Here is a 115,343-nt window from a genome sequence, read left to right on the forward strand (position 1 = left end):
CGAGGTGGAAGCGTGGTGACACGTGGAGCTGACGGATACTAATCGATCGAGGACTTATCTATATGATGATTCGCGAAAAGACACGATATGTTGAATGGCTGCACTTATCTAGTTTTGAGGGTTTATGAAAAAAGTTTAAATTACCCCTTGAAATTTTAAGAAAAGGTTAATATAATATACCTTGTCCTTAAAAAAAGCATAAAGGTTTGGTGGCGAAGGCGGAGAGGTCACACCTGTTCCCATGCCGAACACAGCAGTTAAGTTCTCCAGCGCCGATGGTAGTCGGGTTTACCCCCGTGAGAGTAGGACGTCGCCAAGCTTTTATATTAAACATGATATACTTATTAACATTGATCCACCGTAGCTCAGTGGTAGAGCAATCGGCTGTTAACCGATCGGTCGCAAGTTCGAATCTTGCCGGTGGAGCCATGGAGAGCTGTCCGAGTTGGCCGAAGGAGCACGATTGGAATTCGTGTAGACCGTTACCACGGTCTCGAGGGTTCGAATCCCTCGCTCTCCGCCATTACATCTGGCCCGTTGGTCAAGTGGTTAAGACACCGCCCTTTCACGGCGGTAACACGGGTTCGAATCCCGTACGGGTCACCACTTCATATTGGAGGATTAGCTCAGCTGGGAGAGCACTTGCCTTACAAGCAAGGGGTCGCAGGTTCGAACCCTGCATCCTCCACCATCATATACTATTGTAAGATCTCCATGAATGAGATTTACATTATCGCGGGGTAGAGCAGTCTGGTAGCTCGTCGGGCTCATAACCCGGAGGCCGCAGGTTCAAATCCTGCCCCCGCAACCAAATTATTTCAGCATTATACATTATTATAAAGTGGTCCGGTAGTTCAGTTGGTTAGAATGCCTGCCTGTCACGCAGGAGGTCGCGGGTTCGAGTCCCGTCCGGACCGCCACTTTACATAACTTGGCTTGGTAGCTCAGTCGGTAGAGCAACGGACTGAAAATCCGTGTGTCGGCGGTTCGATTCCGTCCCAAGCCACCATCTTTTCTGATTCGCCGGTCTAGCTCAATTGGTAGAGCAACTGACTTGTAATCAGTAGGTTGGGGGTTCAAGTCCTCTGGCCGGCACCATTGATATTTATTATCGTGGAGGGATAGCGAAGTTGGCCAAACGCGGCGGACTGTAAATCCGCTCCCATCGGGTTCGTAGGTTCGAGTCCTACTCCCTCCACCATACATAGGGGTATAGTTTAACGGTAAAACTACGGTCTCCAAAACCGTCAATGTGGGTTCGATTCCTACTACCCCTGCCATTGAAACGTGGCGGTCGTGGCGAAGTGGTTAACGCACCGGATTGTGGTTCCGGCATTCGTGGGTTCGATCCCCACCGGTCGCCCCATTTTTCTATTAATGGGCCATAGCCAAGCGGTAAGGCAACGGGTTTTGGTCTCGTCATGCCCAGGTTCGAATCCTGGTGGCCCAGCCAATTCAATAAGCGGAAGTAGTTCAGTGGTAGAACACCACCTTGCCAAGGTGGGGGTCGCGGGTTCGAATCCCGTCTTCCGCTCCAGTTCTATTTCTAGGAGTACCAGGGCGGCATAGCCAAGTGGTAAGGCAGAGGTCTGCAAAACCTTTATCACCGGTTCAAATCCGGTTGCCGCCTCCAAGAAACAACATGCCGGTGTGGCGGAATTGGCAGACGCGCACGACTCAAAATCGTGTTCCTTCGGGAGTGCCGGTTCGACCCCGGCCACCGGTATCGAATAGGTCGAAACTGACTAAGAAAAGTCACTGTGCTACAGTGGCTTTTCTTTTTTTTGTGTTTTCCTTAAAGCAATTAATTGTAAAGGATCAAATTCCGTTATACCATATTAGAAAAGGATAAAAAGGGGGGGGGGCACATGCAGATGGATACATATAAAGAGGCTCAGATGCTTGAGCATTTCGAACGCTTCGAAAAGAGTTTGACTATGTTGGATAACTACATGCATGCTCGGTTGGATGATCCGATTGAACAAGCGGGGTTCATACATTTTTTTGAAGTTACCTATGAACATGCTTTAAAAGTGATTTTCAGCCACCTGGATAGTAAGGGAATTCCGGTAGATACAGTACGTGCTGCCATGAAACAAAGTGGTGAACTTCCTTTCTTAAATGATGTTCGAGCGTGGTTGAAGATGGATAATAGAAAGAAATTAGCCTATTATGTTTTTACGGATAAAGTGAGGTTGGGGTTAGTAAAGGATATAAAAGATGTATATCAGCCTGAGATGAACCATTTACATTCACAAGTAAAAAGTCATTACTTCAGCTCTTAAATGTCTTCAAAGCTCTCTTCTTATAAGAGAGCTTTTTATGATTATTTAAAAACTCAAGTTGACAAAAAATTTAGAAAACTGTAAAAAGAGTATATGAGATAGGTTTTAAGTTGAAGAAGAAAATAGTAAATTAGGAGGTTTCCCTGTGATAAATAACCTTTCAATGGATAAGTTGACTCCAGTTCAATTAGCAGAATTAGACAGAAAGCATTTTCTTCATCCTACCACAAACCCAAAGGCGCATGCAGAAAATGGTCCAAAGGCGATGTTTTCAGAAGGAAAAGGGATCTACGTAAGTGAGATGGAGGGAGTACCGTATATTGACGGGGTTTCGATGCTTTGGAATGTTAATATTGGTCATGGAAATCAGGAGATTGCTGAAGTGGCTAAGGAGCAAATGTCCAAACTTGCTTACAGCTCTTCTTTCAACGGATTTTCCAATGAACCAGCAGTCCGCTTAGCTGAGAAACTGGCAACATTAGCCCCAGGTAATTTGAATTCTGTCTTTTTCACTTCTGGAGGGTCGGAATCCAATGATACGGCCTTTAAATTAGCAAGGTTTTACTGGGAATTAAATAGGAAACCTCTTAAGCGTAAAATCATTGCCCTTGGTAATTCATATCATGGTGTAACGATTGCAGCACAAACAGCTACTTCCATACCAAATTTCCACAGCTTCACGAATTCGAAGATCAAGGAAGTTTTTCATGCCAAACCTCATTTAACTGAATGTGAACGAGGCGATAAGAACCATCCTGATTATGAAGGCTGTATCAGAGATATTGTAGAAAAAGAGGGAGCAGATACGATTGCTGCAGTAATTATGGAACCTGTGCAAGGGGCTGGAGGGGTGCATATCCCACCTGAAGGCTATATGGCTGCTGTTCGTAAACTTTGCGATGATTTCAATATACTGTTGATAGCTGATGAAGTCATTACTGGTTTCGGTAGAACAGGGACGATGTTCGGCAGCGAAAACTGGGAAGCAATACCCGATTTGTTATGCTTCGCAAAAGGTGTCACCAGCGGCTATGCTCAGCTTGGGGGTGTAATGCTCAGTCAGAATGTCCGTGATACGATCGTAGAATATGAGGAAGTGTTAAGTCACGGTTTCACCTACAGTGGTCATGCAACATCTTGTGCAGTAGCGCTGAAAAATATTGAAATCATTGAACGGGAGAACCTGGTGGCTAATGCGAAAAACATGGAAGTAAAATTGAAAGCGGGACTGGAATACTTAAGTGAGAAACATAAAATTGTTACAAAACCAAGAGCAATCGGACTCCTGTCCGCAATTGACCTGTATCAAGATCCTGCGAATAATGTTCCCTTTGAAGAGGGTGTAATGGCTGCAGCTAAGGTTTGGGAAGCTTGTTTCGAAAGAAAACTGATTGCACGTCCAATACGCTTCGCTAAAGGGATGAACACCATAGCACTTGCTCCTCCGCTCATTATTAATAATCAGCAAATTGAGGACGTAGTAGGAATATTGGATGATGCCATTTCTGAATTTAGCAAGAGTTTGTAATAAATTGAACCGACTATTAAAACATTTGAAAAGTGCCTGCAGACCTTCTTGTACTGCAGGTGTTTTTTGTCATCTATTTAGTTAGCTAGTAAAATGAAAATGCGCGTCTTTATGAACTGTTAACACTATTTACACGCTAGTTAGATGAGTAACTATTATTGTTGAAAGGAGAGGTTGCACATGTTCCTGCAATCAATGAAAAATTACTCTGCACACTTTCTTCTTGCTGTTGCCCTTGTTTTAGGATTGACTGGGTGCGGTACCAATGGAGAGGGAGATAATAGTGCTCAATCCGAACAAGTGGAGCAACAGTTAAGTGAGACGCCTTCGGTAGACGAAGAAAACAACTCTGACGAAGAGCCCGTAGATGATGAAGATGCGAAAAATGAAAAGACTACGGAACAATCATCTGGAACTCCATCAGATGACGATAAACAGGTAGAAAAAGGTGACGTGGATGCAACGGTAGTGAATGTCGTGGATGGCGATACGATCGATATCCTGGTGGAAGGCAAAGAAGAGAGGGTTCGGTTACTGCTCGTTGACACCCCAGAAACAGTCCATCCAGAAAAGCCGGTCCAACCGTTCGGACATGAGGCAAGTACATACGCCGAAGAAGCGTTGAACGGGGAAGATGTACGAGTTGAATATGATGGTCCGGAGCGGGATCATTACGGACGCTTGTTAGCTTATATATGGGTTGATGGGATGAACTTCAATCAGCTGCTGATCGAAGAAGGACTTGCCAGATATGCCTATGTTTATGACCCACCTTACACGCATGCTGCATCGATGAAAGACGCTGAGAAAGAAGCGCAGCAACAAAGTAAAGGGATTTGGAGCATCGAAGGATATGTAACGGAAGAAGGATTTGTTTCTGAGGAGCAGTCAGCAGAAGCACCCTCAAGTGAATCTGATGACTATTCAGGAGAGCTTCCATACGATCCGAATGGTCCTGACCGGGATTGTGGCGACTTTTCCAGTCAGGATGAAGCCCAGGCATTTTATGAAGCGGCAGGCGGTCCAGCATCAGACCCACATGGTCTTGATGGAAACGACAATGATGGGATTGTTTGCGAGAGTCTATAACTATGGAGAGGCAGGTATCCTAGGGATACCTGCTTTTGTCGTTTTTTAAGGGAATAAACGAGTGGTTTGTCGTGTTATAGGGTTTTCGCACAGTGTAAACAGGTTAAATACTTGAATATAGAGAGGAGAGTGGGAACGTGAGCAAGCAGCATCGACTGGTGAGGGACAATGTCCCGAATATATTGAAGGGGCTTGGAAAAACGATTAAAACACGGGAACTGAATGGAATAGAATATCGAGCTTCTCTGAAGAAGAAGTTGGAGGAAGAGGTTGAGGAATATTTGAATGCATCAGACAACCGGCAGGCACTGACGGAACTTGCGGATATGCTTGAAGTCATCTACGCATTGTCCTACTCTCATGGAGCTTCCATCGAAGAACTTTACCATACCCGCGAACATCGAAGGAAAGAAAAAGGCGGATTCAAAAAACGTACCCTGTTAATAGATATCAAAGATTGATTAGTGTCGTTTAAAGAAGAGGGGCGTGGAAATGGCCTAATTCCCTCAGGGAAGTTAGTCATTTTCACGCCACCTCTAGTTCCTAAAGGCGACCTGTTTTATCCTCACTTAAAAAGCATGGTTCATACTGATGAACTTCATGTGGACCATCTCTTTGATCGCATATTTGATCCCCTCATATCCATATCCTGAAGACTTCAATCCACCATATGGCATATGATCGAACCTTAGCGTAGGTATATCATTGATCAGCACTTGGCCGACTTCCAATTCATGAGCAAAGCGGAATGCTTGTGGGAGGTGATAAGTGAAGACTCCTGCATTCAATCCGTAAGTAGAGGCGTTCATCTGCTTCAAACCTTCTTCCGCATCAGGGACGCCATTGACAATGACGACTGGTCCGAAAACCTCTTCACAGGAAAGTTTAGCGTCTGCATCTACATTTGTAAGAATTGTCGGTGTCACACCATTCTCCTGTTTAGATCCACCGGTAATCAGCGTAGCACCACCTTCGACTGCCTCATCAATCCATTGGAGAACACGTTCCTGTGACTTCTCATCTATCAGTCCGGACATGTCGGTAGCAGCATCAAATGGATCACCATAGGTCAACGCTTCGGCTGCTTTTTTGAAATGGTTCAAAAATTCGTCCTTGATTGATTCATGAACGTAAATTCTCTGAGTACTGATACATACCTGACCATTGTAGGAAAAAGCTCCGACAGCAGCTTTCTCAGCAATTTCATCAAGACGGTCTTTGACGGATTCGTCGATATAAAGGGCAGAATTGTTACCCAATTCGAGCGTGATTTTTTTCAATCCGACTTGTGATTTAATCAGTTCTCCCACTTTTGGACTTCCTGTGAACGTGATTTTTGCTACTGCTGGATGGTCGATCATCACTTTCCCTAAACGAGGGCCATCTCCCGTAATTACTTGGAATGCATCTTCTGGCAGGCCAGCATCGGTGAAAGCTTCAGCTAAGAGCATGGAAGATAACGGGGTCTTCTCAGCTGGTTTAACAATGATAGTATTGCCAGCTGCAAGTGCAGGACCGACTTTATGCGATACGAGATTAAGTGGGAAATTGAACGGTGTGATTGCACCTACAACGCCGATCGGCTGATAGATTGTATATGCATCACGGCCGGCACCACCTGGCGCAGCATCAAGTCGGATCGATTCCCCTTCCATTTTCTTCGCTTCGATTGCAGCGAATTTCAGGGTCTGCACCGTTCGGTCGACTTCACCTAATGCAAAACGGATCGGTTTACCAGATTCCAGTGTTATTGTCTTTGCAAAAGTTTCTTTCTGGTCCGCAATGATGCTGCTTGCTTTTTCCAGTATGTCGGAACGTTCAGCAGAGGTCAGCCGCTTCATCGTTTCAAATGCGACAGCCGCCTTCTCGATTGCAACTTCCATTTCCTCGTTAATGCTTTCTTTTATTTCCGTAATTTGCTCCCTTGTGTGTGGATTGAAGATGGGGTAGGTATCCCCTTCGTTCGTTGGTGGTGTGGCAAAATCTTTCAACTCTGAAAAAGCTATCATTCCATTCACTCTCCTTACCGAATTGCTTACTTAAAAGTTTACTAGAAAATCAGGGTAGATTGACTTCCCAAAGTGTCAACTATATTAGGATTGTATTGGACATTAGTTAAAATGGTTGGTTACAGCTTCAGACCGCTTCTACTTTTGAATCTGCGAAGAAGAATGTGGGATTCCACCCTGGTTATTCCTTCAAGTGCATACAATTCATTATTCACAAACGATTCCAGCTCTGTAAAATCACCGACTAGTACATGCATATGCAGTGTACTCGGCCCGGTCATTTGATAGCAGCTGGCAACATTCGGATTATTAGCAAGGTTTTCTGCCACCTCCACAAGGGCACGAGGTTCACAATCGACTTCAAAAAAGGCTGAGACACCTTTCCCTACCTTCTCGCTGTTGACGATACAGCTGAACTTTTCAATGACGCCTGCTTCCATCAGCTGATTCACTCTCGAACGGACAGCGACTCTGGAGAGGTCAAGTTCTTTGCTGATGTCTGCATAGGACATCCGTCCATCTTCCACTAAAAGTTCAATGATGCGTTTATCGGTGTCGTCGATTTTAGCTCGATCTTTACGTTCCATAGACACGACCTCCAATAGATTAAATGTCTTTATTTTTTTGTCAGAATATTTTATAATCTATACTTATACTATCATTTGTTAATTAAAAATACATGATTATCCTTCAAATGTTAAGTGAAGTGTAGCATCTATTAAACTGAAAAGGGGATTTATTTATGAAATTTGACCATTTGTATAATCCTTATCCATCCCAGCGCATGTCTACCATCGCTAATAATGGGATGGTAGCTACTTCCCAGCCGCTTGCTGCACAAGCAGGGCTTGATCTCCTGAAGCAAGGAGGTAACGCCATTGATGCAGCTATTGCTACGGCAGCCGCGCTGACAGTAGTTGAGCCGACATCCAACGGAATCGGCGGAGATGCCTTCGCCCTTGTGTGGACGAAGGGGGAATTGCACGGATTGAATGGAAGTGGACCAGCTCCGGCATCCATTTCAATCGATGCAGTGAAATCCCGAGGTCATAAGGAAATCCCTACATATGGGTGGATCCCAGTAACAGTACCGGGTGTGCCAGCCTCATGGGCGGAGCTGTCCGAGCGTTTCGGTAAACTTTCATTGAAAGAATGCTTAGCCCCCGCAATCCGCTATGCAGAGGATGGTTATCCTTTATCACCAGTGCTGGGCAAGTTCTGGAAGGCTGCCTACAAAAATTTTAAAGATAAGCTGACAGATGAAGCGTTCAAGCATTGGTTTGAAACCTTTGCGCCGAATGGGCGTGCACCGGAAATCGGTGAGACGTGGAATTCACAAGGTCATGCAGACACATTGAGAGAAATCTCAGAAACGAATGCGCAGTCTTTTTATAATGGTAGAATCGCAGATGAAATTGATGCATTTTCCAAGCAGCATGACGGCTTTCTTCGCAAGGAGGATCTATCTGCCTTTAAGCCTGAATGGGTAAAGCCGATTTCAGTGAATTACAGAGGATACGATGTTTGGGAAATCCCACCCAATGGCCAAGGATTAGTAGCATTATCCGCATTGAATATTTTGAAGGGATTCGATTTTGCTGAGAAAGAATCGGTCGATACGTACCATAAACAGATGGAAGCGTTGAAGCTTGCTTTTGCTGACGGAGAGAAATACATTACTGACCAAAAAGAGATGTCGGTTGCAGTGGAGGATCTGCTTTCAGAACAATACGGAAAAGAACGCGCCAACCTGATTGGCGAAGAAGCATTGACTCCAACAGCAGGAAAACCTCCAAAAGGTGGAACCGTTTATTTGGCTACAGCGGATGATGAAGGGAACATGGTTTCCTTTATACAAAGTAATTACATGGGCTTCGGATCAGGTCTGGTCGTGCCGGGGACAGGAATCGCTTTACAGAATCGCGGACATAATTTCTCCTTTGACCCGGAACATGATAATTCCTTGAAAGGTGGTAAGCGGACCTACCACACGATCATCCCGGGATTTTTGACGAAAAATAACCAAGCTGTCGGTCCGTTCGGCGTGATGGGTGGATTCATGCAGCCCCAGGGACACTTGCAAGTAATGATGAACACCATCGATTTCGGATTCAATCCTCAGGCTGCCCTCGACGCTCCAAGGTGGCAATGGATGGAAGGGAAGAAGATATGGGTAGAACCTCATTTCCCTTCTCATATTGCAGAAGCACTTAGAAGAAAAGGGCATCAGCTTGATGTTCAGCTTGAGCGAGGTGCTTTCGGAAGAGGACAGGCGATCTGGCGCGATAACAATACTGGAACGTTGTTTGGTGGAACAGAATCACGGACAGATGGAAGCATTGCTGCCTATTGATCCAGCAAAGGACGGAAGGAGGAAACATCATGAAACAATGGCACCTGTTCCTGGCTTTCTTTCGCGTGGGAATGCTCGGATATGGAGGAGGGCCTTCCTCCATCCCTCTTGTCCATAAAGAAGTCGTAGAAAAGTATAAATGGATGGACGATGATGAATTTGCAGATATACTTGCGCTTGGTAATTCCTTGCCTGGCCCGATTGCAACAAAGATGGCTGGTTATATCGGGTATCGCGTTGCAGGACTGCTGGGTATGATCAATGCGGTACTGGCAACGATCCTTCCTACCATCACGATCATGATTGTCCTGCTTACATTCTTGTCCAGCTTCCGCGACAAAGCATGGGTGAACGGGATGACGCAGGCAGTCGTGCCAGTAGTAGGAGTGATGCTGGCAGTGCTGACTTATGACTTTTTCAAAAAGTCACAAAAGAACCTTGGATGGTTACTGGCATTGGTACTTGGAGGTCTTTCCCTGGTGTTGATTGAATTTGCTGGGGTGCATCCTGGGCTGATCATTCTTGTGCTTCTCGTTTATGCACTCGTAAAGCCGGCATCGTCCTCTTCTAAGAAGGAGGGTACTCCATGAATTATTGGGAAATATTCGTAGCCTTCTTCATTCCTGGAATTGTCGGTTATGGAGGAGGACCAGCCTCCATTCCGCTTGTCGAAAACGAAGTCGTTGGCCGGTTCGGGTGGATGTCCGTCAATGAATTCAGTGAAATGCTCGCGATGGCTAACGCACTACCTGGCCCTATCGCGACAAAAATGGCAGGGTATATCGGGTTTCAGCAGGGAGGAATATTAGGATCGGTGGTAGGTGTATTCGCAACGGTGGCACCATCATTGATACTGATGATCGTTCTGCTCAGTATTTTATACAAATTCAAAGATTCACCTAAAGTAAAACGGATGACTGCACTCATCCGACCAACAATTGCGGTTCTACTCGGAGTGATGGCCTTTCAGTTCTTTGTTACCTCTTATGATGGAGCTGGAGCGCTGCAGACCATCTTCCTTATTGCGGCGAGCTTCATTTTGCTTGAGAAAGTGAAGCTTCACCCTGCGTTTGTAATTGTTGGATCGCTGCTTTATGGCGCGTTCTTTCTTGGATGAAAAGGCTGTCCCCTATGGGCAACTTTTTTTAATGCAACTTTTTCCATTATTGAACGACTAATCCATAAAGGGGGTAGAGCAATGAGAAAATGGTTTGTGATTGTTATGACGGCATTCTTATTCGGTTGCCAATCCGAAGCTGAGGTGTCTGGAAATGAAAGCGAAGCAAGTCAGTTAGCGGATGAAATGGTCATTACACAAGCTGTAGGCGAGCGATTCGCCGAAGACAATTTTAATATGGAATGGGTGGAAGAGCTGGAGGTAGAACTTGAAAATCAAAAGCTCCTTTTGATCATTCAGTCAAATAAACGCGTGACGTCTGACGACTTTTTGCCTGCTGTTGAAGCCTTTTTACGAGATGTTTCAGAAGCTACGGTGGGGAGCGATCCTATGACTGATGGATTTGGGACGATCTACGACAAGTACGATGTAAAGGTAACAATCAAAGAAGAACATGATACTCACATCGGCGAAATGAGTAAAGGGATTCAATCGATGCAGTGGAGTCTCATTCAAAAATAATTCAGTACTCTACGAGAGAAGATTGATTAGAATCCAATCTTCTCTTTTTCTACTTTCAAATAATATGAAACATTTTCCATTCATCTGCGTAAAACAAGTAAAGGAGGAATCAGATGAAAAAATTATTGGTTGTGCTGATCACCATCGTAGCAGAAACGATTGCTTTGGCGATTGTCTCATACATAACTGGGTGGAATTTGATGGACATTCTCTTTCTCGGAAGTATCGTAATCTTCGGCATTGTTTGGCTGTTCTACCTATCCACACATCAAAGCGGCAATGTGATGAACGCAGGAATAAGGGGAACAACTGGTTTTAACGGGGGAGAAATCAAGCCATTCAGCTTTGCTCTTACACCAGTAACCATTGGAATGGTTGTGTTCATCGCTGGAAGTCTTGTGGTAACACTAATCCATTACGCTTCCTATTTCTGAAAAAGAGCTCGGGATTCCGAGCTCTTTATAATGAATTTTTTCTAAAGAATTTCGAATTTTTCAGCTTGGAACAAGCATACAATAGCTCAAGGAAGGAAATTCCATAAATTAAAATCTCCCTCATTTCGACAAAAAATCACGAAATCCATTGCGCCGTAATATCCGCATTGTTATAATGAAAAACATATTCACGAGTGACGAGCAAAGCTCCCACCGAGTAAGTTACGAGTTGCCCCGACGGACGGATCTTCTTCCCCGAATAATCTAGCAGAGGAAGGGGGACAGAACCATAGGTAATGCTCAATTTAACGGATGTGCGCAAGCGGGTGTAGTGACGAGCAAAGCTTCCACCGAGTAAGCTACGAGTTGCCCCGACGGACGGATCTTCTTCCCCGAATAATCTAGTAGAGGAAGGGGCACAAAACTATAGAGCGTGTACTAACTAACTTATCTCAACTTAAAAACGTGCGGGTGTAGTGACGAGCGACACTTCCACCGAATAATCTACGAGTTGCCCCGACGCACGGCACTTCTTCTTCGAATAAGCTAGCAGAGGAAGGGGCATAAAACCATGGAGCGGGCTCAAACCATAACATTACTACTAAAATCGCGCGGGTGTAGTGACGAGCGACACTTCCACCGAATAATCTACGAGTTGCCCCGACGCACGGCACTTCTTCCCCGAATCAACTAGTAGAGGAAGGGGCACAGAACCACGGAGCGTGTTCAAATAAACATATTTCCACCTAATAACGTGCGGGTGTAGTTTAATGGTAAAACCTCAGCCTTCCAAGCTGATGACGAGGGTTCGATTCCCTTCACCCGCTTTGACCGCAATTATTTTTCCTGAAATGGAATAGGATCAAGCAGGATTGGTAACAATTGGATTACTTGATCGTATTCTATCCTAAGTGACCAACGCAGTGTTTCGTTTGAAAAGGCAAACGAAGCATTGCGTTTTTATATGGGGAAAAACGGATACCATCCTAATAGAAACTTGTTTAAAATAGATTGGAGAGATTTAAAATGAACAAACTTCAACAGTCACTCAAATCCATGGATGGGAAAAGTTATAAAGGATATAAGAGCCTGCAGGGGACTTATCAATTCCAGAAATTCAAATTGATGATCGATTACGTTCAGGGGGATCCTTTTGCAGCCCCGTCAAAAATACGTGTGTCTGTTCCCGGCAATAAGCGGAAAATCCACCCAAGCTGGCTCGAAACGAAAAGGCGTCGGATCTATGCAGAAGATCGCTTGACAAGGGAAGTTTTCCAGACGATTGACAAGCTGCACTTTTCCATCAAAGGATCAGGAAAGAGCGGCATGGTAGCAATAGATCGTCCTGGCCAGGAGATTTTGGAGCGGACGTCGGTTACACTGGATGAAAAGGGTATGACCATTTGCCTTACGATCGGCTTACCGGCGAATGGAAGAAGAATTAATGGCAACGAAGCGGAGAAACTTTTCTTCCAAGTAGTTCCTCAAATAATGGACAAGTCGATTTTCTCCATTGACGATGGTGAGATTGATGAAGCGATTCAACTTGCAGATCAGCACGATGCTATTGAAGCTGCAATGAAAGAAAACGATTGGGTATCATTTGTGGCGGATGGTGCGATTCTCCCACGAACGAGTGGGATCAGTGATCGACCTATGAAAAAAGCTGTTCCTTTTAAAAGCCCTGAGGCGAACCGTGTAGAAATCAATCTGCCTCACCGGGAAGAGCCATTGACGGGAATGGCGTTAAAGAAAGGAATCGTACTGATTGTCGGGGGCGGTTATCATGGTAAAAGTACCCTGTTGAAAGCGATTGAACGTGGGGTGTATCCTCATATTAAAGGGGATGGACGTGAATATGTATGGACAGATGGTTCTGCGATGAAGGTGCGCGCGGAAGACGGACGTCAAGTGACTTCTGTAGACATCTCACCATTCATCAAGAACTTACCGCATAGCGTGGATACAACGAGTTTCACCTCAGAGAATGCCAGTGGAAGCACATCCCAGGCAGCTAATGTAATGGAGGCGCTGGAGGCAGGAGCAAAGACACTGCTGATTGATGAAGATACGAGCGCAACCAACTTCATGATCCGCGATCAGCGCATGCAGGAGCTCGTGGTAAAAGAAAAAGAGCCGATCACTCCGTTTATTGATAAAGTGCAACAATTGAAAGATCAGCTTGATATATCCACTATTCTTGTAATGGGTGGATCAGGAGACTACTTCGATGCTGCCGATGAAGTGATCATGATGGATCATTATCTTCCATTCAATGTGACGGAAAAAGCGAAGGATATCTCAGCAGCACACCCTGCTCACCGACAGAGTAGCCAGGAAGAATCATTTGGTGATACACCTAAGCGTGCATTTTCACCTGCAAGTATCCAAGCGCAAAGAGGCAAGAAGTCAAAAGTGCAGGCAAAAGGGAGAACGACGATCGTGATGGGGAAGACTGATATTTCCCTTCATTATGTCGAGCAGCTCGTTGATCCTTCCCAAACGCGGATGATAGCAGATATCATCAGTTACCTGGATAAAAAGAGCAGACTTAATGAGGAGCTTTCACTGACGGATTTGCTTGATCGGATTGAAAGACAAATAGATGACCAAGGCCTTGCGAGTTTCGCACCGTTCCAAAATCAGCATCCTGGAGAGCTGGCAAGACCGAGAAGGCAGGAAATTGCCGCTACTTTGAACAGGATGCGTACAGCTAAGGTCAACAATATGAACTAATGCATCATTAGAAAGGAGGGGAGCATGATGGATTACCATCAGTTGCAGGAAGAAGTAAAGGCATATGCTAAGGAAATCGGAATTGATAAGGTCGGTTTTGCATCTGTGGACGTGTTTGGAGAGTTGAAAGCAAGGCTCGTCAGGCAGGAACAGCTTTCCTATCAATCCGGTTTCGAGAAAGGTAGTGTAGAAGAACGGACAGAGCCTGCACGCCTATTACCCGAAGCTCAATCCATCATTTCGATTGCACTTGCATACCCCTCGAAAATGAAAGATGCACCGAGAAGTACAAGAGGAGATCGAAGAGGAATTTTTTGCAGGGCATCCTGGGGCAGGGATTATCATGATGTACTGCGGGATCGCCTGAATAAGCTTGGGGAATTTTTGAAGGAAAAAGTTCCTGAAGTCAAATTCAAGTCGATGGTCGACACTGGAGAGTTGGCTGATCGAGCTGTTGCAGAACGGGCAGGTATCGGTTTCAGTGGGAAAAACTGTGCAACCATCACGCCTGAATTCGGCTCTTACGTCTATCTCGGTGAAATGATTACGAATATACCGTTTATTCCGGATGAGCCGGTCGATGACAGCTGTGGCGACTGCAATATTTGCGTGGATGCCTGTCCTACGGGAGCACTTGTGCAAGGGGGGCAACTCGATGCCAATCGATGTATCGCATTCCTTACTCAGACGAAAGGGTTCCTGCCTGATGAGTTCCGAAGTAAAATCGGGAATCGTCTGTACGGGTGTGATACGTGCCAGACCGTATGTCCAAAGAACAAGCGTAAAGATTTCCATCTGCATGAAGAATTCGAGCCTGACCCGGAACTTGTGAAACCGAAGTTGAAACCTCTTCTCTCCATTTCAAACCGGGAATTCAAAGAGAAGTTCGGTCCGATGGCTGGATCATGGAGAGGGAAGAAGCCAATTCAGCGTAATGCGATATTGGCTTTGGCTCACTATAAAGATGAAAGTTCGGTAGATGAACTGATCCGATTGATGAACGAAGATCCAAGACCAGTCATTCGAGGTACAGCAGCATGGGGACTAGGGAAGATAGGTACAGCTCAGGCTTTTGAAGCTATTGAACAGGCATGGGAGAAAGAAAATGATGAATCAGTTCGTGAAGAAATGAAAAAGGGCTTGGACTTTTTTACCAATTCTTACTGATTGCCTTCACTAACAGGCGTGGCTTTTGTATAATGATAGAAAACCTTGAGAAGGGGGTTGTATATGAGTAAACGTTCCTTTCTTTATTATGATGAGGTAGAGACGCCGGTCGGGCCCATCACGCTTGTCCAGGATCATAAAGGATTATGCCGGGTAGACTTTGGTACATTCCAAAGTTTAAGCACTCATCATAATAATTGGGCGAGAAAATATTTCCTCTGTCCTGAATTTACGAAGGACACTGCAAAGCTTAGCGAGGCGAAGCGCCAATTTCTCCAGTATTTCCGTGGGGAACGGTTTGAATTTGATTTGAAGTTCCAGTTTTATGGTACCCCCTTCCAACAGAAGGTTTGGAATGCTCTGTATGAGCATATACCATATGGAGAAACGAGAGCATACAAAGATATTGCCATGGCAATCCAGGCTCCTAAAGCCATCCGGGCAATCGGTGGAGCAGTCAACCGGAATCCCTTATCGATCATCATCCCGTGCCATCGAGTAATCGGTTCAAATGGGAAACTGGTCGGGTATAATGGAGGACTGGATATCAAACGGCATCTGTTGGAAATGGAAATGCCGAAAGCGCTATTCAACTTTTAATTTTTAGATCGTGTATCAGGAGATCAATTCCTGCACGATCTTTTTTGTTTTTATCAACGTTTTCTCCTCATACATTAAAAGGGGAGGGGTGCGAATGATTACGGGGGCAGAATTGAAATCACATTGGTACAAGACATTGTCATCTCCTGAGAGAATAAGAACCATCCACTTTTTAGATGAAAAATGGAAACTGCATAAGAGGCGCGGCTATCGGATCGTCCGGGTGGCCGGAGAAATCAAACCCTATCAAATGATGCGGAGTGCTTATACACCTCAACGGATGCGTTATATCCTGCGATTGAGTTTCGTCATAAAAAAAGATGAGGCATTTTATGTGGAAGAACAGGAAGTTGAATGCGAAACATTTTTTGAAGAAGGCAGCTATACCCACCACTTTATAGAAGAGGCTGTCAGTGAGCGGGATGAAGGGATGAAATACGAACGGATTCCGCTTGGAGAAGCGGAGGATTTGCGATTTGATTATGACCGGAGAAGCGCTGTTCGGTATGCTGAACGGTGGTGGAATAGTTACAATCCAGAGTATCAGCATTTTGAAAATGACTGTACCAATTACATTTCCCAGTGCTTAAGAGCGGGAGGTGCACCTCCATGGGGACATCATAACCGTAGCAAAGGCTGGTGGTATTCAGGAAAGTCATGGAGTTTCAGCTGGACGGTGGCCAATGCGATGCGATGGTACTTGAGTGGCTCAAGGCAGGGGCTGACTGGCAAAGAAGTCTCCTCTCCTGAGGAGCTCGTGCCAGGGGATGTCATCTGCTATGATTTCGAGGGGGATGGTACGTGGAACCACACGACAATGGTGATTATGAAGGATACGGATGGCATGCCTTTAGTGAATGCTCACACAACGAACAGTCGCCACAGATACTGGTCTTATGAAGATTCGACTGCTTATACACCGTATATCCAATATAAGTTTTTCCGGATTGGGGAGTAACGTATGTTATAATATCCAGGTTACTACCAACACGAGGTGAAAAACATGCCCATCCATATTGTATTGTATCAACCTGAAATCCCTGCTAATACTGGAAATATCGCACGAACATGCCTTGCTACGAATATTCATCTCCACTTGATCCGTCCACTCGGATTTTCCACAGATGATAAAATGCTGCGACGTGCAGGATTGGATTACTGGCATGATGTGAGTATCCGCTATCATGATTCAATCGAGCAGCTTTATGAGACTTTTCCACAAGGCGAGTTTTATTATATTGAAAACTTCGGGACCAAGCATTACACAGATTTTGATTTCAGTGATTCTGATAAAGATCTGTTGTTCGTCTTCGGAAAGGAAACGACCGGAATTCCCTATGAACTGTTGGAAGGAAAAGAAGACAGATGTCTGCGCATCCATATGACAGATAAAGTCCGGTCACTGAACCTTTCCAACACAGCAGCAATTCTTGCATATGAAGTATTGCGCCAACAGGATTTCCCAGGCCTGAAATAATTTTAAATAGAATATTATTGTATATTTACGAGAGTGGATGATTTTTTGTTCAGCTACGGATAGGGGACAGGAAAGCGAATCGTTCCCTGCCTTCCTAAATTACACAAAAGAAAAAGATCGCACATAAATGCGATCTTTTCGTTATGGATTATTTTTGTGGGTTACCTGGTTTTTCATCGTAACCGGCTGTGAAAATAGAAGTCAAGAACGCGACACATACCAGGATGATCAATGTCAAATTCATACGACTGCCTCCTTTATGCGAAATCCAATACAAACTGCTCTGTCCATTATAACTAATTTGTACCAGCTTGTGAATCTTTAATCAGGATAAATTATGAAACCTTTATGGAATGATGTACAGGTGCCCATACATCCTTACCTCCCTTCACATATGGTGAAGCATAGGCTTTATCACTATGAGAATGGAGAGGATTACGCGTGCAACATACACCATATTTTGATCCGAACTTAGCGTATTACCATGGAGAAGCGCAACGAGATTTTGGGCATCACTATAATCAGCATCAGGATGATCGCTTCTTCGGAGGTCCATTCGTCGGTGGGTTGCTTGGTGGATTGGTAGGGAGCGCCTTGTTCCCTGGTCCTTATTATTATCCACAATATCCGCCGTATGGATATTACCCGTATTATCCACCTTATGGCGGAGGCTACGGATACTGGTAAATTCAAGCAGTAAAAACGAATATAGAGAAAGGGTATCAGCTTGATGGCTGATACCCTTTTTAATGCTTAGAATTTCACTTCGTCCAGCTCTTCACCTTGGGATTCATATCCCTTCATATACTTGATCCTGCGCTGGGCTGATGTTTCATTGACCTGTTCATCCGCATGATAGGAAGAGCGGACCATCGGGCCTGCTTCGCAATGCTTGAAGCCTTTTTCCATTGCGATTTTCTTCAGTTCTTCGAATTCATCCGGGTGATAGTAGCGTTCTACATTCAAGTGTTTTTTCGTTGGCTGCAGATATTGACCGATCGTCATTATATCGACATTGTGTGCCAGCAAATCATCCATTGCCTGGACGATTTCTTCCTTCGTTTCACCAAGTCCGACCATGATGCTCGATTTCGTTGGAGTGTCCGGTGCAATCTCTTTCACTCGTTTAAGAAGTGTCAATGACTGATCATACATCGCACGTGCGCGGACGCGTTTCGTCAACCTTCTGACTGTCTCAATGTTGTGGTTGAAGATATCCGGTTTTCCATCCATTAAGGTATGAAGGCTTTCATAGTCCCCTTTCATATCAGAAGGGAGTATTTCAACTGTACAACCAGGTACCCGTCGGCGGATGGCTTTCACTGTTTCTGCAAAAACTGCCGCTCCACCATCTTTCAAGTCATCGCGGGCAACAGCTGTAACGACGACGTGCTTCAATCCCATGATTTCCACAGACTCGGCGACACGTTCCGGCTCGCCCCAGTCCAGCTCATTTGGTAAGCCTGTTTTTACAGCACAGAAACGACATCCGCGTGTACAAGTATCTCCTAGAATCATGAACGTTGCAGTTTTGCGCTCACTCCAGCATTCATGAATATTCGGACAGCGGGCTTCTTCGCAGACCGTATTCAGTTTTTTGTCACGCATCAATTTTTTCAATCCTGTGTAGGACTTGTTCGTGTTGATTTTGATTTTTAACCATTCAGGCTTTCTTATGTACTCATATTTTTTAGCCATGGTTGGTCTCCTCCTTCAACGTGTTATCTAGAATAATTCCACTCGTCGTTCCGGTAACGTTCTTCTGCCAGACGATTGACCTCTTCCAGCTGTTCGGGTGTAAGTTCCAATGGTTCAAGCTCAATTCCCAACCCTTTCTCGAAGCCTGCTTTGAATGCGGATTTCACATCATCAAAAGAAACAGGTGTAGACAGGATTTCGTTGATGGCGACTGCTTTGTCGCCAAAGGCTTTCCTTGCGCGTTCTTTCACACGCTCGTTCGGATAGGTGAACAAATCGAACAGTTTTACATCGTCGACATCAATCGGTATGGAGCCATGCTGCAGGATTACACCTTTTTTCCTTGTCTGTGCACTTCCAGCTGCTTTCTTATTATCAACAATCAACTCATACCATGACGGTTCTTCGAAGCAGACAGCAGAGCCTGTAGCATCGAGACTTCCATCTGGAATTGCAAACTCCGCTTTGATACCTAAGTTTGTAAATCCTTCAAGCAATCCCTGCGATAGAATCAGGTAGGCTTCTTTGACGGATTTCGGCATGGATGGATGTTCTTCAGACACGATGACGCTGTAGGTCAACTCCTGATCATGAAGGACTGCGCGTCCTCCAGTCTGTCTTCGAACCAGTTCAAAACCGTGGCGTTTAACTCCATCCAAGTCGATCTTACCTTTGGTTTTCTGGAAGTAGCCGACGGACAGACCAGCCGGTTCCCAGCCATAAAAACGTAAAACAGGAGGAATTTTACCTTCACTATGCCAATTGAGCAGTGCCTCATCCAGCGCCATGTTGAAGGCTGGTGTGGCATGTCCTGAATCGACATATAACCATGATTCGGTCATGAGGACCCTCTTTTCTATTTTTATATTTACACTTTAGCGAAGTAAAAAGTACATGCTTATTCTAACAATGGGAGCTTTCAAGTGTCAAAGAAGATTATGGAAACTGTCAAAGGGGTAAAGGTTCATCACTCATGCTTTCAGCGAACATAGATGCGAATGTTTTCCCCGTTCTCGTTTATAATGGTAAGTATAGAAGTTCATGCTCCATAACCGAAAAGGAGGGACTGGCATGAATCAGACGGTTTTCTCAAGTATCTTGTTCCTTTCCATTGCTGTCATCTGGCTACTTTTCGCTATCCTATTTGAACAGTTCCGATACATGAACATCGGTTTGGCGGTCATTTTCCTGTTTCTCGGCTTCAGTAAGTGGAACACGCATAAAAAGGGTAAGGACTGGATGGAAGAATGATATTAAATGCAGCGGCATAACTGTCGCTGCTTTTTTATTTTGGGGTATTCGCGAAATTATTGCTGATTAGATTATCGGTAACACTCTAGAAAAAAATTCAACTCGCGAAATTGACTTTATCAATCCGATTATGAATCCTGCTTCTGCGCTGCGAAACACCACACCATTACAGGTAAACAAAACTCCTGCTGCTTTTATCACTATTCTAATCATCACTTTCCCCCTATGGACATAGACTGTATTAAATCAGCTTTTGCCTATCATCGACAGGGGAGGTCTTTTAGTGGACATATTGAAAAAGATTCAGGATTTTAGGGAAGAAGAGGAGAAGCTGAAGTGGGAAGGTAACTTTGCAGAGTACCTGGAGTTGTTGAGAGAACGTCCTTATTTAGCACAATCAGCCCATTCGCGCGTTTATAATATGATCAAAGATGCCGGAATTGAAGAGGTGAATGGTCATAACGAATATAAGTTCTTCAGCCATGAAATCTATGGTCTTGAAGAATCTATGGAGCGCTTAGTAGAAGAATATTTCCATCCTGCAGCGAAGCGGCTGGATGTTCGTAAGCGGATCCTATTGCTTATGGGGCCGGTAAGTGGAGGTAAATCCACGCTTGTGAATGTGCTGAAACGTGGACTCGAAGCGTATTCACACACTGATAAGGGTGCTGTTTTTGCAATTAAAGGTTGTCCGATGCACGAGGACCCACTTCATTTAATTCCGCATCATTTGCGGGCAGATTTCTTTGAAGAGTATGGAATCAGGATTGAAGGTAATCTATCGCCATTGAACTTGATGCGACTGGAAGAAGAATATAGTGGAAGAATCGAAGATGTTCAAGTGGAAAGGATTTTCTTCTCAGAAGATAAACGTACAGGAATAGGGACGTTCAGTCCTTCTGACCCTAAATCCCAGGATATCGCGGATTTGACTGGTTCAATCGACTTTTCAACAATTGCTGAGTATGGATCTGAGTCGGATCCACGGGCATACCGTTTTGACGGTGAGTTGAACAAAGCGAACCGTGGTATGATGGAGTTCCAGGAAATGCTGAAGTGTGATGAGAAGTTCCTATGGCACTTGCTGTCATTGACACAGGAAGGTAACTTCAAAGCAGGCCGATTCGCACTCATTTCAGCAGATGAGTTGATTGTGGCCCATACGAATGAAGCGGAGTACCGTTCTTTCATCGCGAATAAAAAGAATGAAGCATTGCATTCGCGGATGATTGTCATGCCTGTACCTTATAACTTGAAAGTCAGTCAGGAAGAACGGATCTATGAAAAAATGATCCGCCAAAGCGACATCAGCAATGTGCATATCGCACCACATACGCTGAAGATTGCAGCGATGTTTACTGTCCTTACCCGCCTGAAAGAATCGAATAGCGGCCAGGTTGATATATTGAAGAAAATGAGACTGTATGATGGAGAGACGGTCGAAGGTTTCAGTGATGTAGATGTCAATGAATTGAGGAAAGAGTTCTCGGATGAAGGCATGAGTGGTATCGATCCACGTTATGTCATAAACCGGATCTCTTCGACGATCATCAAGAAAGAAATGACATCGATCAATGCTCTTGATGTACTGCGTTCTTTGAAAGATGGACTTGATAGTCATGCTTCCATCTCCAAGGATGATAAAGAGCGATACTTGAACTTCATTTCCATGGCTCGTAAAGAATACGATGAAGTTGCCAAGAAGGAAGTCCAGAAAGCGTTCGTCTATTCCTATGAAGAATCTGCGAAGACATTGATGGATAACTATCTGGATAACGTTGAAGCATACTGTAACAAGTCGAAACTTCGTGATCCATTGACCGATGAAGAACTGAATCCGGATGAGAAGCTGATGCGTTCCATTGAAGAACAGATCGGCATTTCAGAAAATGCTAAAAAAGCATTCCGTGAAGAAATTCTTATTCGAATCAGTGCTTATGCAAGAAAAGGGAAGAAGTTCGATTACCATTCTCATGAACGTCTCCGTGAAGCGATTCAGAAGAAGTTGTTCGCTGATCTGAAAGATGTCGTGAAGATTACAACATCGACGAAAACGCCGGATGAACAGCAGCTTAAGAAGATCAATGAAGTCATCGCAACGTTGATTGATGAGTATGGATACAACTCCAGTTCCGCAAACGAATTGCTGAGGTATGTCGGAAGTCTATTGAATAGATAAGAATAAAGTTCTGAGAAAAGGAAAAATCCGGACAATTCGTCCGGATTTTTTTGTGGGATAATTTAATAACAGCTTCGCCAACACGCTTCACTTTCCATGGGCACTGCCTCAGCCTACTCAGAAAGTAAAGACCGCTTGGCTTCGGGGGTTCGGACGCGTGCCATTACCCGCAGGAGTCTAGTTAAATTGATAATGATTAAATCATTACTCTAATAGTTGCCGTTACGATTAAATTAAAGCGAATAGGGAGAAGGAACAATGAGACTCCTGCGTGAAAAGTAAGGGTGGCAAGACCCCGGAAGGCTAAAGCCTGAGGAGGCTTGCCGTCTTCCCCGCGGAAAGCGAGTTGTTCCTTCTTCCTCTTCATCTCAACCATAATGAAACGGCTTGATGCACCTTATTACAGTTTTAGCTTCATTCGCAAGTGGGTACATTATAAGTGAGGTGATGCGATATGGGTATGAAAAGAGATGAAAAAGATAAACCCAAGAACAGCTCCATGGCTAAGGACATGGAAGAGATCAAGCATCAAGGGAAAATCATGGAACATATGAACACGAATGAAGAAGTGAAAAGAGAAGGAAAGAAGCCAGACCCTAAGCAACACGACGAAAATGAATGAAAGGAGGCAGCCTGCCTCCTTTATTTTATAGCTTTCAATAGTCCTTCAACCATCCATGATTGATAAGGAATTCAAAGATGGGATAATCTAACGATAGTAATTGATGGAAGGAAAAAGGAAGATATATGAAAAATTTGTTCTTCAATGTCGAAAAATTGTAAAAAGACGTACCACTCCCGTCTGCTTTATTGTTATAATGGACGTGTTGTTTTCGTTCAAAAAAATAGGGTATATATCTTGAAGAATAAAGACGTTCGAATCTATAATAGTACATGGGTTTGCAAACGGTTACGTCACAACGACAGACAACATCTACTTGGGGGTATTAAACGTGTCAAACAAAGGCTCGAATGAACACTTTTGGGAAAACTTCCATGGCCCCAACATGGGTTACTTGGAAGAACAATATGAACTTTATACGGAAAGCCCGGATAATGTCGAAGATTCTCTTAGAGAAATTTTCGATGAACACGGGGCTCCTGACTGGATGTCAGCTGCTGCAGCCAATGGTGAAGCAGGTGGCCAGGCGTCTGAACAGGACATCGTCAAAGCGACCTCAGCATACAAACTTGTTGAGGCTATTCGTCGTCATGGACACTTAGAAGCGAAAATCTATGCTGTCGGTGGGGATGAAAGAAAATCTGAATTGCTTGATCCAAAGACTTACGGTCTTACAGAGAAAGATTTGGAATCCATTCCAGCCAAAGTCGTTTGGCCGGAATCCCCTGTAAAGCTGCAAAATGCACTTCAAGTCGTCCGTACTTTGAAGGAACGCTATGCCGGGACAATTTCTTTTGAATACGATCACGTAAATAATGATGAAGAGAGAAAGTGGCTTCAAAACCAGATCGATACTGGTGCATTCCAAGTATCATTGAGTAATGAAGAGCAGAAACAGTTACTTAGAAGACTTGCGGATGTAGAAGGCTTTGAGAATTTCCTTGCCAAGACTTTCGTTGCGCAGAAGCGTTTTTCCATCGAAGGATTGGATATCATGGTGCCGATGCTTGATCACATCATTCAGGCTTCCTGCTCGGATGAGATGGAGCACATCATGATGGGGATGGCTCACCGTGGCCGACTGAATGTGCTTGCACATGTCTTGGGTAAGCCTTATGACAAAATCTTCTCTGAATTCCATCACTCTCCTGACAAAGAGCTGGTACCATCAGAAGGCTCGATGGGAATCAACTATGGTTGGACAGGAGATGTAAAATATCACTTCGGTGCCCGCAGGGAAATCGGTGAAGGAGATCAGCCGTGTACGCGAGTTACATTGGCACATAACCCATCCCATTTGGAATATGTCAATCCTGTAGTGGAAGGCTTTGCCCGTGCAGCACAGGATGATCGCACCAATGCTGGCTACCCTGAGCAGCACCAGGATAAAGCATTCGGCATTCTGATTCACGGGGATGCTGCGTTCATCGGCGAAGGCGTCGTAGCTGAAACATTGAATATGAGTGATTTGCCTGGTTACCGTACTGGCGGTACCGTTCACTTGATTGCTAATAACCTTGTCGGATTCACGACAAACCGCCGTCATGGCCGCTCCACACGCTATGCGAGTGATTTGGCGAAAGGATTCGAAATCCCGGTTGTCCACGTCAATGCAGATGATCCGGTAGCTTGTTTGTCTGCAATGGCGCTTGCTTATGAATATCGTAAGAAGTTCCATAAAGACTTCCTGATCGACCTTGTAGGTTACCGCAGGTTCGGTCACAACGAAATGGATGAACCTCGTGCTACTCAGCCGCATCTGTATAAAGAGATTGATGAACATGCTACAGCGGCTGGTGTCTACGAAGAACGTCTTAAAAAGGAAGGTGTGCTGGAAGACGGTGCACTTGAAGAAATGAAGAACGAAGTCGAAAATAATCTTCGTGAATTGTATAAGAACATGAAAGAAAATGAAACGAAAGATCCAGATGTCGATAAGCTGCCTGAGGGATTGGAAAGTTCTTTGGAGGAAATCGAAACTGCGATTGAATATGATCGTCTAAAGGCTTTGAATGAAGGAATGCTGAAACGTCCTGAAGGTTTCAATGGCTTCAAGAAGCTGGAGAAAATCCTTCAACGTCGTACGAAAATGCTTGAAGATGGCGGAAAAGTGGATTGGGCTACGGCAGAAGCTTTGGCGTTTGCATCAATTCTGGAAGAGGGTCAGCCGATCCGTATCACCGGACAGGATACAGAACGTGGAACGTTCGCACATCGCCATATGGTCTTGCATGATGTAGAGACAGAGGAAACGTATTGCCCATTACATGGGCTGGAGCAGGCGAAAGCTTCTTTTGCCATCCATAACAGTCCGTTATCTGAGGCTGGAGTCATCGGTTTTGAATATGGTTACAGTGTACAGGCTCCGGAAACACTCGTCTTGTGGGAAGCACAGTTCGGTGATTTCGCAAACGCAGGACAAGTCATTTTCGACCAATTCGTATCTGCTGGACGAGCGAAGTGGGGAGAGAAGACGAACATGGTCTTCCTGTTACCTCATGGGTATGAAGGCCAAGGGCCGGAACACTCGAGTGCACGTTTGGAACGATTCCTGCAAATGGGTGCAGAGAACAACTGGATCGTTGCCAACGTAACTTCAGCTGCTCAATATTTCCACCTGCTGAGAAGACAAGCTGCTATCAGTGGTAAAGACGAAGCACGTCCTTTGGTTCTGATGACACCGAAGAGCCTATTGAGAAATCAGCGTGTTGCGGATGAAAGTGCAGCATTCACAGAAGGAAAATTCAAACCGATTCTTACTCAACCTGGGTTGAGCAATGATAAAGATAAAGTGAAGAAGCTATTACTTGGAAGCGGAAAGATCATGGTAGAGCTTCAAGATGCTATCGAGAAGGCTGAAGGCAAGAACTTTGATGAGTTGGATGCCTTGAGAATCGAGCAAATCTATCCTTTCCCTCAAGACAAGTTGAAAGAGATCCTCAAGTCCTACAAGAACTTGAAAGAAATCGTCTGGGTACAGGAAGAACCGCAAAACATGGGAAGCTGGTACTTCGTAGAAGGCAAACTTCACGACTTACTGAAACGAGGACAGAAGCACCGATATATCGGACGTCCACACCGTGCATCTCCGTCAGTCGGTGAACCGAACATTCATAAAACAGAACAGAATCGCATCATAAACGAAGCACTTAACATGTCCAAAGGAGGAGATTCACAGTGAAGGAAATCAAAGTCCCTGAATTAGCTGAATCGATAACAGAAGGTACAATTGCGGAATGGCTCGTCAAAAAAGGTGACCAGGTCGAAAAAGGTGATCCGATCCTTGAACTTGAAACGGACAAGGTCAATGTAGAAGTGAATGCAGACCATAGTGGTGTCATTGCTGAAATCATGAAAGATGAAGGCGACGATGTCGAAGTCGGTGACGTCATTGCTAAAGTAGATGAAAATGGCGAAGCTGGCGGTTCATCTGAAGATTCTTCCGATGAAGAAGATAAAGAAGAAGCAAAAGACGAAGAGAAAAAAGAATCAAAAGAAGAGGAAGCTTCCGACCAGAAAGAAGAGAAAAAAGAAGCTTCTGAAGATAAGCAGGAAGAAAGTTCAGAAGGAAAAGGTAAAAACGATGTCATCGCAACTCCTGCTGCACGTAAACGCGCACGCGAGCTAGGTATCGACCTTAGCGAAATCAGTGCACGTGATCCGCTTGGCCGCATCCGTCCAGAGGATGTAGAGGATGCTGCTAAAGGATCGAAAGAGGAGAAAAAAGAAGCACCTAAGAAAGAAGCGAAGAAAGAGAAGAAATCAGATAAGCAATCAGAGAAAACAGAATTCGATAAGCCGGTGAAACGTGAGAAAATGTCCCGCCGCCGTCAAACGATTGCAAAACGTCTGGTGGAAGCGCAGCATAACTCAGCAATGCTGACTACTTTCAATGAAGTTGATATGACTGCTGTCATGAAGCTTCGCAGTGAACGTAAAGATGCATTTTTAAACAAGCATGATGTCAAGCTTGGATTTATGTCCTTCTTTACAAAGGCTGTAGTTGGTGCTTTGAAAGACTTCCCATTGTTGAATGCAGAAATCCAAGGGGATGAAATCGTACAGAAGATGTTCTATGACGTCGGTATGGCTGTATCCACAGATGATGGCTTAGTCGTTCCGGTTGTACGCGATGCAGATCGTCTTGATTTTGCAGGGATTGAAAAAGAAATCGGCCGTCTCGCGAAAAAAGCGCGTGATAAAGAATTGCAATTGAATGAATTGCAGGGCGGTTCTTTCACTATTACAAACGGTGGTATTTTCGGATCCATGCTTTCCACGCCGATCCTGAATGCACCTCAAGTAGGTATCCTGGGACTTCACAGCATCCAAAAGCGTGCGATGGTCATGCCTGACGATACAATTGAAGTACGTCCGATGATGTATCTTGCGCTTTCCTACGATCACCGTATCGTTGATGGTAAAGAAGCAGTACAGTTCCTCGTACGTATCAAAGAATTGATTGAAGATCCATACGATCTATTACTTGAAGGATAAATTTTATCGAAATGAAAGGATGTCTCAGTGGAGGCATCCTTTTTTGTAATTTACAAAAGTTTAACTTTATTAAAGGAATAAAGTATAAGAAAATACTAAGGCTTTCGCCATAAGTACTTGGCGACAAGCCAAGGTTTTCTAATTTTCTTTTCATTGTGAAACCTTTCCTGTAACATGTACGTATATCATCACAAGAGCTTTTAGAAAAGGATAAAAGATATGACATTCATTTTTGAATTATTCGATGGATCGCATGACTGGTTCATGCTGTCTGTCTATATAGGATTACTGGCAAGTGTTGCGCTACGTACCGTCTGGACCTGCATGATGGAGGATACCTCGTTTATCACTTCCGCAGATACTGTCCAGTTTGAAACCACCAGAGCGGCACTGAATCTTGTTACCCGACCAATCCAGTCCATCATCATTGTCTACTGGATTACCAGGACGGTTAAACTCAAGGATTCCCCTGACGATGACGATCACCTCCTCCTTATTCGTTAATAAAGACTACGAATAAGGAGGAACTATAAATTGAGACGATTTTTCAGTTTAACAGGAATAGGTGCATTTCTTTTAATTGTGTTAGCAGGATGTTCAGGGCAACCAACGGAGAATGGTGGATTTTTTAATGACTACTTCATCCATCCGTTCATCGTTGCAATCAAAGTGATCGCAGAACTTTTCAATGAGAATTATGGGATTGCCATTATCCTGATCACCCTGGTTATCCGAATCATTCTTCTCCCGTTTATGATGAAAAACTATAAACGAAGCAGAGAGATGCGTGGAAAAATGGAAGCAATCAAGCCTGAAATGGATACGATCCAAAAGAAGCTGAAAGAAGTGAAGGATCCGGAAGAAAAGCGGAAGATTCAGCAGGAAATGATGGCATTATACCAGACACACGGTGTGAATCCGCTGAATATGGGCTGTCTCCCATTATTGCTTCAAATGCCTGTACTGATGGGGTTCTATTACGCCATCCGTGGCTCCGAAGAAATCGCCACCCATTCGTTTTTATGGCTGAACTTAGGAGAACCTGATATTCTCATGGCAGTCATTGCAGGGATCTTATACTTTGTACAGTACAGAGTTTCTTTGAGGGATATGCCGATCGCCCAGCAGGGACAAATGAAGCTTCTAGGGCTGATGTCGCCCATCATGATTTTCATCTTTTCGCTCAATGCTCCTGCAGCATTACCACTGTACTGGACCGTCAGCGGAACATTTCTGATCCTGCAGATGCTCCTATCAAGAAAGTTATATCCAGTTAATAAAGATGCATAACTTGGAAAGCTGTCCCTATATAAAAGGGACAGCTTTTATTATCAACCAAAATAGTAGGAATAAGGAACAAACTGCTTATTTCTCCATTTAATTGTCTGAATATTTAATCAAAATCTATCGACCTGCATAGTATAAAGTAATACTAAAGCAGGAGGGGATTATGGTGGCTGAAGAGAAAAGTTTTGTGATTGCAGAAGAGAATTGGTCCCTCCACAGAAAAGGTTATGATGATCAGAAGAGACATCAGGAAAAAGTACAGGATGCAATGAAGAATCAACTGCCGGATTTGATTACAGAAGAGAATATCATCATGTCCAAAGGTAAACATGTCGTCAAAATACCAATAAGGTCATTGGATGAATATAAGATCCGATACAACCATGATAAGAACAAACATGTGGGTCAAGGCGACGGTGATAGCCAAGTGGGGGATGTTGTTGCCCGAGACGGTTCTGGTGATAAGAAGGCAGGTAAAGGCTCTGGTGCAGGGGATCAGCCTGGTGAAGATTATTATGAAGCAGAAGTCAGTCTTGCTGAGCTTGAGGAAGCATTGTTTAAAGAGCTGGAGTTGCCGAATCTGGAACAAAAAGAAAAAGATAACATCGTTCATACAGATATCGAATTCAGTGATGTCAGAAAAATTGGCCTGACAGGAAATATAGATAAGCGCCGAACTATGATGGAAGCTTTCAAAAGGAATGCCATGAAAGGCAAATCAACGTTTGCTCCGATTTATCCAGAGGATGTCCGGTACAAAACGTGGAACGATATCGTAAAACCGGATTCAAAAGCTGTCGTCATTGCAATGATGGATACGTCAGGTTCGATGGGATTATGGGAAAAATATATGGCAAGAAGTTTCTTCTTCTGGATGAACCGATTCCTGAAATCAAAATACGAAACAGTGGAAATCGAATTCATCGCCCATCATACAGAAGCGAAAATCGTCAATGAAAATGATTTCTTCTCCAAAGGAGAGAGTGGAGGAACCATCTGTTCTTCTGCTTACCGTAAAGCTCTTGAACTGATCGATGAAAAGTACGACCCTAGCCGCTATAATATTTATCCATTTCATTTTTCCGATGGGGATAACTTGACGTCAGATAACAAAAGGTGCTTGAAGTTTATTGATGAGTTATTGGAAGTATCCAGCATGTTCGGGTATGGGGAAGTGAACCAGTACAATCGCCATTCCAACCTGATGCAAGTGTATAAGAAGATTGAACATCCGAAGTTCAGGTATTATGTATTGAGGAAGAAGCCAGACGTCTTTTATGCGATGAAGAAATTCTTCCAGAATCAGGAAGAAGAGATGCCTGTATAAAGCAGACAAATTAAAAACGAGAAAAGCCGGACTTAAAGCAGTCCGGCTTTTCTCGTTAGCAGCTATGATATTTTTGGTGAATCGCTATGATATGAATAGTACACCATTTATTATAAATAATTTACATGTGATTTGTAAACCCTTCCAGGCGAATTTATGATATTTTTACCATATAAAAAGATGACGCATCGATAGTATGACGTTTTACCGTGTTGATTGAATAATGAGTGTGATACCTGAGTGTTATACTTGAGTTTGCGAAATCTATCACATACAATGGATGGCGTTTGGTATAGAGGAGATGAAAGCAATGGACAAGCATATTGGATTTATCGGGTGTGGGAAAATGGCCCAGGCAATGATTGAGGGGATGATCAAGGAAAATCTGGTACATAGGGAGCAGATTTCAGCCAGTGCAATTACGGAGGAAACGATTGTTGCAATGAAGGAAAAGCTGAATATCCTTATGACAAATGATAATAAAGCAGTGGCAGCTAAAAGTGATGTATTGTTTCTGGCGGTCAAGCCGGCTCAATATGAGAATGTCATAGATGAAATTAAGGATGCAGTACGTGACACCACCATTATCGTCACGATTGCAGCAGGAATCAGCTTGGCAGTTATGGAAGCTTCATTTCAGCGTCCAGTGAAAGTCGTTCGTACAATGCCGAACACCCCTTCTTTGGTAGGGGAAGGTATGAGTGCGCTTTGTCCGAATACTCATTTGACAGCGGGCGATTTACACGTGATCGAGACCATCTTCAACAGCTTCGGAAAAACGGAAGTCATTCCTGAAGAATTGATGGATGCAATTCCGGCGGTCAGTGGATCATCCCCAGCTTATGCCTATATGTTCATTGAAGCGATGGCGGATGGAGCAGTACAGCAAGGCATACCGAGAAAGCAGGCTTATAACTTGGCAGCCCAGGCAATGCTCGGTGCCGCTAAAATGGTGTTGGAGACTGGTGAGCATCCTGGCTATTTGAAAGATGACGTATGCACACCAGGCGGTGCGACGATAGCTGCCGTCAATACGCTGGAAAAGTCGAACTTCAGAGGTTCCATCATGCAGGCGATGGCTGCTTGTACGGCCCAGTCGCAGGCATTATCGAAAACGAAATGAAGGAAAGCCCCGACCTATGAATGGTCGGGGCTTTTTTTGGATGGCCTTTTGAGGCGCTCCTTTTAAATGTTGTTCATCCAGTTGATTCGTAATTCTTAGTAGTAGATGACAGCTCCTACGATGACAAGAAGGATGAACAGTACGACGATCAATACGAAAGTATCTCCGTAATTTCCTCCACAGTGACCCACTAAAATGCACCTCCATCAACCATTTACTACAACATATGCCCACCCATGCGTAGTGACAAGGACACTCGCCCATGTTCGGAGAAGATTCTTTTTAAAACAATTTTACTGACATCCTTGAAATCACTCTAAAAAACGAATAATATTAGTATTGTTGTGATTATTATTCGGAAAGTAAGGTGTTCTTATGGTTAAGTTTTTTAAATTGAGAGAAAATCAAACGAATCTACGAACAGAATTGACTGCTGGTGTGACTACTTTCCTGACGATGGTCTACATCATTTTCGTCAATCCTTCTATATTAAGCGCTGCCGGAGTCCCTTTCGATCAGGTGTTCATGGCTACTGTGATCGCTGCTGTAGTCGGAACATTGTGCATGGCGCTCTTTGCAAACTATCCAATCGCGATTGCACCGGGAATGGGCCTGAATGCTTATTTCATCAATGTCGTTGCCCAACAGGGAGTAACGTACCAGGCAGTCTTCGGAACGGTCTTTATCGCTGGTGTCTTGTTCATTCTGCTTAGTCTTACAAATTTGAGAGAAACGTTGATCGCAGCAATCCCTCCTTCTTTAAAGTTCGGGATTACATCCGGTATCGGTCTTTTCATTGCCTTTCTCGGACTCAGGATGTCCGGGATTGTCGTTTCAAATCCGGAAACGTTCGTCACTTTCGGCGATCTGCATGAACCGGTCACGCTCCTGACTATTGCAGGACTGTTCATTACCTTAATTCTGATTGCCAGAAATGTAAGAGGGGCGCTCTTTTTCGGAATGCTGATTACAGGAATTATCGGGTATTTCACAGGCTTGCTTCAGTTTACCGGGAGTCCAGTGTCGATGCCGCCTGCACCTGTATTTTTCGATATCGACATTGCTGGTGTATTTACAAATGGCCTTTATACGGTAGTTTTTGCATTTCTACTTGTAACGATTTTTGATACGACTGGAACGTTAATTGGTGTAGCCGAGCAAGCTGGTTTTATTAAAAAGGATGGATCACTGCCAAAAGCGAAGCCGGCCTTGATGGCGGATGCAATCTCTACAACGGTAGGTTCTACCTTTGGAACAAGCCCATCGACCGCTTATATCGAATCGACATCTGGTGTTGCTGCTGGGGGAAGGACAGGACTGACTTCCCTTGTAGTAGCTGCTTTGTTCTTCGTATCGATTTTCTTTTCCCCGGTAGTCGGTGCGATTTCGAGTTTACCAGCCATCACTGCTCCAGTTCTGATCATCGTAGGATGTTTCATGATGGAGGGGCTGTCACGAGTAGACTGGAAGACCTTCGATGAAGCATTTCCTGCTTTTGCAATCATCTTGACGATGCCGTTGACTTCAAGTGTTGCGACAGGGATATCCATCGGATTCATCACATATCCCCTGTTGAAACTTGTCAGCGGAAAAGGAAAGCAAGTACACTGGATTCTTTACGTGTTTGCGATCATTTTCATTTTACAAATGATTTTCTTTCCTGGACATTGAACAAGAATGTTACCTGCACTCAATCGTGAGTGCAGGTTTTTTATTGGGAAAATTTCAGTCAATCGTGAATCCATCAATTAAATATCAATAACTGGCTAATACTAACAGGAAAGTGATGTTCGAAGGAGGTGCGACTATGGGATTCTTCCGGAAGCGGGAAACACAAGGTAAGCTTACAAACAACCAATATGGCAAAGATAGTGATAAAGAGCCGAGACAAGCAAGCTTTTCAAAGCTTAAGGATAATATTGATTATTTGAATAAAGCATTAAGGTATTCTGGTGATTTGAAAATCAGGATATTGGAGAATGGTAGTGCTGCACTGATCTACTTAGAATCCCTAGTCGACCAGGAAAAAGTCACGGAGAATATTTTCAACCCAGTGCTCGTCGGTAAATTTTCATCGATCATGGATCTTCCGAACGGAAAACAGACTGAAAACCTGGAAGAAGTCATTCCTACACTGATTCGAGGTCATGCCGTTTATATAGAGGACGGGAATCATAAAATCAATCAATTCAATGTTACTTCTGATTTCAATCGGCAGATTGCGGAACCTGCGAATGAGAGGATCATTCGTGGTTCCCATGAAGGCTTTGTCGAGAATACGATGATCAACATCAATCTTGTCCGGAAGCAGATTGAACATAGAGATCTGACCGTGAGAACGTTCAAGTTAGGAAAAAAAACAAATGTGAATCTTGCAATGGTGTATATGGATGAGATAACGGATCCCCAGCTTGTAAGACGGGTGACAGAGAGAATAAAATCAATCACTGCTGACTTGGTGCTTAGCCCTGGATATATTGAGGAATACATGGAGGATTCGACATTCTCCCCGTTTCCCCAGATGTTGAATACGGAAAGACCTGATAAAGCAGTAGCCAATCTGATGGAGGGAAGAATCGCTCTTTTTCTTGAAGGAAGCCCCACTGCCTTAATCCTTCCTTCAACCTTCTTTATGTTTTATCAATCTCCGGATGATTACAATTCACGGTGGTTTACAGGAACATTCACTCGACTGATCCGCCTTGCTAGCTTCTTAATTGCAATCGGCTTGCCGTCGTTCTATATTGCGGTAATTTCGTTCCATTTTGAAGTGCTGCCGGATGATCTGATTTTTCCGGTGAAGGGATCCATTAATGAAATTGCCTATCCACCGATTGCAGAAGCTTTCATCATGGTCATCATCATTGAGTTGATTCGTGAAGCCGGGATAAGGCTGCCGCAACCGATCGGTCAGACGATTGGTATCGTTGGCGGTTTGGTCATTGGAGATGCGATCATCCGAGCAGGGCTGGTATCCAATTTGATGGTTATCGTCGTTGCTCTAACGGCAATTGCATCCTTCGTTGTTCCTTCAAATGAAATGAGCTCTACATTAAGGATCCTGACCTTTCCGTTAATCATCCTTGCCGGGGCATTAGGATTTATTGGTATTGCTTTCGGGATGTTGTTCCTGTTTATTCATTTAGTAAAACTGGAGTCATTCGGTACACCGTATTTTGCACCAGTTGCACCACTTAGGTTTAAAGACTTGAAGGACACTTTCGTTCGCTTGCCTTTATTTACATTGAAGACGAGACCGAAGGATGCACAGCCTGTCAGGTCGGAAAGGATGCAGGAATCAAGGGAGTGGAAAAACAGTGGAAAACCTACAGACAGCTAAAATCTCCCGCAGACAATTTTTCTTTTTGATTCTGCAGACGCAGCTTGGTGTCGGTATATTATCATTACCTTATGACCTTTACGGTACAGCGAAGCAGGATGGTTGGATTTCGTTGTTGCTATCTGGAGTCATAATTCTCTTGATTTTGTTTTTATTTTGGAGATTGGCAAGAAAATTTCCTGACCATCATTTTTTTCAATATATGGAAATTTTATTAGGGAAATGGCTCAGTAAATTCTTTATTTTACTTTATTGTTTTTATTTCATTGCAGTAGGTGTATTAATTACATTACTGTTTACAAGAACAATAAACTTATGGGTTCTATCCAAGACACCTATGCTTGTAGTGGCTTTATTGCTAGCGCTGAGTGGGCTCTATATGGCGAATAGTAGTCTCCAAGTGATAGCTAGGATGTATGTCATGTTGTCATTTTTAATCGTGGTACTTATCGTGCCGTTATTACTGGTAATACAGGACTTGAAATTGATTTATATCCTTCCTATAGGTATCTCAGGAATCTCCCCGATTTTAAAGGGCATGAATGAAGGGATTATTTCATTTCTTGGTTTCATCATTTCGCTAATCGTTTTCCCGGTAGTCAATGGGACAGACAAACAAAAGTTATGGACGATGTTATTGGCCCAGCTGTCAGTAATGGGACTTTACTTATTTACAATATTGACCAGTTATACCTTCTTCAGCTCGGAAGAAATAGGACTGGTTCCTAATCCTCTCCTATATATGCTTAAGACGTTTGAATTTCAGATCGTTGCAAGACTAGATATCTTTTTTGTCTCTCTTTGGATCATATTTGTTTTCACGACATTTGCTATGTATGTATATATGAGTGGCGTTGGATTTTCAACGATTTTTAAGAGTAAGAAGAACGGGATGTTCAATACCATTAGTATGGTCATCATTCTTACGCTGTTTATCCTGATAGGAAAGAATGAATACGACATTGGCAGATTCAGTACGTATGTTACAACTTCCGCATATGCCTTTTCTATAGGGGTACCTGTGCTGATCCTGATGTTATCCAATATCAGAAGACGAAATAAAGGTCGTGGTTCCTCATGAAGAAAATGGTTTCAATTGGATTCATCAGTCTCGTCCTGCTGACTGGGTGCTGGGATCAGAGACAGTTTAAAGATGTGAAAATCGTGCAATCGACGGCTTTCGATGCTGCAGGGGATAAAATATTAGATACAGTAGCTGTGCCTGCCGTAAGGAGAGCGGGAGAGGGGGCTGGTGAACAAACAGAACAGATTGTAGATGCTGTTGGAACTACACCTAGAGATGCAAGAGATAAAATCGATGCCAAACTATCTAACTTTTTTGACCCTGCTAAAATTGAAGTTGTCTTAATAGGAGAAGATCTGGCTAAAAAGGACATCTATCCTGTTCTGGATATTTATTATAGGAACCCGAGAAGCAACCTGACCGCTCAACTCGCTATCGTGGAAGGGAAAGCTGCTGATGCTCTCGCTTTGGAAACCGACCGGGAAACCTTGATCAGCAAGTACTTGAAGGGATTGCTTGAATCTGCACATGTCACAAGTCATACACCAGGTGAGAACATCCAGTTGGTCTGTGCGGAGATGTTCGAAGAAGGAGAAGACTTTTCTTTACCACTACTTGCAGCAGATCATGAAAAGGGAATTATTCAGTTCAAAGGATTGGCTTTATTTTCAGAAAGGGCTTTCAGTGGTGTCAAATTATCAATGGAACAGTCAGTCCTACTTATGGTGATGGAGGATAAATTATCAAAGTACGGAAGGGTTACAAAAAAAATCAGTGATAAAGAAAAAGAGGAAATATTGAATTACGTCACTATTGGAATCGATAAAGTGGATCGAAAGCTGAAGATTGATCCAGTTAAAAAGAAAGTGACCATTGATGTCAAACTTAAAGCAGAAGTGTTAGAGTATCCTAAAAACCATTTGGAAACGGAAAAGGAAGTTAAGAGGTTGAACAAGAAGTTATCGGAACTGCTTACTAAGGATGCTGAAGAAGTCATAAGCCTGCTTAAAGAGGCGAACAGTGATGTATTCGGAATTGGAAGGCGGACAAAAGCTTATCACTATAAAGAATGGAAGAAGATGGACCCTAAGAAGGTATTTAAAGAAATGGACGTCGTCCCAACTTTTACAGTAGAAATTACGAGACATGGAATAATTAATTGATTGAAAGTAGATAAAGTTCTGTATTTTTAGCATTTTACAAAAATATGGAACTTTTTCTGTGTTCAATACGTCTAAGTAAGTGAGGTGGTTGAATGCGACAAATATCAATATTGATGATTGCACTTATCTTTTTTTATGGTTCATTCCTATTTACTCCAAACAAAAGTCATGCTTGCTCTTGCGCTGAAGCCTCTTCACCTTCCGTCCAATTAGAAAAGAAAGATGCTGTGTTCTTCGGTGAAGTGATGGATATCAGCAGTTCAATGTTTTCTTCCGGCGAAGTAACTGTTCTATTTGAAGTGGACCGCGTCTGGAAAGGAGTAAATCAGACAGAAGTGAAAGTAGTGACAAAAGAGCAGGAAGCGAGTTGTGGCTATAACTTTGCTGTCGGAGCCAGGTATCTTGTCTATGCATCAGCAGATGGTGACGACTGGAAGACAGGCTTATGTGAAGGAACGAAGCATTTGAACGAAGCTTCCGGAGATATACGCGAGCTTGGTTATGGCGATAAACCTGAGGAGCAGGTGAATCTTAGTCTCGGTTTTTCCGTTTGGTCTATTGGTATTCCTGTTTTCCTTGCGATCGCCGGTATGTCGGTTTTTATCAAAAAAAGAAAAAAACTTTCATGAAAACGAAACTTCTTATTCACTCCCCTCGTCTATAAAATAGAAACATTAATTCGGGAGGACCAGTGAATGAAGCATCGCTTTCTACTATTCATGTGCTTACTCACCTTACTGTTATTGACCGCATGCCAGACGACATATGCAGTTCCTCAAGGCTATTATACATACGATGATCAGGAACTCTCTTCTTCATTGGATGAGTTGTCCTATGAACCTGAGTTGCCAAAATTCATCCCTGTCCAATCAATTGCTGTCGTCTCTGATCACTATATGGAAGAGGATGCTGAAAAGCTTGATATCAGTTTCTTTACGGAAAATAATGATCTATTATCAATTCAAATTACCCAAGGCTCATCAGAGCAGGGATTCTTGAATGAGGAAGAAGTGGAGATTTCCTCCAGTCTGACTGGTTCATATATTGATAACGCATTTGCGAGGACATTATCGTGGACAAAGGACGGCATCAAATACAGCCTCTCATACAGGGAGAGTGTGCATTCCCAAGACGACCGTCCACCACAGGTTACTAAGGAAGATTTAATGGAAGTGGCAAGATCCTTCCGCATGTAATTGTGTGAAAGACCCCCCTTATATAGCACCCGATCATTTATCAATGATCGGGTGCATTTTAATGGATACATAATAATTCCAAATGATGGCAAACTATCTCCTGTACATTAATTACAGGAGGAGAGAATCATGCGAAAATGTTTATTGATCCTTTTCATTTTCAGCTTTTCATGGCTGGGTTTGCAGGAGGGGAATGCACAAGCGCAAACGGATACGTACATTGTTAAGTCAGGCGACTCTTTATGGAAGATTTCTCGCAAATATCAAATCGGGTTATCGGAAATTATCAACGCCAATCCGCAGTTTGAAAACCCTGACCTGATTTATCCTGGCGATAGGGTGACCATCCCATTAAAGCCTGGAATCAAATCTGTCGAACAGCAAGTGATCGACTTGACAAATCAGGAGCGTGCAAGTCAGGGGCTGCCTGCCTTGAAGAAAGACTGGCAGCTTTCAAGAGTGGCGCGGTACAAATCGAGGGATATGGCGAAAAACAATTACTTCTCTCATACATCGCCAACATATGGATCACCGTTTCAGATGATGCGTAATTTCAACATTAACTACAGGGCAGCTGCTGAGAATATCGCTGCTGGACAGCGTACGCCACAGCAAGTCGTCCAGGAATGGATGAACAGTCCAGGACATCGTAAAAATATTTTAAATCGCAATGTCACTCATATTGGTGTCGGATACGCTACAGGTGGAAGTTATGGCACATATTGGACGCAGATGTTCATCAGCAAATGATCCAGCGGAAAAAGTCACGATCTACCGTGGCTTTTTTTTCGTTTTGGTTACAATAACTTCTAATAGGGTTGATTCGATGCTTGAAAGGAAATAAAAAAGTAAGGATTAGAAAGTAGCGTGTAATCAGCTTGTAATGTTCATTTACAGATTTTTGCACTTGCAAGACGTCTGACAACCTGATACAATCCAAAATGGAAATAGGTTATGAAAGCATTTTCATTACTGTTTTGAAATTATAGCTATATTATCATCTGAGGAGGAACAAACGTGGGTATTTTACTTGGCTTGTTGGCTATTGCGGTCATTCTTGGAATCGCATTCTTGATGTCCAATGATAAAAAGAACATCAATTATCGTGGAATCATCATCATGCTTTTATTCCAACTATTGACTACATGGTTTATGTTCAATACAAAAGTTGGTCAGTGGATCATTACGAAAATTTCTGAAGGGTTCAATAAACTGATTGAATTCGGTTCTGCCGGAGTTCAGTTCGTACTTGGAGGTTTTGTCATTCAAGAAGGTGGCGGTGGAGTATTCTTCTTCAACGTTCTGCTATTGATCATCTTCTTTGCAACGATTCTCTCTGTGCTGACATACATCAAAGTCCTGCCTTTGATCATCAAATATCTTGGTTGGGGACTTTCTTATATCACAGGACTTCCTAAAGTCGAGTCCTTCAACGCAGTAAACTCAATTTTCTTCGGACAATCTGAAGCATTGATTGCAATCAAGTCACAGTTCAAACAACTGAATGACAACCGTTTGTATATTGTAAGTGCGTCAGCAATGGGATCCGTTTCAGCTTCTATTGTCGGTGCGTATCTTGGAATGCTTCCTGCGAAATTCATTCTGGTAGCTCTGCCATTGAACATGTTCAGTGCATTGATTGTTGCTTCCATGATTGCTCCAGTCAAAGTTCCTAAGGAAGAAGACGTTGTTGATATCCAGGATGTATCCAACGCGAAAAGCTTCTTCGAGGCGATGGGTAACGGAGCATTGGATGGTGGACGTATCGCATTGATCGTAGCGACAATGCTGATCGCTTTCATCGCATCTCTTGAGCTTGTGAACTGGGTCTTCGCAGCACTGTTCAGCGGATTCACGTTGCAACAGGCACTTGGTTATGTGATTGCTCCAATCGGTATGCTGATGGGTATCCCGATGGCTGAAGTACTTGACGCCGGTGCAATCATGGGTACAAAGATCGTCACGAACGAATTCGTAGCGATGCTTGAGTTCCAGGGCATGCTTGATTCTGTTTCAGAGAAAACAGTTGGTATTGTAACTGTATTCCTGACAAGCTTTGCTAACTTCTCCTCCATCGGTATCATCGCTGGTACGGTGCAGGGAATCGATTCTGAAAAAGGTGGAAAAGTGTCCGGTTTCGGTCTGAAGCTTCTTGTCGGTGCGACACTAGGTTCCATGCTTTCTGCAACAATCGTAGGTCTATTCTTGTAATCCTGCTTAACCTGAAGAACGGGGAAACCCGCTCTTCAGGTTTTTTTGATTTGGAGCGGTTTTGTTTAATAAAATGCTAAGTTTGTTTAATAAGATGCCGAGTTTGTATGATCAGTCGCCCTTTTTGTTGAATAAACGCTGGACTTTGTATATAAAACAGCCGGATTTGTAAATCGCTCACGTCCTGCAATACCCTCGAGAGCGTTTAAACAAACCATCAAAAGGAAATACCCATACTAATATCCCAAATAAAGGAGTATGGTTATATGGCTGATCAATACAAACTATTTATAAATGGAGAATGGACCGATTCAGAAGAAAAAGTAGAAGTTCTGAATAAATACACTCAGGATACGTATGCGGAAGTAGCAAAAGCCGGCGAGAAAGAGGTGGATCAGGCGATTGAGGCAGCACAAACTGCTTTCAAAACAAACCCGATGCCTCCGTATAAGCGATACCAGATACTTAAGCGTGTAAGTGAACTGCTTCAGGAAAATAAAGAAGAACTCGCAAAAAACATTACAATGGAAGCTGGCAAGCCGTTAAAACAGGCCCGAACTGAGATTGATCGTGCTACGCAAACCTTCGAGCTATCAGCGGAAGAAGCGAAACGAATCCATGGGGAAGGAGTACCTGTCGAGGCTGCACCAGGTTCTGAAAACCGGATGGCATTTACGATTAAAGTACCTGTCGGAGTGGTTGGTGCCATTAGTCCGTTCAACTTTCCAATCAATTTGGTCGCACATAAAATAGCCCCAGCGATCGCATCTGGAAACGCGGTTGTGCTGAAGCCTGCAAGTGCAACACCAATCTCAGCATTGAAACTTGCTGAGCTATTTGAAGAGGCAGGGCTTCCGAAAGGATTTTTGAATGTCGTTGTTGGTTCAGGGTCCACAGTTGGTAAACAAATGATGGAAGATAGCCGAATCAACCTGTACACGTTCACTGGAAGTGCGAATGTCGGATTGAAATTGAAGCAGAATACAGGGCTGAACAAACTGATTCTGGAACTGGGGAACAACTCTCCGGTCATCATCGACAAAGAAGCGGATGTACAGATGGCTGCAAAAAATACAGCACAGAAGAGCTTCGCATTCGCTGGTCAGGTATGTATCTCTGTTCAGCGTCTCTATGTCCACGAGGAGGTAAGAGAAGAATTCCAGCAAGCATTCATCGAAGCGATTCAAGAGTTGAACGTTGGCGATCCGAACGATGCAGAAACAGATGTCGGACCAATGATCAGTGAGGAAGAGGCAGAGCGTGCTGAAACATGGATCAAAGATGCGGAAAAAGAAGGAGCGAAAATCATTCACGGCGGAAAGAGGAATGGAGCATTGCTTGAACCTACCGTCCTTACGAATGTGACAAAAAATCAAAAGGTCGTGTGCGAAGAAATTTTCGCCCCGGTCGTATCGATCATTCCATTCTCTAATCTGAAAGACTGCATTGATGAGCTGAATGAATCCCAATACGGCTTACAAGGTGGTATCTTCACACAGAATATTGACACTGCCTTTTATGCTGCAAAAAACGTCCAAGTAGGTGGACTGATGATCAACGATTCCTCTCAATACCGTGTAGACCTCATGCCTTATGGCGGTGTGAAAGGAAGCGGATGGGGGAAAGAAGGACCGAAATATACGATTGAAGATATGACAGAAGAACGGCTTGTGGTCATGAATCTCAATCAGGATGTATAAAAAAAAGCGTTTGCCATTCAGGCAAACGCTTTTTATGTATGTGAAGTAGCTAGCTGCTTTTTCTGGATGTGGACCATTCGGATGTACAGAGTTATCGCACCAGCTGTCAGTCCGATGATCAGACTCATCCAGTAACCATATGGTCCGAATGAAGTGAAATTCGCTAGCCACCATCCGCTTGGAAGCCCGATTACCCAGTAGGAAACAAACGCCATGATAAGCGTGATATTCACATCCTTATAGCCTCTCAATGCCCCTTGGATAGGTGCGCCGAATGCATCGGAAAGCTGGAAGAAAATCGCGAAAAACAGGAAGTTCCGCGTCAATTCAATTACGGCAGGATCAGAACTGTACATACGTGCAACCTGATCATCAAAGATATAAAGAATCAGTCCGCTTAAAACGGACATAAGCACTGCACTAATGATACCTAGATAAGAATAAGTCCTTGCATGCGAGTATCTTTTTGCCCCGACTTCAAATCCTACAGCGATTGTCAGTGTGAATGCGATACTGAGCGGAATCATATATAACAACGAGGCAAAGTTGATCGCTGCCTGATGGGCTGCAATCGTATTCGTGTCATAGACCGTCATGAAAAATGTCACCGCAGCGAAGATGCTTGTTTCAAAAAATATCGCAAACCCGATTGGTATTCCGATTTTCAATTGCTCCCACCAGGCTGCAAGTGATGGCTTCACCCAATCGGAAAAGATCGAGTAGGTTCGAAATGGTGTAACTTTGACAATGATATAGACTGCTATTCCACAGGCTACCCAATAGGTTAACGCAGATGCAACACCAGCACCGACTCCTCCCAATGCAGGAAAGCCGAGTTTTCCGAAAATGAAGATATAATTAAAGAAAATATTGAAAGGTAACGTCATCAGGATAATGATCATTGAGACACGAGTCTTGCCAAGCGCATCAATGAAGCAGCGTAAAGTATTGAAAATGAATAGTGGAATGATTCCAAGCCCTAAAGTGATCAGATAATATTTCGCAACATGCCGTACTTCTGCTTCAAGCGACATCAGATTAAGTATCGGATCCAATGCAAAGTAACCGAGTGTACCAATAACGGCGGCTAGAGCTACCGATAAATATACTCCCTGCTTTACAGAAGACTGGATTGCATCTTCATCCCGGGCACCCTTCAACTGAGCGACGATTGGGGAGATCGCCATTAAAATACCATTCAAACCGGTGAATACAGGCAGCCAAATACTTGAACCGATGGCAACGCCGGCTAAATCATCTGCTCCCGCCTGTCCGGACATGATTGTATCGAAAAAGTTCATCAAATACATCCCGATCTGTGTCAGCAGAATCGGAAACAGAATTATTAGAAAAAGTTTTAACTTTTGTTTCAAATGGGTAGTTTCATACATATATCTCTTCCTTTTCTGATACAATTCACTTAGGATAGGAAGGATTATAACACAGTTGTAAGGATTTTTGTCTGGAAAGGAAGTAATTGACTTATGAGTGATAAACGGATTTTGTTTACTGGCGGAGGTACGGCGGGGCACGTCATCGTCAACCTTGCGCTTATTCCCGAATTTCAACAACAGGGGTATTCCATTGATTATATAGGTTCCGCTGACGGTATCGAGCGCGATTTGATTGCTGGATTGGATGGGGTGACATACCATGCCATCTCGACAGGGAAGTTGAGAAGGTACATGTCAAAAGAGAACTTCAAAGACCCGTTCAAAGTGATGAAAGGGACGCTCCAGGCTTGGAATATCATTCGCAAACGGAAGCCAGGTGCGATTTTTTCAAAAGGTGGCTTCGTTTCTGTGCCGGTTGTGACGGCTGCATGGATGAACCGTGTACCGGCAATTATTCACGAATCGGATTACACTCCAGGACTTGCAAATAAAATTGCAATTCCCTTCGCTAAGAAAGTGTTGGCAACTTTTCCTGAAACGATGAATCATCTACCGAAGGATAAGAGTGAATACATTGGAGCGGTGATCAGGGATGAGTTGTTCGAAGGTGACCGTCATAAAGGACTTCGTCACTGTGATTTCCCTTCAGATAAGCCAGTGTTGATGGTGATGGGGGGAAGCACCGGTTCGAAGAAAATCAATGATGCAATCCGCGGCCAACTTGATGAGCTGCTGAAGCACCTTCAAATCATCCATATTTGCGGTAAAGGAAACACAGACACGACAATCAATAGAAAAGGCTACGTACAGTTCGAATACGTTAATGAAGAGCTGAAGGATCTTTTTGCAGCAACGGATTATATCGTTTCAAGAGCAGGCGCTAACGCCATCTTCGAATTCCTGGCATTAAGGAAGCCGATGTTGCTTATCCCACTTTCCAGGCATGCGAGCCGTGGAGACCAGATTTTGAATGCAGACTCTTTCGTAAAACAAGGCTATGCTAGGAAGCTGGAGGAAGAAGAATTGACAAAAGAAAGCTTTATGAAAGAACTTGATCATCTGATTGCTGATAAAGGTTCGATTCTCAGCAATATGGAAAACTATCAAAGCCAGAAAGCCAAGGATCGTGTGGTCGAAATCATTCAGCAAAATGAAAAATAAGCACAAACAAAGGAGTTGGGGCTCAAATCCCAACTCCTTTTTGGTGGTCTGGAATATTGATAGCTTTAGCTGGTGGGCTCATCCAGCTCTATCACTTACGTTTTTGTTCTGAGGGTTCGAAAAATAGGGGAGATGCGGTATAATGGATAAGGATTTCGAGTTTTTTTATACTATAGCTCATCAGGGGTAGATGTTGTGAAACGAACTATTATTTGTCATTACTGCAAAAAGAAGATCGTAGATCGGGATGAACTGATTACCGGTGCTCGCTGGTTCAAGGTCAAACCGTTCCATATGAAATGCTTCGGTCAGCTGGAAGAGGAAACGGCTGTCTTCGTCAAATCGTGGAAACCGTTAAATGGAATACCAGGTAATACATCGTTCCTAATAATGCTCGCGATTTTCCTGTGGATGTTCTTGACCGATCAATTCGGCTATGTCGGTGATATTATCGGAGCTGTCTCCTTGTATCCAATCGGCCTTAGAATTCTTTCATTCCTATTGATCGAATCCACACTGCCAAAAATCAGCCCGGAAAAAGAAATGAGACGTTAGTATTTTGCAACGAAGGATGCCCAATTATGGAGCATCCTTTTTTCATTCATAAGCAAATTATCTATATATTATCTTTCATGAGATTTCGAGTAATACATATCGAAGGTGGAACAGGGGAAGGGGGAGACTCCCGCGGGAAAAGGAGCTAGGCTAGACCCCGGAAGGCGTAGCCTGAGGAGGCTTGCCAGTTCCCCCGCAGGAAAGCGAGTCCTTCCCCTGTTACACCAACGCTAACAAATGGCTCGAAATCAATTTTAGTAATATTTGTACTTACAATTCCACTTATGGTAATGTAGTAACGTTGCTTTGAAATAAATCGCATGAGGGCTCCGACAAACGTCATTCCATACAAGTTGAAGGGAGAATGACAAAATGAACAACCACCCCGATTACAAGAACGAACTGGAGCGGCTCGACTTTACGAAAGCGTACATGGATACACTCATTGCTGCTCAGGAATCCGACCAGACCGCTTTGAAAGAGAAGCAGGCAGATGCTCTACAGAAACTGAGCTTCAAAGACAGTAGCTTAAGGTATCAGGAGATGCTGGCCCATGCAAGCTTCATGAAAATGTCAAAGGAACAACTAGAGAACCTCAAACGACTCCGTAAGAAACCGTATTTTGCCCGCATTAATTTTCATCGAAAAGAAAAGACAGAAGAAGAAATATTCTACATCGGTAAAGTCTCGTTATTCGACCGAGAGACACAGATGCCAATCATCCTGGATTGGCGATCCCCGCTTGCCAACGTGTACTATGAAGGCAGACTCGGAGCCGTCACTTATGATGCACACGGGGAGACGTACGAAGGAAATGTCTCCCTCAAACGTCAGTACACGATTGAAGATGGAGAACTGAAAGACTTCAGGGACATCGATTTGACGACGAAGGATGAATTGCTCCAGGATTCCCTTGCCCAGAACTCGGAAGGAAGACTGAGCGAAATCGTCTCCACTATCCAGGAAGAGCAGAACCAAGTCATCCGTGCGAACCTGCGAAAACCGATTATCGTCCAAGGGGCGGCAGGAAGCGGTAAGACGACGATTGCCCTGCACCGAATCTCATACTTCCTCTATTCCATGAAAGAAATATTCAAACCAGAAGAAATGTTGATCCTAGCACCGAACCAGTTGTTTATCCAATACATTTCAGAAGTTCTGCCGGAGTTAGGCGTGCAAAAAGCACGTCAAACCACGTATGCGGATTATGTCACGCAGGTAATCAATCTTAAACACAGTGTCATCACCCAACATGAAACGTTGATGCGCATGCTTGAGGACGAAAATGATGAGAAACCGCTGAGTTTATGGACGGCTGAATTCAAAGGATCTCCGAACTATAAGCGAGTCGTCGATAAATACTTAGAACATCTGAAGAAAAGTTATTTGATTGATGAAGACTTCGTGGTTGCAGGTTTCAAAGTGAAAAACGGTAAGAACATCAAACGGCTTTTCCTGACAGATTTCAGCTATTTCCCCTACCAGGTCAGAGTCAATAAAATCAAGGCAATTCTGCAATCCGAACTTCGAAGAAAGAAAAAGATCATGCTTAAGAAGATTGCGGACAAATATGATCGAGAACTGGACCGGGCACTCTTTGATATTAAAGATCCTGACAAACGCCGGGTGCGTGTCAGTTTCCTATTGACTAAAAAGGAAGAAAAGCTGGCACAAATCAACCGCGAAGCAAGAGGAGCGGTAAAACGCTACATGGATCAGTATCCTAGATTAAAAGTGCTTGAGACATATCGAGCCTTGTTCGAAAAAGAGGCATTGTATGAAAAGTTGATGACAAACCTTCCGCAACAAGAGCGGAACTTTATGAAAGAGGAGACACTGAAAGTCTTATCAGCTAAAAAGGTCCATGCAGAGGATTTGGCAGCTCTCCTCTATTTGAAGACATTCTTATATGGAATCGATAAAGATGACCAGGCGAAGAAAGTGATCATCGATGAAGCACAGGATTACAGTTATTTTGAAATCTACAGTTTGCGTAAAGCTTTTCAGACGGAACTGTTCACAATTGTAGGTGACCTTGCACAGGGAATCTATCGTTATCGAGGGTTGAAGAACTGGGATGTACTGAAGGATGGAATTTTCACAGAACCTAGCTACCTTACCTTGCAGAAGACGTATCGTACCACAGTAGAAATCATGGAGCTAGCTAACCAACTGCTGGCTCTGATGCCAGATGATCTTCCAAAGGCTGAACCGGTTGTACGTCACGGGAACCGTCCACTTTTTATAAAGAAAAACGGTACTGGAATCTCACAGCTAAAAAACAAGCTGCCTTCCGAAATTGGAAAAGGGATGAAAAGCTTCGCGGTTGTTACAAAAACGAGAAAGGAAGCAGAAGCTTTACACGAGGACATGTCCGGAACGGATTTAGGATTCGAGCTTATGGACGGGAAAAATGAAATGGGCGATCGAATGATTTTGCCTGCCTACTTGGCAAAAGGATTGGAGTTTGATGTCATTTTTCTTATGAGCGGTTCATCTCCATATAAATTGGAGGAATTGGATTTGAAAATGCTCTATGTATCGATGACAAGACCTCTGCATCGTCTATACATGATCGGGGATAGTCCTGAAGAATTTCTGCTCCACAAAGTCAAAAGCGATTATTATGATATAGAGTAAAAGCAAAGGGTAAGAATCCAGTCGATTCTTACCCTTTTTGTGTTGGGGAGGTTGTGTTCAGCTGTTATTTTTTATGGTGATGTCTGCCACAAACACAGTCGATCATTCTGCTCACCAAGTGGTAGATGACAAGCAGCCATACTACTGCAAGGATCAACACAATGATCAAGCCGATCGTGCTGCCGATCAACAATGCAGCTGCATCAACTAATGCAAGTGGAGCAAGGACTAAGGAAAGGATGGCTAAACCAATTCCCAATAAGGAAGTACCTAATCCGTTGTAACTCATAGTAATTCACCTCCTGTTCACAACATATGCAAACAGGCTGTTCTCGTCTTATACGTGTGACCATCCAAATGAAAAAGAGGTACATGCCCCTGATGGGAATGCCCAAGTAGTGCAAATGGTTTTGAAATGATATAGCTTAGCTGTATTCTTTTAAGGGAACGGTTTTATATTGAAAGGAGAGGAACAAAGATGAATCTGAACTCTACAGTAACCCTTCATAATGGCGTACATATGCCTCAGTTCGGCCTTGGCGTCTATAAGATGGAGGATGGCAATGAAACCGCACAGGCGGTAAAGAATGCAATCGATCTTGGATACCGTCATATCGATACGGCTTCCGTTTACAAAAACGAAGAAGGCGTGGGACAGGGGATCAAAGATAGTGGTGTTCCTCGTGAAGAAATTTTCGTAACTTCAAAAGTTTGGAACGATGAACAAGGGTACGAATCGACGATTGAAGCATTCAACAACAGCTTGAAGCGATTGGACCTGGAGTATCTCGACCTGTATCTTGTCCATTGGCCAGTGCCAGGTAAGTATAAAGAAACCTGGAAAGCATTGGAGCAGTTATATAAAGATGGAAAAGTGAAAGCCATCGGTGTCAGTAACTTCCTCGTTCATCATTTGGATGATCTGCTGGAGGATGTTGAAATCAAACCTATGATTAATCAGATTGAGCTTCACCCTGAGTTGGCACAAACCGAGCTTCGCAACTACTGTGCACAGCATAATATTCACGTTACAGCCTGGTCTCCGCTCGCACGTGGAAAATACTTTGAAGCACCAGTACTGCAAAGCATTGCTGAAAAGTATGGCAAAACACCTGCACAAGTCATCTTGCGCTGGGATCTGCAGCATGGAATCATCACGATTCCTAAGTCGACGAACAAAGACCGTCAGAAGCAGAATGCGGACCTTTTTGATTTTGAACTGACAGCTGAAGAGCTTGCCCGAATTGATGAACTGGATAAAGGGGAAGAAGGTCGTAACGGCCCACACCCTGATGAATTCGATTATTGATTGCAATGCCCCGCTCTATCATGAGTGGGGCTTTTTCTTATTTTTAAAATGTTCCATGTTCGATAAAAGCCTTTAAGCGCTCCATGGGCTGTTGTACCTTTGCCTGGTGATAGGTGCTGAACGGACATCCATTCCTTTGCAGGCGTTCCAGTGTGTTGGCAATCGTGAACTGGCTCGGGTGTTCCACTTCACCAAGTTCTTCCCAAAATAATGGAGTGGAAACACTGGCATAAGGATACGCTCTCGGTGAGTAGGGAGCGATGATCGTTTTCCCTGGCGCGTGTTGGACGTGATCGATATAAAGCCGTCCTTTCCGATTTTTTTTCAGGCGTTCCGTCGTAAACGCATCAGGCTCAAAATGAACGAGTGTTTCTGCAATGATTGCCGTGAAAATGGAAGTCTGCTCGTATGTGAGAGATCCACTGGTTATTGGAATGTGCACCTGCATGCCTTTTCCACCGGAGGTTTTTACGAAGGATATAAGTCCAAGCTCTTGAAAAAGTGTGTGAAGGTGCTGTGCTGCCCTTTTTGCATCTGGAAATTGATCGATATCTGCAGGATCAAGGTCGAAGACGATTTCATCAGGATGAGCTTCGTCGATTTTTTGAAAAGGAATATGGTACTCGATTGCAGCCTGATTGGCAAACCAGATGAACCCTTCCACATTTTCAACAAGCTGGGAGTGATCATCCATACGCTTCAGAAAGTCCGGCGCGTATTCCGGAAGATGTTTCTGAAAGAAGGAAGATGCTTCAATTCCATCCGGATAGCGGATGACAGTCAGTCTTTTCCCGTGGATGAAAGGTTCCATATAAGGATAGACATTTCGTAAATATTGGATGACCTCTTGCTTCCGGTGAGCAGGATAGAGCAGTTTATCCAAATTCGAATAAGCGATGGAAGAGGGTGGACTGGATAACTGCCAGCGGATGCTTGACCTGGTACAGCTCGCACTATCCGCTTCCAGTCGGAAACTCTTGAATGAGGGTTCTCGTAATTCTTTATCGTGAATCCCCAGGCAATGGATATCCATACAGATTGCCGGAGGTAAATGATAGCTATTTCCTTTCTTTGATCCCTTGGATTTAATAACTTCAATCAGTTCTTCCTCGTCTTTCCTGCTCAATCCATGCTTGCATTTTCCTAATGCTATGACTTCCCCATCGTCCATGAAGCCGACTGAAAAATATCCGTTCGAGGGCTGGTAACCGGTCAGGAAAGCAGTCAATATTCGCCAATTTTTTATTTTGATCCAGGAGTCGACTTTCCCCTTTTTATATTGTGAATTTTTCCTTTTTGCAATGATCCCTTCCCCTTGATGTTCCGTAACTCTTTTATGAACCTCGTTAACATCTGTATAGGTTTCGATCAGGCATAATTGCGTCCCAACTTTAACACCATCTGGAAGCTTGGCTCGTTCGAATAGGCCTGCCAGTTGCTGCTTACGTTTTTCATGTGTACGACGTTCTAAGGACTTACCTCTCATTCTAAGCAAATCGAAAGCAAGGAACTGAGCACTTCTTTTTTTACACCATTCTTGGATTTTTGAAGCTGTCCCCATTCGTGAACGGGTTTGTAATAGTGAGAAGTTTGCCTGGACTGGTGTGTTCAGGATCACTAGTTCTCCGTCTAATGTAAGCGGGAGTGCTACCTCGACCAAGTCCTGTAATTCCTCACAGCGCTGCACAATCTCAGGGAATTGTTTCGTCAGACTTTTTCCGTTTCGGCTGATCAACTGGATCGATTCTTTTTCCCATTTCAATAAACATCGAAAACCGTCATATTTCACTTCGTAGACCCATTCCGAACCTTTTGGTAATTCGGTCGCAAGTGTCGGCTGCATTGTTTCATAACTCATAGCGAGATCCTCCTTAGCTGTTAGTGTGGGTAAGGATGAAGGTTAAACATATTTCCGGCTGTCTTGTAAAAGCTAAGAAAAAAGAGGTGAGCACGATGCATACAATGTGGAAAGGAACGATCAGCTTCGGTCTGGTCAATATACCTGTCAAACTTCATACAGCTACCGAGAATAAAGACATCAAGTTAAGACAGCTCCATAAAGAGTGTGAGTCTCCGATCAAGTATGAAAAAGTGTGTCCTGTCTGTGAAAAAGAAGTCGGTCAGGATGATATCGTACGTGCATTCGAATACGCCAAGAACAAATTCGTCAAATTGTCCGACGAAGAATTGAAGGAATTGAAGGAAGAGAATTCAGATAAATCAGTGGAAATCGTCGACTTTGTAAAACTTGAAGAAATCGATCCAATCTATTTTGAAAAGAGTTATTACCTTTCTCCCAATGAAGGTGGGTCGAAAGCCTACGTCCTCCTGCGACAGGCCTTGGAGGATACAGGGAAAATCGGAATTGCCAAAATCATGATCCGTTCCAAAGAACAGCTTGCCGTCATTCGGGTGTATCAGAACACGTTGTTGATGGAAACGATTCACTATCCGGATGAGGTCCGAAGTGTAGGAGACGTACAGAACGTTCCCGAAGAGGGCGAAACAGTCAAGAAGGAACTTGATACAGCGAAAATGCTGATCGATCAGTTGACCACTGAATTCGATCCAACCAAATACACTGACGAGTATCGGAATGCGCTTCTTGAATTGATTGAAGCACGGAAGAATGCGGATGAAGTCACCACCGCTAAAGAGAAGAAGGCACCAGACAATGTCACCAACTTGATGGATGCGCTGGAAGCATCTTTGCAAAAAGCGAACAAAGGTCAGAAGAAAACGACAAAGAAAAAAACAACCGCGTCAAAAAAATCGAAATCTACAAAGAAAGTGAAAAAGGAAGCTTGAAGGGAAACAGCCGCAATCAGTGCGGCTGTTTTTTATTCAATGATTCCGTGGCGTACTAACCGAACATTAACTTTTACATCGACATCCATTGTTTTTATCTTTTCTCGCCATTCCTTTTTTGAAAAATTTGTTGATCGATGCAAGGAATTGGCAATTTCTCCGAACCCGATTGGATCCACTCCAAATTCCTTGAAGGTGCCGATCAAATCATCCAGTTGTGATTCAAGCGCCTTTTCTGCACCCTTTTCGATTTTTTTGATCACTTCTGCTTTTCTGATTTCAATCTCATCTGATATTTCCAACATTCTCCCAGTTATTTCTACATGCACTTGGAATTTTTGGTGATTCCCTCGCTCCGGCATCGTGATCCTCTGTTTGCTGTAAATGTCATTCAAAGCAATGAAAACTTTATTGTTGCCAGAAGCACTTGATTTTTTCGTATATTCCTTAAGCGGTTCTTCCTCTAATTCTATTTCTAGATTAGAAATTTTTGAATTCTCCTTGAGCATCGTAATATAGATGCCTTTATGAGGAGGAATTTGACCGACGAGCTTATCCTCTTCCAGGAGTCCGATGCTGCTGATGGTAACTTTTCCATGTTCCAGAGAAAGAATAGGAAGTACTGGGTCTACTCCGACTTGTTGCAGCGAGTGGATGAAATGGTGAAGCGATGCATCTGGGACACCTTGATTTTTCGTGTTTTTCTCAATCAGTTGACTTAAATAGGTGGCGATATCCGGTGCACCTTCATATTTTTCAGAAAAGAGGATATCCCTCGCATTTTCTTCGGCAATAGCAAAGGAAATCAAATCGGCCATTTTAGCATCTCTACCCAAGGTATCCACGTATGGAAGAATTCCTTTTTCTGCTGTTGCCCTGCCGAATACAGCCATCCTCATCTGACCGGTTACCAGTTCCTGACTCGTTTTATAGTTTGCCTTATTCCGGATTCCCTTAGAAGTGCTAGATCTGCTCTCAATCACTTGAGACACGTTCGGGGCATTCTGATTGAACTGCAAATAGACCAATGTACCATCAATGACATTCTCTTCCTGCAAGTCATAACCGATACCGGTTATGATACCGAGTTTTTCGATGTAGTTGAGTTCGACACACCCAGTGAGCAGGGCAAAAGATACGACACACGCGAGTATTCTTTTCATTGCTGCTCACTTCTCCTTTTTCTCGTTTTCAGCCAGACTAAAGGAAAGAGAAGAATTGGGTAAACGAAAGCGATCCAGAAACCTGCTATTGCGGAATAATTGGTAATTGTATTGATGTCAACGCGATATTTCACAAGAAAGGACCCTATAAAAAGTGCTCCGCCATAAACATACAAGGAAGTTCGCTGTGGAATTCTATACAGTCGCTTAACTCCGTAGGTAAATAACCATGTAATCATAATGAAATTGGGTAAGATGACGAGTAACCATAACGAGATGGCAATCATGTCGAACCTTTCAAGAATAGGGAATGATACCACTTTGAACAGTGTCAATGTAGCCCATACTGTTTGTTTCAATTGATCCTCTGCAAAGAAACCGATGGAAACGACGGTGACGAGCAAGACAAGAAATGTTGTGAAAAAGACTGCCAGGTGAGAAGGAAGTGAGACCTTGTTTTTATTTTTGACGAAGGGATATACGAAAAATAGCACTTCCAATCCTATGATGGTATATGTCGTCTTGTAGACACCCTTCAGAATTTCAGTCGGACTTGCCTCCATAATCGGTAGAAAATGGTTCCAGTCCATCATCTTGATCGGCACATAAATCGTTGCAATTAGCCAGATTGTTGCAAAGAAAAACACGACGGATACGCCGACTGCCACTCTGAAACCTCCAAGTACTGCATAGATGGCTATTGCTATCAGCATCAAGCTCAATAAAGGCTGAGAAAAATTGGGGAATATGAATACTTGGACGACTTCAATGTAATTAAGCATGACGGTGAAGTTAAGGAAGAAAAAATAAACCAAATACACGCTCCCTAATAGTGTCCCGATCACCCTGCCGAACAAGTCCACCTGTATACCGAACAAATCTGCATTCTCATAACATTTCAAGATATGGATCATGAGGTAGATGATCAAATGCATATATAATCCTGCAATGAGTACGGATATCCAGGCATCTTGCTTGGACATTTCAAAGACATAGCGAGGGACCCCCATCAGCCCTGCACCAATCTGCAGCGTGTGGATGATGAAAAATAGATAGAAAGCCTCGATCTGTTTTCCAGGTGTATGTGGTACATTGACCTTCATTTTATCCCTACTCGTCAATATCTTTTCGTTTCTTTGCCTGTTCTTGCGGATAACGTTTCCGTCTTTTCACTTGGTTGGCTAACGGAAGTTTATTGCTCTTTGAAAAAGGCAGCCGGAACAAGGAATCATCAAAATCCTTAAGCAGTATCGGGTAGATCGGTGCAAAGTAAGGTCTTCCCAGTGAAGTCACTTTCAACAGATGAATCAATAGAAAAGCAACTCCGAACATGAGACCGATCAATCCGAAGGTACCTGCAAGAATAATCATAGGGAAACGAATGATTCGGATCGCTGTCCCCATCAGGTAGCTTGGCGCAGTAAATGAAGCAAGTGCACTCAAGGCGATGACGATGATCAGAATATTACTCGTAAAACCGGCCTTAACTGCTGCCTGTCCCAGTACGATACCTCCAACGATACCCATTGTCTGTCCCACTTTAGTAGGCAAGCGGGCACCCGCTTCTCTTAACAGTTCAATCAATATTTCCAAAAGTAGTGCTTCCATTATGGGCGGAAATGGTACCATCGCTCTTGATTGACCTAAAGAAATCAATAAAGACTGAGGGATGATTTCATAGTGGAAGGTCAATGCAGCCACATATAATGGCGTCAGTACGATGGAAATGATCATCGCGAATATTCGGAGCACTCTTAGAAAAGTCCCCATATTCCACCGCATATAAAGGTCTTCTGTCGATTCGAAGAAACTGAATAATGTTGTAGGACCGATGATGCCTGTCGGACTTTTATCGACGAGCACACCCACTTTTCCTCTTGTAATTGCATAGCAGAAACGGTCTGGCAATTCAGTCATCAGCAGTTGAGGAAAGATGGAACTGGACTTATCTTCAATGAATTGGCTCAGCACGGAAGAATCCTCGATTTCATCCACTTTTAAGTCCGTGAGCCTTTGTCTCATCGTGTTCACATTTGTATCATTTGCCAATGATTTCAGGTAAACCAGTCTCACTTCCGATTTGATTCTTTCTCCGATGATTATTTTCTCGACAACCAAGTCCTCTGTATCCAGTCTCCATCTGACTACATTCAAGTTCGTTACGAGCGATTCAGTGAATGAAATCTGAGGTCCGAAGACAAGTGATTCCGTCTCAGCTCGATTCAGCGCACGTTTCTCAAGGTTAGGAAGAAAGAATGTGACCGCTTCGCTCTCTCCGACAATATAAATACCAACAGATCCTTTGATCAATTCCTGTGCCAGTTTACCGATCTCCGATGCGGAACTCCCGCTAGATAACGGAATTTCGTTCAAAAGGGATGCATTTGTCCAAGTTACCTTGCGAGAAGTCAAAGGGAGGAGAAGACTACGCTCCATTTCTTCTTTATTGATCTGATAGGTGAGGAACGCTAATAGTATGGTTTGATTGTTTAATTCAAAAGTCTTTATTTTCAAATCAGGACTATCATTCAATTGTTCTTTCAAAGAGGATTCAAACGACGTTTCATTATAAGGGAATCCACTACCCGAAGTGGATCGGTTCGTCCGCTTTTTCACCATTCAACAAATCCTCCTCGAGCGCTGTTTTTCTTATTATGAGGAGAAGTGGCAGAAATATGAATTGGGTTGTAACAGTTCTTGCAGCATGGAGGTCTATAGATTGCCCTCCCACTGTGGAATTGATTTGCTCTTAAATTGGAAAGCTAATGATATTCCACCTGAAAGGAATGTGGGTGATGGAACTGCAACTGATTGAAGCATATATTCCCAAAAAACATTACGAATCAGTCAGCAAGAAGCTGCAGGCGTTTGATTATGAAACGTACTGGATATCAAATGAATCAGAGGAACGGAAGCTGGTAAGGATTTTAACTGGGACGAGTCAGACTGAAGAGATCCTCAATTATCTGGAGGAGGTTTCGAATGTAATTGAAGGGTTCGAAACGATGCTGATCCCCGTTCAAGCTTTCTTTTCAAAAGATACGGTAACAAAAAAGGAAGAAGCGGACAAAGAAGACGAAGAAGAGAAAAAAGCGAGATTGTTGCGAGCGAGCAGGCATGAACTTCTTTCTTCCGTGGAGAAGAATAGTCGGACCACAATGAACTACACGTTGATGATTCTTTTATCAGCGATTGTAGCCACTGTCGGGTTTGTGAAGGACAGTGAAGCAGTTGTAATCGGGGCAATGGTGATTGCACCGATGATCGGCCCAGTCATTGCTACTGCATTTGCATCCATCTTAGGAGATTATAAGCTGCTCGGACGGGCTGTGCTCGCTTCATTATTTGGAATTATCATCGTCATTTTCATATCGATTCTATTCGGACTTTTTTTCAAGGGAGGAATGACGACCGACCAGTACGTTGCAAGGACGGAAGTCACCATTTCAGATATTTTTCTGGGAGTTGCGTCTGGAGCTGCTGGAGCACTTGCCTTTTTGAACCGATTGTCTGGAAACCTCGTCGGCGTTATGGTCGCTGTTGCCCTATTACCTCCAACAGTTGCGTTAGGGATGTCAATCGGAGACGGGGGATGGGGAAACGCATATGGGGCCTTTCTGCTGTTGACTGTAAATATCAGTTCCATCTTACTCGCCGCCGTGACCATTTTCTCGATTACGGGTATCAGGCCGGTAAGGTGGGAGGAAGTACAGCGTGCCAATGTATCAAGGCCCTTGTCAATCGTGTTCATCTCTTTCCTTGTATTAACGCTTGCTGTTGTGATCCTGCTTGGTCAGGGAATTAAATTTGAATGAAAAATACCCCCATAAATTATACTGGCATCAGGAAAATTATAGAAACCGGATGACGGGAGGTGTTTTCATTTGGAAAGGAACAATCGGTTATGCAGAATTTGTGGTGAAAAGATGCCTAGCACTCCGTTCATGAGCTGTTCCGCATGCTTGCAGGATGGGGAGAAAGTCCGCGCATATATAGTGAAGCATCCATTTAAAACACCTGAAGAGATTGCTGATGCTACAGAGGTATCCATTGAAACCATAAAAAAATTAGTAGAACGAGGTACTATGACAAGATTCCAGTTGAAGAATATGGACCGTGTAATGTGAATTACGTACATGAAAGCAGCTGTCGAAATACTTCGGCAGCTGTTTTTACATGTCATCAAATTTCCTGGATGAATTTTCAGAATTGTGTTGATTTAAAAAATGGAAACTATATAATTAAATAACATTATGAGAAAAGGAGGTCACGGAAAATGAAAAAGCGTCTTGGAATGATTTCAGACAATTTAATACGTTACGTGGCCGTACCTGATCATGATGGTTTCATCAGCTGAGGTATGAGTAGCTTTATATGAACATTCATTGGCCACGTAGACTGCGTGGCTTTTTATATTTTCCTGGAGAGAGTATACGTCGCGTACGTATGCTCTTTTTTATTTTAGTTCATAAGAGCTCACTCATTACATTAGATAGGGATGGTAAGCAGTCCAGCTGCTTTTCATAAATATTTTTCAGGAGGTAAAGAATATGGAACTTTGGAAGAAACGACTCACAGAACATGCAGATTGGAAAGATAGCGGCTAGCAACACAGAGAAGTGACAATTGAATAGAGGAAGGAAGTGGAAGTATGTTTGGTGTTTTTAGTAAATTAAGCTGGTTTTTCAAGAAATATTGGAAGCGGTACACGTTCGCAATCATAGCATTGATCATCGCAAGTATCATAGATATCATTCCGCCGAAGCTCGTCGGTATGGCAATTGATGAGATGCAGTTCAACTCGATGACCTACGACAGAATGATGGAACTGCTATTGATTTATGGCGGTCTGATTATCGCAAGCTACACGATTTCATATTATTGGGTTTACATGCTTTTTGGTGGAGCACATATGCTTGAAAGAACGATGCGGTCTAATCTGATGGCGCACTTTTTGAAGATGACTCCAACGTTTTTCGGTAAATACAGGACAGGAGACTTGATGGCAAGAGCGACAAATGACTTGAAAGAGCTTCAGATGACGGCGGGGTTCGGTATTTTGACGCTTGTCGACTCCACGATCTTCATGTTCCTGCTTATTGGAGTGATGGGCTTCACTATCAGCTGGCAACTGACACTTGCCGCGCTTATACCATTACCGATCATGGCAATTGCCATGAACCGCTACGGGAAGGTCATCCATGCAAGATTCATGAAGGCCCAGAATGCTTTTGGAGGTATGAATGATGACGTCCTGGAGTCGGTCAGAGGGGTTCATGTCATCCGGGCTTTTGTACAGGAAAAGCAAAATGAAAAACGATTCGGTGAGATGACAGAGGATGTTTATCAAAAGAATATAGCAGTTGCAAAAGTGGATGCCTTATTCGAGCCGACAATTAAAGTGCTCGTCGGACTATCCTATACCATTGGATTAGGGTTTGGTGCAACACTCGTATTCCGTAATGTTATTACGCTAGGAGAACTGGTATCCTTCAATGTCTATCTAGGCATGCTGATTTGGCCGATGTTTGCAGTAGGTGAATTGATCAATGTCATGCAACGCGGAAACGCGTCACTTGACCGGGTCAACGAAACGCTGCACTATCACCCTGACGTAAAGGATCCTCATGTTGGAAAAGAATTGTCCCTTCCAGGTACGATCCGATTTTCCGACGTCCATTTCACGTATCCGGATTCAGAGCTGAAACGTTTGGAAGCCATTGAACTTTCGATTCGCCGGGGAGAAACAGTTGGTGTTGTCGGTAAAACGGGGTCAGGTAAAACGACGCTGTTCCGTCAACTGCTGAGAGAATATCCGGGTCTTGAAGGATCACTTACCATTTCTGATGTTCCAGTTTCTGAACTGGCATTGGAAACGACGCGTGACTGGATCGGTTATGTGCCACAGGAGCAGATCCTTTTCTCTAAAACAGTCCGGGAAAATATTCAATTCGGGAAATCAAACGCTACAGATGAGGAAATCTACCATGTTATGGAACTTGCGCATTTTCTCGATGATATCAAAAACCTTCCGGATGGATTGGACACTCTTGTAGGTGAAAGTGGTGTGACCCTGTCTGGTGGACAAAAACAACGAGTGGCGATTGCGCGCGCTTTCATAAAGAATCCGGAAATTCTTATCCTGGATGATGCGATGTCAGCGGTGGATGGAAAAACAGAAGCGAATATCATCAGTCATTTAAGAAAAGAACGCCAAGGAAAGACTACCTTGATTGCAGCACACCGTCTTTCAGCAGTAACACACGCAGACCACATCATTGTGCTTGAGGATGGAAGGATTGCAGAGCAAGGTACGCATGAACAATTGATGCAGAAAGGTGGCTGGTACCAAGTCCAGTACGAACTGCAGCAATTGGAGGAACAGGAGGTGGTCAGCTGATGAAAGGGACCACAGAAAGAAAATTATTCAACTATGCATGGGATTTCAAAAAACCGATCCTGCTTGGGCTGGTCTGCCTGATCATTGCAGTAGGGTTGGAGTTGACAGGACCGTTCATCGCCAAAAGGCTGATCGATCAGCACATTGTCGGCATTGAATCTACATGGTATCAAGTCGCAGAAGAGGACGAAAAAACGGTTCGACATGATGGGAGCATTTATAAACGGGAGGACCGTCTTGACAGTGACGACGAACAATTGGAAGAAATGACGATCCTTCAAATCGATCGAGGCTATTATTTAGCTGAAGGTACAGTTCCAATGGTCGGCTCAAGGTCGTTTGAGTCTGGTCAAGTTACAGTGGAAGCCCCTGATGAAACGGTGACTGCCAGTGCAGAAAAGCTGTCTTTAGAAGAGTTATACGGCTTTTTTGCGCCTGAGAAGTCAGCGATTTATGTCCTGCTTGCTATTTACGTCGGCCTTCTGTTAGTGGCAGCAGTGTTCCAATTCTGGAATAGCTTCCTATTGCAGAAGTCCTCTAACAGGATCATCCAGAAGATGCGAGGGGATATCTTCAAGCATGTTCACAGGCTTCCGGTCAAGTATTTCATTGATCAGCCTGCTGGGAAAGTGGTAGCCAGAATTACCAATGATACAGAAGCGATCCGGGAGTTGTACGTGAAGGTGCTTGCAACATTTGTTACCAGCATTGTCTATATGACAGGGATTTACATTGCGTTGTTCCTGCTTGATGCAAGACTTGCAGTCATCTGTCTCGTCCTGCTTCCATTAATTGTACTCTTCATGCGCCTCTACAAACATTATGGAGGCAAATACAATGAAGTGATTCGTACGACCGTAAGTGATATGAACGGAAATATAAATGAAGCGATCCAAGGAATGTCGATCATCCAGGCTTTCCGTAGAGAACCCCAAACCTCTGAAGAATTTGAAATATTGAACGAGAGGCATTTCACTTACAGGAAAAAGCTTGTCAACTTGAATGCGTTGACATCCCACAACTTGGTGAACGTTTTGAGAAACTTGGCATTCGTAGCTTTCATTTGGTATTTCGGCTCACAATCACTTGGTCCTGAAGGTTTGATTACTGTAGGTGTCCTGTATGCCTTTGTCGATTATCTGAACCGACTTTTCCAGCCTGTAAACGAGCTTGTAAATCAACTTCCGCAGCTGGAGCAGGCAAGGGTTGCGGCGTCACGCGTGTTTGAACTTATGGATGAAAAGGAAGAGAAACTTTCCGTAACACCAATTCCACGTTACCAGGGCCATGTGAAATTCGATGATGTCTCCTTTGCCTACAAAGCTGAAGAGTATGTGCTGAAACACCTTTCCTTTGAGGTGAAACCTGGTGAGACAGCAGCTTTCGTTGGACACACCGGTTCAGGCAAAAGTTCAGTCATGAATCTGCTTTTCCGATTTTATGATGCACAGCATGGCTCCATCACTATTGATGGAAAAGATACGAAGGAATGGTCCAGACAGCAATTAAGAAGTCATATGGGCATCGTGCTTCAGGATCCGTTCTTGTTCAGTGGAACGATTTTGTCGAATGTTACGATGGATGACCCAAGAATTTCCCGGGAAATGGCAATCGAGGCGTTGAAAGCTGTCGGAGCAGATCGATTCATCGAACGTCTGCCGGGAAAATACGATGAACCTGTTAAAGAAAAAGGCAGTACCTTATCGATGGGGGAGCGACAATTGATTTCATTTGCGCGAGCACTTGCATTCGATCCGGCCATCCTGATTCTGGATGAGGCGACTGCCAATATCGATACGGAAACAGAACAGGTGATCCAGGAAGCACTGAACGTCTTGAAAGAAGGAAGGACGACACTCGTCATCGCACACCGTCTATCTACGATACAGCAGGCAGATCGAATATTTGTCCTGAACCATGGTACAATGATGGAAAATGGAACGCATGATGAGTTGATTGCGCAAAAGGGGCTGTATTACCAAATGTATCAGATGCAGCAGGGTAAGCTGAAAGCTACTGCAATCTAACTATTACGTTCAGTCGCAGAGGGGCTTCGCTACATGAGCGATAACGATTATAAACGTGATATCATCGATGAAGACTTGTATGAAGATATCGATGAAGAAGAAATGAATGAAATTGTATTAGAAGAAAAACGGAAAGCGTTGGCGAGGGAAAAGGAAGAAAAAGAAAAGCCAAGACGGCCTTTCCCAAAGTGGTTGTTCTGGTTGATCGCAATTGTCATGGTGGTCAATGTTGCAGCTCTTATTCCTAAGACTTTCTCGATTCCAGCAATCGATTTTCTTATGAAGTCAGCGGAACTATCATTAAATCCTGAAATTGATGACTATCAGGAAGCAGTCGTAGTCGTGGAGGCGGGCAATAGTAAAGGAACAGGCTTCGCCTATACATCGGATGGTTGGATCCTGACCAATCATCATGTAATCGAAGATGAAAAAAGAATTACTGTTGCCTTTCCGGAGCAGGGACTATTCGATGCTGAAGTGGTGAAGTCATACCCAGATATTGACTTGGCCATGTTGAAAGTGGATGGAAAGGATCTTCCTCATTTGAACCTGGCAGAAGTGACTTCCTATGAAGAAGACGAACACTTTTATTTTATTGGAAATCCACTCAGCTTCAGTGGAATTGCTAATGAAGGGACGATCATCGATACGTATCAGTTATCCGACTGGAAGCTTCCAGTACTGATGCTTGACGCTCCAATTTATAAAGGAAATAGTGGAAGTCCTGTCATTACAGATGATGGGGAAGTCATTGCAGTCGTCTTCGCGACACTTGATCACGAAGCGCATGGTCGTGTCGGTCTTGCAGTTCCAATTGATTACTTCCACGAACAGATCAATTAAAAGATGCCAGAGTCAGGAATTCCTGACTCTGGCATCTTTTTGTTGGTTGGAAAAGAAGGATCATTCAAGCACATTACCGAGTGTGGGTATTGGATGGAATTTCAACAGTTCAGCGAAATGGATGAGATTGTACGTCATCCTTTCCGCATTCTTCGTTTCAAATTCCCCTTCTGTCTGATTAGTATCCTGGTTATCCCAGTCACTGCGAAAAATTGCATTTGCATGGGGGGGAATGGTAAACCCGAGCATGGAGAGGCGATAAAGGATGGATTGTGAGGCAGATTTTGCTCCTTCATCTCCACAGCCTGCAACAATCGTACCTCCTACTTTATTATAAAAAATGGATTGGCCTTTTTTATTCTTGATTGTTTCATACCCTTGCAAACGTTCCAGGATCAATGAGGCGATACTGCTTTTATCCCCCATGGAGACTGGAGTTCCAATGATTACGATGTCAGCTTCTTTGATTTTTTCGAAGATGAAGGGCCAGTCATCATCTCCATCCAATCGATCAGTAATTCCGAAATTAATCTGGAAATCTCTTAAGTGGAAACGGTTCGTGTCGATTCTTTCCTTCTGGAGGATTCTGGCTGATTCATGAAGCATCTTTTCGGTTTCCGATGCTTCGGTCCCTTTCTTCAGACTGGTGTTCAGTAATACAGCTTTCAAAGGGGGATGCCTCCTTTCATAATAGTGTTCTAAGCACTAAAAGAACTTTTTGTGATCATTGTATTATTTACCTGTCAAGCAAACGACCTAAACATTTACATCTGAATCGACCCATTCTTTTTCCTTGATAGAGGCTTTTTGCTCACAAAAAATATTATCCAGAGGTAGGATGACCTATTTGTTGCAATCGTTTTTTAATAAAATGTAAACGTTCTGTGCTAGATAACCTGCGTTTTATTCGGTAAGATAGGCATGGTGATTTGTAGAATCTTGTAGAAACCCCTTAATATAGTGAACAAACTTCAGAAATTCCTTTGGTTGAAACACTTTTGTAACATGAATGAAAAAAACTTTTAAAAAAACACCCACAAAATAGAGGGTTTGATCGAAAAAATTTTAATGCTGGGGGTGATAGAGGTTGATTAGGAGCCTGTTTAAAGTAAACAAGGACACCTCCCTGGATGATCAAGTGATTCGCGCGAAGCAGGGAGACGAAGAAATCCGAAATCACCTTTTAAAGCAATATCAACCTTTTATCGCCAAAAGTGTTTCTGAAGTATGTAAACGATACATTGACCCGAAAACAGATGATGAGTTCAGCATTGGCTTACTGGCGTTCGATGAAGCGATTAATTCCTTCTCAACTGATAAAGGAAGTTCTTTCCTTTCATTTGCTAAACTGGTAGTGAAGCGGAAAGTGATCGACTATATCCGGAATGAGCAGCGACGGTTGACGACCACTTCATTAGATGAAGAAATTCATAATGAAGAACAGATGGAAAATCCATTGGAAGTCGCCGCTGCAAAGGAAGCATTCGAACGTGAAACAGAAGCATGGTACCGACGCGAAGAAATCAAAGACTTTCAACTGCGCTTGAAAAAGTATAAGCTCTCCTTTAAGGAATTGACGGAAATATCTCCTCAACATAGAGATGCCCGCGAATCTGCGGTAAATGTAGCGAGGACAATTTTCGAGGATGAAGATTTGAAAGAAAGAGTGCTTGAAAAAGGCAGACTGCCGATGAAAGAACTGGTTGGCAGAGTAGAAGTCAGTAAAAAGACGTTGGAGCGGAACCGTAAATTCATCTTAGCGATGGTCATTGTGATGAGTGAGGATTATGTGTATCTGAATGACTATATTAAGGGGGTGGGGTAGTGAAAAAAGGAATCATTATGGAACATCACCGCAATTACACGATTGTAATGACTGCGGAAGGTACTTTCCATAAAGCCGTGCGGCAGGCAGAAGCGGATGTCGGCATGGAGGTTCGCTTTGAACCATTACCCGAGAAAAACGGTTTTTTTAGCTTTTTTCGTATGACAAATCAACGCAGACAAGTGAAGTTCGTAGCCATGGTTGCAGCATTGATGATTGCAATTTTCCCTTTATATTCTTGGTATGACAGCAACCAGGCATACGCTTATGTCAATATTGATATCAATCCTAGTATTGAAATGAAAGTCAACGAAAAGATGAATGTGATTGAACTGGTACCCTTGAATGATGAGGCAGAAGCTTTGCTTGAGGAATTGCAGGACTGGAAGCGGGAGCCTGTAGATGAAGTGACAGTCACCATCATTGAGACCAGTAGACAGGCAGGGTACTTGAATGAAGAAAACAGTGTACTTGTCGGAGTGAGTTATTCTGATGAGGAGCATGACCAGGATATTTCTAAAAAAATTGAAACATTTGTCCAAAAGAAAGAAATCACCCTTGCGATGGCGACATTCGTCGTTCCAAGTGAGGTAAGAGAAAAAGCGAAAAAGCAAAAGAAATCAATGAACGAGCTGATGGCTGAGAGTATTTCTGATGAAACTACGACGACATCGACAACTTCTTCTGCTGCTGCTGAAGACACTACCAAAGTGAAGCTGGACAAAGAAGATCTCGATGACAGTGAAAAAGAGATCATTGAAACGTTCTATAAAGAGAAAAAAGATAAGAACGACGAGAAAGAAAAGAAGAAAAAGGAAAAAGGTAAACCAGATACTTCTCTAAAGAACAAAGATACTGGTAAACCTGAGCATACTGGACCTCCAGAGGAGTCAAATGTCCTCAAAGACAAGGGACCTAAAGAAAAAGATAAGGATGACACTCCTCCTGGAAAGAACAAGGATGATGATCATCCTGGAAAAGGGTCCAAAAAGCAAGATAACCCAAAGCAGAAACAATCAGGAAAAGGTAATAGCAGTTCAAAAAAGGAGTATGATCGTCATACTCCTCCTGGTCTTGCTAAGAAAAAAGACAAGCATGAACACCCCGAGAAGAAAAATACCTGGGAAGATAAAAAACACGACAACAACCGTGATAAGCGGAAGAACTCCCATGAAAAAAATAAACGAGACTCGGGTAAGAGTCATGGACACGATAAAGGTCGCGGTCATGGCAGATAACCCATTTCGCAGAAGGATACCTCATTAATGTGTGAGGTATCCTTTTTTATAGGTGTAGGAGGTTTGGTTTGTGTTTCTAAAGTGAATAAATAAATAATGACTATTTACACAGGAGGAATATCATGACTAAGAGACATCTTGGAGTGAAGGATGGGAAACTGTCACCATGTCCTTCCTCACCTAATTGTGTATCCACTCAATCCCAAGATCCTTCCAAAAAGATGGAGCCGCTTCCCTTCATAGGGACGATTGAACATACAAAGCAAATCGTCCAGACACTTATTCGAAGCTGGGATCGATCGGAGATCCATGCAAATGAAACCGACTATATGCATGTCGTCTTTACATCCAAACTTCTGAAATTCAAAGACGACGTTGAGTTCTATTTCGATGCTTCAGAAAGTTTCATCCACTTCCGCTCTGCTTCCCGTGTCGGATATTCTGACTTTGGAGTGAATCGGAAGCGAATGGAGAAGTTTTCTGAAATGTATATGGACAAATATGAGGAGGGGAATCGTTTATGAGCAAGGATTACCAGATCATCGTCATCGGGGGCGGTTCCGGAGGTTTGACTGTAGCTGCCGGAGCAGCAAGCTTTGGGGCGAAGGTAGCGCTTATTGAAAGGAAAAGTTCGCTTGGAGGGGACTGCCTCCATTATGGATGCATGCCATCTAAAGCCCTTATCCATGGAGCAGAAGAAATTCATCAGGTTGCTACATACGAATCTCTCTCAAGTAAAGCATATGACAGCTATTTTTCTAAAACAATGGCCCGTGTTAGTGAAGCTGTAAAGGACGTACAGCATCATGATTCAAAAGATCGCTTCCTTGATATGGGCGTTGATATCTATGAGTCAGAAGCTCGATTTGTGGATTCACACCGCATCCAGGTTGGTAATGAAATCATTTCTGGGAAACGGATCGTCATTGCTACCGGTTCGTCTCCTTTCATACCTCCAATCGATGGATTGGACAGCGTTGATTTTTTGACGAATGAGAGCGTATTTTCCCTTACTGAACGCCCTGAAAAACTTGCAGTCATTGGAGGGGGAGTCATTGGCATAGAATTATCACAGGCCCTGTCCAGGCTGGGAGTGGAAGTGACTGTTCTTGAAGGAGCTCCTTCCATCCTTGCATCTGAGGACGAGGAGATCACCTCGATTGCGGAAGAACTGCTTAATGAAGAGTTGACGATCCTGACGAATGCAAAGGTGAAGCAGGTAGAAGAGGCAGACGGGAAAACAGTCCTGACTTACGAACAAAATGGAAATGAACAGCGTCTGGAAGTCGATCAGATTCTTGTAGCGACGGGGAGAAAGGCGAATATTGACCGTTTGAACCTTAGCGCAGCTGGAGTGTATGTTACGGATGGGAAAATCGATGTCGACTCGACAATGCAGACAAGTCAACCTCATATCTATGCGGTTGGGGATTGTAACGGATCGATGCCATTTACACATGTTGCTGGTATGGAAGGGAAGATCGTTGTTTCCAATGCCGTCTTCGGATTGAAAAGGAAGGCTTCTTACAAGAAAGTACCTTGGGTCGTGTACAGCTCTCCGGAGATCTATCATCTCGGTATGACTGAAAAGGAAGCGAGAGACCAGTATGGAGATGATCTGTTGGTTTTCAAAACAAAGCTTGCGGATAATGACCGTTTCATGGCAGAACGGAATACTGCAGGTCTTGTAAAAGTGATGACAAAAGGAAACGGGAAGATTGTCGGTGCACATGCAATCGGACCTGGCGCGGGAGAATGGATGCAGGAAGTCGGGACCGTCCAGGCATTGAATAAGAAGTTCCAGGCGATTTCAAATATCATTCACCCTTATCCAGCACGAAATAATATTGTCAGCCAAACCTCTGATCTATATTGGAGAGAAAAACTGTTCGACAGTAAGCTGAATGATGCGATCCGATGGTATGTAAAGAAATTCCGGTGAATTTCGACAATATTTCGTTTCTATGATATTCCATTTTTGTGTGATTAATAGTATACTTACTTGGTTATATTAAATTGTAAATATATGAAACTATGTAAGATGTCAATCGTATAGATTAGGGAGACACATCTTATACAAACAGGAGGAAGGAAACATGGATAACAATCAAGGCACATCAGGGACAGTACATAAGAAGAAGTCCGGCGGAATGCGCAGCTGGATCTTCATCATTCTGACTGTTGTCGTCGTTGCAGGCATCGGTGCTACAGCATTCGCTTTGCTGAAGAACAGTGATCCGATGACACGCTATTTAACAGCCGAAAAAGAAACAATGGAAGAACAGATGAGCATGATGGATGAGCGTTTGACTGAAATGATGGAACTTCAGGACAAAATGCTTGATACACCATATAAAAGTGACTCTACGATTACTGCTGATTTCAATGTAGAAGGTGCAGAGCAGACATTCGGACCTATGCTGCCGATGATCAAAGGCCTTGTTTCTTCTGCCAAGATTGAAACGACGCAGATGCTTAATCAGGAAACGAAAGAAACGTTTCTGGCATTTGATGTATTACTGCAAGGTTCAAGCCTAGGTAATGCAGAGGTTTATCAAAGTGAAGACACTACTGCAGTGAAAACTTTCTTATATGATGATTACTTATCACTCAAGAATGATCAGCTGAATCCTTTTATCGAGCGCATGGGAGGAACACCAGAACCGACTCTGGATAAGATCCCTGCCCTTTCTGATTACATGACCTCAACGCTGACTTATGAACAGCTTGAGGAGATGGGTGAAGATTACCTTAAAGCGATGATCAAAGAACTGGACAGTGAACAGTTCACGATGGAAGACGGTGTCGAGTATGAGGGAGAGAAGTATGATAAAGTTACCCTGACTCTAACCGAAAATGAAACAAAAGAAATGATCAAGACGTTGCTGACTACCATGAAAGAAACCAATATCCAGCTAGGTGGTGCTATGGAAAGTGATACTCAGATCGAAGATGGTAAAGCTGCTTTCGATGAAATGATTGCAGAAGTCGATAACATGAACATTCCAGATGGCGTGAAATTGGACGCATATCTTGATGGGGATACAGTTGTGTACCGTGATATCACGACAAAACTGGGCCCTAGTGCAGAAGAAATGGCAACCATCAATATGAAAACTTCCTACCTGGAAGAATCTGAGGATGCTTACACTTCTACAATGGATGTTTCGGTAACTCCTGAAAATGAAGAAGGTACCCTTGTCATCAATCTGGTTGAAAAAGGGAAGGAAGAATCCGAAGATACGTTTATCGTCGATCATGATTTCACCTTCTCGATGGATGAAGGAGATGGTCCTTCTAAGATTGGTGTGAAGGCTAACTCTGAATTCACGAAAGGAGCTTCTGAAACTACATTCGACTTAGTGATGGAAGGTCCGATGTTTGCTGGAAGCCCTATGCCTGAAATTGGTGGAACGCTTAATACAGAATTTAATATGGATGGAGACAAAGCCGATCAGAAAGTTGTCTTCGGTATTGATTTTGCAATGGAAGATCCGATGACCGGCAATATCTCCGGTGATGTAGAGTTCACGGTGGATACGAAGACCGAATTTTCGAATGACCTTGAATTCCCTGCACCATCAGAAGGCGAGACTGTCAACCTGATGGAAGCATCTGATAGTGAAATTCAACAGATCATGATGGAAATGCAGACGAATTTAGAAAATTATTATCAACAGATGTTTGGTTCATTTGGTGCATTTTAATCGACTGTAAGTTTCTAAGGAGGAATGGATATGCAAAGCTTATCGCTGGTTTTATTTGAACTGAAGGCGATGGCGAAGCGTCCATTCCTTCTTTTTTTATGCTGGATCGGCCCATTCTTAGTGCTGGGATTGCTGGCCTATCTGATCAGTGGATACTTCGGTTCGGAAAGTGAAAAGGTCAAGGCGGCATTCGTAGACCATGATCAGACCTTCGAAACAAAAGCGTTAATTACACAGCTTCAGGAAGAAGAAACGCTAAGACAACAGATCGAATTGATCGAAATGGATTCTTCCGAGGCTAGCAAAATGCTGGAGGAACAGACGATTGCAGGGGTGGTCACCATACCTGAAGGGTTCACCAGCGATCTGCGCAATGGAGCGAACACACCGGTGCAAGTACTGCTTGATCAGCAACAGGCATTGGAATCTTCGATGATCCAGTTACTGCTTGATAGTGGTGCAACATACATATCTGCCGCACAAAGTGGCGTGAATGCAGCATATGACTTGGCGATTAGCCAGGTGGAAGAGGACGAGGAACGAAAGCGTCTATTGCAGCAGACGATTGTGACATTCACTTTTGCGGCATTGGACCGCAACGAATTATTCACACAAGAGGAAATGCAAAAAGGTGCTTCAGTAGGTTGGATGGAGCATTCCTTCTTGGCATTTTGGATGCTCGGATCCTGGATTTCTATCAGTGCGTTATTGTTCATGAGTGGATCCCTTGCCCAATCATCCATATTACTTCGCTTACGAAGCCTGCATATCCTTCGTTATCAATCGCAACTGGCCCAAGGGGGCATTCTCACAGCTTACCTCTGGATTATCAGTGAGGTGCTATTCTTCGCTGTAGATCATTGGCTATCCTTTGATGGAGGCATGCTTCTACATACTTTCTTATTAGGCCACGCGCTTCTGCAGGCAGGGGTTATCACCTTCCTTACTTCATGGATCGAAAGCCCAGGTCAAGCAGCGCTATGGAACCTGTCCCTCTGCCTGCCGATTTTACTGGTAAGCGGTGTGCTTATTCCGCAGATCTATTTGCCTGACTGGATTTCGGATAAGCTGAAGTATTCTCCCTGGCATCATCTTTATCGAGGAATTGTAGAGCCTGCTGCTCCGCTGCTTCTTGTTCTATCTGGAGCGGGTATTCTTTTCTTCCTTACTGCCTGGCTGATTGGCTGGAGAAGGGAGGAACGTCATGCTTACACAACTTAACATACAATTTCTCAGGCTGATGCACCGTTGGAAGATGCTTCTTTTTATTCTTGGTTTTCCGGTGGTAATCATTTGGTTTGTCCTTCCTTTTTTGAATACGGCTATCGAGCAAAGCACAGTTCCAGTTGCCTGGGTTGACCAGGATAAGACAGAGTTTTCAACGTTGGTGAAGGAACGTGTATCTGATTCCTCGAGATTATCGTTGGTCGAGACTTCTGAAAACAGGGCAGAACAACTGGTGCAAAGGGGAGAAGTAGAGGCAGCTTTCATCTTGGCCTCCGGTTTTGAAAAACAACTTCGAAGTGGGGAAGCGGAGGAAGTGATCCGGTGGATGAGGACAGAATCTTCTTCATTGGACACATTTGCTAAAGAACAGATTGCTGCAGAATCGATCCGGCTGATGCTCAACAGCAGGGCTGGAGTATTTGTTCAAACTTTGAGCGAGGACATCACTTTTGAAGAGGCTTTCCAGAAGGCAGATTCCTATTGGGAGCCACAACCCTTGTTCAGGATGGAGTATGAGCGGATTCAGCCTGGTACAGAGAGAGGAGCGGTCGGTCTCCCTCTATCACTTCAAGGGTTACTCTCTCTTCTGCTTGTCTATGGCATGGGGGTACAGGTCTTCCTGATGAAAGTACGATATGAAGATGCAGAGACAGGTAGACTGCAACGGTTGAAAGTCACCAGAGGTAACGCTGTGTCCTATTATACTAACGTGTTCTTTCTACATCTGGCTTTCCTGGGTGTACTAATAGGAATTGTCTGTGCGACCATCGTTGTGCGTGCCGAAATTGACCTTTCAATTTTGAATCCATGGGTTTTCAGATTAGGCATTCTGCTTGTTATGATGCAGATTTTCGTTCTTTTACTTGCTGTATGGCTGCCCAAGCCAAAAGCTTTCTTTTTCATCATGACTTTGGTCATCCTTACGTCTGTTCTGTTGAAAGGAAGTCCTGTGGTGCTCTTTGACACAGGTGGGTTTGGGGAATGGCTTCCACACGGCTGGTTATTCAATGAAGGCTGGAGAGGATGATTGAAATTGTTGATTGCACAGCAGATTCAAAAGAAATATAAACAGAAGATCATCGTGGACAAGGTGAGCTTCAAAGTAAATGAAGGGGAATGTGTAGGGATCATCGGACCTAATGGCGCAGGAAAGTCCACATTGCTCAAAATGCTTGCTACAGTTGAAAAGCCGTCGCAAGGCACCCTTCGCTTCCATGAGCTGGGTTATGATGGAAATATAAAGAAAATCAGAAAAAAGGTCGGTTATATTCCGCAGGATATTGCCTTGTTTGAAGAGTTGACGGTCAAACAGCAAATTCAATCGTGGAGTAGATTAAGTCAGGGAAAAATCGATAAGCGCCATGTCGATGACATGATTGAAATCCTCCGTTTGAATGAAGTGATGAAAAAACGGACGTCTGATCTATCAGGAGGGTGGAAACGAAAGCTTAACTTATGTATTGGAATCTTGCATAAGCCTGAGCTTTGCCTGCTGGATGAACCAACTGCAGGAATTGACATTGCTGCCAGAAAAGAAATCATGGATTGGTTGAAGCGACTGCAACAGCAGGGGATGACACTGATGTTCATCAGTCATGATTGGCATGAACTGAGAGCATTAAGTGACCGGCTTCTCATCGTTGATCAGGGAAGGCTTCTGTTCGATGGGACAATAGATGAAATGAAATTTATGAAGTACGATGATGGTTCCAGGGATTTGTCCAATATTGTCCAAGCTGGTCTGGAATATGAGCATGGATGGGGGAGGTGAATGAAGTGGAGCATGAGTACTACATGAGTGAGGCATTGAAAGAAGCGGAGGAGGCAGGGAAACGTGGAGACTTACCTGTAGGCGCAGTGATTGTACATAAGCATACAATTGTAGCCCGCGGCTCGAATAAAATTGAAACGATGGACAGCCGAGTTGCCCATGCGGAGATGATCGCCATCCAGTCCTGCGCTGCATATCTCAAAAAACATCAGGAGGAATGCATCCTTTATACTACTGTGGAACCTTGTATCATGTGCTTGAGTACCATTGTCATGGCAAATATCCGGCATGTGGTATTTGCAACGAAAGACCATTATATGGCGATGGATCGTTTTATAGCCTCCAACCCATACATCGAAAAAAGGATTCATACATATGAAAGTGGTATTTTGGAAGACAAGTCACAACACCTTTTAAAAACTTACTCCCCATACATGGCCGAAGTCGTCATTAATGGGAGAAAGCCCGCATTGTACAAGGAATGAGAAAGGGGAGACGATCTTCAGGCTGGCGAGAAAGTCTTGGCAGCCTTATTTATTTTAGGTAAGTGAGTCTATACAATGTGGAAAGCTTGTCAGAACATGAAGGTATTGTTCTTTACATTTCCAGGTAGTGTTAGGCGAAGGAGAGTCTTTTTCGATTAAGGGTGGGCGGTACCATGAGACTCCTGCGGAAAAACGGGCGGTCCGAGATCCTGCAGTGTGGTTTTCACGAGGAGGCTCGTGTGTTCGTCCGCGGAAAGCGAGTGGTACTCGCCCGCACGTACGCATATAAAAAGCTTGTAGAGAACATTGGGGTTCTTTACAAGCAGAGGATGGCCTTAGTGGTCATCCTTTTTGTGTATGGATTCATCTTGATTTCCCATCAGTCCGTAAAAAAATAAATGGGTGATTTCATGGGTCATCCTTTCAAGATCACCTTTTGTCTGATAGATCTCCGGATGGTTTTTAAGTCCCTGGTAATACATATCGATATAAAGCATCACTGCCTGTGGAGAAAGATCCGGATGAATAGCGCCTTCTCGCTTTCCATTCTCAATCAATTTCATGAAAATCGGCATGACTTCCTTGAAATAATACTCCTGGATGAATGCATTGATATCTGGCTGGTCGGAGATGATGGTCTTAAGAAAGTCCGCATCAAGGCTCATGACCGATTCATGCTTATCATGGATCAGCGAAGTGATTTTGTCTTTGAAGTTTTTATCGCTGTCTTCAACGATTCCTCGGAAATACTCCAGCTGATTGGTTGCATATGCTTTGACAGTTTCGATCAATAACTCGTCCTTACCACCAAAATAGTTATATATGGTCACTTGTGATACCTGTGCCTTCTTGGCAATTTCCTGAATCGTCACTTTCTGGACACCATGCATTGAAAAAAGCTCCTGGGCTGATTGAATGATGTTATTCTTCTTACGTTCTTTACGTCTTTCAAAACCGTTCACTGGCTCCACCTCTTATTTCATATCATACCCACTGTTTTGTACTAAATCAATTCATATATTTCACTAATTTTATCAGACTAAAGGGTAGCTGCTTACGAATGAGGGTATAGGAAACTGGACATTTCACTTCTTATTTCAGTACGATAGAAGTAGATTCACTGAACGTAACAGAGAAAGGACAATGGATATGTCGAAGTTGGATTTATCGCAATTTGAAAAGAAAATGTTTGTCCGTAACCTTAAACATGAAGACATTGATCAAATTATGGAACTTCAGAAAGTATGCTTTCCAGATATGGATCCATGGAAAAAGGAACACTTGAAAAGCCATCTTGAACATTTTCCGGAAGGACAGTTCGTCGTGGAATTTGACGGTAAAATCATCGGCAGCTGTTCGAGCTTGATTGTCAATTTTGATGAGTATGATGATAAACATACATGGGATGACATCACAGATGAAGGCTACATCACTAATCATGATCCGGAAGGGTACAACTTGTATGGGATTGAGGTCATGGTCCACCCTGAATTCAGAGGGATGAAGATCGGGCGTCGCTTATATGAGGCAAGGAAGGAACTTGCAGCCAAGCTGAATTTGAAAAGCATCATCATTGGTGGCAGGATTCCAAACTATCATAAATATGAACAGGAAATGACTCCGCGTGAATATGTTGATGAAGTAAGGAATCAGAACATTTATGATCCTGTATTGACGTTTCAGGTGATGAACGGGTTTTCCGTGATGCGGATCAATCCGAACTATCTACCGGATGATCGTCAGTCCTCCAAGTACGCTACATTGATGGAGTGGAATAACGTTGATTACCGCGCACGCACGAAGCGGCATTTCAAGACGAGTTATCCGGTGCGTATCATGGTGATCCAGTACATGATGAAGAATATTGACTCTTTCGAAGAGTTTGCCAGACAGTGTGAATATTACGTGGATGTCGCTGCGGACTTCGGAACGGATTTTGCAGTCTTCCCTGAAATCTTCACAACCCAGTTGATGTCGTTCTTAGAGGAGAAAGTGCCTTCGAAGGCTGTACGACGTCTATCCGAGTACACAGAAGACTACATTGAGTTATTTACGCATCTAGCTGTGAAGTATAATGTCAATGTTATCGGTGGATCGCATTTTGTTGAGGAAGATGAACAGATTTACAATATATCCTACCTGTTCAGACGTGATGGCACCATCGAGAAACAATACAAAATCCACGTTACGCCTAATGAGAAGAAATGGTGGGGAATCCAGCCTGGGGACGCGGTGAAAGTATTCGATACAGACTGCGGAAAAATTGCCATCCAGATCTGTTATGATATTCAATTCCCTGAACTGGCACGCTATGCAGTCGATCAGGGTGCGAACATCATCTTCGTGCCTTTCTGTACAGATGACCGACAAGGATACTTGCGTGTCCGCTATTGTGCACAAGCACGTGCTGTAGAGAATCAGGTGTACACGGTGATTGCTGGAACAGTTGGCAACCTGACGCAGGTGGAAAACATGGACATCCAATATGCACAATCCGGAATCTTCACCCCATCTGATTTTGAATTCGCTAGGGACGGTATCATTGGTGAATGTAATGCAAATGTTGAAACAGTGGTCGTAGGTGATGTAGACTTAGAAATCCTGAGACGTCAACGAAAGTCAGGAACTGTGAGGCAACTGCGTGATCGACGCCGCGACTTATTTGAATTGGAATATAAAGTCGATACTCAAATCAAACCAGAACGCACATAAGGTAAGAAAGGAAGATCAGAATGTTAAAGAGTCAAACAGCAATCATCACAGGCGCTTCCCGAGGAATCGGTAAAGAAGTGGCACGCCAGCTCGCAGCTGAGGGAGTGAAGCTTTCCATCCTGGGCAGCTCAAGTCAAATCCATGAAACAGCAGAAGAACTGAAGAATGAAGGGTATGAAGATGTACTTGCCTTTGTAGCCGATGTCAGCAATGAAAATGACATTGAGCAGGTAGTGGAAAAAACGAAAAAAGCATACGGGAAAGTGGATATGCTGATCAATAACGCTGGAATAGGTAAATTCAAATCGGTAGAAGAAGTGACTGTGGAAGAATGGAAGAAGACCTTTGAAGTGAATGTCCAAGGAGTATTCCTGGCTACTAAAGCAGTATTGCCATACATGAAACAAGAAAAGTTTGGTACGATCATCACCGTCGCATCGGATGTATCCCGCTACACGATTCCTGAAGGTGGTTCCCTTTATACAGCAACGAAATACGCAGTACAAGGGTTCATGGGTTCAATCGCTCAGGAAGTCAGAAAGGACGGCATCCGTGTCGGTACGATCAATCCTGGCATGGTCGATACGTACTTCGCTGAAAGCAAGCAGGGCCTTCCAGAAAAAGAGAACTGGCTGAAAGTAAGCGATATTGCTGCTTCAATCGTGCATATGGCACGTGCACCAAAACATATGCTGATCGATGAGCTTCACCTGCACCCTTTAGAACAAGAATATCCACGTCCATAAAAGTAAATGAAGCGGATAGCTGTGCGAACAGCCGTCCGCTTTTTTCATGTATAATAGAAGCAAATAGCCAACCAGAGAGGAGGCGGACATGTGGAAAAAGCAAAACTGCAAACGCTGAAGCACATTGCCGAACTGCTGAATCGATCGTCCAAAAAGCATGACACTTTACATAACGTATTACAGGAGTTCATTGCAATATCCAAGTTTGAAACTGGGTGGATCTTTCTTGAAGAGAATGGGAAAGTCTCATTAGTGGCAGATCGATCACTTCCCCCGGCACTGAAACGGAATGATAAAGCGTTGATGTGTGGTGAAGACTGCTATTGCATTAGTAAATATAAAAAAGGATTGCTTAAATCAGCCACGAACGTCATTGGTTGTAAGCGGATTGAAGAGGCACATACTTATGGGGACGAAGCTACGTGCGGATTAACCCATCATGCAACTGTTCCACTAAAGACTCCTTCTCAGTCATTCGGTCTATTGAATGTTGCAATGCCCGGAACAGAGACCTACACGGAAGAACTGGAGCTCCTGGAGTCCATCGCGCTACAGATAGGATCTGCGCTTGAAAGGATCCATCAATTTGAGCTGGAGGAAGTGCGTAACGAACTGCTTAGCAGTGCACATACGATTGCGAATTCCTTCCAATCAGCGGGAGATCCGGATCAATTGAAAGTATTGTTCGAAGCCGAGCTGCATACATTATTCAAGGTTGATTCATTCATATGGGGAAATGGTGGTTCACCTTATGAAGAAATCCTTCATTCCATCACTCCATGGGGACCGGTTTACCTTTCAAGAGCACAACCTTTCCTCCCTTTCGAAAAAGAAACATTTGATATGCTTGTCCAATATGCAGATGTAGCGAAACGACGATTAGACTTGATGGAAAAAGAAAAAGATCTTGTCCGTATTGAAGAACGATCGAAGTTAGGGCAGGACCTCCATGACTCCATCAGTCAGCTGCTATTTTCAATTGTGCTGACATCGAAGGCGTTGAAACAACAAGGAAAAGACACAGAACTGACAGAACAGATCAGTTATATCCATGAGTTGTCGTCAGAGGCATTAAAAGAAATGCGAGCTTTGATTTCAGAACAAAAACATAGGAATCTTCGGGAGGGATTATTAGCTGAGCTGAAACGATATGCAAAACTACTGGGACTATCGGTTACCAGCCACTCCTCCGGAACCACCACCATTCCTTATGCAATTGAAGAAGCGTTGCTGCGGATCGGTCAGGAATCTCTGCATAATGTGAAACAGCATGCGGGTACGGATCATATTTCCATCCGGCTGGACAAAGGGAAGGATTGCATCGCATTATGGCTGCAGGATGACGGATGCGGATTTGACATGAATCACATCCATTCGTCTCCTTCATTCGGAATAAAAGGTATGCAGGAGCGTGTAAAGTTATATGATGGGGCATTAAATATCGAGTCAAATAGAGGAGAAGGTACGATAATCAAGGTGAGTATTCCGATTAAGGGGGGAGCTGGATGACGATCAGAATCATGATTGCTGACGACCATAAAGTAGTACGAAAAGGGCTGGAATTCTTTTTTCAGACGCAACCTGACATCGAAGTAGTAGGTGAAGCGGATGGGGGCAAAGAATTGTTGGAAAAGCTTGCGGAAACCAATGTGGAACTTGTCCTTTTGGATGTGCAGATGCCTGATATGGACGGAATTGAAACGATGAAACGCATTCGTGAAAATTTCCCGGCTATGAAGGTCCTCATGCTGACCAGCTTTTCTGACTATGACACGGTGATTCCTGCCATACAGGCAGGAGCCAATGGCTACCAATTGAAAGACATCGACCCGGATGAATTGGCGAATGTAATTAGAAAGATACATAAAGGGGAAACGATGATTGATTCAAAAGCTGCCGCTCAACTGATGACCCATGTCACAGGCTCCAATGAGACCGAAGAGAAGAAAAGAATCGGTGAGCTTACGAAGCGGGAAATGGACGTGCTGCAGGAAATCATGCAAGGGAAAAGCAATAAAGAAATTGCGAATACCTTATTCATTACAGAAAAGACTGTGAAAACGCATGTATCCAATATTTTTCTGAAGCTGGAGGTACAGGACCGGACGCAGGCTGCATTATTTGGCGTGAAATATTTGTCATCATAAAAGCTCCCGGCAAGCGGGAGCTGTAACATCAAACAGTCATTACCGGAGCTGTCGTAGCCATGGCGTGATCGATATAATGAAGCAATTCTTCATGCGATTCCATCAACTGTTGATCCGTGGAAGAATAATGGAATGCATGGAGGAATACTTCGATTTTTTTGGATAGAAAATGATCATCTGTTCGGACCATGAGAATCAATAGGTCATCCCATTGCCCCCAGATGGTGTAATACAGTGCACGGTCATAGTCACTGTAGATCATACTTCACATCCCCTTTCTTTTGAAGGGTTGATGTTAGTATGCCCAGATGCAAGTACCCATGATAGGCTGAAATGTACCACAAAAGGAAAGAAATGAGCGAATGAAACCGCGATGTTTATCCGAAAATAAAGGTACATTTCATTGTAAAGGAGTCATGCTTATGACCAGTCATAATGGCAGTAAAGGAAGCAAGAATCAAAATTCGCCGAAACGTACAGGTAAGCTTCCTGGTGGAGTGGAACAAGAAGAATTTGCAAAAGAAATTGCAACAGGTGATCAGAATAAAGGTAGAGAATACCGTTCCAAAAAAGGTCCTAAAGCAAAATTGAAGCATCCGTATAATCACTGATACCATTCACGCACTCCGGATTGTTCTGGAGTGCTCTTATTTGCCACGATGAATTTGACACAGTAATCTGAAATTTCTACAAAATATGATATAATCAATCATGATTGTAAACATTTGGTTGTTGCTGGGGAGGAGTTAGTATCATGAATGAAGATTTAATTTTAAAGATCAATATATGGGGAGCCATCGTATTCGTTCTGTTTTTATTTCTCGATATCATACTGATCGGCACAGAAACAGCATTCAATGTATTTGCACTGCTTACTGCTATCATCGGTTTGATCGTACTGATCAGTGCGGTAGTCGGGACAGTGTTGATCATTAATGAAGATAAGTGGGTTGCTATTTCGATTGTTGCTTTCCTTAGTGTCTGGGTCATGTTTTCAATTGGATATATCTTAGGCTTTGACGAGCCTTTTATGAATTATCGGTCGTTTTTCATCACTTATTACATAATTTTCGTCGTCTCTGCAGTTTTCATGCGCATTGCATTTAAAAAAATCATTACCGTTTTTAAAATCCTGCCAGGTGTTTTCCTTTTCATTAATGCATTGATTACCTTGTATATAGTTTTCATGCATATGTGGTGGGTGCTGTCGCCTGGCGTATCAGAAGTTTTTAATGGATGAAGCTTTCCCTGCTTCATCTTTTTTTATTTGCTAAATATTGGCGTGTTCTTCCTTCGCATCAAAAGTATAAAGCTTTTAGGAGGATACATACTAACCTCAAAGCTTCTTAAGGAGGAATACAACAATGAAGATAAAGATGTTAACGGTCGGGCTTCTTGCAGCCTCCGCACTGGTTGCCTGTCAAGCTGAACAGGGGCAGGAAGAAGGCCAAGGGAACTATAATGGTGTTGAAAATACACGATTTGAACGTCCTGCAGATGATATGTATGAGGATATGAACAATGATATCAATGACGTGGATAATGATCGTGGAATGGTTAACAACACCAATTACAAGGTTGCCGAACGTGCCGCCGACCGTATCGCTGATCAAGTGGACGGAATCGACCGTGCATATGTATTGAAAACAAGAGATAATGCGTATGTAGCAGCAGATATGAAAGATGGAAGCCAGAACAATGGGAAGGTCAGCGATGACGTGAAAAAGCAAATCTCCGACATCGTTAAAAAGACAGACCAGAACATTGATAATGTGTATGTTTCCACAAACGCAGATTTCGTTGACTTGAGTCGTAACTATGTAAGAGACGTAGACCGTGGAGAGCCGGTTCAAGGATTCTTCCGTGAATTCGGTGAAATGGTCGACCGTATCTTCCCAGAAGCTAAGTAACAGGAGCAGGAGTCCTCTCGGAGGGTTCCTGCTTTTTTTCTTCCCTTGATTTTTTTAGTTTAAGGTGTATAATTCTTCAATGTAGAACTTGATGACTAAATCGTTCAATTGGTCAGGAGTGGGGATATGGAGCGAAAAAAACACATTTTAAAAGCTGCGAATGACGCATTTTCCATGTTTGGTTATAAAGCGACAACCGTGGATCAAGTCGCCAAGGCGGCAAATGTAGGGAAGGGTACGATTTATAATTTCTTCGATAATAAAGAAGAGCTTTTTCGAGAAGTGATTTCCGAGCTTTTGCATGAAATGAAAATGGCAGCGGAAGGTTCGTTTAAATCAGACCGATCATTCAAAGAAAATGTCCATCATGCACTTTTCGTACTGTTAGAATATAGGAAAAGTCATCAACTGACAATGAAGGTCGTTCAGGAAGCAAAAGGAATCGGTACACCGACTGTACAATTAGCGCTGCAGGAAATGGAAGAACTGATTATCACTTATATAAAGGAAAAGCTGCAGCTTGCAGTAGATGCTGGAGATATCCGTCCATGTAAACTGGAACCGACGGCATTTATGATCTATAAGCTTTATATTGCTTTCATCATCGACTGGGAGGAAAATCATTCTCCATTGACGAAGGAAGAAATTCTTGATTTGTTTGAACAATCCATTTTCAAAGGGTTATCTCCTGAGGGATAATCCTTCATTTTTACACGATATGACCAAATGGACAAAATAGTCATTCAGTATTTAGGAGGGAATTGTATGAATGGAATAAAAGGCTGGTGGGGCGAAATGAAAGCCATCACTGCAAATAAAAAAATCTTCATTCCTTTTATCGCAGTATTACTCATCCCGCTTATTTACAGCGGAATGTTCTTATGGGCATTCTGGAATCCATATGGGAACATGGATGAATTGCCCGTAGCTGTTGTTAACAGCGACAAAGGAGCTGAACTGGAGGGAGAACCCCTGCATGTAGGTGAAGAGTTCATTGATAAGCTGCAGGAAAGTAAAGACTTTGACTATAAACTGGTTGCTGAAAAAGAAGGTAAAGAAGGCCTGGAGAACCAGGAATATTATATGATGATCGAAATCCCACAGGATTTCTCAGAAAAAGCAGCTACAGTTATGGATGATAACCCACAGCCATTGGAATTGAGCTACATTCCGAATGAGGGGTACAACTTCCTGTCTGCACAGATTGGAGGTTCTGCAGCGGAGCAGATGAAATCCAAATTGGCTGACGAAGTGACAGAGACCTATACAGAAGCGATTCTTTCAGCATTCAAGGATGTACAAACCGGACTTGCTGAAGCTAGCGATAAGGCTGGGGATTTGAATGATGGAGCTGAGAAAATCGAAACTGCCATCAAGGATCTGCAAAAAGGAACTCAAACCTTTGCTTCCGGCCAAAGGGATATGTTTTCAGGAGCGAAAGGTTTAGAGGACGGGGCTAATCAGCTTGCTCAAGGGTTGAATCAGCTAACAAGTGGTTTAGGGAAGCTGAATAGCGGCTTCCAATCCTTGAAAGAAGGGGAGAGTCAAGCTGCTAAAGGTGCATCTGAGTTAAAACAGGGTCTGGAGAAAACGCAGAATGGAACCATAGCTTTGAGGGATAATCTGAAAAAGTTCAATGAGCTGACAAATAAAGTGCCTGATCAATTGAATGAACTATCCTCTGCTATGCAGTCATTGCAGGATGGAACTGGCCAATTAACTGACGCTACCGCTTCAATGAAATCAGAAGTGCAAGCGTCGAAAGAAAAAATGGCACCGATACTGGCCCAACTACCAGAAGAACAGCGCCAGGCAGTGATGAAAGAATTGGAAAAATTAGAGGCAGGAGTTGGCGAAATCAATGGTGCTGCTTCTCAATTGAACCAAGGTGCAACTAAAATTACTGAAAAGACAACAGCTATTCCTGAGCAGATGAATGCTCTGACAGAAGCGCAGCAAAAACTTCTTGGGGGAGCAAATCAACTGGTAGATGCACAAGGTTCACTTGTTGATGGAGCATCCAAGCTAGTTCAAGGTGAGAATCAGCTTGAACAGGGTATGCTCACATTCCAGGAAAAGCTTAAGGAAGCAGAAAGCGGGTCTGCGGAGTTGGCGAATGGAGCAAATGAACTTGCTAACGGGTCATCAACACTTGTAGATGGAGCAAATCAGTTAGTTGCAGGAGCGGATCGTTTAGAAGCAGGATCTGGAGAACTGGCGTCAGGTTCCCAGGAACTTACTTCTGGTACCAGTGAGTTCAAGGAGAAATTACAGGACTCCACTACAACTGCAGGAAAAATGGCAACTGGTGAACTGAATCAGAAAATGATTGCCAACCCGGTTGAATTGAAAACAGATGCCATCAATGATGTGCCTAATTATGGTGCAGGATTTACACCTTATTTTCTTTCACTCGGATTGTTCGTCGGAGCTCTGATCATTACCGTGATCTACCCAGTCAAAGAACCGTTAGTTGCACCGGCATCTGGGTTCAGCTGGTTCCTATCTAAGTTTGGGGTGCTTGTGTTCGCGGGCATCATCCAAGCGGTTGTTGCTGCGAGCGTCATCCTTTATGGATTACAGCTCGAAGTGTCAGATATAGGTATGTTCTATCTGTTCAGTATATTGACAAGTCTAACGTTCATGGCAATGATCCAATTGTTTGTTACCATTCTTGGTGACAGCGGAAGGTTCCTGGCAATCTTATTGTTGATTCTTCAACTGACGACAAGTGCGGGGACATTCCCACTGGAACTCATTCCTGAACAGCTTCAGTGGTTCAATCCATTTCTACCGATGACGTACTCTGTCCAAGGATATAAAGCGGTGATTTCGGAAGGGAATCTTAGCCTGATGGGGCAAAACGCGAGCATTCTTGCGATCTTCCTTGTTGTTAGTGCCATCATGACAAGCATCTATCTTGTGTGGCAATTCCCTAAGAAGAAGCATCTCAACACAATTGAATCCAACGCTTGATGAGAAAGGACTGTAGATTACAGTCCTTTCTTTTATAAGAATATTTTCCCATCGACAATATTCTCATTACTTTTTAATGGAAATAAGCTACTATGAATGGAAGTGAATTCTATTTGAGGTGAGATTTGTTTGAAAAATACGTGGGTGTTGTTGTTATTCCTATTGCTTTTTGTTGTTGCAGGGTGCTCCGAAGCCATTGGAGCAGGTAGTGATCAGACAGTGGATGCAAAAGATGATGAAATTAAAAACCATGAACGAGAAGCTCCTGACGTTACCGGGGAAAATGAAGAAGATAAGACAGCCATGGAGGAGGAGCAACCTGATGAGAAGGAAGACGAACCAAAGTCTACGGTGTTCAGTTTTACTGGTGATGTTCTTTTTGAATGGTCTACGAAAAAAACGGTTGCAGATAAAGGGTACGAATACCCTTTTGAGCATGTACGAGAGTATTTCGAAAATGATGATTTCACGTTCATCAATTTGGAAACACCATTGACTATTCGTGGGGAAAAGGAAGAAAAAATCTATAATTTCAGGTCAAATCCTGAAGCAGCAAAAGGATTGAAGCACATAGGTGTAGATGGCGCAGCCATGGCTAACAATCATATCCTCGATTATGGAACACAAGGATTGTTGGATACGATGTTCGCGTTGGACCAGGAAGGGATTTCGTACATAGGTGCAGGAGAGAATGATACGGAAGCATACCAAGCCTTTCGGACAGAAATAAACGGCAAAACCTACGCTTTTCTTAATTTTTCACATGTATTGCCATATGTAGAATGGTATGCCCTGGATAGCCGCCCTGGAGTAGCGAGCGGATACCAGTGGGAGCGCGCAATCGAAATCATTAAGCAAACCAAAGAACAAAGCGACTACGTGTTTGTGCAAATGCACTGGGGAATTGAAAAAGAAATCCAATTCAACGAGGACCAGCAGGAATATGGCCGTGCGATGATCGATGCGGGAGCAGATGCAGTCATAGGCAGTCACCCTCATGTGATGCAGGGCTTTGAAATGTATAATGGAAAATTGATTGCTTATTCCTTGGGTAATTTCCTTTTTCCTGATTACGTAAAAGAAGAAACTGCACAGACTGGGGTGCTTCAAGTCGCGATCAATGGCGATGGGGAACTGTCCTATCAGATCCATCCACATCTGATCAAAGAGGATCAGATCATCCCTCATCCTGAAGCGGCAGGATTGAAACAACGATTGATGGATCGTTCCTATAATGTACGAATTAATGAGAAAAACGAGATTTTACCGAACTAGCAGGCTGACGAGGCCTGCTTTTCTTTTTGGATAAGAGGCTTCTCAAATAGACAGGGACATCATATATTTCTACTAACACCCGAAGAGGAGGAGTCTCGATTGCGAAAGAATGAACATTCTAAACTAGAGCGGGCAATCGCTGAGATAACAGAAATCGCTGACGGGTTCGGGCTTGATTTCTATCCGATGCGCTATGAAGTATGTCCGGCTGATATCATTTATACATTTGGGGCATATGGGATGCCGACAAGATTTTCCCATTGGAGTTTCGGTAAGCAATACTATAAGATGAAGCTTCATTACGATCTCGGATTAAGTAAAATTTACGAGCTTGTCATCAATTCAAACCCTTGTTATGCATTCCTGCTCAATTCCAACAGCCTGATTCAAAATAAGCTGATCGTCGCACACGTACTGGCCCACTGTGATTTTTTCAAAAACAACGTCCGGTTTCAAAATACGAACAGAGATATGGTGGAAAGTATGTCCGCCACGGCAGAACGCGTTTCTGCCTACGAAAAAAAGTATGGAAAAAAGGAAGTAGAGGATTTTCTGGATGCGGTGATGGCGATCCAGGAACATATCGATCCTTCCCTGCTGCGTCCTAAGCTCGACTGGACTTTGAATGATGTAGAGGAACACGATGAAGAAGAAACGTCACGCATCACCCCATATGATGACTTGTGGAAAATCGGAGAACCTCGAAAAGAAAAAAATCGGAAAAAGAAAAAACGTTTCCCGCCTCAGCCTGAAAAAGATCTCCTGTTATTCATCGAGTCCTACAGCCGCGAACTGGAAGAGTGGCAGCGGGATATCCTCACGATGATGAGGGAGGAAATGCTTTATTTCTGGCCGCAACTGGAAACGAAGATCATGAACGAAGGCTGGGCTAGTTATTGGCATGCCCGGATCCTCAGGGAAATGGACTTGACAAGTGATGAATCGATTGAATTCGCGAAGCTCAATGCCAGTGTTGTTCAGCCCTCCCGTACGCAGATCAATCCTTACTATCTTGGCTTGAAAATTTTCGAAGATATAGAGGAACGTTATAATAACCCAAGTGAAGAAATGATGAAACAAGGTGTGGAGCCAGGTTCAGGACGGGAGAAGATGTTCGAAGTCCGTGAAATTGAATCGGATATCTCCTTTATTAGGAATTATTTGACCAGAGATCTCTGTCGCAATGAAGATCTATATCTGTTTCAGAAACAAGGGAAAGATTATAAGATTTCTGATAAAGACTATGAAGCTGTCCGAGACCAGCTTGTCACAATGCGTGTGAATGGTGGATTTCCTTATCTCACTGTCAATGATGGGGACTTCCTAAAAAACGGAGAATTGTATTTGAAGCATCACTTTGAAGACGTGGAGCTGGATTTGACATACCTTGAACGTACGATGCCGTATATCTACCAGCTTTGGGGAAGGCCGGTTCATATGGAAACGATCGTAGAGGAGAAGCCGGTTTTGTTCAGTTATACAGGTAATAAAATGCAGAAGAAGCTGTTATAGGCAAATGCCCTTTAGGTTCACTGAACCAAAGGGCATTTTCTATGAATGCAGCATCAGTCATCCTGCTTCTTGAGGTGCTTAAAGTAATTAGCACGGATCATTAAGTCGGAGAGGTAAAGACTTTCCGAATGATGATCAGGTAACGGATTGATGATAGCTTGATCACTCACTAAAAGCGGCTTTGGAGCATAGTCTCCTTTTGGTATGATTGCAAACCCTTCATCAATGAACAATAGATTCCTTCCCATCGCACTGTTACTGATATCTCTTTCCATTCCCATCAGATAGTGGAGCGTAGGCAACACATCCACCTGTCCGCCAGTAACGGGGATGGTTTTCCCTGCTAAATCGGGATGATAAATGATCAGCGGTACAGGGGAGAACTCACGAATCCACTCCTCATCATCAATTGGAGATTTTGTCCAGTATTTCTCCACCTCAGGTTTGTCCTTTTGGAATAAGCCGTCATGATCCCCATAAAGAACGACTAAGCTATCCTGCAATAATCCTTTTTCTTTCAAGCCCTCTAAGAATTTCCCGATTGCAATGTCTGTGTAGTGGACACTTTGAAGATAGTCCCCGATATAGGAGGAGTCCAATTCTTTATTAAGCTTTAATTTTCTATGCTGTTCAGGTAAGTTGAAAGGTACATGATTCGTTAAGGTTCCGTAAAAGGCATAGATAGGTGACTCCATGGCATCCAAATGATTTAGAGACTGTTGAAACATCGACATGTCACTGAGTCCCATACCGATTTCTTCATCCATTTCAAAGTTGGAAATGGAATAATAACGATCGAAACCTAGTGCAGGATACATTTCGTGACGGTTCCAAAAGGTCGCTTCATCTGCATGGAAGACAGAAGTGCTGTAACCTTCTTCTTTCAGCATGGATGCTACAGAGACAAAATTATGATGTGGAAAACGGAAGAAGACCGCACCTTTCTGCAACGGATATAATGATGTCTGAGTTAGAAATTCTGCATCGGAACTGTTGCCTTCAATGGTCTGAGCATAGAAGGAGGGGAAATATAAAGAATGATCCAGCATTCCATTTAGGGTTGGAGTTATCTCCTGTCCATCTACTTCTTCATTGATAACAAAGTTCTGCAGTGATTCTACCTGAATCATGATTAAGTTCTTATCTTTTGCAAAGCTGTATAGGGATTCATTATCTTTAGATGAATTCGCGTTGATTTCTGCCTCATTTTTCTCCTTATACCATGCTTTGATTTCTGCTTTTTCTGCATTACGTAATTCAACTCCGTTCCGTTCATTAAGAAATGCATAGGTATCAATCATATGATGGCCAATCAATCCATATGTCTTTAGCACCTCTGAGGCATCGTACCTGGCTTCGAAAGCTTTTTCATTTACGGAATAGAGGTGATAAGGATAATAAACAGCTACAAGTATTCCTCCTGTTGCGTACAACAGATGAATGCTTCTTGGGGTCGGCATACGAAGTGGAGGAACATATTTAAAAAGTATAGGAAGTATGGTGAAATCCGCAAATAGAACAAAATATTCTAATTCAATGACGGAAAGAATACTGTCACTTAACCCATTCAAATTATGTATCTGCATGAACGTATAGACGGTCATAGGAGAACCGAAATAGTTCATGTACAGTAAATTGACAAATAGCAGTACGCTGATCAGAAAGTTCATTGTATATAAATAGACGCGCAGCTTCTTTTTGAACAATACTCCTCCAATTGACATCAAAAAAAACAGGATGCCGAAAGACAGGAATACATTAATTCGGTTAAGAGTTAAGTCTGTAATCATATGAAAAATTGAGACCTTTAGAAAGACAACAAGTGTGAAGATAATAACATTCCAATCGGTATAATTGGAGATGATTTTTTTGAATGCGTGATTCATGGCTCACCCCTCCTTTATCTATCAATATGCACGAATGGGCGAAGCACTATGCATACTGTGTAATTCTGCATCTTTCTGGAAAAGAGTTGTACAAAACAATGAAAAAGAAAAAGGCTCCAACCCTTGGTTGAAACCGTTCATACACTTATCCGCCAAATGCTTCGAGTACATCAGAAATTTCACTCAGATCAAGACTTTTAGACTGACTGTTACGTTTGGTTGAAGAATTGGAGGGGCTGTTGTAAGGGGAATAGCCTTTTTCGAGTAAACGCCTGATATCGGATATCTCCTTCATAACATCACTGAACGATTCGCCTTTACCTGAAGAAAAATAAGCGTCCAAGGCGGAACATAACAAGTGGAGCATCGTGCTGTTGTCCGCATGATAAGTTAATTGATCCTTTATTTCCTGGGAAATTTCCCTCGAATCCCCTGTCTTTATGTCGATATAGGCTTCAGGTAAGGGCAGGACGATTTTATGACCGTAATCAATATAGGTATCTGCCATTTCAATCACCCTTTTGGCGTGATGGCGTGATGGGAGTCATTCGCTTTTTCTTTCTTCAGTTGATTCATTCTGGCAAGAATCAGAAGTCCAATCACGTTCAATTTCTCAAGATCCTGCGGGAAAGTCAATTCGATTGGCCGCCCACGATCGTTCCATCTGACTGCAGCCTCTTGTATTTGACGCTGTGCCAGTTTTGCTGCACCGCCCACTGCAATATACCTTGTCGCCCCTTTGATCTCATTCGAACTGCTTCGAACTCTGTCGAATAACTCAAGGTACTTGATCGCCATCGACTTCAATTGGGGAGTGATGTATTTACTGATGTCTTTTCGCACTCCTGCAAATGGTTCTACATACCATCCAGCTGGACCTGCATATAGTTTCTCTTCCAGTTCAGATCTTGAATCGAATTTATACAGCTCATTCTTGCTTACTTTTTGAATGATGGTGTCGAGAAATGCATTGATCCCGAATTGTTCTCCTTCAACGGATGCCACAGGCTTATTATTTTTTATCCCGACGAAGTCTACCGAATCTCCTCCAAGATCTCCAATGATGATCCCTTTCTTGGAATCTTTCACAAGCGCATCGTCGCTGATTTCCAATGTTTCGATATCTCGAGTCAGTCCGAGATAGGCGCATGCACCCTCCGCTCCGACGATTACATCATTGATGGTTATCTTTACAGCAATTTCTTTAGGGGCTTCGGTACCTGGTACTTTATGAAATATGATGGTGTGAGTCCCTTTGAGGGCATCCTTCAACAATGTTTTTCTTGATTTGAACTGTGTCGTAGGTAAGGAAACAGCCAATTGATCGATTTCATAATTGATTTCTGTTTCTCCTTCATTCATCTGGACAGCGTGATAGGCTGCGATGCCGAAAAGTAGTATATAGGTGCGATCCTCTTCCGCTTTTTGATTGTTGAACGAAGTAAGACTCACATTCCTCTGCCTCGCTGCAGCTTTTCCTATATAAAAACTTTCCCGCTTATCAACAATTGCGTTACTTTTCACTTCAGTAATCAGATTTTCTTCAAAGATGACATCCTCTTCATCATATGGTTCTTCATAGAATGCCTCATCAAAAATTGCAATAGCATTGGGCATCTGATATTCACTTATTTCTCCTTGATCCGACGCAAGTACTTTATACCAGCTGTTCCCGATATCAACCGCAAGGTAATGATTTCTATCCATGCTATCTACCTCCTCCATATGAATCTTATGCAGGGGGAGGGGGAGTCTGTGCTAGTACCCATTTTTTCAGCCCTACATCGATTACTATCCAAGCTTGGCTAAAATCCGCATTTATGCTGTTTCATTCATCTATGCTCATTAGTTGTACGTGCATAGGATAAAGTGTACCTGAAAAATAAAGGAGGAATAATGAGATGCACAAAGATAAAGATTGCCTTGATGTTAACGTGTCGGCAACAGTTAACGATTGTGAAAACGAATCAGTAGATCAGCCAACGATTGACGTCGCTGGGGAAGAGCTTTTGGTGAGAGTGCCTGTTACACTTGCTCAAGTTGAGGTGAGCACAAGCCTGTCAGCAAATATCCGTTTTCCCGATCCTGTAATGGAAATCAAGGATATGAAGAAGAGGGTCAAAATCGTCCAGTGTAAACTGCTCATACCGGGCACACCATCCACCACAGATGATCCATTCATAGGTGGTGACTACAAGTTATTCATCAAAGGATTTATTCGAAAAAACATCCAGTACGTAACACCAGGTAAATATTCTACAAAAGAATGCGTCAATGGAGATTTGAGGTCACACACTGTAGATGTTCCATTCGAATGTGTAACAACGATTGCGGCAGAATCATTCATCCGCAATCCACAGCTTCCATTCTATAATTCTCGGAACGAGTTTGACTTCTATCGCGAGCAAATGCTTGGCAAAGGCTATCCTGAAAAGGACAAATTGCTATCCAGCGACCTTTCCCAATTCCACCAGGACAGCACCCAGTTCTATAATCAAATGCCTTACTGCGAGCTTGTTGCAAGCAGGATGACATCCTATGATGAGTCAACAGATCGCGAATCCCTTCCTGGTCATGCTCCATTTGAAGAAGGTTACTTCTATCACATGGTCGAGAAAATGTTCCTTGAGTTCCAGGTCAAAGTACTACAAGTACAACAAGTTGATTTGAACTCATAATGGACAAACACTAGGTCAATAACCTAGAACTCTGCAAATCTCCTATTGCAGAGTTTTTTTTATTTGATCATACCTTACCCAAGCTTTCCCTGGGCGGATGCCCATACATAGTCATTTGTACTGCATACGCTTAAAATATCTTGTAATTGGGAGGAATAATGGAATGTCTGAATTTGAATACGATAAACACGGGTGTAAACCTCATCGACCAAATATCTGTATCGGAAAAATGGTGGCAAAGGTTCCGGTAGTGTTAGCTCAGTTAGACCTCAATGTCGATATGGATGCTGATATTACTTTTCCTGAACCAGTATTGGAAATCAAAGATATAAAAAAGCGGGTGAAACTGATACAATGCAGGCTCTTATTGCCATCAAATAAATTATTCATCGAGGGCTTTGTCAGAAAGAATATTCAATATGCAAGTCCGAGCCCGGAGATCCAGGAAAGTACATCAACTACCGTTTCATCTGATTTACATTCCCATACTGTCGATATCCCGTTCAAACTGGTAACCGAAATCAAAGATTATTTGACTCACCCCGTCCAGCCGAGAATCAATAAAAGGGAAGAGTTCGATTTCTTCATTTCGGAAGCGTTGCCGAGCGGCTTTCCACAAAAAGATGAATTATTGACGAGTGATCTTTCCCAGTTCCATCAGGAAAGTGAGCAATACTACAATGAGCTTCCATACTGTGAACTTGTATCAAGTCGAATTGTCGAATGGGATGAGGCATTGGATCGTGAAGGATTCCCGACAGATGCACCGCTTGGTGAAGGAATGTTCACAACTATCAAGGAAAAGATGGTTCTGGATTTCACCATCCGAGTGCTTCAGAACCAGCAGTTGAGGGTTTCCTCTACAACAAATGATGACTGATTGTCAATTGGCATAAACATGACTTCTTTAAGGATGATTGGAGGTGTAGGAGAGTATGTATGATGAAAAGCAAAGTGCTGACAGCATCTCCCTGGAGGAGTTCCTGGAATTCGTTGAAAAAAACAGTTCTCCATCGGGACCAATACTTTTTGCACCTCCAACGTCGACCAATTACTTGGAGGAGCAGGAAAGCTATGATAGGGATGAAGAATCCCTCGATCTTCTAGTGGAAATAACGGAAGAGCAAGAAGGCAGCTTTGCATTTTCTTATCGAGAATGGGACACGGAAAGCCTTGAATCCAAGGACGGGGAAAATGTAAAAGAGTTAAAGATTGAATCAAGCAGCAAAGTCGAAGAAACAACTGAAGAGCAGCTTTGTAGATGCAAACGGAAAAAAACTTGTTTTTGTTATGTGGACGATTCTTCTGAGTCATCAACATCTTCTATTGATGAGTATGAGGAAATCGTGGATGAGGAAGAGGCTGAGAGCATATCTGCAGAACTTTTCGAAAATCATTCTGTAGAAGAATCTCCGGAAGAAGAACCAAAGGAATGCTCCCAGGAACGGACCAACAGTGTCCTTGTAAAAGTACCTGTTACCCTAAAGAAGCTTCACCCTCAGCTTCAACTGTTTCAGACACTGAAACTTCCTTCAGATGTTGATCAGATTACATCTGTGGAATGGTCAATAACCTCTTTCAAAGGAGTTGTTGCCCTTCCTGCATCCATGCTATTTCTACAGGTGATCGTCATAGCTGATATTGAGTACACTGATGCATCAGGAAGCTTTCATTCTGTCGGGATTGAAGTTCCGCTTGAAAAAGCTCTGGAGATACATTGGAATCACCCGCCTGAATTGACCGCAAATCAGGGCTTCGAGTATTTCTTCGGTGATGGAATGGAATTCCATCATGAGTGTCTGTCTTTTTACAATGAAGAAGTGAAAAGTCAGTTGGTCCATAATCACTTTATCTCTCATCATGATTCCATATTTAATGAAGGGGAATGGAAGCTTGCAATCAAGAGTGATATCGAGTTGATCGTAGATCTGGTCCAACAACAATGTGTTTACGTCCAGAAGCTTGATGAGCAGCACCCTTAATAGGAAAAAACGCTTGGGAAGGTGGTTACCCCAAGCGTTTTCCTGTTATCTTCTTTGGTCATTGATACGGTCGATGATTGTAGGCTCGTAGTTGTCACTGCTCTCAGTTGCATCAGCTGGTTTTGAGCCCTTTTTGTAAGGGTAGTAGCCATTTGTCTGTTGCGTTTGCAGCAGCTTGAACCATAAGTTGACGTCCATTTTTTCAGTGATCTTGGTGAAGCGACCAAAGCGGTCGTGGTTTTTATACAGGTCCAATTCGAAGATGTCTGAATATACTAGTTTACATTCAATTGGCTCATTGAAGTATTCTTTCGTGTAGGCGCCATCTCGGCAACGATCGGAGCCATGGTTGCTTTTGTCAAGATACTTGAATTCCGCCGTTAACGAACTCTTCTGGCTCGGATACTGATCCACGTAATGCCAGACATCTACTGCATCACTGCAGGTGAACGGAATGTCGACATGGTAATCTTTCAAGTTTCCGCTGCATGCTTCTACATACACTACGTTTTTGTGGACAACACCTGTGATGAATACTTTCACCTTGTGTCCATAAGGGCTTTTGAATGCTTCACACTGCTTCAATGAAATATTTTTCTTGATGAACTTCACTTCTTTTGCTGGTGTTGGCAGGTGAATATCAGCTTCCACTAACGCCTGCAAATGCACTTCTGATAGAATGACGGGAACATCCAAATGATGATAAGGATAGTAGCCTTCAGCTTCACAATCCACTCGTTTAGCCTTAGCTTTGTCACAGCTCAAACCTGGTGGACATTTGCTATGGCTGCTGCAAGATGTGTTTTTCTTCATACTTTCCACTCCTTTGATATTTACGCCAAAAGAATAGCAAGATCAAAAGATCTTACTCGTTTCTGATGACTTACTATTGTATATGCGGTCTCAAGGGGGAAAGGATGGACGAGTACATGTGGTGTTTAGCACATTTTCATTGTGCAGGCAGGAAATGATGTACGATATAGAGAACAATAACTGTGAAGTAATTAGTCACTTTTTAAATTTTTGGCAGCATATGATATCGCATCAATACTTTTGAATAGAGAATGGCTAATGTGAAGCTGGAAAAGTAAATGAGCGATGTATAAAAAATGTTCCATCCATCCAAATAAATGATCTTTCCTACCAATACTCCGAAACCTTCCAGGCATGTTCCGATAGTAGTAAATAGTAAAATCAGATAGATCGACTTCCATAAAAGCTTGTACTTCACAACGATGATGAGGCAGGACATCAAGGGAAAATAACCAAGGTTGAAAGGCATCGCAGAAATGGAATCAGGTTCTTTGTAAGGAGTCACCATCCAAAAGTGTGTAAAGCCCCAATCATTAGCAAGGAACGCTACTGCCACCCCAAAAGGGTACATTGCCACGATGATTTGAGGATTTCTCTTGTATAGCAACAAGCAGATCAATAAGGGAATACATGCGCCAATCAATGTATTGACAAGCATCTCTGTCACATCCTAGTAAAGTATGGATTGCAAAATTGTGAAGGGACGTGCTGTATGTGGACGATAGTAAAATGAAACTTAAGTTTCCACTAAGTGATATTCTTAGTATGAGTATTTGTCTGTTAATTACTCAGTTCTACTTTCTGTACGTTTATGCAGGAGGGTTAGGAAGTTTTCTTTTGTTTAACATGGGCATCTTTCTGTTTGTATATTTACTTGCCCATATCCTTTCAACATGCTTGAGGGGAAGGAACAAGGAATGCTCCGCAGCCTTTTTCGTCTTTTCGATGACTATGGTTACTGCTCTGGTAATTGGCATGGAAACCATTCGATACTTGTATAGTTGAATTGAGAAGGAAAATGGGAGTAGGATATGTAAGTTATCTGTAGGAAAGGGAGATGAGAATGAAAGAGTGGATCAAAACATTTGACGCAGATGGGAGTTACATAGGGAATCGTTCAAGAGACGAAGCTCATCAACGGGGGTTATGGCATGAAACATTTCACTGTTGGTTTTTGAGCTTCGACCATGGAGTTCCGTATATTTATTTTCAGTTGAGAAGTGAAACGAAAGCCGACTTTCCTGGTTTGCTGGATATTACCGCTGCCGGGCATCTCTTTGCTGAAGAAAAAGTAGAGGATGGTGTACGTGAGATAGAGGAGGAATTGGGCGTTTCCGTTCCCTTTTCTGACTTGAAACCATGTGGAGTAGTGAAAAATGAAATCATCGAGAAAGATTTCATCGATCGGGAGTTCTCTCACACATTTGTCTATGAGCATCCTCATACATTTGATTCTTTTCATGTGGATGAAGCAGAGGTTATCGGTATCTTTCGAGCAACTTACGATTCCTTTTCCTCCGTTTGTAGAGGAAAGAGTGACTCCATGCCAATCGAAGGTTTTCAACTCGACGATGGAGGAAAGAAGTTTGTTCAGAAAGAAGCAGGCTTGCAAGATTTCGTTCCTCACCAGCATACATACTTGGAAGAGGTAGTTGATCGTATAGCTCAGATATTTGTCATCCGCTAATCAAGGTTTATAGGAGGGAATGGACGATGTCAGAACAAGAAGTATATACTCATAAACAATTGGCAGTTCAAGCATTTAACAGTGTATGGGATTTGATAGAAAAAGAAAATCGGACGAAAGCTGATGAGGAAGAGATGATCCACATGTGTCATGCATCTTTCTGGCATTGGACGAAAGTGGAGGACCATACGGCTGCTAATTTATCGATAGGGTATTGGCAGCTTTCGAGGGTGTATGCAATTTCCCACAATGGGGCAGAAGCATTGAGCTATGCGGAAAGCTGTGTCGACGTAAGTGAAGGTGGAGAATTGGAACCTGTATTGTGCGGGTATGCATATGAAGCACTTGCCCGATCGCTTCATGTACTAGGCAGAGAGGGAGAGGCACTGGAAGCTTTGAAAAAAGCAGAAGTGTACAAAGGTCGGATAGCAGATCAGGAAAGCAGAAACCTGCTGGAAGCGGATTTCGCCACGATAACTGAATAGTCTTTAAAAAAAGCGTAGAGCGGTTCTTCATCGCTCTACGCTTTTCTTATGTGGATGTTAAAACGTGAATTTCTTTTCAAATTTCTTAGGTACAAGGAAAATCTCATTACGATGGTCATCAATGATCCACTGCTGTTCCGCTTCAGAATAGTGAGTAGTCAGTTGAATGGAATGAACACTTCTACCATCCTCGTTCGAATAAAGGCGGCTTGTTTCTTTCGCACCCTCAATGTGGTACTCAACCTCAACCTTCAATTCATATCGTTCTTCCTCTTCGTTCCATATCGGCTGCTTCATTGTCTCTACGTTATAGTAGGCAGAGTGAAGCTCTCCTGAATACTCGCCTTCTTTGATTTCATCTTCGAGTTCTTCTCTGTAATTGTCACTTACGGCAGCTTCCATAGCTTCGATTTTTTGGTGGCGTCTCGCTTCCAAACGCTGGAGCATTGCTTTATTCATACTTTCCATCAATTCATTCTGCATCGTTTCGTCGATCGCCTGGAAATCTCTGAATTCGATCGCTTTATCTTCTAAGCTTACAGGTTGGCTTTCAACCGTGCCCCAAGGAAACGTCTTTTCAATTTTAAGTTCACTTTCTCCATCAAGTCGTAATGGACCAATTTCCTGGGAAGTTTCATTTAAAGTAATGCCGACTTTCTCATCATTGATCAACAATTCTGTATCTGGATAGGGTGCAGCGGCTTTTATTGTTCCAATATCCAAATCGAAGTCTACGCTCTCATATTCATTTTTCATAGTGAACAGAAGCACTTCTTTGGATTCAGTAATATCCGCTACATTGCTTGGGATTTTTTCAGTAACTGTGTAATCTCCTGGCCAAAGCGGTCCGTACACAGGATTCCCTCCTGCATTTTCCAAAACTTCAAGTGTCTCCCCATCAATCTGAAAGGTGGAGTCATCGGTACTCGGCATCACCTGCAGCATAGCTGGTGTAATCGCTAATTTATAGTCCTTGAAAACTACATACCTATCTCCTGCTTCAAATAGTTTAATCGTACCATAATTTCCAAGGTTTGGTTCATTTGGGTTCGGGGTATCTGTATCTTGAGCAGTTGCCTGGGACTTTAGCGCCCGGACGATTGTATCCATTTTATCTGGTTGCTCTTTGAAAAATGCGATGAGATCTTCAGCGTCCTTCTCGGTAAATTCCCATTTTTCATCTGTAGAGGCAAGTAATTCGTTTACTTTTCGAGCATTTTCGTCATGGATTGCTTCCTCGAATGCTTCAACCAGTGAATGAGCGGACGAGACGGATTTTCCAACACCGTAGATTCCAAAAGTACCGATTGTAAGTAATACAATAGCCAATAGTATGTAAAGACGTTTTATCTTCATTTTCATTCCTCCCATTCTATTACAAGATACAGGAGAAGCAACAGGAAAGAAATGGTTCTATATTAACAGGTATTAAGATTTACTAGATAGTGTGAAATTACTACGTAATTCTGGTTCTATAGCTAATATATTCCTATTTTCGATGTATACCGCAGTAAAACATTGACATTTCTAGTACAATTCTAAAGTATGATTACAATTCACTAAGTTGTCGAATTTTATTTAGATCAATGAAGGAGCGTATCGCATGAAAAAAATCCAGCTTACCCTTTTAGAAGAAGATCATGAATATATCGAATTTCTATCAGACTATTTACGTTCCTCTGAGTGGAGAAACAGGGTGGAGTTGAACGTGTTTACGAACGAGCGGGTATTTCAGGAATATTTAATGCAGGAACCTGTAATACAGCTTGTACTTCTATCTGAAAATGCAAATAAAGAATGGAAAATCGATCGACTGAAGTCGGACTCTTCATTGATGCTTATTGTTCTCAATGACACTCAACATCAGCAAAATGAGGGGAGCGTATTCAAGTTCCAGCCTGCGGACCGGTTGATGTCTAAGATTATCACTACATATGCAGAAGTTTCAGAGACTTCCCTGTCATCAGGCAATGTGAAAACGAAACTGTTGTCCTTCTATTCTGCAATGGGAGGGGTCGGCAAGACCTCACTTGCAGTCAATTTAAGCAGACAGTTGGCGTTGGTGGGAGAGAATGTATTCTACCTCAACCTGGAATTGATGAATAGCACGTCACTATTCTTCAATTCGCCTGAAGACCAGCATACATCCCAACTGTTTTATTATGCGAAAGCGAAACCAGAGCTGCTTCCAGTCAAACTGGAAGAATTGGTCAAACGAGATCCATACAATCAAGTGGATTATTTCGATTTGGCAGTCAACGCTGAAGAAATGAAGGATTTCACCGCTGAAAATCTGCGGACAGTCATCCAGGCATTGGCTGGTTCAGGTACGTACGATTATATTCTAGTCGATCTTGATTCCTCCATGGAAGAAAGAGTGAGAGAAGCATTGATGCTTAGTGATCTCATTCTCTGGGTGTTGAGCAATGATGTACGAAGCTTTCACAAAACAAGCCATTTGTTGGAGTTTTCCGAGCGTCTTTTCGGCAAAGACTCAAATTTAAAAGAAAAGATCTTCTTTATTTTGAACGGATATATGGGAAGTGTACCATCATCCTTCGAACGCTTTGATGTGCCGGTACATGTGCAATTGCCGGCTATGAAAGAATGGGAGCAGATGGAATCAGGAAGAGCTTTGACTACGACTACCATCTTCCCTGATCATGTTTTGAAACTTATCATGCAAGAGGATCTGAAGGACGGTGTTCCACTTGGTTGATGAACAAGTCGTCCGGAAACTGATTGTCGATTTGAGGGAAACGCTGGATTTGATGCATTCCATCTCAAACGATGAATTAGTCGAATATATTGAACAGGCAGTTTTCCAATATGCCCAGGAGAACTATCTGAAAGCCGATGAAATGAAGTGGCTCGTCGAGCGGATCTTCAATGCGTTTCGTGGGTATGACGTCCTGCAGCCATTGATTGATGATCCTACCATTACGGAGATCATGGTGAACAATCATATGGAGATCTTCATCGAGCGTTACGGGGAAACATCCAAAGTCGATATGAAGTTCGAAAACGAACAGAAGCTTGAAGATATTATCCAGGCGATTGTTTCAAAAGTCGACCGGGTCGTCAATGAGTCTACGCCGATCGTAGATGCAAGGTTACAGGATGGATCACGTGTCAACGTCGTATTGCCACCGATTGCACTCGCTGGACCAGTCATGACCATCCGTAAGTTCCCAGAACGGCCGCTGATGATTGATGACTTAATCGAAAAAGGTTCCATCACCGATGAAGCTGCCGAATTTTTAAGGAAATTAGTAGCTTCCAAATATAATATTTTCATAGGAGGAGGAACAGGATCAGGTAAGACGACCTTTTTGAACGTTCTTTCCAATTTCGTACCGAAGCATGAAAGGATCCTTACGATTGAGGACTCCGCAGAGTTGCAGATTCATAGTGTCCCCAACCTTGTAGGTCTTGAAACGAGAAATGCCAACACAGAAGGTAAAGGAGAAATTTCGATACGTGATTTGATTAAAACTTCGCTCCGTATGCGGCCCGACCGTATCATCGTTGGTGAGGTAAGGGGCGAAGAAGCCCTGGACATGCTGCAGGCGATGAACACAGGTCATGATGGATCAATCTCAACCGGTCACGCCAACTCGACGAAAGACATGCTGAGCCGACTGGAAACGATGGTGTTAAGCGGAGCGAACCTGCCTGTAGAAGTCATTCGAAAGCAAATCGGGTCTGCCATCGATATCATGGTCCACCTCACGCGATTAAGGGACCATTCGAGAAAAGTTGTAGCGATCAGTGAATTATTAGGAGTAGTGGATGGCGAAGTGCAACTAAATCCCCTCTATGAATTCGTCGAAGAGGGAGAAAGTCCTGAGGGAGAAGTCATAGGTGAACTCCAGCCTACAGGTAATAAGTTGCAAAATATGTCAAAATTGAAACTTGCAGGGATATCGATACGTTAGAAAACTAGTAACCGCAAGGAGGTGAGGGAATGAACGTCGATATTTTGCTTGTCATCATGCTGATCGGCCTGATAGGAGCTTACATTTACATCGTTTCAAAACGGAAACGGGAAGAGCGAAATGAGCTGACCGAACAGAAGCAGGTAGAAGAAGAAGAGAAAAAGGCGAAAGAGAAGAAGCTTGCTTCAACTTACTTCAATCTTGATCGATTCAAGCAGGAAGAAGATACGTATGCTGGGCACCTGATCGACTATTCGCGTTACAAGCTGAGTAAAAAAGAATTCATTTTCTATTCAATCATCGCAGGATTTTTGTTCGGGTTGATTGGTCAGCTGTTCTATGAAAGCTGGATAGCAGCAGGAGTGCTTGCTTCACTGGGGCTCCTTTACCCATATGTGCAAAAGAAGCGCTTGCTCGAAAAGCGTAAAGAAAAGCTTAGCTTACAGTTCAAGGAAGCAATCGCTAGTCTATCATCTTCCCTCGCTGCAGGTCGTTCAATTGAGAATAGCTTCAAGGAAGTGGTAGAGGATTTGAAGCTGTTGTATCCTGACCCCAACACATACATCATCCATGAATTCGAAGTCATCAACCGACGAGTGGAAAATGGGGAAACAATTGAGCGGGCTATTGAAGACTTCAGTAAGCGCTCAGACATTGAAGATATCCAGAATTTCTCGGATATATTCATCACGTGTAAACGGACAGGTGGTAACCTGGTTGAGGTCATCCGGAGGACATCGGATATCATCAGTGAAAAGATCGATATTCAACAGGAAGTCTCCGTCATGGTAGCTCAGAAGCGATTTGAATCCAAGGTGCTGAGTATTGCACCGATTGGGATGATCCTGTTGCTGAAGTACAGTGCAGGGGACTATATGGCACCGCTCTACCAATGGGAGCATATGGGACCGATCGTCATGACAATCTGTCTGATAATCCTGGCAGTCTCCTATTGGATCAGTCAAAAAATAATGGACATCAGGGTGTAGAACAATGATTGGATTCGGAATAGCAACTCTCATATTAATAGCCATTTATTTTACTTTATCGCTGAAAGCAGGAAAGATGTACAAGCCGTTCATCGAGCGCTTCGGTAAAGATTTCCAACTGAATTTCATGGCACCTGTATCGTTGTATCTCATTGACCTTTTTCAAGTCATGGAACGATTCTATGGTCAAATCGCATTTATTCAGAAGCGGATGATCAGCATCCACGGCAATAAGACGGCTCTCCAATTTACAAAAATGTATTTGGCACAGCTGATCTCAACCGTGCTGCTCTGTTTATTTGGCAGTGTGCTGTTCGGGCTTGTTTCGGAAGGCGATATTACCATTTTCGTAGTTGGAATGATCTTTACAGTGATGATCCCATTTGTACTCATCCAGAAATTGAATAATGAGGAGAAAGAGCGTAGAGATCAGATTTTGACGGAGTTACCGGAAGTGGTCAATAAGATCATCCTGCTTGTCAATGCAGGGGAAACCGTCCAGCGCGCGATGATCCAATGCGTAGCCAGCACTAAGAATAAAAATTCTCCTTTATATAAAGAGTTGAATGAGGCAGTCAACAAACTGACCAGTAATGAATCTTTCCACCAAGTGTTGAATGATCTTAGTAAAAAAGTGGGGATCCAGGAAGTATCGATCTTCACTACGACGATTCTATTAAACTACCGAAAAGGTGGACAGGATCTGATCTTGGCATTGAGAGAACTTTCCCATGATTTATGGGAAAAGCGCAAAAACATTTCGAAGACTAAAGGGGAAGAGGCTTCTTCCAAACTGGTCTTCCCGCTGATTCTTATATTCGTAGCTGTCATGATCATCGTCGGTTATCCGGCGATCACTATCCTTTAACAGACAGCCTATATATACAAAAAAACTTAGGAGGTTGGAAATATGAAAGCTCTAACAGAATGGTTCAAAGGTTTTTGGGAAGATGAAGAAGGATTGCAGACACTGGAAATCATGTTGATCATTGCGGTAATCGTAGTCATCGCACTATTGTTCAGAGAGCGGATCATGACGTGGATCAATGACCTGCTTGACTTCGGTGATCAAGAAATCGACAACTTCAAATCGGAGTAAGTAAGCGATTTGAAGCGGAATGTTCAGATGAAAGGATGTCGGTTCATGGACATCTTGAAAATAAGACGATTTCGCAAAAATGAAACAGGAAGCTTCACGATTGAAGCTTCCATCGTTTTTCCGATTCTGCTGATCTTGACCCTATGCCTGATTTTCTTCAGTCTGGTCATCTATCAGAAAGCGATGCTCCACTATAGTGCCAATACAATTGCTGATCGTCTCGCTTATACATGGGACAACAGCAAGAAGGATTGGGCGACAGGGGAATTCGCAGCCAATGATTACACCACTTTTGACGGTGGAGACGACGGGCTGTACTGGCGTTTTACTAACAATAACTTCTTTGAGCAGTTTGGCGTTAACTTGCCACTTGGCGACAGTGGAGTGATGAATCGGAAGCTGGATCGTGCCAAAGAAGGAGACCTTCCTTTTGGTGCAGCTGCAGATATCAGTTATGAAAATGACTTAACCGGCAACCACATAGTCGTCAAACTTAGAAGCCCCGTCAAGATACCGGCGTTTACCCGCGATTTGTTCGGGATTGATGAGATTGCTGTTGAAACTAGCCGGCGAGTCAATGAACCAGTTGAATTCATGAGAAATGTGGATTTTGTCGCGTATTCCATGGAGGAACTAAGAAAGTTCGGGAGTTTTATTACAGAGTTTCGAAAGAATGGAAGGAAGTAAACAATTATATGAGGGTGGGTAGGGACAGTGAAAAGAGCATGGGAAAATTTCAAAAGAAGATTTATACGTGATGAGAATGGCGCTGTCTCTATCTATTTAATTATTGTCATTTTGTTACTCTTTGTCTTTAACGCTGTATTAATTGATTTTGCAAGAATAATGGTGGCAGAACACCAAACCGAAACTACAGCACAAAAGGCTTTGCGTTCTGTGTTCAGCGCATATGAAAAAAAACTGCAACAAAAAGGTGTCTATGCTTATTACTCAAGTGATGAATCAAGCGCTGAAGAAATCTTCAATAGTGTGTTTGAGCAGAATATGGCTGCAGAAGGTAACTACTTCAAATTTATTGATAATAAGATGGAGTCATCCTCCATTTCTTGGGATGAAAGTCGTTCGTTAGCGAACGTGGATGTATTAGAACACCAGATTTTAGAAGATATGAAATATCGGGCTCCAGTTGAGTATGGGAAGCTAGTCGTGGAACAATTCATGCCCGTCGCTTGTGCAATGGAAAAAGCATCTGCTTTCACAGATGTAGCAAGTGAAGTAGAAAAAGAATTTCAACAGCGTAGCGAAGTTTTACAGCAATTGAAAAGTGATTTGAAAGAAGCTGAACGTCAAATTGAACTTATTAAAAAAGCGGTGTATCCAAACCATAGAAGTGAAAATAAATATCCGACCGTAAAAGCTGTTGGAGATTTAAATAATCATTACCCGAAATATGCGGATAATCCATCTTCAGAGGATGCTTCTGATTTTGAGGATAACGTCAATGAATTGACCAAAAAACTTGTAACTAAAACAAAAAGTACAAATAAGCAACTGGATGAAGCTCAAAAAGCATTGGACAAAGCAAAAAAAGAAAATGAAAAAATCAAAAAGAAAATCAAAGAGTTACGCAAAGACAATGAACATAAGTATGACAGGGTAAAGGATAAATGTGCACAAGCGGATGATGCAGGGTTAAATGAAGCAAATTCAAGCATTGATGATTATGTCATTCCTGATGAATCATTCAATGAAATGGAAGATGCAATTGAATTAGCCATTACTGAAACAGAAAATATGACAACAAAAACACTACTTAGCAAGGTGCAGCATGTAGATAGTGTCATGGATAATGTGTTCAACAACGATCCAAATTCTGCTGAAAATGTTGATCTTAAGACATTAGCGAGAGAAATAAGTATTAAGAGAGATGTCGTCTATGATCAGATTACCAAGGCGAGAGACGAATTTAGTGCAGAAATCCCGGATCAATATTATGAAGATGATGCTGAAGTGAGTAAATACAAAAAATCAGCTAAAGATCGATTCAAAGAAGCTCAAAAGTTACTTAACATGGCAAATGGAATTTCATCGGATTTTGACGACTATAACAAACTTTCTGAAAATCTTGCGAAATATAATGGAGCAAATGCAATCCAAGTAGAGTTAGGGGACAATCCTGAGCAAGGTGCCGATAGTTCTATGCAAATGGTTGATAACCTATTTAATAGTCTTGGAGAGATGATGACCGGAGTGCGGAATGAAGCCTATGTCAACGAGTATATAATGACAAGGTTCATGAGTGTTCAGGATCCAGGTGAATTATCGAGTTGTAATGGAGCCATGTACAAATGCCCAGAAGCATACTTATATGAAAATAGGGAAGTTGAATATATTCTCTACGGTATTCATGAACCTGCAGCAAATTATGGAGCAGCATTGACAGAATTGTTCTTCACTAGACTCGCGCTAAACATGGCCAGTGAGCTTTCCACTAATGAAACCGTAAGAGCAATACCTCATCCATGGGCGAAATTCTGGGTCGCACTAGCAGCAGCACTGAACCAGACAATACAAGATATGGAACAATTGACTAAAGGTAATACTGTACCATTAATCGACTTGAAATCGATGAGAAGATCAATTCAGACAGATTATAAATTCTACCTAAGACTTTATCTATTTTTACATCCTGAAGGGGATACATTGCATCGAGTACAAGCAAGCTTAGATAAGTCTGCATCCTCTGTGGAAATGGATCAATTACCTACGTATATTACGGGAGAAGTGGAATCTTCAATAGATCTATGGTTCCTGCCAGGGATTGCAGATATGCTCGGGAGAGCGAATGTAATTAATGGTGAAGTAAAAGATGGAAGATATATGATCAGCAAAGAGGTTCACTATTCCTACTAGACTAAAAAGTGGAGGGAAAATAAAATAATGTTCAAATACTTTAAATCCTTATTACTATTAACTGCACTCACTCTTGTAATAACAGGGTGTAACTCCGATGAAGAAGAAGGTTCAACTAATGATCAAAATGAAACGGACCAAGAGATGACACAACCAGAAGAAGAACAAGACTCAGAAACTGAGGATGAAAGTGAAAAATCAATGGAATTGCAAATGGGTGAGACAGCAGAATTGAAAACTACAATTGGTGAGTTCAATTTGACACTGGTAAACGCTAAGAAGGAAGAGGAAATAGAGGGAGAACAATCTCAGCTAGACACTTTTGTAGTAACTGAGTGGGAAGTGGAAAATGCGAGTGATGAACCAATGGAAATTGCAGATATGGTAAGTGCTTTAGATATGTATGCAGGTAAAGATGATACAGGAAGAGGTTGGATTCTTCTTGAAAACCAAGAAGCTTGGGAAGGTACACTAGAACCAGGTGAAAAAGCCACTGGTGAACTCTTATTCGAACTTTATAATTCCGATACCTATTACGCAGGTATGGAGTATGCCTCAAATGATTCAGATTTGAAAAGTGTAATGTGGAAATTTTCGATTGAATAATCAACCTTAGAAATGGAGAGGGGGAGAATCAGATGCTGAAAAGAGAAGATGGAAGTATTACATTGGAAGCAGCTATGATTCTGCCTTTTTTCCTTCTATTTGTAGTTTTTCTAGCTACATTAATCCGTATCGCGGTAGTGGAGATGACGATTGAAGAAACCGTTTCAGAAACCACAGAAATGGTAGCGACTCACGCTTATCCTATAACTTTTATTGATTCTTCACCGCAAAATTTTGTTGATAGACATTTAAAGGGAATTTCTATGAAACAAGTTACGCTTTCTAATGTAGAGAAATTAGTAAATGCAAAGCTACCTTCAATAACAATTGATGGTGGAAGTGATTTCGTACAATCCTTATCTTATGAAAAGCTGAATCCGATCATTCAGGAATCATTTGAGAAAAAGTTAGATGGTTCTATATTTGATTCGAGTAAACTGAAAGTAGTGGATATTGAAATACCTAGTGATATCAATGGAGGAAAAGATTCCTACCTAGGCTTGACCGTTCAATATGAAATGAAGGCATTCATTCCATTTATAGAAAGAAACATCGTATTAAAAAAACGAGGAGTTGAACGTTTATGGACAGGCGGACCAGCAACCTCACAAGAAAGTGGATCATAAATGTGGGATGAATTGAAGCGCTTTTTCATTGAGATGATTGTAGGTTTTGTGTTCGATCATCCAATCATATCACTTTTTTTGTTTCTTGCTCTCCTAACGTTGTTAAACTCTATATTTAAGTACGACCCCAATGATCCTAGCAACATGGGAGATTGATGTTTAGTCCTACATCATGGTTTGTAAGGGGAAAGAAGTATATAAAGGCAATTTTATAACAGGTTTGCTATGCAGTTTCTAGTATAGTCTTCGATAGGAGTGAAAAGATTGAAGAAGATCATAAGATTTACCTTATTTATGATTATTTCTCTTTTAGTAGCTGGGTGTAACTCAAATGAGGATGCACAATCAAATGCAAATAGTGAAGAAGAGGTCTCTCAATCCAGCGAAGATTATTCAGAAGAAAGTGAATTAAAAGTGGAGAAGACAAACCTTAATATGGGTGAAACTGCAGAACTAAGTACAACTGTAGGAGATTTCAGTCTTACACTAGAAGATGCTGAAGAAAAAACTGAAATAGATGGCCAACAATCACAACTAGATATTTTCGTACTTACAGAATGGAAAGTTGAGAATATCAGTGAAGAACCAATTGAAGTCAACGACGCAATTGGAGGACTTCATCTATACAATGAGATGAGAGGTTCAGGTACATGGTGGATTTTATTGGAGAATGATGAAGAATGGAAAGGTGAACTACAACCTGGGGAGTCTGCTACAGGAGAACTGAAATTTGAAATTGAGGATACAGAAGAATATAGTGCTGGAATGGAATATGCATCAGCGGATTCTGAACTTAAGGAAGTAATGTGGAATTTTACTATTGAAGATTGACTTAATTTTAACCTTTGAATTGATAGATTTTTAAAATTAGCCATTCCTTTTTGGATAGGCGGACCAGCACTTACTATAGAAGGTGGCAATTAAATGTGGGATGAAATAAAACATTTTATTAGTAGAGTAGTTGCCGATTTCATACTTAATCACCCAATTCTCTCGCTGTTTCTCTTTCTATTATTTTTTTCGTTTTTAGATTCAGTTTTTAAAACTGATCCTAATGATCCTACCAATATGGGTGAATGACTTTAAGGTTTTGAAAAAAAATCACTAAATATCTTCAGTAGGAGGGACAAGATTGAAAGGGATAATGAAGCTTACCTTATTCATCATAATTATTTTGATTGTAACTGGTTGTAGCTCAAATGATGAGCAAACTAATGAAACTAATAAAGCCAATGAAGAAGATGTAACTCAATCAAACCAGGACACCTCCGAAGAGGATGAAACAGAATTAGAACAGACTACCCTCAATATGGGGGAGACTGCCGAGCTAAGTACAACTGTAGGAGATTTCAGTTTGACCCTTACGAATGCTCAAGAAAAAACTGAAATAGATGGAGAACAGTCGCAACGTGAAATTTTTGTGGTAACAGAGTGGGAAGTTAAAAATACAAGTGAGGAACCGATTGAAATTAGCGAAACTATTGGAGCTATAAAATTATTCAATGATATAAGAATCTCAGGTGCAGCGTGGATTTTACTAGAGGATGATGAGGAATGGAGTGGAGAGTTAAAGCCTGGGGAGTCTGAGACAGGCGAACTATTATTTGAGATAGAAGATACTGAAAACTATTCAGTAGGTATGAATTATGCTTCATCTGAATCTGCACCTAGGAAAGTCATGTGGAACTTCACGGTTGAATAATAATAACGCGTAAAAGTTTTCTAGTTGTAGAAGGTGTTTTGAATGTTGGAAAGTATAAAAGAATTTTTCCTAGAAGTGGTTATTCGCTTTATATTTGAACACCCATTTCTTGCTCTAGTTTTCTTTCTAATCGTTCAAGCTATCTTGAATTGGGTTGTGAAGTATAATCCAAATGATCCTAGAAATATGGATTGAACAAAAACTGCCACTAACAATCTACGTAATATGGGGATTATTTCTAGGTATCGAAGCTCTTTGCGAAACTTATAAATCGGCTTAGAATCGAGAGATTGTAAGCATGCTTGAAACCTTAGGGCAACATTTCCTTAAACTAATAATAGGATTTGTCATTGACCATCCCATTTGGTCACTAATCATTCTTTTATTTCTTATATCACTAATGAATTCTATCTTTAAACACAATCCACATAATCCTAATAACAAGTGAAATATAATCCAAGTGCCCATATGTTTAGTGGGCTAGTATTTTATTCAACCCCTAGGGGGAGGAAGCTATATGGAAGTTAATCATTATATTTTTATCGCACTAATTATCATCGCATTCATCTGGGATGTGAAATTTCAAAAAATCCCAAACTGGCTTACTGCCTCAGGCATGGTTATCGGTATCATCTATCACTTGATTGCTGGAGGTTTGGACGGATTCTTATTCGCGTGTCTGGGCTTGCTTGTTGCTGGTGGGATCTTCATGTTGCTCTATCTGTTCAAAGCGATTGGAGCAGGGGATGTAAAGCTGTTTGCGGCCATCGGAGCGCTTACTGGTATTGAGTTTTCGCTTTATCTGATGATGTATTCCATCATTTTTGCAGGATTAATTGGAATAATCATTCTCTTATTTTCAAAGACTTTTCTTCGAAAAATGCTTTCAGCTTTGACGCAGCTTCTACGCTCAATCAAGACATTTAAGTTTGAAGAGATGGAAGAATACAAACAAAAACACAGTACAAGGTTCCCTTTCATGTATGCAGTAGTACCGGCTGTCATTACTACATACTATTACATGTTCTAATGGAGGTTCAAAATGGATACGACAATTTTTGGTTATACTTATGATTTTAATGATATCAATGGCTTTCATATGATGGTCACCAATAGAGAAAATACTCCTCTATCGACGAAGGATCTCAACCCTTTGCAGATGAAAATGATCCAGTCGAATGATATTCCCCGGTTGCTGCCTATCATGTTCGACCAGGTCGACCTTCAGCTACGACTCCATTATGATCTCCGCTCAAAGAAGATGCTGGATCCTTATTTGAAGGAAAAGGATTTGACATGGAATGAATTCGCTCATCTATTAATCAATGTGATTGAAGGAATCGAGTCCAGCAGTCTGTATATGATGAATCGCAATCATTTTGTCATCGATAAACGATTCATTTTCATAGGAAAAGACAGCAGTGACGTTTTCCTCACTTATCTTCCATTCAAAGAAATCGACCGCAATATCAGTTTAGAGGACGAATTCAAAAAGCTGATTACGGATGTGGCCGAACAGCATGAACACCTCCACGGTTCAGAATACGAAGAATTGAAAGGGTACATGGATGAACCTACGTTCAACCTAGATGGATTGAAAGAGGTCCTTCTTTCTTTATCCTCCGCCTATGTTCATCAAAGAGCGTATCAGGAAGCAGCTGCCAGCACTGCAGTTACAGTAGAAGGGGAAGAGGATGAGCTCACTCCGGAGGACATGAACGAAATCCAGAACAAAAAGAAAAATGGTAAAGGTGATAAGGCGAACCACAAGCCTTTGACACAAAGAGAGTTGATTTATCTGTTTGCTGGTTCAGCGCTTGCAATAGCTCTTATGTGGAAAATGTACGATATGACTACACAGGACATCTGGTTTGAAATCAGCATGTCATTCACATTGATTGTCGTTGTTTTCGATATCATCTATATCAATCGCAGACGAGGCAATGGTCAAACTGCCAGCAAAGCTTCGAGAAAGAATAGAAAGAAGAAAGTAAAAGGGAAGTCGCAAGCAGAAACAGAAACCATTGAATCTGGTGCGGCCCAGGCTACAGCTGGTGTAGACACATCACAGGTAACCCAGACACCTTTCGATACTCAACCATTGGGAGAAGGTATCAAGTTCCAGCACAAACAAACCAATCAGAAAGTCCATCCATACCTTACAGTCAACAGAAATGGAGAAATCGAATCCATCAACATAAAAGAGTCGAATTTTCTAATCGGACGTAACGCTGAAAAGGTTCATTATGTGGAAGATATCGATGGAGTATCACGCATTCATGCAGAGCTTGTTACCATCAACAATTCCTATGGTGTCAAAGATCTAGGGTCGAAAAATGGAACAGTTATCAACGGTAATGCTTTAGTTCCGTATAAAGTATATGAACTCAAGGATAATGACCAACTTGAAATCGGAAGCAGTACATTCACCTTTCACCATCCTGAGACATATAAATGATGGAAGAGATAGGCACATTGGTGGACGAGCGCTATCATATCATCGATTTTATCGATCGGGGCAGTACATCACACGTGTATCTTTGTGTAGATCAAGTGACTTCTATGAAGCTTGTCCTGAAACTGACAGAAAAAGAGCATCCACTGTCCGCTCAGCTTTCAAATGAAGCGAAACAGTTGATGAGCATTGATCATCCTCGTATTCCGACCTTATATGATTTTGGAGAATGGAAGGATCGTCTGTATGCTGTCCAAGAATTCAGAAGCGGAACCTCTTTGGAGCCATGGGTCAGGGATGGTATGGATTTTTCTATGATGCGGAAGGTTTGGGTAGGGTTGGCGGAGGTGCTCTGCTACCTGCATGACACTGAGGTCCGTCTCGTTCACAGGGATATTAAGCCCTCCAACATTCTGATCGACCATAATGGGGGCATAACCTTACTGGATTTTGGTATAAGCGCACCAATTGGTAATACAGATGTACCTCCACTAGGGTCAAAAGCATTCGTAGCACCGGAACAATACAGAAGGAATCTGCCTGTTCATCCAAGTGCTGATATGTACAGTGCAGGAGCACTTATCTTTCATATGATAGTAAAAGATTTTCCTCAACGGTCAAATGACATAAATGCTGAAAGATTGTACAATGCAGGCGTTTCAGTAAAGGGCATAAGTCTTCTAAAAAGGATGTTGGCGCTTGATCCCGGACAAAGACCATGCGCCATTGAAGTTTATCAGGAGTTAATTGATCTGCCATAGACGGTGCAGAGGAGGAATATAAGTGAATTATCTTCCTATTGATGTCCAATGGAATGATAAAGAAAGAACAGTTAACGTCGTTATCCCGACCAATCAGACGAAAATGATTGAGAACGAACAGTTAGCAGAGTTTGAAAAGAAGAGCGATTATTTTTTTAATTTATCGAACGTTAGGGTCAATTCAAAGCAGATTGAATTCATTTATGGAGTAGAACAGAATTATTATCCACTGTCATCGCTGAGACGTGCGCCACTGTATAAAGTGTTAGGTATTATTCAGCATCTGTTCGTACTGGAAGAATTATATGGCTCCCAATTCAATCCACTGATCAATCCGGATAATATTTTTTATTCAAATGATGGAACAATTAAAGTGGCTCATCGTGGCCTCAGGGGAGTGATTCCACCACTGGAGGATACGAAAGAAGCATTGTTTCATGAGATGAAGGCATGTATGCTATCGCTGTTCTCCAGGCATTCATTTGATAAGATTATGACGGAAGGTCCGGACAGCCTCATTTGGAATGAGTCTACAGTAGCACAAAATATTGCCAAAGCAGGGAGTCTTGCTGAACTGAAAGCAATCGTCCTTACTGAAAAGAAGAAAGCGGACGACAGTAGGCAAACATACCTCAGTAAGCGAGGGAAAATTGTCGCTCTCATCGGTGCGTTGATGGTAGGCTTTTTGCTTGGATTAGCTACGGTTTTTCTGTGGGCAGACCAGGCAGAAGGCGAAAATAACGAGCAATTATTGAAAAAGCAGGTCGATCAGGTGGCTGCTATGAAAGATGAGCTGCAACAAAAAGAGGCAAGGGTAGATGCTTATGAAGCTATGCTTGCAGGTGAGCATGAGCTGGCCGTTGAACGTTTACTTTCTTTGGAAAACCGTGGTGAGTTTGAAGAAGGACTGTTGCTGGATGCATATCTGCAATTGGAGACCGCAGAATCGTTACAGAAAGCGGCTGAATTGGATGCCTCTCTACATCCGGACATCGTCCTTAAACTGCTTGCCATGAATACAGATGCATCCCGCCAAGTTCTGATGAACATGGAATCGGAAGCACCGGAAGTGCTGATCGAGCAGGCATATTTTAATAAAGACTATGAAAAAGTGCTTTCGCTTAATGACACTCTCGATAATAGTAGGTCTAAGAGGCTTGCAGCACACAGTCATTTTGAATTGGATCAGATCAAAGAGGCGGAAGCACTTGCCAAAGAAGTAAACGATAAAGGGCTTCAATTGAAAATCCTGACGATTAAAAAAGAAAAGATTGAGAATAATGACAAACTGGATGAAGATGAGAAAAAAGAACAATTGAAAAAAATTAATGAACAAATAAAAGAATTACAATAAAAGGAATACAGACTGCTGTGTTCCTTTTTCCTTTGATCGATAGGAGGTAAAGCAATGAACAAAACAATGATCTTTGCAATTATTCTAGTCATCATTTTTGGTACACTCAATCACTATGGAATAGGATACGATTATAAAGATGATACGAAAGAAGATGCCGTTGCAGCCGTAGACAAAATCACCGGCCTTAAAAGTAATGTCCCAGCTGATATTGTAGAAGATTATAAATTTGGTGCCAAGGATGGCACGCTGACAAGGCTTCGAGGCGGGGAAGATGATATCAAAATTGTGCAACTTGGTGGAGGCTATCGAGTTGAGTTGAAGCTTGTCGGTGATCTTCAATCTTCAGTCGATGAGGCATATGTAACAATGGCAAGGCAATCCTATGAGCTGGTAGAAGAAATGGACGACCTGAACTTCTTCGAGCGTGCATGGAGAATCAACATTAATGAATTCCCTTCCAACTATTATATACAGTGGTATATGCCTGTTAAAAAGGAAGGTGGAAGTGTTGGGATCGAACACGTACTGACGATGTCGGAGATTGTTATAGGTGGCTATAAGTCAGGGATGTATCCTGAATGGAGAAAAGGGGAGTACAATGCTGATGTAGACTATCGTGATGGAGACTTCGACCATGCGTTTCGAGTGGAGAATGAAGGTAGTGAGATCCTGACGTTGAATGAATGAATGCTAATCGATACTTAATTAATGCTAATAAAATACGACATACAAAAAGGGATGCAACCTGCATCCCCTTTTAATAGTTAAATTATAGTTTGAAAGAGTTAAGACCGCCAACATCAGGCTTATCAGCAGCAAGAAGTTCGAAAGAGTTCAATCCGCCAACATCAGGCTTGTCTGCAGCGAGAAGTTCGAAGGAATTCAATCCACCAACGTCAGGTTTGTCAGCAGCAAGAAGTTCGAAAGAGTTCAACCCACCAACGTCAGGCTTGTCAGCAAGAAGCTCGAAGGAGTTCAATCCACCAACGTCAGGCTTGTCGGCAAGAAGCTCAAAGGAGTTCAACCCACCAACATCAGGTTTGTCGGCAAGAAGCTCAAAGGAATTCAATCCACCAACATCAGGTTTGTCGGCAAGAAGCTCAAAGGAATTCAATCCACCAACATCAGGTTTGTCAGCAAGAAGCTCAAAGGAATTCAATCCACCAACATCAGGTTTGTCAGCAAGAAGCTCAAAGGAATTCAATCCACCAACGTCAGGTTTGTCGGCAAGAAGCTCAAAGGAGTTTAATCCACCAACGTCAGGCTTGTCAGCAAGAAGCTCAAAGGAATTCAATCCACCAACATCAGGTTTGTCGGCAAGAAGCTCAAAGGAATTCAATCCACCAACATCAGGTTTGTCTGCACTTAATGTATCATACGAATAAACACCGGATGCAATAACTAAAGCTAATCCTGTTAATGCTAATAATTTGCCAAATTTCTTTTTCATTACTCTATTCCTCCTTCAAAATCTATATGTGATAATTCTTGCTTATAATACTTACTTGCTAATTTGAAGTTGTTTTCTTCGAGGTAATGATCACCTAGAACTTTATAGACACCTTTCAGTGAATCGTAACGTTTCTTCGACTCTAAATACTGAATGGAATCCAGCAAGATGTGTTCATCTTCTTTCTTATATTTAAGGATGTAGTTTATAAAATAGATATATAAGAAATGGGTAGACTCCAGTTCCTTAGGAAGTTCGTTTAGCAGTTGGCCATAAAGCTTGTCAGCGCTTTGTTTATTCTCATCTAAGAGATAACTATCCATTAGAGCTTTATAGGTTAACCACAAGTCTTCATTTTTTGTTTGTTTTTTTAGTTCCAGAGAACTCTCTAAGTATTTGACTGCTAAATCATAATTTTCTTTGTTTTTATGAATGAGACCTTTATTATGGTAAATTCTTGATAATAGATTTGAATAGTTATATATTTCTGCGATTTTTTCTGCTCTGTCTAGGAAGTTCATTGCTTCTTCATACTGCTTTATTGTCATATATTGAGCAGCGAGAAGGTTGTTTGTCTTACATGATTCCATGTCATATTTTTTTGTGTGTTCAAATAAAGCTTTTGCCCTTAGTGCAAATTGTATAGCTTTATGATTAAGATTCAACATTCCATAAAGCAGAGCAATATTATAGATGACTGCTCCTTTTGCTGGTCCATGATCAACAGAATCTACAAACATCTCCATATAGTGTGTGCTTTCTTTTATACGGCTTTCTGAAAATGTTTTAAGCGACATCATGTAGTTGAAACTTTCTCTTACTAGTTTCGGATAGGATTTCAATTCTGTTTCATCTATGTACTTTGTAATGTGTGTCTCATAAATATCGATAGCGGATTGAGTGTCCCCCATCTTAAAATAATACGCACATTTCAAACATAGATAAGTAGCTTCGAGTGGGATTGGAGAGAGGTATTCGTAATAGTTCTCTTCAATCACTTCGATGATCTCTTTTGCTTTGTCCGGATGTAAGACGATGTTCGACTGCAGGATTTTCAATAAGTATTCAGCGTCTTCATCCCGTTTGCTATAATTGACAAGGAATCCCTCTGATACACCCAATTGGGTTTCTAAAGCACTTAACACATGTGGCCTTGGTGGGTGATTACCTTCTTCGATCTTTGCTAGATAGCTGGTGGATGTAACTGTCTCTGCTGCTTCTTTTAATGTAAGCCCCCGATGATTTCGCAGGATTTGAATACGATTACCAATATGCATAATCAGACCCCATTGTATAAGTTATTCCTAATTACCTATTCGACAAATAGACAAAAAGGCTTATGAATTTATCGTATTTCCATGGTATACCAAATGAATATAAAAAGAAATATGAAACGTGAATTTTGTGATAATTCTATCATGAAAAATAGAACTAAATACCTACAAACTATTCATAAATAACTAGATTCTTTTTCGTTGTGGTTCGACATTGTACGACGAATGTCGCTTTTTTATCCAAGTGGAAAAATTTAGATGAGCAGATCGCTTTTTCAATAAATTACTTCCTATATGTAATAAGTTTTCAAAGGATTACTTTTCGATAACAAAATTGTGTATTCCTGCTGATAACCTTTTTTTGTGAGTGGAATATGCTATAATGATTTAACAAATCAATGAGAAGGAGCGATTGGCATGGTACACACAGTTAACGGATATAACAGTTCAGACATTGCCAATCATCCATTTTATAAGTGAGAGCAAAAGCGTTCATTCGTTTTTGCTCTTTTTTTGTACCTTGTGGTTTCTAATAATCAGGGAGATGATGATATGAGATACAAACGTGTATTGGTAAAAATCAGTGGTGGCGCATTATCCGGCAACACACATGAAAATTTCGATACGAATAGCCTCGAGCATATTTCGAATGAAATCCTTTCCCTGGTGAAAAGTGGTGTAGAAGTAGCTGTCGTAGTCGGTGGAGGGAATATTTTCAGGGGACGAACTGCCGAGGTGTGGGGAATCGATCGTGTTGAGGCGGATAACATCGGGACCATCGGGACAGTCATCAACAGTCTGATGCTTCGCGGTGTGTTAAAAAGCAAAACCGAACGTGAAGTACGGGTAATGTCTTCTGTTCCGATCTCGTCTGTAGCAGAACCTTATATCCGTTTAAAAGCAATGCACCATTTG

General features: G+C 42.6%; 107 protein-coding genes, 16 tRNA genes and 1 rRNA gene (1 of these 124 running past the window's edge). 102 read left to right on the plus strand and 22 right to left on the minus strand.

Annotated elements, in window-relative coordinates; translation table 11 throughout:
- Positions 1-205: 205 nt before the first annotated feature.
- The 20 genes from rrf to ACFQ2J_RS00100 all read left to right on the plus strand — a co-directional run bounded on the left by rrf (position 206) and on the right by ACFQ2J_RS00100 (position 5,363).
- Positions 206-319: ribosomal RNA gene (rrf, locus tag ACFQ2J_RS00005) — 5S ribosomal RNA — on the plus strand.
- A gap of 35 nt (positions 320-354) precedes the next feature.
- Positions 355-429 (plus strand) — tRNA-Asn (locus tag ACFQ2J_RS00010).
- Between the two features lies 1 nt (position 430).
- A tRNA-Ser gene (locus ACFQ2J_RS00015) sits at positions 431-523 on the plus strand.
- 8 nt (positions 524-531) lie between these two features.
- Positions 532-606: transfer RNA gene (locus tag ACFQ2J_RS00020), tRNA-Glu, on the plus strand.
- A gap of 9 nt (positions 607-615) precedes the next feature.
- A tRNA-Val gene (locus tag ACFQ2J_RS00025) sits at positions 616-691 on the plus strand.
- A 43-nt stretch (positions 692-734) separates the two neighbouring features.
- Positions 735-811, plus strand: a tRNA-Met gene (locus ACFQ2J_RS00030).
- A gap of 32 nt (positions 812-843) precedes the next feature.
- Positions 844-920, plus strand: a tRNA-Asp gene (locus ACFQ2J_RS00035).
- Positions 921-933: 13 nt separating this feature from the next.
- Positions 934-1,009 (plus strand) — tRNA-Phe (locus ACFQ2J_RS00040).
- A gap of 13 nt (positions 1,010-1,022) precedes the next feature.
- A tRNA-Thr gene (locus ACFQ2J_RS00045) sits at positions 1,023-1,098 on the plus strand.
- Positions 1,099-1,115: 17 nt separating this feature from the next.
- Positions 1,116-1,201, plus strand: a tRNA-Tyr gene (locus ACFQ2J_RS00050).
- Between the two features lie 5 nt (positions 1,202-1,206).
- Positions 1,207-1,280: transfer RNA gene (locus tag ACFQ2J_RS00055), tRNA-Trp, on the plus strand.
- Positions 1,281-1,290: 10 nt separating this feature from the next.
- Positions 1,291-1,366: transfer RNA gene (locus ACFQ2J_RS00060), tRNA-His, on the plus strand.
- A 12-nt stretch (positions 1,367-1,378) separates the two neighbouring features.
- Positions 1,379-1,453: transfer RNA gene (locus tag ACFQ2J_RS00065), tRNA-Gln, on the plus strand.
- Between the two features lie 9 nt (positions 1,454-1,462).
- A tRNA-Gly gene (locus ACFQ2J_RS00070) sits at positions 1,463-1,537 on the plus strand.
- 22 nt (positions 1,538-1,559) lie between these two features.
- Positions 1,560-1,633, plus strand: a tRNA-Cys gene (locus ACFQ2J_RS00075).
- Positions 1,634-1,644: 11 nt separating this feature from the next.
- Positions 1,645-1,726: transfer RNA gene (locus tag ACFQ2J_RS00080), tRNA-Leu, on the plus strand.
- 142 nt (positions 1,727-1,868) lie between these two features.
- Entirely contained in the window at positions 1,869-2,285 is a 417-nt protein-coding gene (locus tag ACFQ2J_RS00085) for a nucleotidyltransferase substrate binding protein (RefSeq protein ID WP_386055405.1), read from the plus strand.
- Between the two features lie 145 nt (positions 2,286-2,430).
- The gene (locus ACFQ2J_RS00090; protein WP_386055407.1) at positions 2,431-3,813 is read left to right on the plus strand and encodes an aminotransferase family protein; all 1,383 of its coding nucleotides are present in this window, start codon (positions 2,431-2,433) and stop codon (positions 3,811-3,813) included.
- Between the two features lie 180 nt (positions 3,814-3,993).
- The gene (locus ACFQ2J_RS00095) at positions 3,994-4,902 is read left to right on the plus strand and encodes a thermonuclease family protein (protein WP_386055409.1); all 909 of its coding nucleotides are present in this window, start codon (positions 3,994-3,996) and stop codon (positions 4,900-4,902) included.
- Positions 4,903-5,039: 137 nt separating this feature from the next.
- Positions 5,040-5,363, plus strand: a complete 324-nt coding sequence (locus ACFQ2J_RS00100; RefSeq protein ID WP_386055412.1) for a pyrophosphohydrolase domain-containing protein — start codon at positions 5,040-5,042, stop codon at positions 5,361-5,363.
- 108 nt (positions 5,364-5,471) lie between these two features.
- Here the strand turns inward: ACFQ2J_RS00100 and ACFQ2J_RS00105 are convergent, their stop codons facing one another.
- Positions 5,472-6,911: an aldehyde dehydrogenase family protein gene (locus ACFQ2J_RS00105; RefSeq protein ID WP_386055413.1), complete on the minus strand. Its 1,440-nt coding sequence runs from the start codon at positions 6,909-6,911 to the stop codon at positions 5,472-5,474.
- Between the two features lie 119 nt (positions 6,912-7,030).
- The gene (locus tag ACFQ2J_RS00110; protein ID WP_386055416.1) at positions 7,031-7,498 is read right to left on the minus strand and encodes an Lrp/AsnC family transcriptional regulator; all 468 of its coding nucleotides are present in this window, start codon (positions 7,496-7,498) and stop codon (positions 7,031-7,033) included.
- 155 nt (positions 7,499-7,653) lie between these two features.
- Between ACFQ2J_RS00110 and ACFQ2J_RS00115 the strand changes: the two genes are divergently transcribed.
- The 12 genes from ACFQ2J_RS00115 to ACFQ2J_RS00170 all read left to right on the plus strand — a co-directional run bounded on the left by ACFQ2J_RS00115 (position 7,654) and on the right by ACFQ2J_RS00170 (position 18,004).
- On the plus strand, positions 7,654-9,264 hold the full coding sequence (locus tag ACFQ2J_RS00115; protein ID WP_386055418.1) for a gamma-glutamyltransferase family protein: 1,611 nt from the start codon (positions 7,654-7,656) through the stop codon (positions 9,262-9,264).
- Positions 9,265-9,293: 29 nt separating this feature from the next.
- A complete protein-coding gene (locus tag ACFQ2J_RS00120; protein ID WP_386055420.1) occupies positions 9,294-9,854 on the plus strand; it encodes a chromate transporter in 561 nt (186 codons plus the stop codon).
- On the plus strand, positions 9,851-10,381 hold the full coding sequence (locus ACFQ2J_RS00125) for a chromate transporter (protein WP_386055421.1): 531 nt from the start codon (positions 9,851-9,853) through the stop codon (positions 10,379-10,381). Before ACFQ2J_RS00120 ends, ACFQ2J_RS00125 begins: the two co-directional genes overlap by 4 nt.
- Before the next feature lie 81 nt (positions 10,382-10,462).
- Positions 10,463-10,903 (plus strand): hypothetical protein, encoded by a 441-nt coding sequence (locus ACFQ2J_RS00130; RefSeq protein WP_386055423.1) that lies wholly within the window; start codon positions 10,463-10,465, stop codon positions 10,901-10,903.
- Positions 10,904-11,016: 113 nt separating this feature from the next.
- Entirely contained in the window at positions 11,017-11,337 is a 321-nt protein-coding gene (locus tag ACFQ2J_RS00135; protein WP_386055425.1) for a hypothetical protein, read from the plus strand.
- Between the two features lie 756 nt (positions 11,338-12,093).
- Positions 12,094-12,164: transfer RNA gene (locus tag ACFQ2J_RS00140), tRNA-Gly, on the plus strand.
- A 199-nt stretch (positions 12,165-12,363) separates the two neighbouring features.
- Positions 12,364-14,073, plus strand: a complete 1,710-nt coding sequence (locus tag ACFQ2J_RS00145) for an ABC-ATPase domain-containing protein (protein ID WP_386055427.1) — start codon at positions 12,364-12,366, stop codon at positions 14,071-14,073.
- Between the two features lie 27 nt (positions 14,074-14,100).
- Positions 14,101-15,240, plus strand: coding sequence for a tRNA epoxyqueuosine(34) reductase QueG (gene queG / locus ACFQ2J_RS00150; protein ID WP_386055429.1), 1,140 nt, complete (start codon positions 14,101-14,103; stop codon positions 15,238-15,240).
- Positions 15,241-15,303: 63 nt separating this feature from the next.
- On the plus strand, positions 15,304-15,840 hold the full coding sequence (locus ACFQ2J_RS00155) for a methylated-DNA--[protein]-cysteine S-methyltransferase (RefSeq protein ID WP_386055431.1): 537 nt from the start codon (positions 15,304-15,306) through the stop codon (positions 15,838-15,840).
- Between the two features lie 94 nt (positions 15,841-15,934).
- Complete coding sequence (locus ACFQ2J_RS00160; RefSeq protein ID WP_386055433.1) at positions 15,935-16,798, plus strand: amidase domain-containing protein; 864 nt, start codon at positions 15,935-15,937, stop codon at positions 16,796-16,798.
- Between the two features lie 45 nt (positions 16,799-16,843).
- Positions 16,844-17,317: a tRNA (uridine(34)/cytosine(34)/5-carboxymethylaminomethyluridine(34)-2'-O)-methyltransferase TrmL gene (trmL, locus tag ACFQ2J_RS00165; protein ID WP_386055435.1), complete on the plus strand. Its 474-nt coding sequence runs from the start codon at positions 16,844-16,846 to the stop codon at positions 17,315-17,317.
- Between the two features lie 441 nt (positions 17,318-17,758).
- Positions 17,759-18,004, plus strand: coding sequence for a hypothetical protein (locus tag ACFQ2J_RS00170; RefSeq protein ID WP_386055438.1), 246 nt, complete (start codon positions 17,759-17,761; stop codon positions 18,002-18,004).
- A gap of 66 nt (positions 18,005-18,070) precedes the next feature.
- Here ACFQ2J_RS00170 and lipA read toward each other — a convergent pair whose 3' ends face one another.
- The gene (gene lipA / locus ACFQ2J_RS00175) at positions 18,071-19,015 is read right to left on the minus strand and encodes a lipoyl synthase (protein ID WP_386055440.1); all 945 of its coding nucleotides are present in this window, start codon (positions 19,013-19,015) and stop codon (positions 18,071-18,073) included.
- 23 nt (positions 19,016-19,038) lie between these two features.
- Positions 19,039-19,857, minus strand: a complete 819-nt coding sequence (locus ACFQ2J_RS00180) for a lipoate--protein ligase family protein (RefSeq protein ID WP_386055443.1) — start codon at positions 19,855-19,857, stop codon at positions 19,039-19,041.
- A gap of 229 nt (positions 19,858-20,086) precedes the next feature.
- Between ACFQ2J_RS00180 and ACFQ2J_RS00185 the strand changes: the two genes are divergently transcribed.
- The 9 genes from ACFQ2J_RS00185 (at position 20,087) to proC (ending at position 31,301) form a co-directional block, all read left to right on the plus strand.
- Positions 20,087-20,266 carry a hypothetical protein gene (locus ACFQ2J_RS00185; protein WP_386055445.1) on the plus strand — a complete coding sequence of 60 codons (180 nt, stop codon included), beginning with the start codon at positions 20,087-20,089 and terminating at the stop codon, positions 20,264-20,266.
- 283 nt (positions 20,267-20,549) lie between these two features.
- Entirely contained in the window at positions 20,550-22,445 is a 1,896-nt protein-coding gene (locus tag ACFQ2J_RS00190; protein ID WP_386055447.1) for a PrkA family serine protein kinase, read from the plus strand.
- 454 nt (positions 22,446-22,899) lie between these two features.
- Positions 22,900-23,067: a hypothetical protein gene (locus tag ACFQ2J_RS00195; RefSeq protein ID WP_386055449.1), complete on the plus strand. Its 168-nt coding sequence runs from the start codon at positions 22,900-22,902 to the stop codon at positions 23,065-23,067.
- Positions 23,068-23,398: 331 nt separating this feature from the next.
- On the plus strand, positions 23,399-26,248 hold the full coding sequence (locus ACFQ2J_RS00200; RefSeq protein WP_386055451.1) for a 2-oxoglutarate dehydrogenase E1 component: 2,850 nt from the start codon (positions 23,399-23,401) through the stop codon (positions 26,246-26,248).
- On the plus strand, positions 26,245-27,564 hold the full coding sequence (odhB, locus tag ACFQ2J_RS00205) for a 2-oxoglutarate dehydrogenase complex dihydrolipoyllysine-residue succinyltransferase (protein ID WP_386055453.1): 1,320 nt from the start codon (positions 26,245-26,247) through the stop codon (positions 27,562-27,564). Before ACFQ2J_RS00200 ends, odhB begins: the two co-directional genes overlap by 4 nt.
- 219 nt (positions 27,565-27,783) lie before the next feature.
- Positions 27,784-28,068 carry a hypothetical protein gene (locus ACFQ2J_RS00210; protein WP_386055456.1) on the plus strand — a complete coding sequence of 95 codons (285 nt, stop codon included), beginning with the start codon at positions 27,784-27,786 and terminating at the stop codon, positions 28,066-28,068.
- Positions 28,069-28,098: 30 nt separating this feature from the next.
- Positions 28,099-28,854: a membrane protein insertase YidC gene (yidC, locus tag ACFQ2J_RS00215; RefSeq protein ID WP_386055458.1), complete on the plus strand. Its 756-nt coding sequence runs from the start codon at positions 28,099-28,101 to the stop codon at positions 28,852-28,854.
- 163 nt (positions 28,855-29,017) lie between these two features.
- On the plus strand, positions 29,018-30,178 hold the full coding sequence (yhbH, locus tag ACFQ2J_RS00220; protein ID WP_386055460.1) for a sporulation protein YhbH: 1,161 nt from the start codon (positions 29,018-29,020) through the stop codon (positions 30,176-30,178).
- 310 nt (positions 30,179-30,488) lie between these two features.
- Positions 30,489-31,301, plus strand: coding sequence for a pyrroline-5-carboxylate reductase (gene proC, locus ACFQ2J_RS00225; RefSeq protein WP_386055463.1), 813 nt, complete (start codon positions 30,489-30,491; stop codon positions 31,299-31,301).
- Between the two features lie 95 nt (positions 31,302-31,396).
- Here the strand turns inward: proC and ACFQ2J_RS00230 are convergent, their stop codons facing one another.
- On the minus strand, positions 31,397-31,498 hold the full coding sequence (locus ACFQ2J_RS00230; protein WP_386058275.1) for a YjcZ family sporulation protein: 102 nt from the start codon (positions 31,496-31,498) through the stop codon (positions 31,397-31,399).
- A 178-nt stretch (positions 31,499-31,676) separates the two neighbouring features.
- Here ACFQ2J_RS00230 and ACFQ2J_RS00235 point away from each other — a divergent pair, with 178 nt between their 5' ends.
- From ACFQ2J_RS00235 to ACFQ2J_RS00275, 9 genes are all read left to right on the plus strand, one after another.
- On the plus strand, positions 31,677-32,972 hold the full coding sequence (locus tag ACFQ2J_RS00235) for an NCS2 family permease (RefSeq protein WP_386055465.1): 1,296 nt from the start codon (positions 31,677-31,679) through the stop codon (positions 32,970-32,972).
- A 136-nt stretch (positions 32,973-33,108) separates the two neighbouring features.
- Positions 33,109-34,641 (plus strand): spore germination protein, encoded by a 1,533-nt coding sequence (locus ACFQ2J_RS00240; protein WP_386055467.1) that lies wholly within the window; start codon positions 33,109-33,111, stop codon positions 34,639-34,641.
- The gene (locus ACFQ2J_RS00245; protein ID WP_386055469.1) at positions 34,619-35,722 is read left to right on the plus strand and encodes a GerAB/ArcD/ProY family transporter; all 1,104 of its coding nucleotides are present in this window, start codon (positions 34,619-34,621) and stop codon (positions 35,720-35,722) included. The genes ACFQ2J_RS00240 and ACFQ2J_RS00245 overlap by 23 nt, the downstream gene beginning before the upstream one ends.
- Complete coding sequence (locus ACFQ2J_RS00250) at positions 35,719-36,828, plus strand: Ger(x)C family spore germination protein (RefSeq protein ID WP_386055472.1); 1,110 nt, start codon at positions 35,719-35,721, stop codon at positions 36,826-36,828. The genes ACFQ2J_RS00245 and ACFQ2J_RS00250 overlap by 4 nt, the downstream gene beginning before the upstream one ends.
- 92 nt (positions 36,829-36,920) lie before the next feature.
- Entirely contained in the window at positions 36,921-37,457 is a 537-nt protein-coding gene (locus ACFQ2J_RS00255) for a hypothetical protein (RefSeq protein ID WP_386055475.1), read from the plus strand.
- A 66-nt stretch (positions 37,458-37,523) separates the two neighbouring features.
- Complete coding sequence (locus ACFQ2J_RS00260; RefSeq protein ID WP_386055478.1) at positions 37,524-38,024, plus strand: hypothetical protein; 501 nt, start codon at positions 37,524-37,526, stop codon at positions 38,022-38,024.
- A gap of 129 nt (positions 38,025-38,153) precedes the next feature.
- Positions 38,154-38,774, plus strand: coding sequence for a SafA/ExsA family spore coat assembly protein (gene safA, locus ACFQ2J_RS00265; RefSeq protein ID WP_386055482.1), 621 nt, complete (start codon positions 38,154-38,156; stop codon positions 38,772-38,774).
- 267 nt (positions 38,775-39,041) lie between these two features.
- Complete coding sequence (locus ACFQ2J_RS00270) at positions 39,042-40,235, plus strand: NupC/NupG family nucleoside CNT transporter (protein ID WP_386055485.1); 1,194 nt, start codon at positions 39,042-39,044, stop codon at positions 40,233-40,235.
- 266 nt (positions 40,236-40,501) lie between these two features.
- On the plus strand, positions 40,502-41,935 hold the full coding sequence (locus ACFQ2J_RS00275) for an aldehyde dehydrogenase family protein (protein WP_386055488.1): 1,434 nt from the start codon (positions 40,502-40,504) through the stop codon (positions 41,933-41,935).
- A gap of 32 nt (positions 41,936-41,967) precedes the next feature.
- Here the strand turns inward: ACFQ2J_RS00275 and ACFQ2J_RS00280 are convergent, their stop codons facing one another.
- Positions 41,968-43,326 (minus strand): MATE family efflux transporter, encoded by a 1,359-nt coding sequence (locus ACFQ2J_RS00280; protein WP_386055491.1) that lies wholly within the window; start codon positions 43,324-43,326, stop codon positions 41,968-41,970.
- A gap of 93 nt (positions 43,327-43,419) precedes the next feature.
- On the opposite strand from ACFQ2J_RS00280, the gene ACFQ2J_RS00285 reads away from it, so the two are divergent.
- The 3 genes from ACFQ2J_RS00285 (at position 43,420) to helD (ending at position 47,685) form a co-directional block, all read left to right on the plus strand.
- On the plus strand, positions 43,420-44,490 hold the full coding sequence (locus ACFQ2J_RS00285; protein WP_386055493.1) for an undecaprenyldiphospho-muramoylpentapeptide beta-N-acetylglucosaminyltransferase: 1,071 nt from the start codon (positions 43,420-43,422) through the stop codon (positions 44,488-44,490).
- A gap of 195 nt (positions 44,491-44,685) precedes the next feature.
- Positions 44,686-45,045, plus strand: a complete 360-nt coding sequence (locus ACFQ2J_RS00290; protein ID WP_386055495.1) for a hypothetical protein — start codon at positions 44,686-44,688, stop codon at positions 45,043-45,045.
- Between the two features lie 372 nt (positions 45,046-45,417).
- The gene (gene helD, locus ACFQ2J_RS00295) at positions 45,418-47,685 is read left to right on the plus strand and encodes an RNA polymerase recycling motor HelD (protein WP_386055497.1); all 2,268 of its coding nucleotides are present in this window, start codon (positions 45,418-45,420) and stop codon (positions 47,683-47,685) included.
- 64 nt (positions 47,686-47,749) lie between these two features.
- Here helD and ACFQ2J_RS00300 read toward each other — a convergent pair whose 3' ends face one another.
- Positions 47,750-47,974, minus strand: coding sequence for a hypothetical protein (locus ACFQ2J_RS00300; protein WP_386055499.1), 225 nt, complete (start codon positions 47,972-47,974; stop codon positions 47,750-47,752).
- A gap of 189 nt (positions 47,975-48,163) precedes the next feature.
- Here ACFQ2J_RS00300 and ACFQ2J_RS00305 point away from each other — a divergent pair, with 189 nt between their 5' ends.
- Positions 48,164-48,994 carry an aldo/keto reductase gene (locus ACFQ2J_RS00305; RefSeq protein WP_386055501.1) on the plus strand — a complete coding sequence of 277 codons (831 nt, stop codon included), beginning with the start codon at positions 48,164-48,166 and terminating at the stop codon, positions 48,992-48,994.
- Positions 48,995-49,037: 43 nt separating this feature from the next.
- Here the strand turns inward: ACFQ2J_RS00305 and ligD are convergent, their stop codons facing one another.
- Complete coding sequence (ligD, locus tag ACFQ2J_RS00310) at positions 49,038-50,852, minus strand: DNA ligase D (RefSeq protein WP_386055503.1); 1,815 nt, start codon at positions 50,850-50,852, stop codon at positions 49,038-49,040.
- A gap of 95 nt (positions 50,853-50,947) precedes the next feature.
- On the opposite strand from ligD, the gene ku reads away from it, so the two are divergent.
- The gene (gene ku / locus ACFQ2J_RS00315) at positions 50,948-51,802 is read left to right on the plus strand and encodes a non-homologous end joining protein Ku (RefSeq protein WP_386055505.1); all 855 of its coding nucleotides are present in this window, start codon (positions 50,948-50,950) and stop codon (positions 51,800-51,802) included.
- A 32-nt stretch (positions 51,803-51,834) separates the two neighbouring features.
- On the opposite strand, the gene ACFQ2J_RS00320 is transcribed toward ku, so the two are convergent.
- Genes ACFQ2J_RS00320 through ACFQ2J_RS00330 form a run of 3 tightly spaced genes read right to left on the minus strand, consistent with a single transcriptional unit; the run spans position 51,835 to position 55,584 of the window.
- On the minus strand, positions 51,835-52,965 hold the full coding sequence (locus ACFQ2J_RS00320; RefSeq protein ID WP_386055507.1) for a Ger(x)C family spore germination protein: 1,131 nt from the start codon (positions 52,963-52,965) through the stop codon (positions 51,835-51,837).
- Entirely contained in the window at positions 52,962-54,068 is a 1,107-nt protein-coding gene (locus ACFQ2J_RS00325) for a GerAB/ArcD/ProY family transporter (protein WP_386055508.1), read from the minus strand. The genes ACFQ2J_RS00320 and ACFQ2J_RS00325 overlap by 4 nt, the downstream gene beginning before the upstream one ends.
- 7 nt (positions 54,069-54,075) lie before the next feature.
- On the minus strand, positions 54,076-55,584 hold the full coding sequence (locus tag ACFQ2J_RS00330; protein ID WP_386055510.1) for a spore germination protein: 1,509 nt from the start codon (positions 55,582-55,584) through the stop codon (positions 54,076-54,078).
- 176 nt (positions 55,585-55,760) lie between these two features.
- Here ACFQ2J_RS00330 and ACFQ2J_RS00335 point away from each other — a divergent pair, with 176 nt between their 5' ends.
- The 5 genes from ACFQ2J_RS00335 (at position 55,761) to ACFQ2J_RS00355 (ending at position 62,235) form a co-directional block, all read left to right on the plus strand.
- Positions 55,761-56,780 (plus strand): TIGR00341 family protein, encoded by a 1,020-nt coding sequence (locus ACFQ2J_RS00335; protein WP_386055512.1) that lies wholly within the window; start codon positions 55,761-55,763, stop codon positions 56,778-56,780.
- A 69-nt stretch (positions 56,781-56,849) separates the two neighbouring features.
- The gene (locus ACFQ2J_RS00340) at positions 56,850-57,092 is read left to right on the plus strand and encodes a hypothetical protein (protein WP_386055514.1); all 243 of its coding nucleotides are present in this window, start codon (positions 56,850-56,852) and stop codon (positions 57,090-57,092) included.
- Positions 57,093-57,616: 524 nt separating this feature from the next.
- Complete coding sequence (locus tag ACFQ2J_RS00345; RefSeq protein ID WP_386055516.1) at positions 57,617-59,365, plus strand: ABC transporter ATP-binding protein; 1,749 nt, start codon at positions 57,617-57,619, stop codon at positions 59,363-59,365.
- Positions 59,365-61,392: an ABC transporter ATP-binding protein gene (locus tag ACFQ2J_RS00350; RefSeq protein ID WP_386055518.1), complete on the plus strand. Its 2,028-nt coding sequence runs from the start codon at positions 59,365-59,367 to the stop codon at positions 61,390-61,392. Before ACFQ2J_RS00345 ends, ACFQ2J_RS00350 begins: the two co-directional genes overlap by 1 nt.
- A 33-nt stretch (positions 61,393-61,425) precedes the next feature.
- Positions 61,426-62,235, plus strand: a complete 810-nt coding sequence (locus ACFQ2J_RS00355) for a S1C family serine protease (protein WP_386055520.1) — start codon at positions 61,426-61,428, stop codon at positions 62,233-62,235.
- 60 nt (positions 62,236-62,295) lie between these two features.
- Here the strand turns inward: ACFQ2J_RS00355 and ACFQ2J_RS00360 are convergent, their stop codons facing one another.
- Positions 62,296-62,904: a flavodoxin family protein gene (locus tag ACFQ2J_RS00360; protein ID WP_386055522.1), complete on the minus strand. Its 609-nt coding sequence runs from the start codon at positions 62,902-62,904 to the stop codon at positions 62,296-62,298.
- Between the two features lie 418 nt (positions 62,905-63,322).
- Between ACFQ2J_RS00360 and sigI the strand changes: the two genes are divergently transcribed.
- The 9 genes from sigI (at position 63,323) to ACFQ2J_RS00405 (ending at position 72,488) form a co-directional block, all read left to right on the plus strand.
- Complete coding sequence (sigI, locus tag ACFQ2J_RS00365; protein WP_386055524.1) at positions 63,323-64,060, plus strand: RNA polymerase sigma factor SigI; 738 nt, start codon at positions 63,323-63,325, stop codon at positions 64,058-64,060.
- Positions 64,060-65,298 carry an anti-sigma factor domain-containing protein gene (locus tag ACFQ2J_RS00370; RefSeq protein WP_386055526.1) on the plus strand — a complete coding sequence of 413 codons (1,239 nt, stop codon included), beginning with the start codon at positions 64,060-64,062 and terminating at the stop codon, positions 65,296-65,298. The genes sigI and ACFQ2J_RS00370 overlap by 1 nt, the downstream gene beginning before the upstream one ends.
- Before the next feature lie 122 nt (positions 65,299-65,420).
- Positions 65,421-65,822 (plus strand): DUF1499 domain-containing protein, encoded by a 402-nt coding sequence (locus tag ACFQ2J_RS00375; RefSeq protein ID WP_386055527.1) that lies wholly within the window; start codon positions 65,421-65,423, stop codon positions 65,820-65,822.
- Positions 65,819-67,240: a dihydrolipoyl dehydrogenase family protein gene (locus tag ACFQ2J_RS00380; protein ID WP_386055529.1), complete on the plus strand. Its 1,422-nt coding sequence runs from the start codon at positions 65,819-65,821 to the stop codon at positions 67,238-67,240. The genes ACFQ2J_RS00375 and ACFQ2J_RS00380 overlap by 4 nt, the downstream gene beginning before the upstream one ends.
- 154 nt (positions 67,241-67,394) lie before the next feature.
- On the plus strand, positions 67,395-69,005 hold the full coding sequence (locus ACFQ2J_RS00385; protein WP_386055531.1) for a hypothetical protein: 1,611 nt from the start codon (positions 67,395-67,397) through the stop codon (positions 69,003-69,005).
- Positions 69,006-69,035: 30 nt separating this feature from the next.
- Positions 69,036-70,226, plus strand: coding sequence for an ABC transporter permease (locus ACFQ2J_RS00390; RefSeq protein WP_386055533.1), 1,191 nt, complete (start codon positions 69,036-69,038; stop codon positions 70,224-70,226).
- On the plus strand, positions 70,210-71,259 hold the full coding sequence (locus ACFQ2J_RS00395; RefSeq protein WP_386055535.1) for an ABC transporter permease: 1,050 nt from the start codon (positions 70,210-70,212) through the stop codon (positions 71,257-71,259). Before ACFQ2J_RS00390 ends, ACFQ2J_RS00395 begins: the two co-directional genes overlap by 17 nt.
- Positions 71,260-72,003 (plus strand): ABC transporter ATP-binding protein, encoded by a 744-nt coding sequence (locus ACFQ2J_RS00400; RefSeq protein WP_386055537.1) that lies wholly within the window; start codon positions 71,260-71,262, stop codon positions 72,001-72,003.
- Positions 72,004-72,008: 5 nt separating this feature from the next.
- Entirely contained in the window at positions 72,009-72,488 is a 480-nt protein-coding gene (locus tag ACFQ2J_RS00405) for a nucleoside deaminase (RefSeq protein ID WP_386055539.1), read from the plus strand.
- A gap of 335 nt (positions 72,489-72,823) precedes the next feature.
- On the opposite strand, the gene ACFQ2J_RS00410 is transcribed toward ACFQ2J_RS00405, so the two are convergent.
- Positions 72,824-73,450, minus strand: a complete 627-nt coding sequence (locus ACFQ2J_RS00410; protein ID WP_386055541.1) for a TetR/AcrR family transcriptional regulator — start codon at positions 73,448-73,450, stop codon at positions 72,824-72,826.
- Positions 73,451-73,637: 187 nt separating this feature from the next.
- On the opposite strand from ACFQ2J_RS00410, the gene ACFQ2J_RS00415 reads away from it, so the two are divergent.
- The 4 genes from ACFQ2J_RS00415 (at position 73,638) to ACFQ2J_RS00430 (ending at position 78,093) form a co-directional block, all read left to right on the plus strand.
- Positions 73,638-75,200 carry a GNAT family N-acetyltransferase gene (locus tag ACFQ2J_RS00415; protein ID WP_386055543.1) on the plus strand — a complete coding sequence of 521 codons (1,563 nt, stop codon included), beginning with the start codon at positions 73,638-73,640 and terminating at the stop codon, positions 75,198-75,200.
- Between the two features lie 20 nt (positions 75,201-75,220).
- The gene (locus tag ACFQ2J_RS00420; protein WP_386055545.1) at positions 75,221-75,946 is read left to right on the plus strand and encodes an SDR family oxidoreductase; all 726 of its coding nucleotides are present in this window, start codon (positions 75,221-75,223) and stop codon (positions 75,944-75,946) included.
- A 90-nt stretch (positions 75,947-76,036) separates the two neighbouring features.
- A complete protein-coding gene (locus ACFQ2J_RS00425) occupies positions 76,037-77,455 on the plus strand; it encodes a GAF domain-containing sensor histidine kinase (protein ID WP_386055547.1) in 1,419 nt (472 codons plus the stop codon).
- The gene (locus ACFQ2J_RS00430; protein ID WP_386055548.1) at positions 77,452-78,093 is read left to right on the plus strand and encodes a response regulator; all 642 of its coding nucleotides are present in this window, start codon (positions 77,452-77,454) and stop codon (positions 78,091-78,093) included. Before ACFQ2J_RS00425 ends, ACFQ2J_RS00430 begins: the two co-directional genes overlap by 4 nt.
- Positions 78,094-78,121: 28 nt before the next feature.
- On the opposite strand, the gene ACFQ2J_RS00435 is transcribed toward ACFQ2J_RS00430, so the two are convergent.
- Positions 78,122-78,355 (minus strand): YhdB family protein, encoded by a 234-nt coding sequence (locus ACFQ2J_RS00435; protein WP_386055550.1) that lies wholly within the window; start codon positions 78,353-78,355, stop codon positions 78,122-78,124.
- A 160-nt stretch (positions 78,356-78,515) separates the two neighbouring features.
- Between ACFQ2J_RS00435 and ACFQ2J_RS00440 the strand changes: the two genes are divergently transcribed.
- The 7 genes from ACFQ2J_RS00440 to ACFQ2J_RS00470 all read left to right on the plus strand — a co-directional run bounded on the left by ACFQ2J_RS00440 (position 78,516) and on the right by ACFQ2J_RS00470 (position 85,766).
- Positions 78,516-78,704 (plus strand): imidazoleglycerol-phosphate dehydratase, encoded by a 189-nt coding sequence (locus ACFQ2J_RS00440; RefSeq protein ID WP_386055552.1) that lies wholly within the window; start codon positions 78,516-78,518, stop codon positions 78,702-78,704.
- A gap of 143 nt (positions 78,705-78,847) precedes the next feature.
- Positions 78,848-79,333: a hypothetical protein gene (locus ACFQ2J_RS00445; protein WP_386055554.1), complete on the plus strand. Its 486-nt coding sequence runs from the start codon at positions 78,848-78,850 to the stop codon at positions 79,331-79,333.
- A 124-nt stretch (positions 79,334-79,457) separates the two neighbouring features.
- Complete coding sequence (locus ACFQ2J_RS00450) at positions 79,458-80,003, plus strand: YhcN/YlaJ family sporulation lipoprotein (RefSeq protein WP_386055556.1); 546 nt, start codon at positions 79,458-79,460, stop codon at positions 80,001-80,003.
- A 126-nt stretch (positions 80,004-80,129) separates the two neighbouring features.
- A complete protein-coding gene (locus ACFQ2J_RS00455; RefSeq protein WP_386055558.1) occupies positions 80,130-80,702 on the plus strand; it encodes a TetR/AcrR family transcriptional regulator in 573 nt (190 codons plus the stop codon).
- Positions 80,703-80,768: 66 nt separating this feature from the next.
- Positions 80,769-82,979, plus strand: a complete 2,211-nt coding sequence (locus ACFQ2J_RS00460) for a YhgE/Pip family protein (protein ID WP_386055560.1) — start codon at positions 80,769-80,771, stop codon at positions 82,977-82,979.
- Positions 82,980-83,108: 129 nt separating this feature from the next.
- Entirely contained in the window at positions 83,109-84,254 is a 1,146-nt protein-coding gene (locus ACFQ2J_RS00465) for a CapA family protein (RefSeq protein ID WP_386055561.1), read from the plus strand.
- A 99-nt stretch (positions 84,255-84,353) separates the two neighbouring features.
- Positions 84,354-85,766, plus strand: a complete 1,413-nt coding sequence (locus tag ACFQ2J_RS00470; RefSeq protein ID WP_386055563.1) for a SpoVR family protein — start codon at positions 84,354-84,356, stop codon at positions 85,764-85,766.
- A 53-nt stretch (positions 85,767-85,819) separates the two neighbouring features.
- Here ACFQ2J_RS00470 and ACFQ2J_RS00475 read toward each other — a convergent pair whose 3' ends face one another.
- From ACFQ2J_RS00475 to ACFQ2J_RS00485, 3 genes are all read right to left on the minus strand, one after another.
- On the minus strand, positions 85,820-87,652 hold the full coding sequence (locus tag ACFQ2J_RS00475; protein ID WP_386055565.1) for an LTA synthase family protein: 1,833 nt from the start codon (positions 87,650-87,652) through the stop codon (positions 85,820-85,822).
- A 145-nt stretch (positions 87,653-87,797) separates the two neighbouring features.
- Positions 87,798-88,160 carry a hypothetical protein gene (locus tag ACFQ2J_RS00480; RefSeq protein ID WP_386055567.1) on the minus strand — a complete coding sequence of 121 codons (363 nt, stop codon included), beginning with the start codon at positions 88,158-88,160 and terminating at the stop codon, positions 87,798-87,800.
- Positions 88,161-88,165: 5 nt separating this feature from the next.
- Positions 88,166-89,359 (minus strand): ParM/StbA family protein, encoded by a 1,194-nt coding sequence (locus ACFQ2J_RS00485; protein ID WP_386055569.1) that lies wholly within the window; start codon positions 89,357-89,359, stop codon positions 88,166-88,168.
- 194 nt (positions 89,360-89,553) lie between these two features.
- Here ACFQ2J_RS00485 and ACFQ2J_RS00490 point away from each other — a divergent pair, with 194 nt between their 5' ends.
- The 3 genes from ACFQ2J_RS00490 (at position 89,554) to ACFQ2J_RS00500 (ending at position 92,312) form a co-directional block, all read left to right on the plus strand.
- Entirely contained in the window at positions 89,554-90,330 is a 777-nt protein-coding gene (locus tag ACFQ2J_RS00490) for a CsxC family protein (protein ID WP_386055571.1), read from the plus strand.
- Between the two features lie 163 nt (positions 90,331-90,493).
- Positions 90,494-91,210: a CsxC family protein gene (locus ACFQ2J_RS00495; protein ID WP_386055573.1), complete on the plus strand. Its 717-nt coding sequence runs from the start codon at positions 90,494-90,496 to the stop codon at positions 91,208-91,210.
- A 55-nt stretch (positions 91,211-91,265) separates the two neighbouring features.
- Positions 91,266-92,312 (plus strand): hypothetical protein, encoded by a 1,047-nt coding sequence (locus ACFQ2J_RS00500; RefSeq protein ID WP_386055575.1) that lies wholly within the window; start codon positions 91,266-91,268, stop codon positions 92,310-92,312.
- 45 nt (positions 92,313-92,357) lie between these two features.
- Here ACFQ2J_RS00500 and ACFQ2J_RS00505 read toward each other — a convergent pair whose 3' ends face one another.
- Both ACFQ2J_RS00505 and ACFQ2J_RS00510 read right to left on the minus strand, forming a co-directional pair.
- Positions 92,358-93,125, minus strand: a complete 768-nt coding sequence (locus ACFQ2J_RS00505; protein ID WP_386055577.1) for a CsxC family protein — start codon at positions 93,123-93,125, stop codon at positions 92,358-92,360.
- A gap of 202 nt (positions 93,126-93,327) precedes the next feature.
- On the minus strand, positions 93,328-93,783 hold the full coding sequence (locus ACFQ2J_RS00510) for a hypothetical protein (protein WP_386055579.1): 456 nt from the start codon (positions 93,781-93,783) through the stop codon (positions 93,328-93,330).
- 405 nt (positions 93,784-94,188) lie between these two features.
- Here ACFQ2J_RS00510 and ACFQ2J_RS00515 point away from each other — a divergent pair, with 405 nt between their 5' ends.
- Together ACFQ2J_RS00515 and ACFQ2J_RS00520 are read left to right on the plus strand one after the other, a co-directional pair.
- Entirely contained in the window at positions 94,189-94,812 is a 624-nt protein-coding gene (locus ACFQ2J_RS00515) for an NUDIX hydrolase (protein ID WP_386055581.1), read from the plus strand.
- A gap of 26 nt (positions 94,813-94,838) precedes the next feature.
- The gene (locus ACFQ2J_RS00520; RefSeq protein WP_386055583.1) at positions 94,839-95,297 is read left to right on the plus strand and encodes a hypothetical protein; all 459 of its coding nucleotides are present in this window, start codon (positions 94,839-94,841) and stop codon (positions 95,295-95,297) included.
- A gap of 57 nt (positions 95,298-95,354) precedes the next feature.
- Here the strand turns inward: ACFQ2J_RS00520 and ACFQ2J_RS00525 are convergent, their stop codons facing one another.
- Positions 95,355-96,653 carry a TcaA 3rd/4th domain-containing protein gene (locus ACFQ2J_RS00525; RefSeq protein ID WP_386055585.1) on the minus strand — a complete coding sequence of 433 codons (1,299 nt, stop codon included), beginning with the start codon at positions 96,651-96,653 and terminating at the stop codon, positions 95,355-95,357.
- A gap of 247 nt (positions 96,654-96,900) precedes the next feature.
- Here ACFQ2J_RS00525 and ACFQ2J_RS00530 point away from each other — a divergent pair, with 247 nt between their 5' ends.
- The 16 genes from ACFQ2J_RS00530 to ACFQ2J_RS00605 all read left to right on the plus strand — a co-directional run bounded on the left by ACFQ2J_RS00530 (position 96,901) and on the right by ACFQ2J_RS00605 (position 112,391).
- Entirely contained in the window at positions 96,901-98,016 is a 1,116-nt protein-coding gene (locus ACFQ2J_RS00530) for an AAA family ATPase (RefSeq protein ID WP_386055587.1), read from the plus strand.
- Positions 98,009-99,235: a CpaF family protein gene (locus tag ACFQ2J_RS00535; RefSeq protein ID WP_386055589.1), complete on the plus strand. Its 1,227-nt coding sequence runs from the start codon at positions 98,009-98,011 to the stop codon at positions 99,233-99,235. Before ACFQ2J_RS00530 ends, ACFQ2J_RS00535 begins: the two co-directional genes overlap by 8 nt.
- A 29-nt stretch (positions 99,236-99,264) precedes the next feature.
- The gene (locus tag ACFQ2J_RS00540) at positions 99,265-100,224 is read left to right on the plus strand and encodes a type II secretion system F family protein (protein ID WP_386055591.1); all 960 of its coding nucleotides are present in this window, start codon (positions 99,265-99,267) and stop codon (positions 100,222-100,224) included.
- Positions 100,225-100,228: 4 nt separating this feature from the next.
- Positions 100,229-101,092, plus strand: a complete 864-nt coding sequence (locus tag ACFQ2J_RS00545; protein ID WP_386055593.1) for a type II secretion system F family protein — start codon at positions 100,229-100,231, stop codon at positions 101,090-101,092.
- 42 nt (positions 101,093-101,134) lie between these two features.
- Complete coding sequence (locus ACFQ2J_RS00550) at positions 101,135-101,323, plus strand: Flp1 family type IVb pilin (RefSeq protein WP_386055594.1); 189 nt, start codon at positions 101,135-101,137, stop codon at positions 101,321-101,323.
- A 45-nt stretch (positions 101,324-101,368) separates the two neighbouring features.
- A complete protein-coding gene (locus ACFQ2J_RS00555; protein WP_386055596.1) occupies positions 101,369-102,010 on the plus strand; it encodes a TadE/TadG family type IV pilus assembly protein in 642 nt (213 codons plus the stop codon).
- A 27-nt stretch (positions 102,011-102,037) separates the two neighbouring features.
- Positions 102,038-104,197, plus strand: a complete 2,160-nt coding sequence (locus tag ACFQ2J_RS00560) for a hypothetical protein (RefSeq protein WP_386055598.1) — start codon at positions 102,038-102,040, stop codon at positions 104,195-104,197.
- Positions 104,198-104,224: 27 nt separating this feature from the next.
- Positions 104,225-104,803, plus strand: a complete 579-nt coding sequence (locus ACFQ2J_RS00565) for a DUF4352 domain-containing protein (RefSeq protein ID WP_386055600.1) — start codon at positions 104,225-104,227, stop codon at positions 104,801-104,803.
- Positions 104,804-104,835: 32 nt separating this feature from the next.
- Positions 104,836-105,429 (plus strand): TadE/TadG family type IV pilus assembly protein, encoded by a 594-nt coding sequence (locus tag ACFQ2J_RS00570; protein ID WP_386055601.1) that lies wholly within the window; start codon positions 104,836-104,838, stop codon positions 105,427-105,429.
- A 264-nt stretch (positions 105,430-105,693) separates the two neighbouring features.
- Positions 105,694-106,260 (plus strand): DUF4352 domain-containing protein, encoded by a 567-nt coding sequence (locus ACFQ2J_RS00575; protein ID WP_386055603.1) that lies wholly within the window; start codon positions 105,694-105,696, stop codon positions 106,258-106,260.
- A gap of 301 nt (positions 106,261-106,561) precedes the next feature.
- Positions 106,562-107,131 carry a DUF4352 domain-containing protein gene (locus tag ACFQ2J_RS00580; protein ID WP_386055605.1) on the plus strand — a complete coding sequence of 190 codons (570 nt, stop codon included), beginning with the start codon at positions 106,562-106,564 and terminating at the stop codon, positions 107,129-107,131.
- 517 nt (positions 107,132-107,648) lie between these two features.
- Positions 107,649-108,161, plus strand: a complete 513-nt coding sequence (locus ACFQ2J_RS00585; protein WP_386055606.1) for an A24 family peptidase — start codon at positions 107,649-107,651, stop codon at positions 108,159-108,161.
- Between the two features lie 12 nt (positions 108,162-108,173).
- On the plus strand, positions 108,174-109,589 hold the full coding sequence (locus tag ACFQ2J_RS00590) for a DUF6382 domain-containing protein (RefSeq protein WP_386055608.1): 1,416 nt from the start codon (positions 108,174-108,176) through the stop codon (positions 109,587-109,589).
- A complete protein-coding gene (locus ACFQ2J_RS00595; RefSeq protein WP_386055610.1) occupies positions 109,586-110,347 on the plus strand; it encodes a serine/threonine protein kinase in 762 nt (253 codons plus the stop codon). The genes ACFQ2J_RS00590 and ACFQ2J_RS00595 overlap by 4 nt, the downstream gene beginning before the upstream one ends.
- A gap of 22 nt (positions 110,348-110,369) precedes the next feature.
- Positions 110,370-111,701, plus strand: coding sequence for a type VII secretion protein EssB/YukC (locus ACFQ2J_RS00600; protein ID WP_386055612.1), 1,332 nt, complete (start codon positions 110,370-110,372; stop codon positions 111,699-111,701).
- Between the two features lie 54 nt (positions 111,702-111,755).
- Positions 111,756-112,391, plus strand: a complete 636-nt coding sequence (locus ACFQ2J_RS00605; protein ID WP_386055614.1) for a hypothetical protein — start codon at positions 111,756-111,758, stop codon at positions 112,389-112,391.
- A gap of 82 nt (positions 112,392-112,473) precedes the next feature.
- Here ACFQ2J_RS00605 and ACFQ2J_RS00610 read toward each other — a convergent pair whose 3' ends face one another.
- Both ACFQ2J_RS00610 and ACFQ2J_RS00615 read right to left on the minus strand, forming a co-directional pair.
- Entirely contained in the window at positions 112,474-113,154 is a 681-nt protein-coding gene (locus tag ACFQ2J_RS00610; RefSeq protein ID WP_386055616.1) for a hypothetical protein, read from the minus strand.
- A complete protein-coding gene (locus ACFQ2J_RS00615) occupies positions 113,154-114,431 on the minus strand; it encodes a helix-turn-helix domain-containing protein (RefSeq protein ID WP_386055618.1) in 1,278 nt (425 codons plus the stop codon). The genes ACFQ2J_RS00610 and ACFQ2J_RS00615 overlap by 1 nt, the downstream gene beginning before the upstream one ends.
- Positions 114,432-114,980: 549 nt before the next feature.
- Here ACFQ2J_RS00615 and pyrH point away from each other — a divergent pair.
- Positions 114,981-115,343, plus strand: the start of a protein-coding gene (gene pyrH, locus ACFQ2J_RS00620; protein WP_386055620.1) for a UMP kinase. 384 nt of this gene lie beyond the right edge of the window; only the first 363 of its 747 coding nucleotides appear in the window; it begins with the start codon at positions 114,981-114,983; the stop codon falls past the right edge of the window.

This window comes from Thalassobacillus hwangdonensis, from assembly GCF_042675915.1.
GTDB lineage: Bacteria > Bacillota > Bacilli > Bacillales > Halobacillaceae > Thalassobacillus_A > Thalassobacillus_A hwangdonensis.

What these genes read in the sequence shown, in the direction of transcription:
- ACFQ2J_RS00615 (WP_386055618.1), bottom strand. Translation starts at nt 114,431, where the DNA reads ATGCATATTGGTAATCGTATTCAAATCCTGCGAAATCATCGGGGGCTT.
- ACFQ2J_RS00355 (WP_386055520.1), top strand. Translation starts at nt 61,426, where the DNA reads ATGAGCGATAACGATTATAAACGTGATATCATCGATGAAGACTTGTAT.
- ACFQ2J_RS00180 (WP_386055443.1), bottom strand. Translation starts at nt 19,857, where the DNA reads ATGACCGAATCATGGTTATATGTCGATTCAGGACATGCCACACCAGCC.
- ACFQ2J_RS00540 (WP_386055591.1), top strand. Translation starts at nt 99,265, where the DNA reads ATGAACGTCGATATTTTGCTTGTCATCATGCTGATCGGCCTGATAGGA.
- ACFQ2J_RS00595 (WP_386055610.1), top strand. Translation starts at nt 109,586, where the DNA reads ATGATGGAAGAGATAGGCACATTGGTGGACGAGCGCTATCATATCATC.
- ACFQ2J_RS00375 (WP_386055527.1), top strand. Translation starts at nt 65,421, where the DNA reads ATGACTAAGAGACATCTTGGAGTGAAGGATGGGAAACTGTCACCATGT.
- ACFQ2J_RS00085 (WP_386055405.1), top strand. Translation starts at nt 1,869, where the DNA reads ATGCAGATGGATACATATAAAGAGGCTCAGATGCTTGAGCATTTCGAA.
- ACFQ2J_RS00460 (WP_386055560.1), top strand. Translation starts at nt 80,769, where the DNA reads ATGAATGGAATAAAAGGCTGGTGGGGCGAAATGAAAGCCATCACTGCA.
- ACFQ2J_RS00260 (WP_386055478.1), top strand. Translation starts at nt 37,524, where the DNA reads ATGAAGCATCGCTTTCTACTATTCATGTGCTTACTCACCTTACTGTTA.
- ACFQ2J_RS00395 (WP_386055535.1), top strand. Translation starts at nt 70,210, where the DNA reads ATGCTTACACAACTTAACATACAATTTCTCAGGCTGATGCACCGTTGG.
- ACFQ2J_RS00235 (WP_386055465.1), top strand. Translation starts at nt 31,677, where the DNA reads ATGGTTAAGTTTTTTAAATTGAGAGAAAATCAAACGAATCTACGAACA.
- ACFQ2J_RS00305 (WP_386055501.1), top strand. Translation starts at nt 48,164, where the DNA reads ATGAATCTGAACTCTACAGTAACCCTTCATAATGGCGTACATATGCCT.
- ACFQ2J_RS00605 (WP_386055614.1), top strand. Translation starts at nt 111,756, where the DNA reads ATGAACAAAACAATGATCTTTGCAATTATTCTAGTCATCATTTTTGGT.
- ACFQ2J_RS00210 (WP_386055456.1), top strand. Translation starts at nt 27,784, where the DNA reads ATGACATTCATTTTTGAATTATTCGATGGATCGCATGACTGGTTCATG.
- ACFQ2J_RS00105 (WP_386055413.1), bottom strand. Translation starts at nt 6,911, where the DNA reads ATGATAGCTTTTTCAGAGTTGAAAGATTTTGCCACACCACCAACGAAC.
- ACFQ2J_RS00590 (WP_386055608.1), top strand. Translation starts at nt 108,174, where the DNA reads ATGGATACGACAATTTTTGGTTATACTTATGATTTTAATGATATCAAT.
- ACFQ2J_RS00525 (WP_386055585.1), bottom strand. Translation starts at nt 96,653, where the DNA reads ATGAAGATAAAACGTCTTTACATACTATTGGCTATTGTATTACTTACA.
- ACFQ2J_RS00610 (WP_386055616.1), bottom strand. Translation starts at nt 113,154, where the DNA reads ATGAAAAAGAAATTTGGCAAATTATTAGCATTAACAGGATTAGCTTTA.
- ACFQ2J_RS00565 (WP_386055600.1), top strand. Translation starts at nt 104,225, where the DNA reads ATGTTCAAATACTTTAAATCCTTATTACTATTAACTGCACTCACTCTT.
- ACFQ2J_RS00520 (WP_386055583.1), top strand. Translation starts at nt 94,839, where the DNA reads ATGTCAGAACAAGAAGTATATACTCATAAACAATTGGCAGTTCAAGCA.
- ACFQ2J_RS00120 (WP_386055420.1), top strand. Translation starts at nt 9,294, where the DNA reads ATGAAACAATGGCACCTGTTCCTGGCTTTCTTTCGCGTGGGAATGCTC.
- ACFQ2J_RS00125 (WP_386055421.1), top strand. Translation starts at nt 9,851, where the DNA reads ATGAATTATTGGGAAATATTCGTAGCCTTCTTCATTCCTGGAATTGTC.
- ACFQ2J_RS00585 (WP_386055606.1), top strand. Translation starts at nt 107,649, where the DNA reads ATGGAAGTTAATCATTATATTTTTATCGCACTAATTATCATCGCATTC.
- ACFQ2J_RS00415 (WP_386055543.1), top strand. Translation starts at nt 73,638, where the DNA reads ATGTCGAAGTTGGATTTATCGCAATTTGAAAAGAAAATGTTTGTCCGT.
- queG (WP_386055429.1), top strand. Translation starts at nt 14,101, where the DNA reads ATGGATTACCATCAGTTGCAGGAAGAAGTAAAGGCATATGCTAAGGAA.
- ACFQ2J_RS00495 (WP_386055573.1), top strand. Translation starts at nt 90,494, where the DNA reads ATGTCTGAATTTGAATACGATAAACACGGGTGTAAACCTCATCGACCA.
- ligD (WP_386055503.1), bottom strand. Translation starts at nt 50,852, where the DNA reads ATGAGTTATGAAACAATGCAGCCGACACTTGCGACCGAATTACCAAAA.
- ACFQ2J_RS00510 (WP_386055579.1), bottom strand. Translation starts at nt 93,783, where the DNA reads ATGCTTGTCAATACATTGATTGGCGCATGTATTCCCTTATTGATCTGC.
- ACFQ2J_RS00330 (WP_386055510.1), bottom strand. Translation starts at nt 55,584, where the DNA reads ATGGTGAAAAAGCGGACGAACCGATCCACTTCGGGTAGTGGATTCCCT.
- ACFQ2J_RS00155 (WP_386055431.1), top strand. Translation starts at nt 15,304, where the DNA reads ATGAGTAAACGTTCCTTTCTTTATTATGATGAGGTAGAGACGCCGGTC.
- ACFQ2J_RS00485 (WP_386055569.1), bottom strand. Translation starts at nt 89,359, where the DNA reads ATGGATAGAAATCATTACCTTGCGGTTGATATCGGGAACAGCTGGTAT.
- ACFQ2J_RS00380 (WP_386055529.1), top strand. Translation starts at nt 65,819, where the DNA reads ATGAGCAAGGATTACCAGATCATCGTCATCGGGGGCGGTTCCGGAGGT.
- ACFQ2J_RS00130 (WP_386055423.1), top strand. Translation starts at nt 10,463, where the DNA reads ATGAGAAAATGGTTTGTGATTGTTATGACGGCATTCTTATTCGGTTGC.
- ACFQ2J_RS00195 (WP_386055449.1), top strand. Translation starts at nt 22,900, where the DNA reads ATGGGTATGAAAAGAGATGAAAAAGATAAACCCAAGAACAGCTCCATG.
- ACFQ2J_RS00420 (WP_386055545.1), top strand. Translation starts at nt 75,221, where the DNA reads ATGTTAAAGAGTCAAACAGCAATCATCACAGGCGCTTCCCGAGGAATC.
- ACFQ2J_RS00240 (WP_386055467.1), top strand. Translation starts at nt 33,109, where the DNA reads ATGGGATTCTTCCGGAAGCGGGAAACACAAGGTAAGCTTACAAACAAC.
- ACFQ2J_RS00445 (WP_386055554.1), top strand. Translation starts at nt 78,848, where the DNA reads ATGAATGAAGATTTAATTTTAAAGATCAATATATGGGGAGCCATCGTA.
- ACFQ2J_RS00390 (WP_386055533.1), top strand. Translation starts at nt 69,036, where the DNA reads ATGCAAAGCTTATCGCTGGTTTTATTTGAACTGAAGGCGATGGCGAAG.
- proC (WP_386055463.1), top strand. Translation starts at nt 30,489, where the DNA reads ATGGACAAGCATATTGGATTTATCGGGTGTGGGAAAATGGCCCAGGCA.
- ACFQ2J_RS00550 (WP_386055594.1), top strand. Translation starts at nt 101,135, where the DNA reads ATGAAAGCTCTAACAGAATGGTTCAAAGGTTTTTGGGAAGATGAAGAA.
- ACFQ2J_RS00450 (WP_386055556.1), top strand. Translation starts at nt 79,458, where the DNA reads ATGAAGATAAAGATGTTAACGGTCGGGCTTCTTGCAGCCTCCGCACTG.
- ACFQ2J_RS00345 (WP_386055516.1), top strand. Translation starts at nt 57,617, where the DNA reads ATGTTTGGTGTTTTTAGTAAATTAAGCTGGTTTTTCAAGAAATATTGG.
- ACFQ2J_RS00500 (WP_386055575.1), top strand. Translation starts at nt 91,266, where the DNA reads ATGTATGATGAAAAGCAAAGTGCTGACAGCATCTCCCTGGAGGAGTTC.
- ACFQ2J_RS00335 (WP_386055512.1), top strand. Translation starts at nt 55,761, where the DNA reads ATGGAACTGCAACTGATTGAAGCATATATTCCCAAAAAACATTACGAA.
- ACFQ2J_RS00135 (WP_386055425.1), top strand. Translation starts at nt 11,017, where the DNA reads ATGAAAAAATTATTGGTTGTGCTGATCACCATCGTAGCAGAAACGATT.
- ACFQ2J_RS00095 (WP_386055409.1), top strand. Translation starts at nt 3,994, where the DNA reads ATGTTCCTGCAATCAATGAAAAATTACTCTGCACACTTTCTTCTTGCT.
- ACFQ2J_RS00285 (WP_386055493.1), top strand. Translation starts at nt 43,420, where the DNA reads ATGAGTGATAAACGGATTTTGTTTACTGGCGGAGGTACGGCGGGGCAC.
- ACFQ2J_RS00280 (WP_386055491.1), bottom strand. Translation starts at nt 43,326, where the DNA reads ATGTATGAAACTACCCATTTGAAACAAAAGTTAAAACTTTTTCTAATA.
- ACFQ2J_RS00160 (WP_386055433.1), top strand. Translation starts at nt 15,935, where the DNA reads ATGATTACGGGGGCAGAATTGAAATCACATTGGTACAAGACATTGTCA.
- ACFQ2J_RS00505 (WP_386055577.1), bottom strand. Translation starts at nt 93,125, where the DNA reads ATGAAGAAAAACACATCTTGCAGCAGCCATAGCAAATGTCCACCAGGT.
- ACFQ2J_RS00255 (WP_386055475.1), top strand. Translation starts at nt 36,921, where the DNA reads ATGCGACAAATATCAATATTGATGATTGCACTTATCTTTTTTTATGGT.
- ACFQ2J_RS00320 (WP_386055507.1), bottom strand. Translation starts at nt 52,965, where the DNA reads ATGAAAAGAATACTCGCGTGTGTCGTATCTTTTGCCCTGCTCACTGGG.
- ACFQ2J_RS00555 (WP_386055596.1), top strand. Translation starts at nt 101,369, where the DNA reads ATGGACATCTTGAAAATAAGACGATTTCGCAAAAATGAAACAGGAAGC.
- ACFQ2J_RS00480 (WP_386055567.1), bottom strand. Translation starts at nt 88,160, where the DNA reads ATGGCAGATACCTATATTGATTACGGTCATAAAATCGTCCTGCCCTTA.
- ACFQ2J_RS00515 (WP_386055581.1), top strand. Translation starts at nt 94,189, where the DNA reads ATGAAAGAGTGGATCAAAACATTTGACGCAGATGGGAGTTACATAGGG.
- ACFQ2J_RS00545 (WP_386055593.1), top strand. Translation starts at nt 100,229, where the DNA reads ATGATTGGATTCGGAATAGCAACTCTCATATTAATAGCCATTTATTTT.
- ACFQ2J_RS00145 (WP_386055427.1), top strand. Translation starts at nt 12,364, where the DNA reads ATGAACAAACTTCAACAGTCACTCAAATCCATGGATGGGAAAAGTTAT.
- ACFQ2J_RS00350 (WP_386055518.1), top strand. Translation starts at nt 59,365, where the DNA reads ATGAAAGGGACCACAGAAAGAAAATTATTCAACTATGCATGGGATTTC.
- ACFQ2J_RS00435 (WP_386055550.1), bottom strand. Translation starts at nt 78,355, where the DNA reads ATGATCTACAGTGACTATGACCGTGCACTGTATTACACCATCTGGGGG.
- lipA (WP_386055440.1), bottom strand. Translation starts at nt 19,015, where the DNA reads ATGGCTAAAAAATATGAGTACATAAGAAAGCCTGAATGGTTAAAAATC.
- ACFQ2J_RS00300 (WP_386055499.1), bottom strand. Translation starts at nt 47,974, where the DNA reads ATGAGTTACAACGGATTAGGTACTTCCTTATTGGGAATTGGTTTAGCC.
- ACFQ2J_RS00115 (WP_386055418.1), top strand. Translation starts at nt 7,654, where the DNA reads ATGAAATTTGACCATTTGTATAATCCTTATCCATCCCAGCGCATGTCT.
- ACFQ2J_RS00455 (WP_386055558.1), top strand. Translation starts at nt 80,130, where the DNA reads ATGGAGCGAAAAAAACACATTTTAAAAGCTGCGAATGACGCATTTTCC.
- ACFQ2J_RS00110 (WP_386055416.1), bottom strand. Translation starts at nt 7,498, where the DNA reads ATGGAACGTAAAGATCGAGCTAAAATCGACGACACCGATAAACGCATC.
- ACFQ2J_RS00385 (WP_386055531.1), top strand. Translation starts at nt 67,395, where the DNA reads ATGGATAACAATCAAGGCACATCAGGGACAGTACATAAGAAGAAGTCC.
- ACFQ2J_RS00530 (WP_386055587.1), top strand. Translation starts at nt 96,901, where the DNA reads ATGAAAAAAATCCAGCTTACCCTTTTAGAAGAAGATCATGAATATATC.
- helD (WP_386055497.1), top strand. Translation starts at nt 45,418, where the DNA reads ATGAACAACCACCCCGATTACAAGAACGAACTGGAGCGGCTCGACTTT.
- ku (WP_386055505.1), top strand. Translation starts at nt 50,948, where the DNA reads ATGCATACAATGTGGAAAGGAACGATCAGCTTCGGTCTGGTCAATATA.
- ACFQ2J_RS00185 (WP_386055445.1), top strand. Translation starts at nt 20,087, where the DNA reads ATGAATCAGACGGTTTTCTCAAGTATCTTGTTCCTTTCCATTGCTGTC.
- ACFQ2J_RS00570 (WP_386055601.1), top strand. Translation starts at nt 104,836, where the DNA reads ATGCTGAAAAGAGAAGATGGAAGTATTACATTGGAAGCAGCTATGATT.
- ACFQ2J_RS00325 (WP_386055508.1), bottom strand. Translation starts at nt 54,068, where the DNA reads ATGAAGGTCAATGTACCACATACACCTGGAAAACAGATCGAGGCTTTC.
- ACFQ2J_RS00430 (WP_386055548.1), top strand. Translation starts at nt 77,452, where the DNA reads ATGACGATCAGAATCATGATTGCTGACGACCATAAAGTAGTACGAAAA.
- ACFQ2J_RS00440 (WP_386055552.1), top strand. Translation starts at nt 78,516, where the DNA reads ATGACCAGTCATAATGGCAGTAAAGGAAGCAAGAATCAAAATTCGCCG.
- ACFQ2J_RS00250 (WP_386055472.1), top strand. Translation starts at nt 35,719, where the DNA reads ATGAAGAAAATGGTTTCAATTGGATTCATCAGTCTCGTCCTGCTGACT.
- ACFQ2J_RS00490 (WP_386055571.1), top strand. Translation starts at nt 89,554, where the DNA reads ATGCACAAAGATAAAGATTGCCTTGATGTTAACGTGTCGGCAACAGTT.
- safA (WP_386055482.1), top strand. Translation starts at nt 38,154, where the DNA reads ATGCGAAAATGTTTATTGATCCTTTTCATTTTCAGCTTTTCATGGCTG.
- trmL (WP_386055435.1), top strand. Translation starts at nt 16,844, where the DNA reads ATGCCCATCCATATTGTATTGTATCAACCTGAAATCCCTGCTAATACT.
- ACFQ2J_RS00275 (WP_386055488.1), top strand. Translation starts at nt 40,502, where the DNA reads ATGGCTGATCAATACAAACTATTTATAAATGGAGAATGGACCGATTCA.
- ACFQ2J_RS00475 (WP_386055565.1), bottom strand. Translation starts at nt 87,652, where the DNA reads ATGAATCACGCATTCAAAAAAATCATCTCCAATTATACCGATTGGAAT.